Origin of the sequence: Neglectibacter sp. X4, assembly GCF_009917365.1 — a bacterium.
Lineage (GTDB): Bacteria > Bacillota > Clostridia > Oscillospirales > Acutalibacteraceae > Acutalibacter.
The window spans coordinates 55,551-167,928 of the sequence record NZ_QWLE01000001.1 but is presented as its reverse complement, the minus strand read 5'-3'; the positions used below and the strand labels follow the sequence as shown (position 1 = coordinate 167,928).

The window sequence follows — 112,378 nt, the reverse complement described above, 5'->3', positions numbered from 1 at the left end:
CCGGGACAAGACCGGGGATCAGGTGACAGTGGACTCTGCCATGGCTACGAAAAAATATGGCGTGGCGGTAAAGTGCGCCACCATCACCCCCAACGCCGCCCGCATGACGGAATATAACCTGCACGAGATGTGGAAGTCTCCCAACGGCACCATCCGGGCCATCCTGGACGGCACCGTGTTCCGAGCGCCCATTTTAGTAAAGGGCATTACCCCCTACATTCCCACCTGGAAAAAGCCTATCACCATTGCCCGCCACGCTTACGGGGACGTGTATAAGAACACGGAGGCTTTAGTGGAGAAAGGCTCGAAGGCGGAAATCCTTATCACAAAGCCCGACGGCACCCAAGAAAAGCACCTGATCCACGACTATGCAGACAGCGCAGGGGTGGTGCAGGGAATGCACAACCTGGATGGGAGCATTGAAAGCTTTGCCCGGGCCTGCTTTAACTTTGCCCTGGACACCAAGCAGGACTTATGGTTTGCCACCAAGGACACCATCTCCAAGAAATACGACCACCGTTTTAAGGACATTTTCCAGGAGGTTTTCGATAAGGACTATGCCCGGAAATTTGCGGAAGCGGGAATTGAATACTTCTACACTCTCATAGACGACGCTGTGGCCCGGGTGGTGCGCAGCGAGGGCGGGTATATCTGGGCCTGCAAAAACTATGACGGGGACGTGATGAGCGACATGGTGGCCACAGCCTTTGGCAGCCTTGCCATGATGACCTCTGTGCTGGTGGCCCCGGACGGCACCTGCGAATATGAGGCGGCCCACGGCACAGTACAGCGCCACTACTATAAGCATTTAAAGGGCGAGCCTACCTCTACAAACTCTGTGGCAACCCTGTTTGCCTGGACAGGCGCCCTGCGCAAGCGGGGAGAGCTGGACGGCAACAGCCGACTGGCAGACTTTGCGGACAAGCTGGAGAAAGCCGCTCTGGACACCATTGAGGACGGCGTGATGACAGGGGACTTGGCGGCTATGTCTACCCTGCCCAACATTCAGAAGGTGGGCACAGAGGAATTTTTGAAGGCTATTCAAGAACGGCTGGAAAAAGTCCTATAAGGCACTTCATTTTACACGTCGGGGAGGGATTGGCTTTGCAAAAGAAAAATTCAGTTTCCATGTCCGTTATCCGCCGCCTGCCCCGGTATTACCGCTTTTTAACTGAGCTTTCCAAAAACGGCGTAACCCGCATTTCTTCCAAGGAGCTTTCGGAAAAAATGGGATTCACTGCCTCCCAGGTGCGGCAGGATTTTAACTGCTTTGGCGGTTTCGGGCAGCAGGGCTATGGCTATCATGTACCCCAACTGCGCACTGCCATTGAGGAAATCCTGGGCCTGCAACATAAATATCCCTGTATTCTGATAGGTGCGGGCAACCTGGGGAAGGCTATTGCCGGGCACATGCCCTTTGAGCAGTTGGGCTTCCGGCTTGTAGGCGTGTTCGACAACTCCCCCAAGGTGGTGGGCCAGAAGATTGGCGGGCAGGAGATACTTCCTTATGGGAAGGTTGGCGCTTTCTATCAGGAACACTGCCCTTCCATGGCGATTCTCTGCGTACCACAGGAAAACGTAGAAGAGATAACCGATTATCTCTATACGTTGGGAATGCGCTCTTTTTGGAACTTCGGGCATTATGATATCGCGCTGAAGCACCCGGATGCTATTGTGGAAAATGTCCACATGAACGACAGCATGATGACCCTTTGCTATAAGCTGGCGGCAAAAGACCGGCTTCCCAACTAAAGCCTTTTCCCGCAAAGAGCGCCCCTCTGCCTAGTTGGCAGGGGGGCGCTCTTTGCCTGTGCATGTGAAAAACTGTATTTTTCAAGTGCGGCAGCGATAAATCCGCTGGAAAGGGGAAATACTACCTTTGAAAGAAACTTTTTCGGAGGTACGTTATGCAGGGGAAAGTGGAAATATGCGGGGTGAACACGTCCAAACTGAAGGTACTGAAAAGCGATGAAATGCGGGAACTGCTCATCCGCTGCCATGACGGGGACAAGGATGCCCGGGAAAAACTGATTGCCGGAAACCTGCGGCTGGTTTTAAGCGTGATTCAGCGCTTTGGCAACCGGGGGGAAAACCCGGATGATCTGTTCCAGGTGGGGTGCATTGGGCTGATGAAGGCCATAGACCACTTTGATGTGAGCCAAGGGGTGCAGTTTTCCACCTATGGGGTACCCATGATTATTGGGGAAGTGCGCCGCTTTCTCCGGGACAACAACGCTGTGCGGGTCAGCCGGAGCATGCGGGACACGGCCTACAAAGCCATTCAGTGCAAGGAACAGCTTACCGCCCGGGGCGGGAAGGAGCCTACCATTGAGGAGATATCCCAGGCCCTTTCCATGAAGCGGGAGGATGTGGTGGTGGCCCTGGAGGCCATTGTGGAGCCGGTTTCCCTGTACGAGCCTGTGTTTTCCGACGGAGGCGACACCATCTATATTATGGATCAGGTAGGCGACGGCAACGATCAGGACTGGCTGGAGGAAATTGCCATCAAGCAGGCTATCCGGGGCTTGAGCGACCGGGAAAAGCGCATCCTTTCCCTGCGCTTTCTGGAAGGCAAAACCCAGATGGAGGTGGCAGGAGAGGTTGGCATTTCCCAGGCCCAGGTTTCCCGGCTGGAAAAGGGCGCGCTGGGGAAAATAAAAAAAGAGATACGGGCCTGACGCTTGCTTGCGCCAGGGGATTTGAAGGCCGCGGGATTCCCGCGGTTTTACATATTTATAGCCCGCCTTTACCCCTATTACAGCGGATAAAATCTTTGAAGCAGATGCTCTTTGGGCTGTTCCCACTTTACTTTTCCAGTGAAAAATGGTAGTATAATGAAAGAAATACAGGAAAAGGAGGGGGCGGCATGGAAGGCTCTTTAGAAGGCGCTTTGGCAGCTATACTGCTTTTCGGAGCTTTCCAGATCTGCGGTGTGGCTGCGGCCTTTCCCCTGCTGCCCCAGGAAAGCGCCGGGGTACGGCTGCTTTTCGGCAGCGTAGCGGGAAGCCTGATGCTCCAATGGTTTCCGGCGCTGTTTGCCTTTGGCTTTGGCTTTTCCCCTGCTGCCCATCTGCTGGCCCTGCTGCTGGCTTTGGGGTGCGCCGGGGCCAGCCTGTATGGAAGCCGCGCCAAAAATTTCCCTGCTTTTTCCTCTCTGCCAAAGGCTTTGGGGGCCTTTGGGCGGCAAAAATTCCTGCTACTTGTCCCGCTCTTTTGTGGCTTCTTCATTTTTTTAGTGTTCCACTCCTTCCGTTTTGAAAACAACCGGATATACTGCTGCCAGTCCACCTACGGGGACATGAGCATGCACCTGAGCTTTATCACCAGCCTTGCCCGCCAGCAGGTTTTTCCTCCCGAATATTCCCTGCTGCCCGGCGTGCGGCTTTCCTATCCTTTTTTGTCCGACAGCATTTCCTCCAGCCTCTATCTTTTAGGCGCACCTTTACGGCTGAGTTATGCTTTGCCCATGTGCGCGGCAGGCGCCCAGGTCTTTTTCGGGGCATATCTCTTTTTCCGCCGGATGCTGGGATCGCCTGCCCAGACGGCAACGGCTTTCCTGCTGTTTTTCTGCAACGGCGGGCTGGGGGTGTTCTACTTTTTAGGGGGCGGGAAGGAGAATTTCACCCGGATTTTCACGGCATTTTATGAAACGCCTACAAACTATGTGGCGGAAAATATCCGCTGGGTGAACGTGATAGCCGACATGATGCTTCCCCAGCGGGCCACCCTGTTCGGCTGGGCCATACTGTTCCCCACCCTCTACCTGCTATACCGGGGGGTTTTTGAAGGGGAAAAGCGTTTTTTTCTCTATGGAGGCGTGCTGGCAGGCGCTCTGCCTATGGTGCATACCCACTCCTTTCTGGCTTTGGCGCTGGTGTGCGGAGGATGGCTGGTGCTGGATTTGTGCAAAAGGCTCCGGCTGCTGGACAGGGCCGTTTTGCTGGGAAAGGGCGCGGTGGTGGCGGGAGTGCCTGTCATGTGCCTGCTAAAGGATCTCCTCCGCACCCGGGGCTTGGAAGATTCTCCCTGGCTGCTGGTTTTTATCAGCCTGGTGGTACTGCTGTGCCTGGTGCTGCTGGGGTTTTTGCTGGCTTTTGCCTGGCGGCAGGGGATGCTTTGGGAAATTGCCCGCACCTGGGGCATACTGGCACTTGCCGCCTGCCTGCTGGCCCTTCCCCAGCTTTTCGTGTGGACTTTCCGGCAGGCAGGGGCGGGGCAGTTTGTGCGGGGGCACTTTGGATGGGTGACCGGGGAGGACAATTACCTGTGGTTTTACCTGAAAAACCTGGGGCTTGCAGGCGTGCTGGCCTTCTGCGGGCTGATAACCTGCCAAAAGGATCGCTTTGCCCGGTATGTGCCGGCTCTGGTGATTTGGCTGATTGCTGAATTTGTGGAGTTTCAACCCAATGACTATGACAACAACAAGCTGCTGTATGTAGGCTATGCCCTGCTGTGCTGCTGCGGGGCGGAGTTTTTCTGGGACATGCTGTGCAAAATCAGGCGCAGGGGCGCAAGAAATGTCTTGGCAGGAGGGCTTACCGCTTTCCTCATCCTTCCGGCGGTGCTGACCCTGGGCCGGGAGGCGGTGTCTGAATATGAAATTTATGGGGACGGCGCCCTGTCCCTGTGCGCCTATGTGGAGGAAAACCTGCCGCCAGACGCGGTGGTGCTTACCGACACCCGGCACAACAACGAAATCTGCGCCTTAGCCGGGCGCAACGTAGTGTGCGGCTCTCCCAGCTATCTGTTTTATCATGGCCTGCCCTATTACGGCAGGGAGTTTGCTGTGCGGGAAATGTATGAAAAGCCTGCGGAATCTTTAAATTTTTACAGCAGCACCCATGTAAGCTATGTACTCTATAGCGATTTTGAAAGCAGCTCTTACCAGGTGGACGCCCAAGCGCTGGACAGGCTGTTCACCCGGGTTTATGACGACGGTGTGCGTATCTTATACAAGGTGGAACTGGAGGAGGCATGATGGAAAAAGATACTATGGGAAGCTTGGCTGACCCCGGCGTACTCCGGGAGGTGCTGGGCCGCCATGGGTTCCGGTTTTCCAAGGCTATGGGGCAGAATTTCCTTATAAACCCCAGCGTGTGCCCCCGCATGGCGGCGGCCTGCGGGGCGCAGGAATGTGCCGGGGTGCTGGAAATCGGGCCGGGGGTGGGGGTGCTCACCCGGGAGCTTTCCCAGGCGGCTAAAAAAGTGGTGTCCATTGAACTGGACAGCCGGCTTTTCCCGGTGCTGGAGGAAACCCTGTCGGGCTGCGGGAACGTGGAACTGGTGCAGGGGGACGTGCTGAAGCTGGATTTAGCCGCCCTGATACAGGAGAAATTCGGCGGGGAGCCTATATGCGTATGCGCAAACCTCCCCTATTATATCACCTCCCCTGTGATTATGGGCCTGCTGGAGGGAGGGCTTCCCCTGAAATCCCTCACTGTGCTGGTGCAGAAGGAAGCCGCCCAGCGGCTGTGCGCCCTGCCAGGCAGCCGGGAGTGCGGGGCGGTAAGCGTTAGCGTGCAGTATCACAGCAGGCCAAAGCTGTTGTTCGAGGTGGGCCGGGGCAGCTTTATGCCGCCGCCTAAGGTAGATTCCGCTGTGCTGCACATGGAAATCCGCACAAGCCCGCCTGTGGAGGTGCCGGACAAGGCGTTCTTTTTTCGGGTGGCCCGGGGAGCCTTTTCCCAGCGGCGGAAAACAGCGGCAAATGCGGTTTCTGCCGCGCTGGGAGCGCCGAAGCCCCTGGTGGAAGAAGCCCTGCGCAGTGCAGGCGCGCAGCCCAACGCCCGGGCTGAGCAGCTTACCTTGGAGAAGCTGGCGGCTTTCAGCAGCGCCCTTTGGGAGAGCCGTTTAGAATGGATATGAAATATGAAAGAAAGAAAGAAAGGAAGGGTGCCAAGCCTGGCAGGGCTGTCACCCAAAGGTACGCTCATGAACGCGGAAAAAAGCCTTTTCAAATTTTTATTGTTTGCCGACGCCTGCGCCTTGATTATCAGCATGGTGGCAGGGCCTTTAAACCACACCGCCATTGCCATTGGCGCGGCGGGCAGCGCTATCCTTATCTCCCTGTGCCTGATTGGCTATGGGCTGTATGTGTGGCCTAAAAGGCGGTGAGCCTGCAAAGCAGTGAAAAGCCGCCCAGCACAACGCTAGACGGCTTTTTTGCTGCGTTTACTTATACGACCCCAGGTATTTTTCAGCCCCGGCTGTGAATAAATCAAAGCGCCTTTGGGTGAGGGCGTTTTCCTCCTCTTGCCACACCTGGAAGATTTTTTTCCGGCCCTGATAGAGAATCCCGCACAGCTCCTCTGCCGGATATGGCCCCGCGCTTAAGCCATACAGGGAAAGGATGCGGCTGTCCAGGGCGCGGTTATACTCGTTTTTGCCTGTAAAGCCGGGGATGTTTGCGAGAGCATCCTGGCAGAGGCCTCGGTACTGGCGGCAGGGCGTGCAGATATCGTCCCCTTCTATTGTCAGGAGCAGTGGCTGGGTGTGGCATGCCAAAACCAGGTTGCCGATACGGTAAAAATCGTGGTCCAGCTTTTTGTCCGGCACAAAGTTTTCTATACCCGCGCCATACAGCTTGATGATATCCATAAAATGGTGGGGCTTGATGGTAATGGTTTCCACTTTCCTTCCCCCTTCCTCAAGCCAAGGCCTGGAGCATGGCGTTTACAAGGACTCCCGCCGTCTCAATGCCGCCCTCGCCCTCTTCCACAACCACCGCGAACGCATAGGGATACTGGGCGCTGTCGCAAAAGCCTACCATCCAGCAGTTAGGGGCTTTGCCCTCCCCCACTTCGCCTGTGCCAGTTTTGGCGCAGACCGCCATGCCCTGGGGGAACATCCAGTCGCCATAGTAATTTTCCACGTCGCCGCGCAGCAGGGTTTTTAACTGTCGGGCGGTTTCCGCGCTCATCAGCTTCCTGTCCCCGGATGCCGCCAGCCCGGAAAAGATGTCTCCCCCTTCTGTCAGGCGGGGCTGGGTATAGGAACCATCCTTGGCCACAGCCCCCATAAGAGCCATCATGTGGTAGGGATTTGCCAGCACTGTGTACTGGCCTACTGCCGCCCAGCCTATCTGATTGGCATTTGCCCCTGTGAGATCCAGTGTGCTTTTTGTAACATTTACGCCGTTAAAGTCAAAACTCTGGTTAAAGCCCATTTCCTCTGCTTTCTTCTGCAAGGCCCCGCCACCGATATCGTTTGCCAAATGGGCAAAATAAATATTGCAGGAATTGCCCATGGCGGCAAACATGTCCTGGGAGCCGTGGGCCTCCCCGTGCAGGCAGGTGATATCGCTGCCGCCGATATTTTCCGCGCCCCAGCACTCGTAGGTGCGTTCGCTCCAGGAATCGGGCCACTTTTCCATAGCAGCGGCGGCTGTGATAATCTTGAAAATACTGCCCGGGGTAAAGCTTGCGGACAAGGACTTGTCCAGATAAGCGCCCTTATACGCGTCATTTGTCTCAATATCCTCGGGCACAAAGGCGGGGTCAAAGGTGGGGGCGCTGACCTTGCACAGAATATCCCCGTTTTCATAATTATAGAGGATTGCCGCGCCGTTTCGGCCTGCCATGGCATTATAGGCGGCTGTGCAGGCGTCCTGGCTGACTGTTAGGGTAAGGCCGCTGCCCATGCGGGAAAAGACCGTATCGTTCAGCCCTGTAATAAAGTTATAGCCTGTAAGCTTGTCCCCCATGACAGACTGCACCCCTGTACCGATAAAACCCGCCGTATCCCCGATAGTATGAAGCAAGGCCCGGCGCACTGTGTCATTTTCACTGTAAACCCGCCCGCCGTCCTGGCTGGTGGCAAGAAGATTCCCGTCCCTGTCCTTGATGTCTCCCATCTGCCCGGAAAGGTGGGCGTTATAAGGCTGCATAACCCACTGCCTGCCATGTAAAAACATGTTTGCAACCAGGTATCCCACCCCGCCTATAAAGACAGCCAGCAGGATATAGAGAACAATTGACCGAAAGCCTACTGTTTTCAAAAACCCATCCCCTTTCTCCTTGGGATTCCTTTATCTCCAGCTTGTGATATCTTCCATATCCCCGCTGTCTCCAGGCGGCGGGGGCGGCCTTTTGGGATTGCTGTGGCGGGCCGGCGGGCTTGCATACCGCTTGCCTGCCCCGCTTTTGCGGCGGGGAGCAGGCCGGGGCGTATAGCCTGTATCCATTTCAGCAGTGCGGCTGGGACGGGGCGGCGCGAACTCCTCGGTGCCGCGCCCGGGCCGGGCCGCCGCTGGACGGCTGCTGTTTTTGCTGGCCCGCCGGGCAGCATAGGTGCGCTCGTCAGAAGCTTTCAGGAAGGCCATCAGCCCCCACACGCTCATCATGCTGGATCCGCCTGCGCTGATAAAAGGCAGGGTAACGCCTGTCATGGGCAGGATGTCTGTTGCGCCGAACACGTTCAGGCAGGTCTGGAACAGGAGCATTCCCGCCACAGCGCAGGCTCCAATGGAAAAGAAGGTGGAGCGGCTGCGGGTGACATCGCTGCGGGCATAGATGGTGAACATGGCAATAGCCATCAGCACCACAAGGCCCAAAAGCAGTCCCTGTTCCTCGCAGAGCAGGCCGAAAACCAGGTCGCTATCTGCCGCAAACACCCCGGAGCCTGCCAGCATCCCATCCCCCAGGCCAACGCCGAACAGGCCCCCGCTTGCCATATAGGTGAGCGTCCGGGTTTGGGAATAGCCCATTTGGTCGTTGATATGCTCCCACACATGGCCCCAGCCCTGAAAGCGGGAGACAATGTGGGGCATAAACTGCAGGGCCAGCAGCACGCCCAGCCCCGCGCCTGTCAGCACCAGGGCGATGGTACGCACGCTGCCGGAACGCATAAAGGCGATGATGAGGAAGCACGCAAAGAAAATAGCGGCAGTGCCCAGGTCTTTCATCAGCACCAAAAATCCCATGCAGACGCCTGTGAACACCAGGAATTCCGTAATATTCTTTTTGGTCTGGAGCCTGTCCAGGGTGGAAGTGCCTACAAAAATAAAGGCGATTTTTATCAGCTCTGAGGGCTGGACGCTTACCGGCCCGATGAAAATCCAGTTTTTCGAGCCATACTGCTCCCTGCCGAAAACCAGGTTGATGATGAAAAGCAGGATGGCCCCGGCCCCGATATAGAGGCGGAACTTTGCCACCCTGTCCATATCGTTCATGAACCAAATCAGGAAGCAGAACAGCAGGACGCCGATGAACATGGCGGCAAGCTGGGTTTTGATGGCGTCCATATCGCAGGCGGCAAGAAGGGTGATGCCGATGCCGGAAAGGAGATACGCAATGGTTTCTATTTCAAAGCTGACCCGGTGCTGAATGCCAATGGAATACACATACAGCCCCCAGCCTATGGCCATGGCTATCAGGGTGGGCACAGCCTGCATGGGGGCAGCCTTTCCCCCTATAAAGCAGGCCTGTAGCGCCATCAAAAGGTGTACGAGGCTTGCCGTCATCATCAGCTTTAAGGGAGAGGCGGCTTCCCGGGAGAAGCCTGTAAAAATGCGGCGGCGCTTTTCCGGCGGGGAGTCCGCGTTCCACAGGGTGAGGGTCACGTCTCCCAGGGTGACAGCGTCCCCAATGCTTAAAAGCTTCTGCCCCTTTACCTTTTTGCCGTTTACCTGCACCCCGGCATGAGAACCTGTGTCGCAGATAACCCAGCCCTCCTCCCGGCGCATGAGCACCGCGTGGTCCCGGGAGATGGTGGCGTCTGGCAGGCAGATGTCGCAGGATTTGCTGCGCCCGATGGAATTTTCCCAGTACAGCACAGGAAAGCGCAGGCCAGAGCTTTCATCGCAGAGCATGACCACCGGATCCCGGCGGCGCTGGCCCTTTTTAAAGGAAGTGTAGCTGCGCCACACCACGTACAGCGCCAAAACCGGCACAATGGCCCGCACAAGGAGCAATACTGTAGGCAGCACCCCGGTTTCCAGAAAATCTGTCACCATATCCATTTGCCTTTCCCTCCTTTCCATGGCTTGTGCAGCCGTCCTGATCCTTTAACGCTGGGGGACAACCTCCCCCTGGTTTTTATAAATGCTCTGGCTGGGCACAAAGCCCCGCACCGAGGAGAGGGGGTATACACGGCTTTCCTTTCCAACCACAGCGCCGGGATTGAGCACTGTGCCGCAGCCGATTTCCACCCCGTCCCCCAGCATGGCACCAAACTTTTTCAGGCCTGTCTCTATGCGCTTCTGGCCTATCCGGACGGTGACCAGGGCTTTATCTGACTTCACGTTGGAGGTGATGGAGCCTGCCCCCATGTGGGCCTTATATCCCAGGATGGAGTCCCCCACATAGTTATAGTGGGGCACCTGAACCCGGTCAAAGAGGATGACATTTTTCAGCTCCGTGGAATTCCCCACCACGCAGCCTGCCCCTACCAAGGCGTTTCCCCGGATAAACGCGCCAGGGCGCACCTGGGTTTCCGGGCCGATAATGCAAGGCCCGGCAATATAGTTCTGGGGGAAAATGACGGCGGTTTTGTGTACCCACACGTCCTCTCCCCTCTGCTCATATTCCCCGGCAGGCAGGGAAGCGCCCAGCTCTTTTATAAAGCCGCCAATGCCGGACAGCGCCTGCCAGGGGTATTCCGTACCCTCCAGCAAGGGGCGGGCAGCGGTGTGGGACAAATCAAACAACGTGCTTGTGCATAAAGCTTCCAATTCCATAAGGCAGCCATCCTTTCTTCAGCCTGCTGTCAATTGCAGTATTGTTTGGTCGATATTTTCAATCTGGTTTAAATCAAGCTGCAATTCTCCCTCATTTGTCTGGCGGATGTCCAGGGACATGGTGCGTGCCACCCCATAGTCAATGGCGGCAGCCTGCTGGCGGCAGAATTCCACCACCTTTTCCATATACAGCTCCTGGGGATTTACCTGGGTAGTCACCGGCTTGGGCGTGGCAATGGGGCTTTCTTCTTCATCGTTTTCCCGTTCCTCTTCTCCCCAATCGTCTTCCCCTCCATCCCCGTCCTCATCCTCCTCTGGCTCCGGGCTGGGGCTGGGCGTGTTCAGAGCGTCGGCCTCCTCCTGGGCCTGCTGGCGCAGGGCCTCCAGTTGGGCGGAACAGTCGCTGAAATTCACAATGGGCGTGACTTCCACCTCAATATAATAGCCTGTATCTACCTTCTGCTCCTCCCGCACTGTATACTTGGCGTGCTGGAGAAGCTGGGAGAAAATTTCTGTAAGCTGGGAAAGCTGCTCTTCCGAGGGATTTACGCCATAGGTATTGCAGAAATTTATCACCATGTTTTCTATGGTGGTGGCGTGGCTTTCCCGGGCAGCCTCCTCTGTAGTCTGGGCCACCACAATGAAGCTGTCGTGGGAATTGTGATAGCTGCTGTCAAGCAAGGCCTGGATATACCCGGAAACATCATAGTCGGCAAAGCCGGGCATCGGGATATCGCATCCGGACAGGGCGAAGGCCAGCAGGGCTGCCAGCACCAGAAGCCCCCACGCTTTTATCTTTTTCTTCATGGGGCTTCTCCTCCTTATTCGTCCCGCCCGCAGCACTTTTTATACTTTTTACCGCTACCGCAGGGGCACAACTCGTTGCGCCCTGGCTTCTTCTGCTTGCGCACAGGCTGCTTTTTCACCGTATTGTCCCCGGCTAAGCCGGCGCTTATAATCTTAACGCGCTGCTGGGGCTTCGGCGCTTCCTCGCTCTTTGGCTCCCAGGTAAGCACCAGCTTGGCAGTGTCCTCCCGGATGGCGGAAATCATTTTATCAAACATTTCAAAGCCTTCCAGCCGGTATTCCACCACCGGATCATGCTGGGCATAGGCTCGCAGGCGGATGCCCTCCTGCAACTGCTCCATGGCGTCAATGTGATCCATCCACTTTTCGTCAACTGTCTCCAGCAGCTTCACCCGCTCCAGAATGCGCATCCGCTGGGGCGTGAACTTCTTCTCCCGCTGGGCATACATGTCGGCGGCCCGCTTTTTCAGAAGCTCCAGCACATCCTCCTGCTGGAGGGTTTCCAGTTCATCCGGCGTATAGCGCAGATCCCCTTCCTGTATCAGCCAGTCGTAGTCCTTGCACAGGCCGGGCAAGTCCCAGATATCCCGCTGTATTTCCTCCGGCATGGCGGCTTTTACCTTTTCTTCCAGATCTTCGTTTATCATCTTCAGGATAGGCTCCTGCATGTCCTCGCCGTTCAACACCTGATCCCGCTGCCCATAGATAATCTGGCGCTGGCTGTTCATCACCTCGTCATATTGCAGCACGTTCTTGCGGATGCCGAAGTTCCGGCTTTCCACCCGGCGCTGGGCGCTTTCAATGGCGTTTGACACCATGCCCGTTTCAATAGGCATGTCATCGTCAATCTTCATCCTATCCATGATAGCGGACAGGCGCTCCCCGCCGAACAGGCGCATTAAATCGTCCTCCAGGGAAATATAGAACCGGCTTTTGCCCGGATCCCCCTGGCGGCCCGCGCGGCCCCGGAGCTGGTTGTCAATACGGCGGGACTCATGGCGCTCTGTGCCAATGATGTAAAGCCCGCCCAGGGCTTTCACCTCTTCTGCCTCCGGCGCAATTTCCTCCTTGTATTTCTGGTTCAGCCTTGCAAATGTTTCCCTGGCCTCCAGGATGGCCTCATCCTGGGTGTGGCTGTAGGCGGTGGCCTCCACCAGAAGCTCCTCGGCATAGCCCATTTTACGCATTTCGGCCTTTGCCATAAATTCTGCGTTGCCGCCCAAGAGGATATCCGTACCACGTCCAGCCATGTTGGTGGCAATGGTGACAGCCCCTTTCCGGCCCGCCTGAGCCACTATCTGGGCTTCCTTTTCATGGAACTTGGCGTTTAGCACTTGATGCTTGATGCCCCGCTGGCGCAGCATTTTGCTAAGCTCTTCAGACTTCTCAATGGTGATGGTGCCCACCAGCACAGGCTGGCCTTTTTCGTGATGTTTCGCAATGTCATCAATCACGGCCTGGAACTTGGCCGCCACAGTCTTATACACCACGTCCGGGCAGTCCTCCCGGATCATAGGGCGGTTGGTGGGGATTTCCACCACGTCCAGCCTGTATATTTCGGAAAATTCCTCCTGCTCCGTCATGGCGGTGCCCGTCATGCCGGAAAGCTTCTCATACTGGCGGAAATAGTTCTGGAAGGTGATAGTGGCAAGGGTTTTGCTCTCCCGGGCGACCTCCACCCCTTCCTTGGCCTCAATGGCCTGGTGCAGGCCTTCGTTATACCGCCGCCCGAACATCAGGCGCCCGGTAAATTCGTCAACGATAATCACCTCGCCATCCTTCACCACATAGTCCTGATCCTTGTGCATAATGCCCCAGGCCCGGATAGCCTGGTTTACATGGTGCTGGATGCGGATATTGTCAGAGTCGGTCAGGTTTTCAATGTCAAAATAGTTTTCCGCTTTTTTTACGCCCCGGCGGGTGAGGGAACAGGTTTTGAGCTTCTCGTTGATAATATAATCATATTCGTTATACAGCTCGTCATTGTCCTGCTTTTCGTCAGTTTCCTTTACCCGGATAGGCTTCAAGGTTTTAGCCAGGGAATTTGCCCGCTGGTAAAGGATATCCGCTTCATCACCATGCCCGGAGATAATCAGGGGGGTGCGGGCCTCGTCAATGAGGATGGAGTCCACCTCGTCCACAACGGCGTAATGGTGGCCCCGCTGCACTTTATCCTCCTTGCGGATAACCATGTTGTCCCGCAGGTAGTCAAAGCCCAGCTCGTTATTGGTGGCATAGGTGATGTCGCAGGCATAAGCCTCCCGCTTCTCCGCGCTGGACATGCCCGTTAAAGCAAGGCCTACTGTAAGGCCCATGAAGTTAAAAACGCGGGCCATCATCTCTCCCTGGTATTTTGCCAAATATTCGTTTACAGTGACAATGTGAACCCCCTGGCCTGTCAGGGCGTTTAAAAAGGCGGGCAGGGCCAGGGTGAAGGTTTTCCCTTCGCCTGTTTTCATTTCCGCAATACGGCCCTGGTGCAGGATAATGCCGCCCTGCACCTGCACTGGAAACAGCCGCAGGGAAAGCACCCGGTCCATGGCCTCCCGGCAGGCGGCAAAGGCTTCTGGGAGGATGTCATCCAGGGTTTCCCCTTTTCCCAGCCGCTCCTTCAGCAGGCCAGTCTGGGCTTTCAGCTCTGCGTCATCCATGGCTTTATAGGCATTCTCCAGCCCCAGCACCTTGTTCACCAGCGGCTGTACACGTTTTAACTCCCGTTTGCTGTAATTGCCAAACAGCTTTGTCAGAATATTATTCGCCAATCTATTCTCATACCTTTCTGTTTCTGCCTGGGACCTGCTTGAGACAGCAGGCTCTATCTTGTTATTATACCAAATTCTGCGCGGGCAGTCAAATTAACAAACGATAAACTTTCCGGGACGGCAAAACCCCAGCCAGTCTGGCTGGGGCAGGGTATGAAAAACAAGATACCGGACGCAAAGCGGCGCTTTTTCACGGCTTTGCGTGGGAAGCCTGTATCCCATGACCATTTACATGCTTTCAGGAGCCGTCACCTTGAACAGGCTCAGGCCGTTTTCCAGCACCTGCTTAAAAGCGGTGCAGAGGTACAGCCTAGCGGCAGTGAGGGCGGGATTATCCCCCTTCACCCGGCAGGCATTGTAGAATTTGTGGAACAGGGTGGACAGAGCCATAACGTACCGGGTGATGCGGGCCGGATCCATGGCCTTTGCCGCTCCCTCCACCTCGCTTGTATAGGCGGAAATCTGGCGGATTAACTCTGCTTCTTCCGGGGCAGTGAGCAGGCCCAACTCCTCCAGGGCGCATTCCCGGGGGGTGACGCCGTCGGCAGCCAGATTCCGCAAAATGCTGCACACCCGGGCGTGGGCATACTGCACATAGTATACAGGATTCTGGGAGTCCTGCTGGACAGCCAAATCTAAATCGAAGTCAATGCGGGTGTTAGGCTCGTAAGAGTTAAAGAGGAACCGGGCCGCGTCTACAGGCACCTCTTCCAGCAGGGTTACCAGGGTGATGGCCTTGCCGCTGCGCTTGCTGGCCTTGACAATCTCCCCGTCCCGCACCAGGCGCACCATCTGCATCAGCACAATTTGCAGGCGGGAAGCATCCACACCCAAGGCGGTGAGGGCAGCCTTTAACCGGGGCACGTAGCCATGGTGGTCAGCCCCCAGCACGTCAATGGCTATGTCAAAGTTCCGGGTGACCAGTTTATCATAGTGGTAGGCGATGTCCGGCACCACGTAGGTGGGCACACCATTCCCGCGCACCAGCACAAAGTCCTCGCTGCCGTATGCTTCCCCCTTAAACCAGACGGCCCCTTCCTTTTCATAGGTGGCCCCTTTTTCCTTTAACAGCTCTACCACCCGGCCTACAGCGCCGTTTTCATGGAGGGTGGATTCCCTAAACCAGTTATTATATTCCACCCGGTAGCGCAGCAGGTCATCATGGAGGCCCTGGATGTTCTGAGGCAGGGCGAAGTCCACCAGTGCCTGCCGCCTGTCGCTTTCCGGCGCTTCCACATACTGGTCGCTGTATTTCTCCGCAAAGCTTCTGGCGTGCTCTTTAATGTCCTCTCCCTGATAGCCGTCCTCTGGGAAGGGCACCGCGTCCTCCCCCTTATATATCTGGAGATATCGGGCCTCCAGGGAGCAGGCAAACTTGTTCACCTGGTTGCCTGCGTCATTGACGTAAAACTCCCGCTCCACCTGATAGCCTGCGGTTTCCAAGGTGGCGGCAAGGGCGTCTCCCAGCACGCCGCCCCGGGCATTGCCGATATGCATAGGGCCGGTGGGATTGGCGGAAACAAACTCCACCAGCACCCGTTTCCCCTCTCCCATGGCGCTGCTGCCGTAAGCCCGGCCCAGCTTGTGGACATCCTGGAGCACTTCCCCGTAAAACCGGGGGGCATAGGTGAAATTTAAGAACCCAGGCCCCGCAATTTCGCAGCTTTGAAAGCAGGTAGCGGAAAGATCCAGGTTTTTCTGGATGGCCTCCGCAATCTTCCGAGGAGGCATTTTAAAGGCCCTGGCTCCTGCCATGGCAGCGTTACAGGCCCAGTCCCCATGGGCGCGGTCGCCGGGCACCTCCAAAGCGATTTCCGGGGCCTGGGCCTGGGGAAGCTCCCCTGCCGCCTGGGCCTTTTCTATAGCCTGCCCTACTGCCGCCCGCAGTTCGCAGGTGGCTTTCGCAACCAGCATTGACATATACTTTCATCCTTTCACAGTCTTTTTTTGCATATTCCGCAGCACCAGCCGGGTCTCGCCGGGGTTTAAGGCGGGAAGCTTTTCCTTTATCCGGGGATGGCTTAGCTCCTCCCGCACCATGTCCCGCAAAAGGGTGCCCCGGTTGTAGCCGTGTATCACCCGCAGCTCTGTAACGCTTTGGGGCGCATGGTCAAGCCATGTGAGAAGCAAATCCCGGGCGTTTTCCACAGAGGCGCCATGGAGATCCACGGACATCACGCTGCCTTCCCGTTTAAACCGCATAGCGCACCTCCTACACCAGCATAAAAACCAGCATAAGCACAGGCTGGTGGGCCAGATAAATAAGCAGGCTGTGCCGCCCTAAAAAGGCCAGGGGGCGAAAGCCCGGCTTCAGCTTTTCCATAATCCGGGGGTTGTGGCCTACCAGCCGCCACAGAAAATAACCGGAGAGATATAAAAACAGCCAGGGGATTAGGGGGAAATAATCGGATGACCAGAAGCCCGGCCCCGGCAGGCCCGCTGGAGCCAGCCACTGGCTCTGATATAGCCAGGAGGGCAGTTCCAAGAGGCGGATGCCTTCAAATCCCAGATACCCGTAAGGCACGCCCCGGGTAAGGAAAAAGAGGGAAATGAAAATCGCAAGCCCCAGCCATGCCGGATATGGGGGCAGCTTCAGCTTGTTCCACAGCCACCAGACCCCGCACTGGATAAGCCCGACCATTCCCAGCAGGAACAGCACGCCATAGAGGATGCGCTCTGACGGCATGGCAAGGGTGGTCACCAAACTTACCAGGATGCCAGCCCCCAGCACAGTGAGCCCATGGCGCAGGGGATGGCGGGAAAACCGGAAGCAGAAGCCGGAGAGAAAGATGAACCCCCAACAGATGCCCTGCTGCCATATATAGCCCAGGGGGCCGGTATACCAGCTTATAGGCATGCCTTTTATAAATACCACGTCATAAAGGGCGTGATAGCCTGCCATATTGACGAGCAGCAGGCCTCGGAGGGTGTCCAGAGCGTTGTAGCGGCCCTGTTTCAATACCCCAGCACCCCCCGCAGGGATTCGTCATCCACTATCCACTGGCTCACGTCGATCACCCGGTAATGCTCTTTGTCATCCCGGCACACCACTTGGGCAATGCCCGCGTTTATCACCAGGCGCTTGCACATGGAGCAGCACACAGCGTTTTCAATATAGGCGCCCTGGCGCAGCGCCCCTGTGGCTTCGTCCCGCTCTACCGTGCGGCCCACCAGATATAAGGTGGCGCCTATCATGTCCCGGCGGGAGGCGCAGATAATGGCGTTAGCCTCGGCGTGGACGCTGCGGCACAGCTCGTACCGTTCCCCCCGGGGAATGCCCATTTTATGCCGCAGGCAGTAGCCTAAATCGGAACAATTGTCCCGGCCCCGGGGCGCGCCCACATAGCCTGTGGAGATTACCTCGTCGTTTTTTACAATCACCGCCCCGTAATGCCTGCGCAGACAGGTGCACCGCTGGGAGACGATTTCCGCCAAATCCAGATAATAGTTCACTTTATCCCTGCGTTCCAGTTGTTCCATAAGCCCTCTCCCCTCTCCTGCCCATATGGTTTTACAAGTTTTCCGGCCCGAAGGAGCAGGGCAGCAGCTCCTCCAGGGTGTATGCCTGTATCTTGCCGCCATCGGAAAGGACGATGGTGAAATCCGTCCCGCAGAATTCCCGCATGACCTGCCGGCACACCCCGCAGGGCGGGCAGAAGGCCGCGGGCGCTTCCCCTGCCGGGCCGCCTGCTACGGCAATAGCGGCAAAGTCCCGCCTGCCCTCACTGACAGCCTTGAAGAAAGCCGTGCGCTCGGCGCAGTTTGTGGCGGGGTAGGCGGCATTTTCTATGTTGCAGCCCTGATACACTGTGCCATCTTTACACAGCAGTGCCGCGCCCACAGCAAAATGGGAATAGGGCACATAAGCCCTTTCCCGGGCTTGCAGGGCCATTTCTGTCAGTTCCTGAAAATTTATGGCAGCGTTTTCCATATGCCTATACCTTTCCTGCCAGGATAATTTCCGAAAGGCGCTGCCGGGTGGGCAGGCCCTCGTTGTCGCTTTTGTGGGTAATCTGCACGGCCCCTATCACGTTGCCCCGGAAGGCTGCCTGCTCCAGGGTTTCCCCCTCTGCCAGGGCGCTGACCACCCCGGCGGCAAAGCCGTCTCCCGCACCCACAGTGTCCACGATTTTTTCCACCGGGAAGCCAGGGGAAACGCCTTTGGCGCCGTCCTTTTCAGAATAAAACGCGCCGTCTGCCCCCAGCTTTACCACCACGTTTTTCACTCCCATGGCGTGGTAGAAATCTGCTATGCCCTCCGGGCTGTCCTGGCCTGTAAGCTGTTTGCCCTCCCCTATCCCGGGCAGCACTGTCTCCGCGCCCTGGGCCAGGCTGTTCAGGATCTGCACCATCTGCCCCTTGTCCGTCCAAAGCTGGGGGCGCAGGTTGGGGTCAAAGGAATAGGGAATGCCCAAAGCCTGGGCGCGGCTGATAAGCCGCCGGGTGGCGGAAAGGGCGCTCTCCGACACAGCGGGGAAAATCCCCGTCACATGGAGCCGTTCGCAGCCGTATAAATCCAGGCCGTCTATATCGTGGGGGCTGATTTTAGAAGCAGCCGATCCTTTCCGGTAATAGGCGATGTCCGGGTCGCCCTTCTGGGTAGAGCTTTTCATCATCAGGCCTGTAAGCTCCCCCTCCGCCTGCATGACAAGGTCTGTGGAAATGCCGTTTTGGCGCAGGCCGTTCAGGATTTTCTCCCTCATGGGATCAAACCCTAAGCGGGTGCAGTAGGCCGGGGTATGGCCCAGGCGGGCAAGGCCCACTGCCACGTTGTATTCCGCCCCTGCAATGGAAGCGGTGAAGGTTTTCACCTCGCTGATTGCCCCTGTTTCATTGGCCATAAAAAGGCCCATCGGCTCTCCCAGCAATACGATTTTCATGGTATACAGCTCCTCTCTCATAAAAAGGCCTTCCAGGCCTTTGCTATGCTGCTGTGTCGTTGACTACATTCTTGGCCCATATGCCGGATTTTAACATAAAAGCCCCGATAACCACCTTGATAATATCCGCGCTCATCACAAAGAAGAACACCCACACCACGCTCAGGGCTGTAAAATGGCTTAAAGAGTAGGCAATGGGCAGGCATACGACCCATGTGAAAGCACAGTCGAAAAGGAAGGTGATGAAGGTTTTGCCGCCGGAGCGGATGGTAAAGTAAGCGCAGTTTACAAAAGCATGGACAGGCTGGAAGCATCCGCAAATGATGAGAGTCTGGGCGGCAATCTGCCGCACTGCCTCCTCGGTGTTATAAATGTAGGGGATAAAAGGAGCGCAGACCACCAGCAGGCCTCCGGTTACCACACAGCAGGAGACGCTGAAAAACATCACCTTGCGCACTGTGTCTTTAGCCCCTTCTATGTCGTTTGCCCCTAAAAGCTGCCCGGCCATAATGCCGATGGCATTGCCCATGGTCATCATAATAATGGAAAAGAGGTTATTCGCCGTTCCTGTAATATTGGTGGCTGCCACAGCGGTAAGCCCCCGGGTGGCATAGCACATGTTAATCATGGCGGTGCCCATAGACCACAGGGTTTCATTGAGCAGCAGGGGCGTGCCGGTGATGGTGATTTTCTTCACCAAGGGCAGGGGCACCCGCATGCTCTTAAAGGCCCCCTGGAGGAAGGTGAATTTTTTCTTCCGGCGGGTGGCGTATACCACCAGGTACAGCATCTCCACATACCGGGCTATCACAGTAGCCAAGGCCGCGCCCCGCACGCCCATTTTCGGAAAGCCCAAGCTGCCGAAAATCAGCAGGTAGTTGAGCACCAGGTTCACAGAAATGGAAATGACGCTTGCCATCATGGGGGAAAAGGTTTCCCGCATATCCTTCAGGGCGCTGGAATATACCTGCATTACCATAAACGGGAACAGCCCCCACAGCATAATCAGCAGGTATTCCCTGGCATACCCCAAGGTGGCGGCTATATCCGCCGGGCTGGAGTTCTCTTTATTCAAGTACAGATGGAAAAGCTGATCCCCAAAAAACAGGAAAACAGCCAGCCCCAGCGCTGTCACCCCCAAGCCGAACAGCAGCCGGAAGCGGAAGGAATGGCGCAGGCCCCTCTCGTCCCCTTTGCCGTAAAACTGCGCCCCGAAAATAGAGGCACCGGAAAGCCCGCCGAAAATGGTCAGGTTGAAAATAAAGATAAGCTGGTTGACAATGGCCACGCCGGACATGGGGTTTGTGCCCAGGCGGCCCACCATCACGTTGTCCAGCAGGTTTACAAACTGGGTGATGCCCTGCTGCACGATCATGGGGATAATCAGGGCGATAACCGCCATGTAAAAGCCCTTGTCCCCTATATAACGTTTACGGAAATTTGAAAACATATAATTCCTATGAAACTCCTTTATAATTTGCTGCAAAGCCCGGCTTCCAGGGCCTCTCCCAAAGCTTCCCCGGCGGGCTGCAGTTCTTCTATCAGTTCGCCAAAGCCGGCAATGCGCCGGTTTGCCGCTTTTTCTATGCGCTCCCTCAGCAGAAGGGCGCTTTCATCCTCCACCGCCACCACCGGGAAACCCGCTTTTTTCGCCGTTTCCATGGCATAGGCAGAGTCTTCAAACACTACGCACTCTCCAGGCGCCGCGCCGAATTTTTCCGCGCAGGCCAGGAAAATGTCCGGGTGCTCCTTGCTTTTGCCGATTTCCGTGCAGCTTACAAGCAGGCTGATATAAGGCAGCATCCCCAGCCGCTTTAGGGCCTCCCCCACTCCCTCTGCCTGGGAGGCTGTTGCCACTGCCGCCTTCACGCCGTTTTCTGCCAGCAGCCGCAAAAATTCCCCGGCCCGGGGCTTTTCCCCCACCCGGGTGCGGTAGCCTTCCAAGGCGCAGGCTGCAAGCTCCCTTACCACCTCTTCGGTGCTTCCGGGCACGCCCAACGCCCGGTACATGTCCGCGCACTGCTCCATGCTCAGCCGGTTCATGGTGTGGTGGAGATCGGCGGGAGCTTTCACGCCCTTTTCCGCCGCGTATTCATAGGTGATATCCCGCCACATGCCCATGGAATCCAGCAAGGTGCCGTCCGCGTCAAATATCGCGCATTTTATCATGGCCGCACCGCCTGCAGCGCCTGAATGGAGGCGGACAAGTCCTCCAGGAAATCTCCCCGGGTGGCATCCTGATCCACCAGCACAGGCATTCCCGCCGGAATCTGGGCCATTACAGAGGGGATGTCCGTCACCCCGCTGCCCAGCACCGCAAAACGATCCAGGCCGGAAAGAGACTGGCAGTTTTCCGCCATGTCTTTAAAATGTACAGAGCGCAGGCGGCTTCCCAGCCGCTTCAGGAACGCCGCCGGATCTATCCCGCCGTAAAGCACCCAGCCTGTATCCACCTGGGCGCCCAGGCCCTCCCCCGCTTCCTGGAGGATGGCCTCCATCACCGTGGTTTCCCCCGCTTCCCCCTGCACCCGGGCCGCTATCTCCGGTGCGTTGTTGTGAAGCCACAGGGCTGTGCCGCTTTCCGCCAGCTTTTCTGCCAGGGCGCGGCAGTCCCTGGCGAAATCCCTGTATACCTTTGCGATGTCCGGGGGACAGTTCACCACATAGGCGTCAATGGAGGTTTTTTGGGCAAGCTCTGCCATTTCCCCCGCCGCACCCAGCACATCCCGGGAGAACACGTGGCAGGAGCGGAGGCTGAGGCCCTGCCCCTCCATCATTTCCTGAAAGCCCGGCACCTCCTGGGGCTTCCAGACCAGTTCCCTGAGGGCTGCCGGATAGCCGGAAGCATCTCCAAAGAGCACACAAGGCTCTACCTGCTGATAGCCTGCCTGGGCAAGCCTTGCGAAAAAGCCTGCCGGATCCTTGCGGAAATCCCTCAGGCATCCAAATATCTGCACACCATATCCCATATTCCTTCTGTACTCCTCTCTATAGTAAGGCCAGCCGGACAGCGCTTCTGGAAAATGCCTGCCGCTTTGCAGTATAGTATACCACAAACCCGCCCGCCATTTCAATGGGAAATGTCCCGCCCCCGGCAAGGGGGGCTGGGACTTCTTAGTCCCGGGGCGCGGGGGTTTGGCGCAGATCCAGCCGCACCTGGGTGCCTTTTCCCAAGACCGACCGGATTTCAACGGGAATTTGCAGGGTGTTCAGCACCCGCTTTACCAGGTGCAGCCCCAGGCCTGTGGAGGCGCTTTCCCGCCGCCCGGTGCGCCCGGTAAAGCCCCGCTGGAACACCCGGGGCAAGTCCTCCGGGGATATGCCCACGCCTGTGTCCCTGATAACCAGCACAGCACCCTCCGCAAACACCTCCACGCCGCCGCTGTGGGTATATTTCACGGCGTTTGACAAAAGCTGCTCCAGCACAAAGAGCATCCACTTTTCATCTGTCACTGCTTCCAGCTCAAAATCCTCCAGGTGCAGGAACAGCTTTTTATAGATAAACTGGGGGGCAAACTTCTTCGCGGCCCGGGCGGCAATGGGCCGCAGGGCGCAAGGCTCCAGGCAAAGGTCTTGGGAGATGGTTTCCAGGCGCTGGTATCCCAGCACCATCTCCACATAGCGCTCAATTTTAAAAAGCTCCTGGCCCAAAGCCTCCCCGCCCGGGCTTGGCTGGGACTGCAGAATCAGCCGCATGGCGGCAATGGGTGTTTTAATCTGGTGTACCCACAAGGTGTAATAGGCCAGCATGTCCTCCTGGCGCTGGGCATGAAGCTCCTGCTTTTGCCGGGACTGCCTGCAAAGGGTGTTCAGGCTTTCCAGCAGCAGCGCTTCCGGCAGCGGCCCGGAAGGCTCCAGATCCGGCAGAAGGGCCGTTACGTTTTCCTGAAGCTCCCGCAGCTTTCCCACCCGGCGGGCATACTGCACAAAGCCGGGGATAATGAAGAACAGCAGCCACAACGTCCCTGCCACCAGCAGGATATAGGCCAGCACAGCAAGGGGCAGGTTAAACAGCCAGAACAGGCCGGCTGCCGCTGCCCCCAGCAGAAGGGCCGCCAGCACTGCCCGCAGCCTCTCTTTCACATAAGACGCCGCCAGCTTCATGGCTTTTCCTCTATGATATATCCCAGGCCCTTGCGGGTTGCCAGCATACCGGGCAGGCCCGCTTTCTCCAGCTTTTTCCGCAGGCGGGAAATGTTCACCGTCAGGGTGTTGTCATCCACAAAGCTTTCGCTTTCCCACAGCCGCTCCATCAGTTTCTGGCGGGACACCAGATGCCCGCCGTTTTCCAGAAGCACCTGGATGATGCGCAATTCATTTTTTGTCAGCTCGCTTTTTCCCAAAGGCCCTGTAAGGATTGCTGAGGCCAAGTCCACCTGTATGCCGCCATATTCCACCTGGCTGGTGCTTTTGCCGAAATCATAAGCCCGGCGCAGCACCGCCTGCACCTTTACCGTAAGCACGGAAAGGTCGAAGGGCTTGGGGATAAAGTCATCCCCGCCCAGGTTCATGGCTGTGATAATATTCATGTTGTCGGAGGCGCTGGACAGGAACACCACCGGGGCTGTGGACTGCCTGCGTATCTCCCGGCACCACTCATAGCCGCTTTTGTGGGGCAGGCCGATATCCAAAAGCACCAAGTGGGGCTGGAAGGCGGAGAACTCCTCCAGCACATGGCAGAAATCCTCTGCCGCCTGCACCTCATACCCCCACATAACCAGGTGCGCCCGCACTGCTTCCGCGATTACCGGGTCATCCTCCACCAGAAACACCCTGTATGTCATACGCCTAAAATCCCCGCTATCTCCTCATAGCTTGCGGCCTCATAGGTATAGGGAGGGCAGCCCTCCAAGGACGCAGAGCCTTCCGGGTGGTAATAGAGGGAGTGAAGCCCGGCGTTTACCGCCCCCTGTATGTCGGAGGTGAGGGAATCCCCGATAACCAGGGAGGTTTCCCTGTCCGCTTCCGGCAGGCGGGAGAACACATAGTCGAAATACCGGGGATCTGGCTTTGCGGCCCCCGCATCCTCTGACACAAAATAATCCTTTATAAAGGACAGCAGGCCGGAATTTTGCAGGCGGGTCTTTTGGGTGGAGGCGTTGCCATTTGTGACAATATACAGGCTGTATTTCCCCGCAAGCCGCTCCACCAGCTCCAGCGCCCCGGGATACACCGCGCCCCCCTGGCCCAGGCGGAGGAAATATTCCTCTGTCAGCCTTTCAGGCGTGCCTGTAAGGCCGGTTTCCCGGAGGAAATCGACAAAGCGGCCCACATAAAGCTGGGGCTTTGTACACTCTCCCCGCTCCAGCTTTGCCCACCAGGCGGCGTTGCAGCGGTCGTAACATGCCAAATATTCCAGGCTGTAGGGCCGCTGGGAGGCAAAAAAATCCTTATACAGGGAAAGGAAGGCGTTTTCCATGTCCTGGGGAAAATCCAGCAGGGTGCCGTCGGCATCTAAAAGCAGGGTGCGGTATTCCATTGGTGTCTCCTTTCTTGGCTGGGAAAAGCCCTCAGCGGGGATGCATGTCCCCTGTTGTTTGCGCATACTATATAGAGACGGGCGCTGCGGCAGGCATCCCATCACGCAAAGGGCGCCACCCTGTTGCGCCGGGGCCGCAGATGTGGTAGGATAGGGACAGGCCCTTATAGAGCATACGCCCATTGTACTTCAAAATTTTTCCACTGTCAATGGAGGGCATATGAGACGGCTGAATCTGAGAAAGCATTGTTACATCCTGTTGTGGTTCTTCCTGGCCCTGGCAGTGGGCGCAGTGTGGCTTTTGGGCGGGCGGCAGGCAGAACAGGCGCTGCCCCCCTTCCTGCCGGATTTGCAGGCCGGGGCGGCTGCGGGAGGGAAAATCCAGTTGGAGGCGGAAGATATGGCGCAGGAAAAAGAGCTTGCCGGGGTGTGGGTGCCCTATATGTCCCTGGACACAGCAGATCACACCCAGAAGGCCTTTGAGGAAAACTTTCAAAGCATTGCCCGGGAAGCAAAGGAAATGGGCTTAAACGCCCTTTTTGTCCATGTGCGGCCCTTTAGCGACGCACTCTACCCCTCTGCCCTGTTCCCCTGGTCACACCTGCTTACCGGGGAACAGGGGAAGAACCCAGGCTTTGACCCTCTGGCCTTTATGGTGGACTGCGCCCACAGCCTGGGGTTGGAATTTCACGCCTGGATAAACCCTTTGCGGGTAAAGACTGCCGAAACCCCCAAGGCACTGGCGGCAAACAACCCTTACAGCGTCCTCCAGGCCGACTGCCCCTATTACTTTATGGAATGGGAGGGCGGCGTGTATCTGGACCCGGCTTACCCCTATGTGCGGAGCCTGATAGCCGACGGGGCAGCGGAAATCGCGGAAAAATATGAGGTGGACGGCGTCCACTTTGACGACTACTTCTATCCTGCGGAGGACGCCTCCCTGGACAGCGAAGCCTATGCCCTTTATATGGAAACTGTGGAGACACCCTTGCCCCTTTTGGAGTGGCGCAGGGCCAACATCAGCGCCCTGGTGGCAGAGGTCTACGCAAAGGTAAAGAAGGCTAGGCCCCAGGCGGTTTTCGGCATCTCCCCCCAGGGGAACATAGAAAACGATAAGAATATAGGCGCGGACGTGCAGGCCTGGTGCGCCAGCCCTGGATATGTGGACTATATCTGCCCCCAGCTTTACTATAGCTTTGAAAACGAAGCCCTGGGCTATGCCGAAGCCCTTGCCCAGTGGCAGGCCCTGCCCCGCCATGAAAATTTGGCGCTTTATGCGGGCCTGGCCCTGTATAAGGCCGGGACAGACGCAGACGGGGGCACCTGGCTGCTGTCAGATGACATTATCCGCCGACAGATTGAGGCGGCCCGGGCCTCCCAGTGCAGCGGCGTGGTGCTCTATTCTTCCCAGTACCTGCATACAGAGCAGACCCAGGCGGAGGTGGCAAACCTGCCCTTCTGGGAAAATACCGAAAAAGAAAAACCGTAAACCAGGGGGAATGTATCTTTGCGATATCCTATAACTTGAAAATTCATTTTTTCAAGTTACGTGACTATATCAGGAAAAAGGAAAAGCGGGAACCCCAATGGTTCCCGCTTTTCTGTAAATTTATTGAAAGCTTATGGGAAGGAAACCCTCCCAAAACGCCGCCTGCCGGAAGGGGCCTTACAGCGCCTCTACCAAGGCTTTGGTATCCCGGGCAATGACAAGCTCCTCGTTTGTGGGAATGACGAACACCTTGATCTTGCTGTCCGGCGCGGAGATTTCCCCTTCTTTGCCGAGGGTCATCTCCTCGTTCTTCTGGGGATCCAGCTTTACGCCGGCAAACTCCAGATACTTGCAGATTTCAGCCCGGTGGGCAGTCTGGTTCTCGCCTACGCCAGCCGTAAAGACAATGGCATCGCAGCCGCCCAGGGAAACCATATAGCTGCCTACAAACTTGCTTACCTGATACTCCAGAATATCCTGGGCAAGCTTGGCCCGGGCATTGCCCTCCTGGCGGGCGGTGGTCACGTCCCGGTCATCGCTGGAGACGCCGGAAACACCCAGAAGGCCGGACTTCTTGTTGAGCACCTGATCCATCTCACTGGGGGTCAGGTGTTCCTTCTCCATAATGAAAGTAACCACAGAGGGATCCAGCGTCCCGGAGCGGGTGCCCATCATAAAGCCGTCCAGGGGGGTGAGGCCCATGCTGGTGTCAATGCACTTGCCGCCCTCCACTGCGGTGATGGAGGAGCCATTGCCCAGGTGGCAGGTGATAATCTTCAGATCCTTAATGTCCTGCCCCATCAGCTCGGCGCAGCGGGCGCTTACATAGCGGTGGGAGGTGCCATGGGCGCCATAGCGGCGCACAGCGTATTTTTCATAATACTCATAGGGAATGCTGTAAATATAAGCCTTTTCGGGCATGGTGGCGTGGAAGGAGGTATCGAACACCACAGCCTCAGGCAATTCGGTGCCGAAAAGATCCCGGCAGGCCCGGATGCCCTGGACATGGGCCTTGTTATGTAAGGGGGCTAAGGGGATAAGGCTCTCGATATCCTCAATGACCTTTTCCGTCACCAGCTCGGACTTGCTGAAAATGGCGCCGCCCTGCACCACCCGGTGGCCTACGGCGGAAATTTCGTCTAGGCTTTTGATTACGCCAAACTCCGGATCCAGCAAAGCGTCCTTCACCTGGGTGAAAGCGGCTGTGTGATCCAGCATATTCACCTTTTTGTCCAGCGCCCGCCCGTCTGCGGTCTTGTGGGTGAAGATGCCGCCGGGAATGCCGATGCGCTCGCAGTTGCCCTTGCAGAGCATCTCCTCGTTGTCCATGTCGATAAGCTGGTACTTGAGGGAGGAGCTGCCTGCGTTGATAACAAGAATTTTCATAACTCTTTTTTCCTTTCCGCTGGGGCCTGCGCAATCTGGAAAAAGCGGCCCCGCATGAGTTTTTTTAAGCTTGGGCCTTGCCAGAACCAAGGCCGGTGCTGTACAATTGAGTTGGGATACGGCCCCGAAGGGCTGTTCGTCATTATTTTAATACACTTTCCTGTTGATTGCAAGGAGTTTCCTTAAAAATGCCTGAGAAAAACCTATTTTCCGCTGTTATCTGTGAGTTTAACCCCCTGCACTGGGGGCATTTGTCCCTGCTTGCCGCCATGGGCCGCCGCTGGGCTGGGATTGTCTGCATTCTAAGCGGCAATTTTGTCCAGCGGGGGGAGCCTGCCATCCTGGACAAATGGACCCGCACCCGTTTGGCCCTTGCCGCCGGGGCCGATTTGGTAATTGAACTGCCCCTGCCCTGGGCCTGCGCCGGGGCCGAAGCCTTTGCCCGGGGCGGCGCAGCCCTGGCGGGAAGCCTTCCGGCAGTGGGCGTTCTGGCCTTTGGCAGCGAAATGCCGGACGCCGGGGCCATCACCCAGGCGGCTGAGGCCCTTCTCTCCCCGGAATTTTCCGCCGCCCTTTCCCGCCTGCCCCAGGATGGCTCCACCTTTGCCCGCCGCAGGCAGCAGGCCCTGACAGAGCTTATCGGGGAAAAGGCCGCCCTGCTCCGGCAGCCCAATGCCGCTTTGGGGGTGGAATACTGCAAGGCGCTGCTGGAGCAAAAGCTCCCTATTGCCCCAGCGCCCTTCCCGCGGACAGGCGCTGGCCACGACGCGCCCGCCGCTTCCGGCCAAACCCTTTCCGCCAGCCAGCTTCGGGCTATGATAACTGCTGGAGAGGACATTTCCGGCCTTGCCCCCCCCTGCACCCTGGAGGCTGTCCAAAAGGAAAAGGAGGCGGGCCGCTGCCCTGCCTCCCTGGCTTTTCTGGAGCGCCCCATCCTCTCCCGACTGCGGGCCATGTCCTGTGCCGGCTTCGCCTGCCTGCCGGACATCAGCGAGGGTCTGGAAAACCGGCTGTACAAGGCTTCCCGGCAGGCCGTCTCCCTAGAGGGGCTGTATACCCTTCTGAAAACCAAGCGGTACACCCATGCCCGGCTGCGCAGGCTGGTGCTTTCAGCCTTTTTGGGGATCCCCAAAGAGCGGCCTGCCCTGCCCCCCTATCTCCACGTTTTGGGCATGACAGAAAAAGGCGCGGGGCTGCTGAAGGGGGCCTCCCTGCCTGTAATGGCCCGGCCAGGGGACGTTTCTGCCCTGCCTCCTGCGGCCCAGGCCCTTTATGCCCTGGAAGCCCGGGCAGACGATCTGTATGCCCTCGCCACCCCTGTGCCCCAGCCCTGCGGGCGCTTGCAGCGGCAGGGTGTGATAAAGGCATAGCCTGCTGCCTTACAGCTTCAGCCCCTCATAGCTTTCCAGCAGGACGCTGCAGGAAGCGCGGAAGCTTTCCTGCTCCTTTTCGTTCAGGCACAGCTCCAGCACCCTGTCCACGCCTCCCTGGTTTACGATGCAGGGCACGCCGGCATATACGTCCTTCTGCCCATATTCCCCCCACAGCCGGGCGGAGACAGTGAGCACGCTGTTTTCATTGGAGAGGATGGCCCGGGCAATGCGCACCAGGGCCATGCCGATGCCATAATAGGTGGCGTTTTTCGCCGCGATAATCTGCTGTGCCGCGTCCCGCACCTGGCAGCTCAGTCCCTGCACCTCCTCCAGGCTGAACCTGCCACCGGAATGCTCGCAGATGGCGGTGACAGGCTTTGTGGCCAGCATGGCCTGGCTCCAGGGGACGAATTCGCTGTCCCCATGCTCGCCGATTACATAGGCGTGGACGTTCCGGGGGTCAACGGAAAAATATTCCCCTAAGAGATAGCGCAGCCGAGCGGTGTCCAGGGTGGTGCCTGTGCCCAGCACACGGGCGGAGTTAAAGCCGGAAAGCTCATAGGTGACCCGGGTCATAATGTCCACAGGGTTTGTAGCCACCAGGAAGATGCCCCCGAACCCTGACTGCACCACAGGGCCTACAATGGACTGGAACACCTTGGCGTTGCGCCGCAGCAGATCCAGGCGGGACTCTCCCGGCTTCTGGCTTACCCCGGCGCACAGCACCACAATGTCCGCGTCGGCGCAGTCCCCGTATTCCCCGGCATAGATTTTCATGCTGGCCCCGGAAAAAGCCAGGCCGTGGTTCAAATCCATGGCCTCCCCTTCGGCCCGCTTTTTGTCGATGTCCACCAGCACCAGCTCGTCGCACAAGTCCTGGTTTAAAGCGGAATAGGCAAAGCTCATGCCCACCATGCCTGTGCCCACCAGCACGATTTTCCTTTTATTTAAACACATGCGCATTCCCCTCTTTCTAAAATTCGATTTTTCAAACAAGCCCTACTCTATTGTGCCTCTGCTTTGCCGCTCTATCCCCATTTTGGAAAAGGCTCTATTTTTTCTGCAACCCAGAAGAATATTTGACAGTTTCTCCCAAAATATGCTATGATTGTGGAGAATAAAAAATGGGAAATGCCTGTTCTGGAGATTTTTTTATGCCATTTCCTCCGGCTCGGGGATATCCCAGTGAGGATGTTTTGGGTATGGGTCAAAAATCAAAATTCCGCTACCTGCTGACAGTGGCCTCCTGCTGCGGCCTTACCGGCAGTTCCATCGGCATTCTGACAAATTCCTTTGGCGTGTTTTATGCCTCTGTTTCCACAAGCCTGGGGGTGGGCCGGGGGGCCATCGCCACCCACGCCACCCTGGCTATGCTGTCCATCGCCCTTCTCTCTCCCCTGGCGGCGAAGCTTTTGCAGCGCATCCCCCTGCGGCTGTATCTGAGCGCGGGCGTTCTGCTGGGGGCAGGCTCCACCCTGCTTCTGGCTTTCTCCCGCAATATCTGGGCATTTTATGTTTTAGGCGTGATAAAAGGCATCGGCGTTGCTTTCTTTGGCGTGATACCCGTCACCTCCATTATCAGCAACTGGTTTCTTAAAAGTCATGGCCTGGCGGTGGGGCTGGCCCTCTCTTTCAGTGGGCTTTGCGGCGCTGTTTTCAGCCCCTTGTTTTCCTTTATCATAGAAAGCGCCGGCTGGCAGGCCGCATTTATCTGCATGGCGGTCTTTTCCCTTATCCTGGCCCTGCCCGGCGTGTTCACCCTGCGGCTTGCGCCCCAGGAGGTTTCCCTCTCCCCATACGGCGGCGGCGCGCCGGTAAGCCTGCCCACGTCCCAGCAGAAAGCAGGCGTTTCCAAGGCAAAGCTTTACCTGCCCGCTTTGGCGCTTACCTGCGGTTTTTCTGTTCTGGCCTGCGCCATCACCAGCGTGGGGCAGCATTTCCCCACAGTTGCGGAGGCCGCTGGCCTGTCCGCTCAGGTGGGGGCCATGATGGTTTCCGCCGGCATGGTGGGCAACATTATCTCAAAGCTGATTATTGGGCTGCTCAGCGACCACAAAGGCCCCTTTTTTGCCAATGCCTGCATGATAGCCATTAACGGGGCCGCCATGGCAGTGCTGCTCCGGCTTCCTGCCAACGCCCCCGCCGCTGTTGGAACCGCGTTTTTCTTTGGGGCCATCTACTCTGTGGGCGCAGCGGGCATTCCCCTGCTCACCCAGCGGGTATTCGGGCGGGAGCAGTATACGGCTGCCTTCTCCATTGTGCAGATTTTCGCTAACGGCGGCAGCGCCCTGGCCCTGACCATCATTGGACTGGTGTACGATTTAACAGGAAGCTGCAATCCTGTGCTTATTGGCTCCATTGTTATACAGGCGGCAAACCTGGCCATGCTGGCGGCGCTTTACCAGATGGGCAGGCGCAGGGCTGCTTAACCGCCCCCGCAACGCCAAGGGCCTCCTGGCGCGTACACGCCGGAAGGCCCTTTTCAGTGTATTCCTACAACTCAATGCGGGAGCCGTCATTTGTGAAAACCACCCTGTCCCCCAGCACTTCTTTTGCCAGGGCCAGTTCCCCTTCATAATCCCGGAGGATTTCCACGCCATGGTGGTAGAACACCGCCTGCCCGAAATCTATGCCGGATTCCAGCAGTTCCCGGCACAGATCGCAGGCCCTGTGGTGGCCTGTTTCCAGGAAAACCAGATCGGCATGGGAGGCATGGGGCAAAAGCTCCGGAAGCTGCCCGAAGTCCCCGGAATAGAGCAGCTTTTTCCCTTCCGCCTCTGCTGTGAAGGAAAAGCTTTTCCAAGGCTCCCCAGCCGCCGGGGTTCCCAGATGGAGGTTGTGAAAGGCTTCCACCCGGAGCGCCCCTTGGCAGAGGGTGCCGTCTGCCACCAGACGGGGTTCCAGGGAAAAAACCGTTTCATAATGCCCTTCGCTGCCCTGAAGCATCTGATAAATCCCCTGAAACACCGCCAAATCCGGGATGTACACAGGGATTCTCCGGCCTGCCATCCTCTCCTGGTTTTCCGGGGAAAGGGTGCAGAGCTTGCGCAGGTTCCACAGCAGGTGGGGCAGCCCTCCCACGTGATCCATATGGGTGTGGGAGATGAAAATCCCCTGGGTGCAAAGCTGGTCCAGGCCCAGGTTATAGGAAGCGTGGCAGCAGTTTTCCCCAGCGTCAAAAAAGTACAGCCCGCCTTCTGTTTCCAGGGCCACGCTGGTGTGGTGGCGGTTGGGGTAAGGCTCTGTGCCGGAACAACTGCCCAATATGTGCAGAATCATAGGGAAACCTTCTTTCGCAGAATTTTATTTATCATAGGAGGAAACGTATGGAAAAGCTGACATCCATGGAAAACATTGGCCGGGGAATGTCAGAAAAGCTGGCCGCCATTGGGATTGATTCAGGGGAAAGCCTGAAAGCCCTGGGAGCCGAGGCGGCTTTTGCAAAGCTGAAAGCCCGCTATCCGCAAGTTTGCCTGGTGCATTTATACGCGCTGGAAGGCGCTGTGTGCCATTTGCCCTTTGACAGCCTTTCGGAAAGCCGGAAAAAGGAATTGAAAGCCTTTTCCGATTCCCTGAAAAGCCAGGATAAACCTGGAGAAAAGGCCCCTCTCTTTCAGGAGGCTGTTGAAAACTGGGAGGACTGGGGCCGGGTATTCCAGTCGAAAGAAGCTTTCGCGCCCCTTGCCCGGGAAATTTTCCGCCGGGAGGGCCTGCCCTTTGCGCCCCTCACAAGCCTGACCCCTGGCACAAACGGGGTTTTCCGCAGCGGGCCTTATGTGGTAAAAATCTTTTTCCCAAAAGAGGCAGGCCCGGATCCCCGTCCGGACTTTGAGAACGAGGCAACTGTCTGCGGCAGGCTGGCCCAGCAGGGCGTTCCCACCCCAGCTCTTGCGGCCCAGGGCGTTATAGAGGACGCCTACACCTTTTACTATCTGATTACCCGGTTTTTCCCTGGAAAAGAGGCTGGCCCCTGGCTTGCGTCCGCTTCTTCTAAAGAGCAGGAAGCCTTTGTGGGGCAGTTGAAAAGCCTGCTTGCAAAGCTGAACCAGCCTGCGGAAGGGCTGATTCCTCCTGTGGATCTTCTGAAAAGGGCTGTGGAAAATCCCCGGCTGCAGGCCCTGCCTCCCAATCTGCGGGAGGAAATGGCCCAACGGGCCAAAGGGCTTAACCTGCGCCCTTCTGTGCTGGTGCATGGAGATCTCACAGGGGAAAACCTGCTGGTGGACGCAGAGGGAAAGCTGACCCTTATCGACTGCGCCGACGCCTGCCTGGCCCCTGCCTTCTATGAGCTTGCTCCCATTGTCTTTGAGCTTTTCCAGTGCCGGGAAGGGCTTCTGCGGCTTTTCGCCGGAGAGGACAAGGAAAACTTTGTGGAACAGGTGCTGGACGCGGTGTCCCTGCACGATTTCGGCGCACACATGCTTCGGGACGCGCCCCTGCGGGAGGGCCTGCCTCCCTTTGAAAGCCTTATGGACGCCAGACGGTTCCTGCTGGAAAAATTCCGATAAGGCAATACCGCATAAATCTAAGCAGTATATCACGGCAGAGATTTTTTCGTCAGAGTGCATAAAGGATGAGCAGGCAGGCTGGCGCCTGTCAAACAGGCTTTGTGTGCTATAGTAAACGCACTTAAAAATCGGTACATCCCAATTTTTAAGCCAGGCGGCTTTACCGCCTGGTTCAAAAGAGACATTCTGCCTCTTTTGAACTGCGTTAACTATATGACGGAAAGAATCGCCTGTGAGATACTGTTTAAGGCTGCGGCCGCGAGTTGTACGGTATTGCCGTATGGAAAGCCGGCGCGCAAAAGAGCGTGCCGGCTTTTTTCACGCCTGCTGGTTGAGGATTTGGGTAAGCAGCTCCATCCGTTTTTTCAAAGGCTTTTTCACGGCAATGCCGAAAAAACCTTTCAAAGCCATCTCCCCCACGTATACGCCGGGGAGCAGGGCATACTTAATCCACGCTTCCATGTGGACATGCCCGTTCTGGCATTCCACCTTCATAAACTGCGGCGCTGTCAGGGCACCCACCCCTTTCTTCCACACAGGCTCACCTTTCACAGTGGTGTAGGAAAAGCCTTCGTTCTTCATGTAGTCCATAACAATCTGCCGCACCTGTTCGTCAGGGCGGGCGGTCTGAAAATCTGTAATGGTACGCGCCAAGTGAACCGACCCCTTTTCTGTAATGTTCTGCCTGTCTTTATTATACAGGATCCTGCATAAATTTGCAAGATGTTTTCCATGCTGAGCAGGCTTTGCAATGGCTGTTAAATCCGCTTGATCCACTTCTTGCTGCTTAAGCGGAACACGCACCAGACAGCCTTGATAAACTGGTCGATTTTCAGGAAGGTGTAAATCCAGAAAGCGGGCAGGTGCCACACCAGGCCCGCCAGATACCCCAGGGGGATGGAGGCCACCCATAAAAACAGGATATCTGCCAGCATCAGGAATTTCGTGTCCCCGCCGCCCCGGAGCACCCCTTTTGTCAGGATAGAGTTCATGGACTGGAAGATGACGATTACGCCCACCGCCATCATAAGCTGCTGGGCAATAGCCTGGGTTTCGGCGCTAATATTGTAGGCACTGATAACCAGATCGCTGATGGCGATAATCAGCCCCCCTGCGAGAATGCCGATAACCGTACCCAGACCCAGGAAAGTGACGCCCTGTTTCTGGGCTTTGTCCGTCTCTCCCTTGCCCAGGGTGTGGCCTGTGATAATGGAGCTTGCGTTGGAAATGCCCTGGATGAACACAGTGCTCAGCCGCTGGGTCACCATGGTAATGGCATTAGCGGAAACAAAGCTTGCGCCCAAACGCCCTGTAACCATGGTAACAGCCGTATTGCCAAAGGCCAGCAGCGCGTCGCTTACAAGCACAGGGATGCTGATGCGCAGATAATCCTTCAGCAGATCCCCGCATTTCATCAGAAGGTGCTTCATGCGGTATCCAATCTTTTTATCGAAGAAGAAGAAATAGCCGCAGATAAAGGCAAATTCAAAGACGCGGGAGATAAGCGTGCCCAGGGCTGCGCCCTCTATTCCCATAGCCGGGGCGCCGAATTTGCCGAAAATAAACATATAGTTAAAAAATATGTTTATGAAAAAGGCCGCTATGGAGCTGATAAGGGGCAAAGTCACCTGCCCCACGCTGCGCAGGACAATGGTGCAGGTGAGGGAAAAGCCTAAAAGCCAGTAGCAGGGGATGGACCAGCGGAAATAGGCTGCTCCGGCCTGGATAATGATTTCCTCTCCTGTGTAAATGCGCATAAGGCTTTCCGGGGCAATGATGGTGGCCAGGGTGAACAGCAGGCCAACGGAAAAGCACAGCCGCAGCATAATGGTGATGGCCTTGCGCAGGGAAGCCTTATCCTGCATGCCCCAGAAGCGGGAGGTGAGCACAGAAGCCCCCATGCCCATGCCCATACAGCAGATGTGGAACAGGTTGATAAAATCGTTTGCCAGGGAGGAGGCGGACAGGGCCGTTTCTCCCAGCCTTCCCAGCATAATGGTGTCCATCATGTTCACGCCGATGGTAATGAGGCTTTGCAGGGAGATAGGCAGGGCAATTGCCACCACCTGCCTGTAAAATGCTTTGTCCCCTAAATAGGGCTTCATCCTTTGCAGGAGGCTTTGCTTTCCTTCCAATTTTCCCATCCTCCCTATTGTTTTGCAAACCCGTATAGTATCATTTGCAACTATTATAGCACAGGCCCCTGCCCCGCGCAAGGGGGAGCGCGCCCAAACTTTCCCTGCCGCCTTGATTTTCCCTGCCGTTCCCGCTATAATAGGGACAGGAAAGAAGAAAAACAGAAAGGCAGTTAGAATATGAAATACGACGGCGTTTTGTTCGACCTAGACGGCACCCTGTGGAATGCCACGGAGGCCATTGCGGTTTCCTGGGAGATGGCCCTGCGGGACGCACCGGATATCCCGCGGCCGCCAACGGTGCGGGAACTGGAGGGCGTGATGGGCATGACAGCGGAACAACTGATGGCGGCCCTCTTTCCCCACATCACCAAAGAGCGGGGGGCCGAGCTTTTTGCCCGCTGCTGCGAGGTGGAAAATGAATATCTGCTCCAACACGGCGGCAGGCTCTATGAGGGCATAGAGACGCTTTTGGAGACGCTTTCCAAGGAAGTGCCCCTGGCCATTGTCAGCAACTGCAACACCGAATATGCCCCCTGCTTTTTAAAGGCCCATGGCCTGGAAAAATATTTTGCCGACTGGGAGTGCAGCGGGCGCACCGGCCTGCCCAAGGGGGAAAACATCAAGCTGGTGGCAGAGCGCCTGGGCCTGCAGGCCCCTGTATACGTAGGCGACACGGCTCTGGATTATGAAGCCGCCAAAGCCGCCGGCATACCCTTTATCCACGCAGCCTACGGCTTCGGCAAGGTGAAGGGCGTTCCCAGCATCCAGAAGCCCCTGGAACTGCCGGCTCTTTTGCAGTATAGCCGCTTAACTTGAAACTGCCATTTTTCAATCAGCAGAATATCCTGCTGATTGGTCTGCCCGCCAGGGCAAACCAACATGACTTATTCAGTCAATTGAGCTTCATTCTTCCCGGAAAGGAGACACATTCCCGCCTATGAAAACCAGCCTGTTGTTTTCCAGCTTCCCCTTTATCGCCAGCGAAAAGGTTACCCTGACGCGCATGACGGAACTGGACTTAAACGCCATGTGGGAGATTATGGGGGACGACGACAACTACCGCTTCGCCCCCACCGCCGCCCTGCGCTCTCCGGCGGAATGCGTTTTAAAGCTGCGGCAGATTGAAGCCCTTTTCCGGGACAGGGCCGCCATCACCCTGGGCATCTATCCCAACGGAGAAGAGGAAAATCGGCTGGCTGGCTTTTTTGAAATTTATGGCATTGACCCCCATGTGCAGGCTGCCACCATCCGTTTCACCCTCCACCGGGAATGCACAGGCATGGGCTATGCCTCCTCTGCTGTGCGGGCCACAGCAGAATACCTGATGAGCACCATCGGCGTTCACCGCATCCAGGCCTATGTCCTCCCCACCAACTACCGGGGCGTGCTGGTGCTGGAGCGCTGCGGCTTTTTAAAGGAGGGGACAATCCGGGAGGGATTTTTGTGGCCTGACAAGGGGATTGTGGATTTAAGCCTGTATTCCCTGCTGCCCACAGACAAACGGAAAAAATCCGGGCAGACCCACTACCTGTAAATGCCGCTAAATACATAAACCAAAAGCCATGCTTCACCAGTTATGCTGGGAAGCATGGCTTTACGTTTTTAAGAGCACCCCGCCAGCAGCAGGGCCTCGGCACAGCGCAGGCCGTCTACAGCGGCGGACACAATGCCTCCCGCATAGCCAGCCCCTTCGCCGCAGGGGTACACCCCCCGGGCCAGAGGAGACTGGAGGGTGTCGTCCCGGAGGACGCGCACAGGGCACGAACTGCGGGTTTCCGGAGCTGTGAGGATGGCATCCGGATAGTCAAAGCCCCGTAGCCTTTGCCCCAGGACAGGCAAAGCTGCCTGCATGGAACGCACCACATAGTCCGGCAGGCAGCCTGCCAGGGCGGCAGGCGAAACCCCCGGCTGATAGGTGGGACAAACGCCTTGAAAGGTTTTGGTGGGGCGGTTTTGGAGGAAATCCTCCACCCGCTGGGCAGGGGCCTTGTAGGCGCCGCCCCCTGCTCTATAGGCGGCCTGTTCAATTTCCCGCTGGAGATATATACCCGCAAGGGGGCTGCCGCTGCCGAAATCCTCCGGTGTTACCCCCACCAAAAGGGCGGCGTTGCTGTTCTCCCCATCCCGCAGCCAGGGACTCATGCCGTTTGTCACCACGCCTCCCGGCTCTGAAGCCGCCCCGGTGACTGTGCCGCCAGGGCACATGCAGAAGGTGTACACACCCCTGCCGTCAGGCAGGTGGCAGGAAAGCTTGTAATCTGCCGCGCCCAGGGCCGGATGGCCCGCAAAGCTTCCATACTGCGCCTGGTCGATAAGGGCGGCAGGGTGCTCAATGCGCGCGCCCAGGGAAAAAGCCTTGGGGGCAAGGGGCAGGCCTTTTTGCTGGAGCAGCTCAAAAACATCCCTGGCGCTGTGGCCCACTGCCAGGATACAGCTTTGGCAGGGCAGGGTTTCCCGTCTGTCCCGGCAGATGTAGGTGACGCTTTGAAGGGCGTTGTCTTTAAGGGTTATTTCCGCAAGCTTTGCCCCAAAAAGCACCTGGCCTCCCAGGGCTTCAATCTGCCGCCGGATATGTCCCACCACTTCCGGCAGCCGGTCTGTACCGATATGGGGCTTTGCCTCTGTGAGGATTTCCGCCGGCGCCCCTGCCACTGCCAGTTCTTCCAGCACCTTGCGGACGCGCCCGTCTCCGGTGCCGGTTGTCAGCTTCCCGTCGGAAAAGGCCCCGGCCCCGCCCTCTCCAAACTGGATGTTGGATTCCGGGTTCAGCACCCCGGTGCGCCAAAAGGCCTCTACAGATTTCTGGCGCTCTTCTACCGGCAGGCCCCGCTCCAGCACAAGGGGGCGCTGCCCGCACTGGGCCAGAAGCAGGGCCGCAAAAAGCCCCGCCGGGCCTAAGCCTACCACAACCGGGCGCGGCTCCAGGGGCTTAGACACCCTGGGCGGCTCATAGCGGTAAGGGATAACCTTCTGCACACTGCTGTCCCGACATTTTGCCAGCAGGCGGTTTTCATTTTCCGCCTGCACCTCTGCCGCGCAGACAAAGTGTACCTTGTCCTTTTTCCGGGCGTCCACCGATTTTTTCCAAAGGCGCACTTCTCCCAAAGCGCTTTCCGGCACCTTCAGCTTTCTGGCGGCAGCGCGGCGCAGCTCCTGTTCTGTGAAATCCAGGCCCAGGTGCAGGCCGGAAACCTTCAGCATCCTGCTTCCCCCTCTGTCGCAAAATTCATCTTCCCGCCGCAAGCCCTGCCGTCATTCCCGTGGCCCAGGCCCAGTGCAGGTTATACCCGCCGCAGTCTCCATGCAGGTTTAAAAGCTCCCCCGCCAGATACAGCCCCGGCTGCCTGCGGGATTCCATGGTTTTCATATTCACTTCTGACAAGGGCACGCCCCCTGCCGTTATTTGGGCGCTGTCCCAGCCCTCCCAGGGGGATACCGGCAGGCGCCAGTCCTTCACAGCCCTTGCCGCGCGCCGCAAATCCTCCCGGGACAGGGCGGAAATCTGTTTTTCCCCTGTGAAGCCCAGGCTTTTGGCAATCTGCTGGCCCACCCGCAGGTTTACCAGCCCGGAGAAAATCTCCCGGGTCGGCAGGCGGGGCCGTCCGCTGCGGAGATTCTCCAAATAGGCGAGAAGCGCCTTTTCTTCCATGCCCTCCAGCAAGTCCAGGGCCACTTCCCCCTGCCCGGCGGAAAGCCTTAAGGAGAGGTTAAAAATGCAGATGCCGGAAAGGCTCCCCTCCCCAAAAAGTACCTCGCCGCTTTCCGCGTACACCTCCCGGCCCTGTATCCATAAAGCCGCCCTGGCCTTGCAGCGCATCCCCTTTAAAGGGGAAGTAAGCTTTTTAGGGCAGGCAAGGGGCGTAAGGCCCGGGCGCAAAGGGGTGAGACTGTGGCCCAGGCGCTTTGCCAGGGCATATCCGCCCTCCTGGCAGCTATGCCTGGGAGAGGCCGCGCCTCCGCAGGCAAGCAGGCATTTTTCCGCCCACAGCTCCGCCCCCTCCGGGGACTGTAACAAAAAGCCCCCTTGCCGGGGGGCAATGGCTGTAACGGGAAAGCCCGCGAAAAGGGAGGCTCCCCCCTCTTCGCAGCTTCCCCGCAGCGCCTGCAGCACTGCCGCTGCCTGAAGGCCATAAGGATACACCCGGCCTTCCCCGTCTGCCCGGGTGTGCAGTCCCAAGGCGGAAAAAGCCTTCAGCACCCTTTCCGGCGGGCAGGCTGAAAGGAGGGGCTTTGCCAGGGAAACATCCCCATGATAGCGGGCAGAACTTATATGGAGGTTTGTCAGGTTGCACCGGCCGTTCCCTGTTGCCAAAAGCTTTTTCCCGGGCTTGGGGTTTCCCTCCAGAAGGGCCACAGCCTCCGGCCCCAAAGCTTTTCCTGCCTGGCAGGCAGCCATCAGCCCGGCGGCCCCCGCGCCTACGACAGCCAGCTTATAACGCTTCATTTTCATCGCCGCGCCTATACCACCAGTCCTAAAAGGCCATAGGACAGCAGGCACATGATAACATCCGCCACCAGGGTGCCTCCCACCACGGAAATCATGGCGGACTTAAAGTCCATTTTCATCAGCGCCGCCGCCAGGGAGCCTGTCCACGCCCCTGTGCCCGGCAGGGGGATCGCCACGAAAATCAGCAGGCCCAGGGTCTTATAGCGGTTTATCTTGTCAAACTTGCTGCGGCCCTTTTCCTCCATGCGGTTGACAAGCTTCACCAGGCGGGTGTTGCGCATCCAGTCAAAAATCTTGTTGATAAACAGCAGGATAAAAGGGGTGGGCAGGATGGTGCCCACAAAGCAGATGAAAAAGGCGGGCAGCATCTCCAGATGCAGAAGCTTTGCCGCCAAAATCCCGCCCCGCAGTTCAATAACGGGCATCAGGGACAGCAGAAAGACGGTTAGCTCCCCGGGGATGGTCTGGCTGAAAAAATTCACCAGGGACGTGACAATATGCTCCATTTGAATCGCCATGGGGCGCTGGACGCAGAAACCAGGCCTCCAGCGCCCCTCCTTTCTTTAAACATTTTCAATCCCACAGGATTTCACAGGACTTGGGGCAGCGGCCTTATTCGTAGGCCACAATCTCCACCTTTTCCATCACCATATCTTCCAAAGGCTTGCTGCTTTGGGGATCCACCGGCGCTTTGGAGAGGGCCTCCACCCCGTCCATGCCTTCAAACACCTGGGCAAACACTGTGTGGCCTGTTTTGTCTGTGGAATAGTAGCCGTCCAGATGAAGGTTCCCGCCATTCTCCGTATACAAGTTTTTCATATCGTCTGTCACCAGATCCATATCCACCCATTTGCTGCTGTACATGACCTTAAAGGCATCCGGATCCTGCTTGTAGACCTCAAAGCCCTGCTGGTAGCTGTCCCAGTCGATAGCCGCACCCTGGGTGCAGTTGATGAAGAACTGGCTGCCATTGGTGTTCGGCCCGCTGTTTGCCATAGACACAGATCCGTCAATATTCAAAAGGTTAGGGCTGAACTCATCCGGGAAAGCCTCTTCCCACACGCTTTCCCCGGCATAGCCTGTGCCGGTGGGATCGCCCCCCTGCACCATGAAGTTTTCGATAACCCGGTGGAAGGTAAGGCCATCGTAATAACCGTCTAAGGCGTGCTTTTTAAAGCTGTAAACAGCTTTCGGGGCCTCATTGGGGAAAAAGCGCAGCTTGATAACCTCGCCGCTTTTCATGGTGATAACAGCGATCTCCTCCCCTTTCTCCGGCAGCTCAAGCTGGAAGCCGGGCTTTTGGCCTGTCTCAGCCGGGGTCAATTCCTCCATGCCCACCAGCTCATCCCCGCTGTCTATCACCTTTGCCGCCTTTGAGGGGGCCGGGCTGGAGCTTTCCCCGGAAGAGGACGCTTCCTGGGGGGCGCTGCCGCAGGAAGCCATGGTCAAAACAAAAACAAGGGCCATCAGCCCGCAAAGAATTTTTCGCAAAAAAATTCCTCCTTATAGCATAGTTTGTCCTTTATTTTAGCGCATCTCAGGGAAATATGCAAGCCCTATCTGCCGGGCAGGGCCTTTGTTCCGGGGTTTTCCGCCCGCCGTTCCCTGCCGCATCTTTTCATTCCCCCTCTTTCCGGCGCATTTTTTGCGCCTTTGCCGCATATAGTTTCCCTGTATCAGAAAAAAGGAGGGCAGGCCGGGAAAGGGTTGTCCTGCAGCCGGACGCACGTGAAAATACTAAAAGAAAGGACCGATACCGTGGTGCATACAGCCCGTATCTTTTGGCAGAAAACATGAAATTTTATCCGGAAGGCTATTTACTGGACAGCTTTGAAAATAAAACCGCCCTAAGTTCCCCAGCCTCCCTGTCGGAGGCCATGCGGGAGGGAAAAATACTGGAAGCCAGGGCTGTGATGTGCGACAGCTCCCATGACTTGATTGTGGACTTCAAATTTATGAAAGGCGTCATCCCCCGGGAGGAGGGGGCCTTGGGCATACGGGAGGGCACAGTGCGGGATATTGCCGTAATATCCCGGGTGAACCGCCCTGTGTGCTTTCTGGTGCAGGACTTTATCCGGGACAGCCAGGGCCGCGTCACAGCCCTGCTCTCCCGCCGGGCCGCCCAGGAGAAGTGCCGGGACGAATACATAGCTGGCCTTGTCCCTGGAGACGTGATAGACGCCCGGGTCACCCATATTGAGCCTTTTGGGGTGTTTGCCGATATCGGCTGCGGCATTGTGTCCCTGCTGCCCATCGACTCCATCTCTGTTTCCCGCATTGAGCACCCCAGGGAGCGCTTCCTGCCGGGGATGGACATCCGGGCTGTGGTGAAATCCCGGGAAAACCAGCGCATCACCCTGACCCATAAAGAGCTTTTAGGCACCTGGGAGGAAAACGTCCAGTCCTTCCGGGCTGGGGAAACTGTGGGAGGCGTCATACGCAGCATTGAAAATTACGGCGTGTTCGTGGAGCTTGCCCCTAACCTGGCGGGCCTTGCGGAACTGAAGGAAAACATCTTCCCCGGGCAGCAGGCCAGCGTGTTTATTAAGAGCATCCTGCCCAGCCGCATGAAAATCAAGCTGATTATCATCGAAACTTTTGAAGGCCCCTCTGCAAAGCCCGCAAAGCCCGTTTACTTTTTCAAGGGCGCGCATATGGAGGAGTTTGCCTATTCCCCGGAAAACAGCGAAAAGCATATTGTAACAAGGTTCCACGACTGAGAAGCCATAGCTTTGCAGGATATGCCCCCTCCGCGCAGAAGGGGCATATCCTGTTTTTCCAGGCGGGAGTGTCTAAACTACGCGTTTTATGCCTCCGGCGGTTTAGGGGCTTCGCCCCTAAATACCCCACCACCTTTGAAAAGGTGGACGAAACTTTATTGTTTCTTCATTCTTTAAAATACTCGTTTTGGACATTCCCTTCCAGGCTCCAGCCTTGACACGCTTTCCCGCCCCATGGTATAATATTACAATTTATTTTTGAAAGGGGCGCTGAAAGCATGTCACGGTATAGGGAAGTTTTTGAGGGAAAGGGTGGGCGCTTCATCATCCGCAGCGCGGAAAGCACAGATGCCCCCAGGCTGTTTACGTACATGGATCATGTAGACCGGGAGACAGTCTTTCTGGCAAGGGAGCCGGGGGAATTTGCGGAAAGCTATACCCTGGAGCAGGAGGAAGAGCTTCTGAGGCGCTGGGCCGAAGGGGACGAAAAGCTGTTCCTCATTGCCGAGACGGAGGCTGGGGAAATTGCCGCCACCTGCGGCTGCTTCTATTCCAAAGGGCGCAGGCGGGCCAGGCACATAGGGGAAATCGCGGTTTCCGTCCGGCAGGACTTCTGGCGCATGGGCCTGGGACGCAGGATGATGTCCATCCAACTGGACTGGTGCCGGGAGCACCAGATTGAAAAATTAAAGCTGACAGTGGACACCCTGAACACCCGCGCGCTGGGGCTGTATCTGTCCCTGGGCTTCCAGGTGGAGGGGAAGCTGTGCAAAGAGGGTAAGCTGGCTGACGGCAGTTACCGGGACGTGTATGCCATGGCCAAATTCTTTTAACAGGGAAGCGCAAAGCTTTTATGAAATCTTTTGGCGGGACAGGGTTGCACTTTGGGAGCGGATGGGATATACTGGAAAAAACGCGAGGAGGAACCCATATGTCTGTCTTTGAAATCCAAGCAAGGGAAAGCTTTGGCTTTTCCGCTGAAAATCCCACCGGAACCCACGCCGGCGGCACCCGGGGCAGGGACTGCGAAAAGCTGCGGCCCTGCATCCAGATTGCGCCGGGAGAGACTGTTACCCTGTGCGATACAGACGGCCCGGGAATGATCACCCACATGTGGTTTACCGGGTATATCGGCCATTCTTTTGTCCTGCGGGTATACTGGGAGGGCCAGGAGGCCCCTTCTGTAGAGGCTCCCATCTCCGCCTTTTTCGGCTGCGCCTACGATGAGAATTTCAAGGACAGGGACGGCAAATACCCGGTGCTCAGCGCCGCGCCCATCCTGATGGCCCCGGGCCGGGGCTATAACTGTTATTGGGAGATGCCCTTCCGCCGGCACTGCCGGGTCACCATGGAAAACCGGGGAGACAAGGAGCAGACCCTCTATTACATGATTGAGGGCTGGAAGGGGGAAATTTCCCCTGCCGCCGGATATTTCCACGCCTTTTACCGCCAGGAGCACCCTGTGCAGAAGGGCCGGGCCTATACGGTTGTAGACGGCCTTGAGGGCAAGGGGCAGTTTGTGGGGCTGTGCTTTGCCGCCGGGATGAACGGCCACAACACCTGCTGGGTGGAAGGGGAGCCGAAAATGTATATTGACGGCGGGGACTATCCCACCATCAACTATACCGGCACAGAGGACTATTTCTGCGGCTCTTATGGCTTTGGCAACGACATCCTGCAAAAGCAGTACCAGACCTTCAGCGGGCTGTATGCCGGTCTGTACGCCATTACAGGCAACGACAGCAGCGAGATGTACAACGGGCAGCAGCGCTTCCTGCTGTACCGGTTCCATATAAAGGATCCGGTGTATTTCAGCAAATCCTTCCGCATGACCATGGACAACCTGGGCTGGACAGGCCCCCGGTATGACGATTATACCTCCGTGGCATACTGGTATCTGGACAGGCCAGCCGCCCTTCCGGCAGAACTGCCTGCCGACGGCGAGTTAATTATGCAATAACAGGATGTATGCAAAAACAGCAGGGAAAGGCTATGGCTTTTCCCTGCTGTTTTTCTGTTAGAAATCTTATTACATATATTCTTTCATGCTTCTATATCCTCCACATACTCTGCTATATCCTCCAGCCCGCAGTCTAAAATCCCGCAAAGCTGGTTCAGCGTGTAGGTGCTTACGTTCCCGTTTTTGCGCAGCCTGTCAAGCTGCCCGCTGCTGAAATTGTATTCCTTTATCAGTTTATACTGAGAAACCTCTTTCTCCCTCATAGTTTTCCAGAGCCTGTCAAATACGATCAAGCGAATGCCTCCTTTGTTTTTGCTTTCATCGTATTAGTTGGTATTCTTCTTGACAATAGCCCGTATTCGGGCTATAATGAAGGTAATCAAAATTCCCGTGAGGGAAAAAGAAAAGAGGAATGGATATGAACGAAAAAGTGCTGGCAGAAAGCAAACGGGGAATTCTCGGAAGGATATGCCTGATCCTGTTTATCTTATCTGTGATTATGGGTATCTCTGTCTCAATCACTTCAGGTGGAAAAGCCCTGCTTCCAGTCCTTGTCGCCTACATTGTCCCCACAGGCCTGCTGGCTCTGCTTACAGCACCTGTAGAAATGACGGTCACAACGGAGCGGGTGTACGGCACAGGCTCCTGGGGGAAAAAGGTTGACCTGCCCATTGACACAATTTCGTCCATAAGCTCCAGCATTTTGGGCGGCATTATAATCGGCACTTCCTCCGGGAGAATAAAATTTGCCGGACTGGGCAACAAAAAAGAAATTTACCGATGCATCAGCGATCTGCTGGTAGCCCGACAAAAGACGCACACCGCTGTAGTACAGCCCCAGGTGCCTGCTCCGGCCAGCGCTGCAGATGAACTGGCAAAATATAAAAACCTGCTGGATAGTGGCGTTATCACCCAAGCAGAATTTGACGCGAAGAAAAAGGAAATTCTTGGCCTGTAAGCAACACAGAAAGGCCGCGGCACAAGTGCCGCGGCCTTTTTTTACTGGACGTATACGCGCGAAAAAGCTTCCGCCTGCCGGGAAAAGGGGTTATAGTAAACACACTTTAAAATCGGTACATCCGATTTTAAAGCTGGGCGGCTTTGCCGCCTGGCTCAAAAGAGGCGTACCTCTTTTGAGCTGTGTTAACTATTACTTCCCTTCCGGCACCAGCAGGCCGTAGTCCCCATCCCTGCGGCGGTAGACCACATTGATTTCGCCGGACTCGTCGTTGCGGAACATGAAGAACTCGTGGCCCAGCATGTTCATCTGCATAACCGCCTCCTCCGGGGACATCACCTTGACGAAGAAGGACTTGCTGCGGGTAATTTTAATCTCCTCGTCAGGCTCGTCATAGTAATCATCGGCAATGACAATGCCGGGGTTCATCTTTTTAGATTTCTCAAGCCTTGTCTTGTTGCGGCGGATCTGCTTGCCCAAAGCGGCAACCACGTGATCCAGCGCCTCGTTCATCTCTATGGCGGTATCCTCGGCGCGGCAGATCATGCCCCGCTGTTTGATGGTGATCTCCACGGTCTGGCGGTTGCGCTCCACCGTCACGGTGACCACCGCTTCGGCGTCATCGTCAAAGATCCTGTCAAACTTGGAAAGCTTTTTTTCCACCAGCTCTTTAAAATTGCTGCGCAGATTGACTTTTCTCCCCACAATCGTGATCTTCATGGAATGGCCACCTTTCTTTCTCCTGATTTTTCCAAAAGCACCGTAGCCGGTTTTTTGTAATTCTATTGTAGCACAATACCTAAAAAAATGCAATCATTTCCGCCTAAATTATTAAAGTTTTATGCCGGGTCACATGGCACCCCACATTCACCGCCACAGGCAGGCCGGCAATGTGGGTGGGATACGTTTCAATGTTTACCGCCAAAGCCGTCACGTCCCCGCCAAAGCCCTGGGGGCCTACCCCTGTTTTGTTCACCGCTTCCAGCATCCTGGCCTCCAGCGCCTGATAGTAAGGATCCGGGTGGCGCTGGGAAACATCCCGGCACAGAGCCTTCTTGGCAAGGCAGGCGCACAGCTCGAAATCCCCGCCAATGCCCACGCCCAGCACAACGGGAGGGCAGGGGTTTGCCCCTGCCTGGGAGACGGTTTCCGCCACAAACCCGATAATGTCCTCCGGGCTGGCGGCAGGGGTGAACATGTGCAGGCGGCTCATGTTCTCGCTGCCAAAGCCTTTGGGGGCCACTGTAAGCTCCAGCTTGTCCCCAGGCACCAAGCGGGTGTGGAGGATGGCGGGGGTGTTGTCCCCTGTGTTTTTACGGCGCAGGGGATCTGCCACCACAGAGCAGCGCAGCAGCCCTTCCACATAGCCCCGGCGCACCCCTTCGTTTACAGCGGCCTCAAAATCCCCCTCTATGCAAACCTCCTGGCCCACCTGGGCAAACACCACTGCCATGCCTGTGTCCTGGCAGATAGGCACCGCCATCTGCCGGGCAGCGTCCAGGTTTTCCGCCAAGTCTCCTAAAATAGCCCGGCCTGTCCCGCTGGACTCCCGGCCAGGGCTTTCCCGCACCAGTTTTTCCAATCCCGCAGGCAGCTCCCGGTTGGCCTCCACGCAAAGCCGCCGGACTGCCTCCGCAATGTCCCCCGCTGTAATTTTCCGCATATTCTCTCCCTCTTTGTTAAAAAGTAAAAGGGCCTGAAAGGCCCTTACTGGTATAAAACATCCGGCAGCGCTGCGCAAGCTTTTACCCATGGCCCGCCGCTTGGTTTAGCCCCCTCTTGAAAGGGGCTGGATGTATGTTCCTTATTTCGGCCCCCGGCGGGAATAGCCTCCCCGGCGGGTGTCTGTGCTGCGCTTCAGGTCGGACATTTTTTCGTCACTGGTCTGCTTGAAGCGGGACATCATGTCCTCAAAGCTGCCGCTGTCGTTGCGCCTGCTCTGCCACTCAAAGTCCCCAGGCCTTCCCGGGCTTGGCTGGGGCGCCGGACGGGGGCTTCTGGGCGGGCGCCCCTGCCCGCGGCGGGCGTTCCCCCTCTCCCCGCCTTCAGGGCGCCGGGAGGCTGGCTTGCGCTGCTGATCTTCCGGCAGGGCCTTCTTGATGGAAAGGCTTACCTTCCCTTCCTCGCTGATAGACAGCACCTTTACCTTGACCACTTGCCCTTCTGTGACGAAATCCTTTATCTCGTTGACGAATACAGGGGCCACCTCTGAAATGTGGACCATGCCTGTACGGCCCCCTTCAAAGCTTACAAATGCCCCAAACTTGGTGATCCCCGTCACCTTACCCTCATAGATCTCTCCAACCTCAAGCTGCATAGTTTCGATTTTTCCTCCCTGGCTTACTCGAATCTGTAAATGGCAGATGCTTTCCTCAGTCCCCGCCGCCCACGTCCACAAAAATGCGTTCGTTGGGCTTGGCGTAGTCCAGATCCCGCCGGGCTTTTTTCTCCGCATATTCCTCCAGCCCGCTGCTGTCCTTCAGGGAATCCGCCAGCTCTTCATTGCGGATAGTCTGTTTATCCAGCCGCTGCTGCAGATCTTCCAGCGTCCGGCGCTTCTGGGATATTTCGATCTGCCTGCTCACAAGGGTGAAGGCCACAAACAGCGCCAGGCAGAACAGTGCGAATTTCAAAAGGAGGCTGCCCTTGTATTTTCCTTTTTTCTTTTCCTGCAAAAGGCCGCCCTCCTTTTAAAAGCTCTTTTTGGCATCCTGGGCAAAGAACCCGCTGCACCCATTATATAATAGTCTACATAAGTTTTTCAAGTGCTTTTTTCCGGTTTTTTGGCGTATGGCGGATTTTTTTCAAATCCTGCCCCTTTTCTGCGGGGTTTTTTCTTGCTCCCGCGCCTGCCTTTAGGAGGATTTTTCTTTTTCCGCGCTTTTTTCCAGCGTGCCAGCTTTCCTTTTGCCCAGCGGAAGGGAGCTGAAAGAAAACAGGAAATCTTCTTCCACAAAAAGCGCAGAAGCTTTCCCCCGGCAGTGGCCAGGGGATCCAGGGAAACCACAACGCCCCAAGCCCCCAGGGCCTGCAGGGCTGCCTGCAAAAGGCGCAGCCTGCCTTTGTCCACCGCCAGAGCGCATAAGAACACCACCGCGCCGCAAACCAGCCCGAAGGCCGTATCCAGCGCCGCCGTAAGCAGCTTTCCCCCGCCCAGGGCCAGCCGCAGGGCCTTGCACAGCAGAAACAGCGCGCCCAGTGCCGCGCCGCTTGTCAGGCAGAAAAGCGCTATGGGCCATGTGCTCCCGGTCATTTAAACAGCCTGCCAAAAAAGGACAGGGCCGGGCTGCTCTCTGTGTAGGACACTGCCGCCACCTTGCCCACAACCCGCATATCCCCTGTGTCCGCGTTCAGGCTGTCTATATGCAAGGCCTGGCCCTTTATGTTAAGCTGGCCCATGTCTGTCTGGGCCGTTATCAGCTCGTCGCTGAAAAAATCCACCCGCCGTATGCCTGTGGCGGTCATGTGCTCCCTGGCGTCTATATGCAGCGTATGCTTTTTCATGGACTGCTGGAGGTCTGCCATATGTTCCATCCCTTCTGCCGGGGATTGCAGCCAGCGCGGTTCAAAAGCGGGTAAAAATCCCTTTTGAACCAGCGGCAGAGCCGTCTGCCTGAAAGCCGGGCTTTCCCGGCTTTCAAAGGCGTTTACTATAGCCCCGGTCAAGAAATGGATATGCAAAAGCCGTCCCTGTTATTCCTCCATCATCCGGTACAGCCCCGCAGCCTCTTCCTTCTTCACATATTCCGCCACAGAGAGCACTTCGGCCTTCAGCACCCGCTCCCCCATGGTGATTTCCAGCACATCCCCGGCCTTCACGTCGTAAGAAGCCCGGGCCTGCCTGCCGTTTACCAGCACCCGGCCCGCATCGCAGGCCTCGTTTGCCACGGTGCGGCGCTTTATCAGCCGGGATATTTTTAGATATTTGTCAAGTCGCATACGTTTTTCCTCCTTCTCTGCGCGTTTTAAGAAGCAGCCTGCCCCGCCCGCAACCCCCGGGGCCAAAAGCCCCGGGCGGCAGGGCTTTGCCTTGCCGGCCCGGCGAAGCCGGGCGTTTGCGGGCGGGAGCGCTGCCGCTTTCTCCCTGTCCGGAAACAAAAACAGGCCCGGATACGCCCCGGGCCCGCTGGATACTCACAAAGCTACTTATTCACAACATCCTTCAAAGCCTTGCCAGCCTTAAAGGCAGGGGCCTTGGATTCAGGAATATTGATCTCCTCGTTGTTACGGGGGTTGCGCCCGGTACGGGCGCCGCGGGTACGCACCTCAAAGGTGCCAAAGCCCACCAACTGCACCTTGTCACCCTTTTCCAGAGCATTGGTAATGGAGTCAATCACAGCGTTTACAGCGGCGTCAGCATCTTTCTTGGTGATGTCTGCCCGCAGGGCGACATCCGCGATCAGTTCAGACTTGTTCATTTATGAGTACCTCCAAAAATATTGATCTGGCCTGCTGATGGAAAAACGCAGGCCGCGTCTTGTGGCTGCTATGCCAGTACAACAGGCTTTGGCGGAAGGAATCCGCAGGGCCTGAAAGGGTTAAAAAGCTGTAGCATTTGCAATAATATCATATCCATCCCCTTTTTTCAAGGGTTTTTGCAATTTTTTGCCCGCCAGGCAGCATCAGCAGGTCACTTTTTCTCACCGCGCCCAGCAGCAGCGCCCCTGTCCCATATACACAGGCGCCCAAGAGGATGGCGGCCCCCAAGCAGAAAAGCGCCTGATCCGGCAGCAGGCGGATGAGAAAGCCATGCCCTCCAAAGGCTGCGGCCCCGCATACCAGCGCGCAGAGGAAGGGCCTGCCCAGCACCCGCTTTGCGGAGAAGCGGGTACCGGTCACCTTTTGCAGGCAGTATAGCTGGGAAACGGTTAAAAACAGGTAGCACAGCAGGGTGCCTACCCCGGCACCCAGGAGGTTTATTTCCGGAATCCCGCACAACACCCAGTTTACCCCGATTTTTAAAGCCATGGCTATCCCCAGCAGCTTCACAGGCAAGTCCGCCCGCCCCACTGCCTGCAGCATGCTGGAAAGGGGCGTGCTTAAAGCTGTGAGCAGGGACGCAGGCCCCAGAATGCCCAGCACCCCTGCCACCAGGGGCGTGGAAGGCCCGGCCCCGTACAAGGCCCTGGTAACGGGTTCTGCCAGGGCGGTAAGCCCCAGCCCGGCAGGAAAGCAGAACAGGGCTGTCAGGCGCAGGATAGAAGCCATGCTCCCCTGCAAGGCCCTTTTTTCCCCTCTGGCCCAGGCCCGGGTGACAGCAGGCAGGGCGCTGACCCCAAAGGCCTGGGTGATGGCCGGCACCAGCAGATACAAGGTGAGGGCCAGGGTATAGCACCCGTATAAAAAAGTGGGGATGCTTTCCGGGTTATCCAGGTATACAGTGGGTATCATGCCCGGATATGCCCGCAATAACCCTGCCGGATCGCTTTTCATAATGTCGCCCAGCCGGTTCTGCAGAAAAGTGGCGTCAATCAGCCCCCCGGCATTCATGGCAATGGAGCCTGCCGCCACTGGCGCGGTAATTTTTAAAAGCCGCCGGACAGTTTCCCGCCGCCTGGCTGCGGGGGAGGATTTCCCCAAAGCCCCCTCCCCTGCCCTGCCCCCCAGGCGGAAACGGATCCACAGGTACAAAAGCGCGCCCAAAGAGCCTGCCGTCACCCCCAGCACAGCCCCAGCCGCGGACAGGGCCAGCACCAGGAATTCCCCCGCGTCCGCTGTAGGCGGGGCAAAGCCGAACACCGTCCCGCTCTGGGCCAGTTCCCGCTGGCCCGCCTGGGCAATGGCCCCGGCGCACCAGAGGCCCAGCACCAGCTTGATCAGGGCTTCTATAATCTCCGAAACCGCTGTGGGCCGCATATCTCCCAGCCCGGCAAAATACCCTCTGTAAACGGAGCCGCAGCAGGCGAACAGCACCGCCGGGGCCAAGGCCAGCATGGGGAAAAGGGCCTGGGGGCTGCCTACGGCAAACTCGCAGTAAAAGGGGGCCGCCAGGGTGACCCCTATAGTTCCTATGGCCCCTATCCCCAGAAACAGGGGCAGGGCGGCTTTTCGCACCTCGTCCACATCCTGCCAGCGCCCCTGGGAGCTGCTTTCCGACACAAGGCGGGATACCGCCACTGGGAAGCCCGCTGTTGCCAGGCTGAAAACCGGCCCGTAAAAATTATAGGCCACGTTGAAAAGCCCCATGCCATATTCTCCGATAATCCGCTGGAGGGGAATTTTAAACAGCGCCCCCACCACCTTCACCACTGCCATCCCGGCTGTGAGGATCAAGGCCCCCCATAAAAAGCTCTGCCCGCCCCGCTTCTCTCCCTGGTTTTGCATCCGCACCCCGCCTTTCCAAAAAACCGCCATGCGATACAGCCATCTGCACAGATATATCGTATAGTAACCGCCTGGCTTTCTGCCCATGGCGCTTCTCTCTTCCGGTTTTTTACAGTATGCCTCCCTGCATCATATGCCGGAGGAAGGCGCAATATTTGTCCCAGGGAAAGGGGCCTTTCGCAGGCAAAAGGAGCGCCCTCCTGCGGGAAGGCGCTCCCTCGCTTTATATGGGGGTAGTGTGAAACACACAGAGAAGGAAACAGAACCGGGCACAAAAGGGCTGGTGCTTCCTCCCTGTTCTCCCATGGCGGGTTTACATATGGCTTAAAACATCCTGGGTGAGGATTTCCCAGCCGTCGGCCTTTAGGGCCTCCGCGGCCTGCTGGCCCTGATCCACCCGGATAATGACAAAGGCCTTGCCCTTGTCCCGGCTGATAAAGGCATACATGTACTCCAGGTCAAAGCCCTTGTCGGACAGCAGCCGCACCACCTTGGCAAAGGATCCGGAAACATCCGGAATGCCCACTGCTATCACGTTTGTCAGGGACACAGTCATGCCATGGGCCTTCAAGGCATCCACAGCGTCCTGGGGCCGGTCTACAATCACCCGCAGGATGCCGAAATCGCTGGTATCCGCCACAGAAATGGCCCGGATGTCGATTTCCGCTCCAGCCAGCACCTCGGTAATTTCCGCCAGACGGCCCGGCTTGTTCTCAATAAAGACGGACAACTGTTGAATTTGCATAATCGCTCCTCCTTTAAAAGAATACAAATATATATAGATAAAGTTTATTTTCTTTCCATCCGCAGCAGATATTCCTCTGTATCTTCCTCCAGCACCCGCTCCCCGGTGAGGGCAAAGCCATGGCGCTCATAAAAGCGGATGGCGTCCGGGTTCTTTTCCAAGGCCCACAGCCAGGAAGCCCCCCGGGCCTGCACCGCCTGTTCCAGCAGCGCCCCGCCAATGCCCTGGCCCCGGAAGAAGGATTCCACATACAGGTGCTTTATTTCGCCGCCATCCATCTCCAGGAAGCCCCGCACAATGCCGTCGTCATACACCAGCACGTCCTGCAGGCGGCTGGGGCTGTCCAGGTATTCCCGGGCAACAGGCAGCACCTGCAGCTCCCCAAAGGAATATGGCTCATACTGGAAAATGGGGAAGAATTTCTCCCGGCGCACGAAAACAAAAATCTCCGCGATACGGGAAACGTCCCCTGTTTCCGCCTGCCTTACATACATACAAACTCTCCTTTCTTCCGGTTCGCATTGCCTTTAAAACTTTCTCCTGTCCTCCACCCGTTTGGCCTTGCCTTCAGAGCGCTGGAGGGACTTAGGTTCCAGAAGGGTGATTTTCGCCGCAATGTTCAGGGTGGACTGGAGCGCGCCGGCAATGCGCTTTTCCACTTTTTCCAGATTGCGCACGGTGTCGGAGAACATGCCGCTGTTCATCTCCACCTGCACTTCCAGCGTGTCCAGATTATTCTTTCTGTCCACCACCATGCGGTAGTTGGGATCCATGCCCAAATCAAGCAGCACGCTTTCAATCTGGGAGGGGAACACGTTGATGCCCCGGATAATGAGCATGTCGTCCGTGCGGCCCTTGGGCTTTGTCATGCGCACAGTGGTGCGCCCGCATTTGCACACCTCATGGGTCAGAGAGGCAATGTCCCTGGTGCGGTAGCGCACCAATGGCAGGGCTTCCTTGCCGATGCAGGTGAACACCAGCTCTCCTTCCACGCCGTCGGGAAGCTGCTCCCCGGTTACGGGATCGATAATTTCCGGATAGAAATAATCCTCCTGCACATGCATGCCCGCCTGCTCCTGGCACTCGCAGGAAACCCCAGGCCCGGCAATTTCCGAAAGGCCGTAAATGTCATAGGCCTTTATGGCCAGGGCCTTTTCAATCTCCCGGCGCATTTCCTCTGTCCAAGGCTCTGCCCCGAAAATGCCGATGCGCACCCGCAGGCTTTCAGGGTCTATGCCCTTGTCCCGGACGGTTTCCCCGATATACATGGCATAGCTGGGGGTGCAGCAGAGGATGTCGCTGCCATAGTCCTGCAAAATTTGCACCTGCCGGTTGGTGTTGCCGCTGGACACAGGGATAACTGCCGCCCCCAGCTTTTCCGCGCCGTCGTGCAGCCCCAGGCCCCCTGTAAAAAGCCCGTAGCCATAGGACACGTGTACCAGATCCTCCTTCTTGCCGCCCACTGCCACAATGGCCCTGGCGGCCCCGGTGGCCCAGGTGTCCAAATCCCTGGCTGTATAGGCCACCACCGTCTGCTTGCCTGTGGTGCCGGAGGAGGCGTGGATACGGGCCAGCTCCCCCCGGGGCACTGCCACCAGGCCGAAGGGGTAGGTATCCCGGAGATCCTGCTTCTCTGTGAAGGGCAGCTTCACGATGTCGTCAATAGATTTCACATCTTCTGGCTTGAGGCCAATGGCGTCAAACTTCTTTTTATAGAAGGGGACATTTTCATAGCAGCGCTTCACCATGTCCGCCAGCCGCTTGGACTGTATTTCCCGCAGGGTTTCCCGGGAAGCGCATTCAATTTCGGGCTGAAAATAATTTGGCATACCACATCATTCCTTTACAGTTTATTGTGGCCTTATGCCCCGAACCCCAGCCGGAAGGCCTTTTCGTTCAGCGCATAGAACTTTTCCGGCACGCAGGCCCGCACCGCCTCCAGCCACAGATCTTCATCCGGATCCAGGTGCCGGGCCATGGCACCGATAAGCACCACGTTCACCGCCTTCTGGGAGCCTGCCTCCTCAGAAAGCTTTAGAGCGTCAACCGCCAAAACCTTTGCGCCCTTTTCCTCCATGGCCGCAAGCAGGCCCTGGGGGTAAGCCGCCTGCCCGGTCACCACAGGCATGGGGTCTATTTTCTGGGTGTTCACCACCGCTGTGCCGCCGCTTTTCATGTAAGGCAAGGCCCTTGCCGCCTCCAACTGCTCAAAGGCCAGAAGCACATCCGCTTCCCCCCGCTCGATAACCGGGGAAAACACCTTTTCCCCGAAGCGCACATAGGTGACCACAGAGCCGCCCCGCTGGCTCATGCCATGAACCTCCCCTACCTTCACGTCATAGCCTTTTTGCAGCATGGCGCTGCCTAAAATCCGGCTGGCAAGCAGGGTGCCCTGCCCGCCCACGCCTACAATCATCACGCTTTTTGTCTGGCTCATGCTATCGCTCCTTTCCCGCAGAGCGCCGTACACACCCCGCAGCCCACGCACTGGGTGGGGTCGATAAGCGCCTTGCCGTCCCGCATGCTGATGGCAGGGCATCCTATCCCCATGCAGGCCTTGCAGCCTATGCATTTTTCCCCGCTTACCTCTAAGGGGGCGCTGTGCTTCACCGTCTTTAACAGGGCGCAGGGCCTGCGGCTGATAATCACCGAAGGCTCCTTTGCCTCAAGCTCCTCCTTGAGAACCTGCCGGGTCAGCTTCAGGTCATAAGGATCTACCACCCGCACCCGGCGGATACCCACTGCGCAGCACAGGGCCTCCAGATCTACCGCCTGGGCAGGCTCGTTGTAGATGTTAAAGCCTGTGGAGGGGTTCTGCTGGTGGCCTGTCATGCCGGTGATTGAGTTATCCAGGATAATGACAGTGGAATTGGTGCGGTTATACGCAATGTCAATGAGGCTGGTGATGCCGGAATGGATAAAGGTGGAGTCACCGATAACCGCCACAGCCTTCTTAGCAGCTCCCTCTCCCCGGGCCTTGTTATAGCCATGGAGGGCCGAGACAGAGGCTCCCATGCAGATGCAGGCGTCCATAGCGGAAAGGGGTGCGGAGGCCCCCAGGGTATAACAGCCAATGTCCCCGCTGACATACACCTTCTCCTGCTTCAAGGCATAGAACAGGCCCCTGTGGGGGCACCCGCAGCACATGACAGGCGGGCGCACAGGCAGAGGGCCTTCCAGGGCCGCGCTGGGGGCTTCCTCCCCGGTAAGCAGCTTTTTTATAAGCCGCTGGGAAAGCTCCCCGCAGCGGGGGAACAGCTCCTTGCCCACAACCTCCAGGCCCAGGGCCTTGCAGTGGGACTCAATAAAATCGTCCAGCTCCTCCGCCACATACAGGGTTTCGCACTGTGCGGCAAAGTCCCGCAGCAGCTTCTGGGGCAGGGGGTATACCATGCCCAGCTTCAGGTAGTTGGCGGAATCCCCCATGGCCTCCCTGGCATACTGGTACACTGCCCCGGCGCAGATAATGCCAATTTTCGCCCCGTTGTTCTCAATCCTGTTGATTTCGCACCGCTCCGCCCACTCTGCAAGGGCCTGGGTGCGGGCCTCCACCTTCTCGTGCTTAGGCCGGGCAAAGGCAGGCAGCATCACGTTTTTCGCCGGATCCTTTTTATATTCCTTTAAGGGGATTTCCCGCCGCTCCCCGCACTCCACCACGCTGCGGGCATGGGACACCCGGGTGGTCAGCCGCAAAAGCACCGGGGTGTCAAATTCCTCGGAAAGGGCATAGCCCAGCTTCGCGAATTCCTTGCACTCCTGGGAGTCTGCTGGCTCCAGCATGGGAAGTTTGGCGGCTTTCGCATAGTTGCGGGAGTCCTGCTCGTTCTGGGAGGAATGCATGCCCGGGTCGTCCGCCACAGCCAGCACCATGCCGCCGTTTACTCCTATGTAGCTCATAGTGAAAACCGGATCCGCCGCCACGTTCAGCCCCACGTGCTTCATGGCGCAGAAGGATCTGGCCCCGCCGACAGCGGCCCCGGCGGCGGCCTCCGCCGCCACCTTTTCGTTGGGCGCCCACTCGCAGGCAAGCTCCGGGAACTTTGCCGCCGCTTCCGTTATTTCCGTGCTGGGGGTTCCCGGGTAGCTGGACACCACCCGCACCCCCGCTTCATACAGGCCCCGGGCCACAGCCTCGTTGCCAAGTAACAGTTGTTTCATTTCAATCGCCCCGCGATACAGAATTCGCGCAAAAGCCTGTGAAAGCACAGCCCTTTATGCCCTGTACCGCTCCTTTCTTTGTATTCCACGCCGTTCCATCCTTCCTGGATAACAGCTTACTCTTTTTCATTTCGCAAGTCCAGCACCCGCTTTGCCTTACCCTGGAAGCGCTCCAGGGACTTCGGCGACACCAGGGAAACCTTTGTCTCCAGCCCCAGCACGCTCTTGAGCCTGTCGTGTATCTTCCCCTGCAGGGCCTGCAGTTCCCCAAAGCTTTCCAGGAGGCTGCCGTCGGTCAGCTCCACCTTGACCTCCAGCCTGTCCAGGAAGTTTTTCCGGGTGACCACAAGCTGATAGTGCGGCCCCACGTTCTCCATGCCCACCAGCACGCTTTCGATCTGGGAGGGGAACACGTTCACGCCCTTGATAATCAGCATGTCATCTGTGCGGCCCATCACCTTTTCCATACGCGCGTGGGTGCGGCCGCAGGCGCAAGGCTCGTAGTGCAGCCGGGTGATGTCCTTGGTGCGGTAGCGCAACACAGGCATGCCCTCCCGCAGCAAGGTGGTTACCACCAGTTCCCCCGCTTCCCCCCGGGCCTTGGGCCGCAGGGTGTCCGGGTCGATAATCTCCGGCAAAAAGCCGTCCTCGTTAAAGTGCAGGCCGCAGCGGCACAGGCACTCCCCTGAAACGCCAGGGCCTTGCAGCTCTGTCATGCCGTAATTGTCCGTAACCCTTACGCCCAGGGTTTCCTCAATGCGGGCGCGCATTTCCGGGGTGCAGCCCTCGCTGCCCAGGATGCCGTGGCGCAGCTTCCCGTAGGCCTCCCTGGGATAGCCGCTTTCCCGCACCAGCTCCCCCAGGTACAGGGCATAGGAGGGAGTGGCCACAAGGCCCGTCACCCCGAAGTCCCGGAGCATCATCAACTGCTTTTCCGAGTTCCCGGAGGAGGCCGGGATTACCGTTGCCCCAATTTTCTCCAGCCCGAAATGCAGGCCCAAGGCCCCGGTGAACAGCCCGTATCCAAAGGATATCTGGATAACGTCCTCCTCCGTCACCCCGGCGGCCGTGACCACCCGGGCCATAAAGTCGGACCACTGTTCAATGTCGCCCTTTGTATAGGCCCCCACAGTGGGCTTGCCTGTGGTGCCGGAGGAGGCGTGGATGCGCACAATGTCTTTCATGGGCACAGCCAGCATTCCGAAAGGGTAGTTATCCCGGATATCGTCCTTTGTGGTAAAGGGTATGTACTGGATATCCGACAGGGCCTTGATTTTATCCCCGCCTGTAATCCCCGCCTCCCCCAGGCGCTTATGATAAAAGGGCACATGGTTGTAGCAATAGTCTACCATGCGCCGCAGCCGCTGGAGCTGCAGTGCGTCCAGCTCTTTGCGGCCCATGGTTTCCACGTCTTTTTGAAAAAATCTTTCCCCCACTCTTCTAACCACTTTCCTTTCTTTGGGCATGCCGGTGGTTTTGCCGCTTTAAACCAGCAAAAAACCGCTCACCCCTATTGTAGCGGATTTCCCGGCAAATTGCAACAAAAAGTGTGCCTCCCTCCTTCTTTTTCTGTCACTTGCGGCTTTTCCGCTTTTCCTCCATCAGCCGGGCAAGCCAGGGCAGGTGGGTTTCAAATTTCGGCCCGAAGCGGGTGTCCCCGCCGCTTTGGGCTGTGGTGACAATGGTGCGGTGGGTAAATTCCACAGCCGTATCGCAGGCTTCATAAAGGGTCATTCCGTTTAGAAGCCCGCCCAGGAGGGTGGAGGAAAAGAGATCCCCTGTGCCATGGAAATAGCCGGGGATTTCCGGGCGCAGGGAAAGGCGCATTTCCCCTGTCTCCCGGTCAAAGCAGGCCGCGCCCAGCTCTCCCTTTTGCAGCCATGCCCCTGTAAGTACCGCCTGCCGGGGGCCTAAACCGCAAAGCGCCCGCAAAAGGCTTTCCAGCCCCTCCCGGGTGTAGGGGCCTGGGTCATAGGGCAGGCCCAGGATGTGGCAGGCCTCCGTCATGTTGGGGGCCACCACGTCTGCCCGGCGGCACAGGCGCACCATGCCGTCCGCCATCTCCTGGGTGTAGGTGCTGTAGAGCTTCCCCCCGTCCCCCATCACCGGATCCACCAGTACAAGGCTTTCTGGCTCCCGGAACATTTCAAAAATCTCCTCCACCATGCCAATCTGCCCCCCGCTGCCCAGAAAGCCGCTGTACAGCGCTTTAAAGCGCGCCCCCACGCTTTCCCAGTGCTTTGCCATGGGCAGAAGCTCCGGGGTCAAATCCCGGTAGATATATCCTGCAAAGCCTCCTGTATGGGTGGACAGCACTGCCGTGGGCAGGGCTGAAACCTCCACCCCGCAGGCGGACAGCACCGGCAGGGCCACTGTCAGCGAGCACTTCCCAAAGCCTGAAAGATCGTGTATGGCGGCGCAGGTCAATTCCCTCTGCTGCATTGTTCACTTCCATCCTTTCCTTGCGGTTTTATTCAAAAACCTATTCAAGTATAAAGTGTAAACCTTCCGGGAGAGAAAGTCAAACTTTACAAATGTGAAAAAAAATGCTAAAATAGCATGGTATATCCAGATTTCAGAACAGAAGGGCAGGTTTTCCCCTATGAAAGGCTATAATGACAAGCGCCGCAAGCTGTTTATCCGCGTCACCGCCGCCATGCTGGCCCTGTTGATGGCAGGCTCTGTGCTTTCAGCCCTGATTTTCAGGTAGGAGGGATTTCATGCCTTTTCATCATACCACGCTGTTTATGCCCTGCCGGCGAATGTAGGGGGCGCTGGGGATTTTTGTTCCCAGCGCCGGGGCCTGCGGCCCAAGGGCAGCCATACTATAAGAATGAAGATATAATATCCTGCGGTTTGCCGCAGAAAGGATGAAAGAAAACCATGGCAGAAAACAAAGGAAAGTATTATTTAACCACAGCAATTGCCTACACCTCTGGCAAGCCCCATATCGGCAACGTGTATGAAATCGTGCTGGCAGACGCAATCGCCCGCTTCAAGCGCCTGGAGGGCTATGACGTGTGGTTCCAGACAGGCACCGACGAGCACGGCCAGAAAAACGAGCTGAAGGCCGCTGCCGCGGGGGTCAGCCCCAAGGAATATGTGGACAAAATCGCCGGCATTATCAAGGGGCAGTTTGACTTGATGAACGTGTCCTACGATTATTTTATCCGCACCACAGACGAGTATCACGAGAAGGAAATCCAGAAGGTCTTTAAAAAGCTTTATGATCAGGGAGACATTTACAAAAGCTCCTATGAGGGGCTTTACTGCACAGACTGCGAATCCTTCTTCACCGAAAGCCAGCTTGTGGACGGCAAATGCCCGGACTGCGGGCGGGAAGTCCACCCGGCCCAGGAGGAAGCCTATTTTTTTAAGATGAGCAAGTATGCCCAGCGGCTTATCGACCACATCAACAGCCACCCGGAGTTTATCCAGCCTGTGTCCCGGAAAAACGAGATGATGAACAACTTCCTGCTGCCGGGCCTCCAGGATCTGTGCGTGTCCCGCACCTCCTTCACCTGGGGCATTCCTGTGGATTTTGACCCCAAGCATGTAGTATATGTGTGGCTGGACGCCCTGACAAATTATATCACCGGCATTGGCTACCACTGCGGCGGGGAATCTGAGGAGAAATTCCACAAGCTTTGGCCCGCCGATCTGCACCTTATCGGCAAAGATATCATCCGTTTCCACACCCTCTACTGGCCCATCTTCCTCATGGCCCTGGATTTGCCCCTGCCCAAGCAGGTGTTCGGGCACCCCTGGCTTCTGATGAACGGCGGGAAGATGAGCAAAAGTAAGGGTAACACCATTTACGCGGACGATCTGGTGGATGTGTTCGGCGTGGATCCCATCCGTTACTTTGTGCTGCATGAGATGCCTTATGACAACGACGGCAACCTCACCTGGGAGCTGGTGTGCGAGCGGAACAATTCCGATTTGGCAAACGTGCTGGGGAACCTTGTAAACCGCACCATTTCCATGAGCAATAAGTATTTCGGCGGCGTGGTAACAGACGCCGGGGTAACGGAGCCTGTGGACGATGATCTAAAAGGCTTTGTCAGCGCCTGCCGGGACAAGGCGGCGGCAAAGATGGAGAGCCTGCGGGCCGCAGACGCCATCACAGAGATTATGAGCCTGTTTAAGCGCTGCAATAAATATATTGACGAAACCATGCCCTGGGCCTTGGCCAAGGACGAGGCAAAGCTGCCCCGGCTGCAAACTGTGCTGTATAACCTGGTGGACTGCATCTGCACAGGGGCTTCCCTCTTGCAGCCCTTCCTGCCGGGCACCTGCGAGAATATTTTCTGGCAGTTAAACGCACAGCCCCGCGTGTGGGCAGATCTGGACAAAACCGGGCTGTATCCCAGCGGAAACAAGGTTACCGACAAGCCGGAGATTCTCTTTGCCCGCCTGGACGAAAACGAGGTGCTTGAAAAGGCTGAGGAAAAAAGGCTTGCCAACATGCCTGTGCCGGAAATCGAGGTGGAGCCGCAGCTTACAGAGCAGGTGGACTTTGGCACCTTCTGCAAGTCTGACTTCCGGGCTGTAAAGGTGAAGGCCTGCGAGGCTGTGAAAAAGAGCGACAAGCTTTTGCGCTTTACCCTGGATGACGGCACCGGCACAGACAGGCAGATTCTCTCCGGCATCCACAAATGGTATGAGCCGGAAGCCCTTATCGGCAAAACCCTCATTGCCATTGTAAACCTGCCCCCTCGGAAAATGATGGGCCTGGAAAGCTGCGGCATGCTTATCTCCGCCGTCCACAAGGAAAAGGGCGAGGAGGCTTTGCACCTGCTGATAGTGGACGACTCCATTCCCGCCGGGGCCAAGCTGTGCTAAGCAGCGTGGCGCTGCACCCATGCCGCGGGCAGCTTTCCTAAGAACCTTCCAAAAACTGCAAGAAAAACAAAATTCAAAGGAGTGTGTCTTTTATGAACATTAGTTGGTTTGGTACGGCTGTTTTAGTTGCGTCCTGCTGGATTTGCGCCGCCGCTTTCCTGGGCTGGGCTATATTTGCCCGGCGCTATAAAAAGCCTGTCTGGTTCTGGTCGGGCAGCACTGTTGACCGGGAAAGCATCGCAGACATTCCTGCCTACAACCGGGCAAACTCCCGCATGTGGACAATTTTCTCTTTGCCTTTCTGGATTTCCGGGCTGCTGGGCTTCTGGCTCCCCATGGCGTCGGGGATTCTGCTGGTGGTATCCTGCATTGGCGGCATACCCGCGCTTATCATAGGCTATAATAAAATTTTAAACAGATATAAAGCAAGCGACTATGAGTGAAAACATTTTACCCATTTCTGATTCCCCTGGGATTCGAATTTTCGATTCCCATGCCCATTATGACAGCCAGCAGTTTGACAGCGACCGGGAAAAGCTTTTAGGGGAAACCCTGCCTCAGAAAGGCGTAATAGGCATTCTGAACATGGGCAGCGACATCCCCGGCTGCGAAGCCACAGTCAAGCTTTGCAGGCGCTATGCATACGTGTACGGCGCGGCGGGCATCCACCCGGAGTGCGCCAAGGTTCTGCCGGAGGACTGGCTTTCCCAGGTGGAAAGGTGGCTTTCAGAGGAAAAAATGGTGGCGGTGGGAGAAATTGGCCTGGACTACCACTGGCTGGACGCTTGCCCCAAGGAGCGCCAGCAGGAGGTGTTTGCCGCCCAACTGGAACTGGCAAACCGTCTGGGCCTGCCTGTAGTGGTACACGACCGGGAAGCCCATGCAGACACCCTTTCTTTCCTGGAAAAATATCGTCCCCGGGGCGTGGTACACTGCTTTTCCGGCAGCCTGGAAACAGCCCGGCAGGTACTGGGCCTGGGGCTGTATATCGGCCTTGGAGGTGTGGTGACCTTTAAAAACGCCCGCCACGCCGTAGATGTGGCCCGGGAAATCCCGCTGGACCGCCTGCTGCTGGAGACGGACGCCCCTTACATGGCGCCTGTGCCCTATCGCGGCAAGCGCAACGACTCCTCCCTTATCGCCTATGTCATTGAGAAAATTGCGGAAATACGGGGGGAAGAACCTCAAACCATTGCAAATGCCGCCATCGAAAACACAAAAAAGCTGTTCGGCATAAACTGACAGGCTAAAAGGGTTGCGCTATTTTCTCTCTTGGCGCGTCTCTAAAAGGATTAGGCTTAGCAGGCATTTGGCTGCCGGGCCAAAAAGGCGGCGCCATTCTCTCACTTGGCGCGTCTTAAAATTTTTGAAGATTCCTAAGAAACTTTTTTCAAAAAGTTTCTTAGAGGCAGTTATAAACATACTGAAAGATTCCAAAGAAACGGAGCGAAAACCATGCTGTACGGAAGCAAGCCAGATGAGATCGATCCCAAGTTCGGCGCCAGCGTTACATACGAATACGGGAAAAACCTCTACGTAAACATGACAAACCATTGCCCCAACCGCTGTGATTTCTGCCTGCGCAATAACAGCGACGGCAGCCTCTATGCCACAAACCTCTGGTACCGGAACGGCGAGCCGTCTAAGGAGGAGGTTTGGGAGAATTTGCAGCGGCGGGATCTGAACGCCTACCATGAGATCGTCTTTTGCGGCTATGGCGAGCCTGCCTGCCGCTGGGACGATATGATGTGGCTGTGCGACCGCCTGAAAGAGCATGGCTCCCACTTTATCCGCATTAACACCAACGGCTTAGCCAACCTGATTACCGGGAAAAAGGCCTCCCTGGAGCTGGACGGGCGGGTGGACGCGGTGTCTGTCAGCCTGAACGCCAGCACACCCAAAAGGTATGACGACTTGTGTCACAGTCGGTTTGGCCTGGAGGCCCTTCCCGCCATCCTGCGCTTTACCGCTGACGCGGTTCTCAACGTCCCCCACGTGCGCATGACGGTGGTGAGCACCATGGCCCAGGAGGAAATGGACGAGTGCCGCCGCCTTTGTGAAAACGTGGGGGCGGATTTCCACGTCCGGGAATATATCCAAGAATAATGGCAAACCCTATTCCCAGCAGGTATTGGGAAAACAGGAGAAAGCCCCGCCCTCTCTGCTTTTTGAGGGTGGGGCTTTTGTTTCCCAAAATCTGTGAAAAATGGGCTGTTAAAGCAAAAAAACACGAAGGAAAGGAAAGATGCGGGGCGCAAAACGCCGCTTTTTCATGGCTTTTGTACCCCCATGGCGATTCCCATGAAAAAAACTGTATACTGGCTTCTCCTCTGCCTGCTGGCCCTTTATCTCACCGGCTGCGCCGCCGTGACCACCACAGGGCCTGTGGATCCAGGCCTGAGAAGGGTGTCAGCGGTGTCCCACAGGCCCGACGGCTGTATCTAGGGCTTCCCGGCGGTATCCATCTGCCGGATTTGGGCACGCTTGATTTTCCCCCCCAGGGTCTTGGGCAGCTCTGCCACATATTCAATGATCCGGGGATACTTATAAGGGGCTGTGGCCTTTTTCACATAAGCTTGCAGCTCCTTTGTCAGTTCCGGCGTACCTTCATAGCCCCTTGCCAGCACAATGGTAGCCTTCACCACTTGGCCCCGGATAGGATCCGGCGCGCCTGTAATGGCGCATTCCACCACAGCCGGGTGCTCCACCAGGGCAGACTCCACCTCGAAAGGCCCGATGCGGTATCCCGAGCACTTGATAACATCGTCATTGCGCCCCACAAACCAGAAATAGCCGTCGCTGTCCCGCCAGGCCACGTCTCCGGTATCGTAGTAATCGCCGCCCAGCTTTTCCTCTGTCATGGCAGGATTCTGGAAATAGCCTGTAAAGAGGCCCACCGGAGGCCTGCTTTTTACGTCCATAATGGCGATGGTGCCCTCCTCGCCGTCCTCGCAGAGATTCCCCTCCCTGTCCACTAGCTGCATGTCATACAGGGGATTGGGCTTTCCGGTAGAGCCGGGGATGGGGGGTATCCACTTGAAGTTTGCCAGCAGCACAGGGCCTTCGCTCTGGCCGAAGCCCTCGTAAATTTGCAGGCCCGTAAGCTCCTTCCACTTTTTCACCACTTCCGGGTTTAAAGGCTCCCCGGCAGTGGCGCAGTGGTGGATGGAGGACAGGTCATACCGGGACACATCCTCCTGAAGCATAAACCGGAACATAGTGGGCGGCGCGCAGAAGGTAGTCACCTTGTATTTTTCCAGGTGCGAGAGCAGGCGGGCAGGCTCGAATTTTCCCAGCATGTCATAACAGAAAACCGTAGCCCCGCACAGCCACTGGCCGTAAATTTTCCCCCAGCCGAACTTGGCCCAGCCGGAGTCGGACACGCTCATGTGGAGCTTGTTTTCCTCCACGCACTGCCAGTAACGGGCGGTGGTCACGTGGCCCAAGGGGTGGGCAAAGTTGTGCTGCACCATTTTGGGCATTCCCGTGGTGCCGGAGGTGAAATATACCAGCATGATATCGTCCCAGCGGGTGGCCTCTTCCCCTGAAGGCCGGGGAAATTCATCCGGATACCCCATGATTTTCTCGTCCAGGTTCAGCCACCCTTCCCGGCTCTCCGCCGCCAGGGCTTTCATTTGCAGGCTGGGAATCTCCCCCTGAGCCGCTTCCACCTGGGAAATGACAAAGGGATCGTTTACGCAGACAATGCCATGTATTTTCGCGGCGTTGCCCCGGTATACGATATCCTTTTTCGTAAGCTGCAGGGTGCCGGGAATCAGCACAGCGCCCAGCTTGTGGAGGGCCGCGGCACATATCCAGTATTCCCACCGGCGGCGGAGGATGAGCATGACCACAGAGCCTTTTTTCACCCCCTGGGCGCGGAAAAAGTTTGCCGCCCGGGCAGAAAGCTTCATGATGTCCGTAAAGGTAAACACCTTCTCTTCCCCGGACTCGTCGCACCACACCAGCGCCCTTTTCTCCGGCTCTGCCTGCGCCCAGGCGTCCACCACGTCAAAGCCGAAGTTAAAGTCCTCCGGCACATTGATTTTATAGTTTGCCCGGAAGTCCTCATAGCTGTCAAAGTCTATGCGGGGCATATATTTTTGCAAGAGATAGTCCATTTTCTTCATCCTTTCCTGTAGGGGCATTGAGCCGGCAGCCCCAGCCCGCAAACGCCTGTCCAGGACAGGCCGCCCGGCAAAGCCGGGCGCGGGAGGCTCCGCCTCCCGGTTTGCGGGCCGGGGGCGTGCTCACTCTGTAATAACTGTGACAAACCTGGCCTTCCCGCTGCCGCCGCAGCGCTGCCCATGGGGCAGGGTGGGATTAAAATAAATGGAATCCCCAGCCTTCAGCTCAAACTCCTTCTCCCCTATGCACACCACCACAACGCCCTCCAGCACCAGGTTAAACTCCTGGCCCGGGTGGGTGATAAGCTTTGCCGCCTCGTCGGTAGGCTCCAGCGTTACCAGCAGCGGCTGCATGATTTTATCCGCGTACCGGAAGGCCAAGTCCTCAAAATGGTACTCCGGGTTGCGGTTCACCACCCGGCCCTGGCCCCGGCGCACAATATGGTATGTATCCAGGCGGGCCGGCACGCCTGTGGCAATCTCTGTAAAGTCCACCTTAAATTTGTTTGCTATCTCATATATCACGCTGATGGGGATATCCCGCCCGTCCTCTTCATAGCCCTGATACACTGCCGGATCCAGGTGCAGCTCCCGGGCAAGCTGCTCTGCTGTGTAGTCGCTCGCTTCCCGCAGCTCCCGCAGCCGGGGGCCTATCTCATTGATGCCGCTCACGTCGCCACGCTCCTTTTCATGTGGATTTTGAAAAATTATACCACTTGGAAGCGCCGCCCGTCAATACCGTCCGCGCCAGAGGGAAGCCTGCCCAAAGATTTCGCCTCCCCTTTTCCCTGTTCAAAAAATAATCTTCCCAAACCCCCTTGCACTTTTCCTCCAGGTAGTGTACACTGTTGACGTACAGGACATGGGAAAGCCGTCTCTCTGCCAGAGACGGGAAAGGGCATGGATATGTTCCCGCCTCCCTCTCATTGTCCATTTACAGTCAAAGAAAGGATGTATTACGCATGAAAGTAGCAGTTATCGGCGCATGGCACGTACACACCCGGGAGTACACCACCGCTATCCAGGAGAATCCCAAGGCAGAACTTTGCTGCCTGTGGGATGACGACCAGGAGCGCGGCAAGGCCATGGCGGAGAAATTCGGCATTCCCTTCCAGCCGGATCTCCAGGCCATCTGGGATGACGAAACCATCGACGCTGTGTCCATCACCACCGCCACCTGCCAGCACACAGAGGTGCTCATGGCTGCGGCCAAAGCCAAAAAGCACATCTTCACCGAAAAGGTGCTGGCCTTTACCAACGAGGAAGCAGAGCAGATCGCCAAGGCTATCAAGGAAAGCGGCGTGAAGTTCACTATCTCCTATCCCCACAAAACCTGGCCCACCCTGAAAGCCGCCAAAGAGCTGGTGGACAGCGGCAAGCTGGGGCAAATCACCTATGCCCGCGTGCATAACTATCACAACGGCAGCACTGCCGGCTGGCTGCCGCCCCATTTCTATGACGCTTCCCAGACCGGCGGCGGCGCCATGATGGATCTGGGCGCACATCCCATGTACACCCTGAACTGGTTCTTGGGCGAGCCTAAGTCTGTTGTTTCCATGTTCACCGAGGTTACAGGCAAGCCTGTAGAGGAAAACGCGGTTTCCGTTATCGAGTTTGCAAACGGCACCATCGGCGTTTCTGAAACTGGCTTTGTCACCACCGGCATTCCCTATGTAATGGAAATGAGCGGCACCAAAGGCTCCCTGATGGTACATAATGACATCCTGGAGTATAGCTGCGAGGAAACCGACAACAAGCTAGTGCAGAAAACAGATCTGCCCGAGAAGTCCACCATGCCCATCGACGCCTGGATTGACGCGGTAAACGGCATTGGCGAAGCCCCTAACGGCATAGAAGACGCTGTGGCCCTCACCAAGTTCATGGTGGGCGCTTATGAGTCCTACAAGACCGGCAAAAAGTACACCTTCTAAAAACCTCCGCAAAATAAAAAGGCCCCCCATGTACAACGGGTACACAGGGGGGTTCTTTTTTACTGCCAGGCAATTAAACGTCATGCCAGATATTTTTCCATGCGCACAAGCACAGCGGCGGTTTCCCCCCGGGAGGCCCCTGCCTTGGGCCGGAAAGCGCCGTTTGCGTCTCCCTTGAGAAGCTCCAGGGCCGTCATGGCGCCCACAGCCTCCACAGCCCATTCTTCAATGAAGGCGGCGTCTGTGTAGCCGCTTACATCTTCTGGCTGGGCGGATACCACGCCTTTATGCCGAAGGTACCGGACAAAAACAGCCGCCAGCTCCTGCCGGCTCACCTTCCTGTCCGGCTGGAAGGTGCCGTCCCCATACCCTGTTACAATGCCGTTTTCATAGGCCCATGCCACAGCTTCTGCGTAATACTCCCCTTCCGGCACATCAGTAAAGGGATGGCTGTCTCCGATGGAGACAGCCGAGGCCTCCCGGGAGGCCCGGTGCAGGAAAGTGGCAAGCTGGCCCCTGGTCACCTGATCCGCAGGGAAAAAACGGCCCTCGCCTGTTCCCAGCATAATGCCCTCTGCCGCCACCTTGTCCACAGAGTCGAAATACCAGTCTGCGGGAAAAACATCGCGGAACACATTTCCCAAAGGGGAATAGGCAAGTTTGGCCGTCCCGCTGGGAAAGAAACCCTCTCCCGCCGCGTAGGCCGCGGCCACTGTCCCAGGCTTTACCGCCACAGGCCCGGTATAAAGCTTTTCCCCGCCGCTGTCCTGCGCCCCGATCAGGGTATAGTGGATCTGGGCGCCCTCCTGCACCCCTTCCATAGCGAGCAGGCCGTTTTCCAGGCGCAGCACCGGGGTGAAGGCTGTGGCCTGGGCAATCTGCTCTTCCACAGTCTCACTGCGGCTGCCGTTCATGTTATAGGCGGAGCAGGCCCTGATGGTACAAGGCCCAGTAACCGTGAAAGGCCCGGTATAGAGGCGGCTCTGCTGGTTTAAGGGAGAGCCGTCTGCGGAATAATACAAGGGCACCCCGGCAGGGCCGGAAATGGACACCTCCAGGCTGCCCTGCCCCACTGTATAGGAGATTTGGGGGCTTTGGACAGGGCCGGGATCCTGAAAATCCTTCACAAGGCTTCCTCCTGTATACCACTTGGCATTTTCCGCTGTGCGCCCCTGCCTGCGGAAAAGCTCCCGCACTGTGACAAACTCATAGCCCTGGGCCTGCAGTTCGTCAATAGCCGCAAGGCTGCCTTCCACTGTTCCCATCTTTTTATCATGCAGCAAAATGATATCGCCCTCATGTACACCGTCCACTATCTGCTGCTTTATGGCGTCCGCGTCCGTATACACCCAGTCTTTCGGCGTAAAAGACCAAAGGATGCAGGGCAAACCCACAGCCTGGGCCGCGCCCTCATTGATATGGCCATAGGGCGGGCGTACCATATAGTCTGTACCCGGGCCGCAGATTTTGTCCAGCAGGGCGTTTGTGTCCTGCACCTGCTTCTTTACCTCTTCCAAGGGGATAGCTGTCAGGTTTTCATGGCTGTAGCTGTGGTTTGCCACCTGGTGCCCTTCCTCATACATCCGGGCCACCGTTTTTTCAAAGGAGGGGATCTTTTTCCCTACCAGGAAAAAGGTGGCGTGTACGCCTCTTTCCTTCAGCCCGTCCAGCAGACGTTCTGTATTTTCATAAGGGCCATCGTCATAGGTGATGGCAATAAGCTTCTTCTCCGCTGCCTGGGCAGGCTGTGGCAGGCAGGCCGTCCCTGCCAGCAGCAAAATAAAGAGCAAGAGCGAACATACCTTTTTCACTCCAAAGCCCCTCCTTTGTGCAAATTTTTCACATGCCCGCCAGCATATATCTCATATTACTGGCGGGGCATACCCCTGCACCCGCAGCAGCACAGCGGCAGCCTCTGCCCGGGTACAGCCGTCTGCTGGGCGGAAATTTCCCTCGGTGTCTCCCTGTAAAATCCCGGAAGCGCTCAGTGCGTCCGCGGCCTCTTTTGCCCAATCCGCCACAGCATTCCTGTCCCGGAAGCTTTCCAGCCCCCCGGCAGAAAGGGCGGCGCCACAGCAGCCTGTCATATACCGGTACAGGATACAGGCCATTTCCTGGCGGGTCACCTTCCGATCCGGGCGGAAGGTATAGTCCTCATATCCGGAGGCCACATCGTTTTCCACCGCCCAGGCTACAGCCTCTGTGTAATACTTCCCTTCCGGTACATCCGTAAAGGGATTGCCCTCCCCAGCGGGGGCAGCGCCTGTTTCCTGGGAAATGCGGTGCAGGAAGGTGACAAGCTGCCCCCGGGTTACAGAATCCTTCGGCGCAAACACGCCATCTCCCTGGCCCTGGATAATCCCCTCCGCCGCCGCCTTGTCCACAGCGTCAAAATACCAGGCTTCAGGGAACACATCCCGGAACACGTTGCCCAAAGGGGAATAAGCTATGCGCACCGAAGCGCTGTTGTAATAGCCCTCCCCTGCCCCGTAGGCAGACACCCGCACCCCTGGCACAAGGGCCACCGGCCTTGTGTAAAGCTGGTTTCCATTGCTGTCCTGGGCGCCGCTGACGGAATAATATACCGCCACCTCCGGCGTTGTGCCTTCAATAATGAGAAATCCATTTTCAATATGCAGCACCGGCGCAGGGGCCGCTGGCCTGTCAAACTTCTTTTCCAGGGTGTCGCTGCGGCTGCCGTTCATATTGTAAGCGGCGCAGGCTTTCACAGTGCAGGGCGTTTGCACTGTAAAAGGCCCTGTATAGCGGCGGCTCTGCTGGTTCAGATCAGAGCCGTCCAGAGAATAATAGACAGCCGTCCCCTTCTGGGCTGTAATGGTGATTTCCAACTGCCCGCCCTTTGGCTGGGAGGTTATCTCCGGCTGCTGAACAGGCCCCAGGTCTTTGCCGTTGGGGTTTGCCTGGCTGTAGCTGCTGCCTGCCGAAAGGGTGCGGCCCCGGCGGCGGAAAAGCTCCCGCACGGTGACAAATTCATAGCCCTGGGCCTTCAGGCTGTCAATGGCGGAAAGGCTGCCGTCCACTGTGGTGGAGTGGATGTCATGGAGCAGCAGCACAGCCCCGTCGTGGGCATTTCGCAGCACATTGTTCTTCACAGTGGCAGCGTTGCGGTACAGCCAGTCCTGGGGGTCAATAGACCACAAAATCATGGGCGCGCCGACAGCCCTGCCCACAGCGCTGTTGTAGGAACCATAGGGCGGGCGCAGCAGGTAGTCCGCGCCCTTTCCCGCCGCTTTGTCTAAAATACTGTTGGTGCGGTTCACCTGGCTTTGTATCTCCCCGGCAGAAAGCCGGGTTAAATCCGGGTGGTTATAGGTGTGGTTTGCAAGCTGGTGCCCTTCCCGGTACATCCGGGCCACCGTCTTTTCATACCGGGCGGCGTTCATCCCCTGCATAAAAAAAGTGGCTTTTACGCCCCTCTTTTTCAGGCCGTCCAGCAGCCGTTCCGTATAAGGCCCTGGGCCGTCGTCGTAAGTAACGGCAATCAGCTTCTTCCCTGCCGCCTGGGCAGGCTCTCCAAGGCACACCATTCCCAAAGCTGCACACAGCGCCAGCATAAAAGACAAAACCCGTTTCATCCCATACAATCTCCTTCGTTCTTTAATTTACGCGCATTCCTTCTTAGCTTTAACTAATCTTACCACTATATGGTAAAAAACTCAACCCCTTCCCTGCCCCTTTCCCTGTTTTGCCAAAAAATTTCACCAAACAGAAAGGGCGCGCCAAAAACGGCCCGCCCCTTGCAAGATGCGCACTATATAGCAAATCAAAAAATCCCTTCCATACCTAAGGAAACTGTAAACAGAACCTAGCCCTCCGCCTGCTTTTCAGCGTCAGCAGGGCAGCGCACCAGCACCTCCTCGGTGCGGTTGTTCTCCACCCGGGCCACCGTAAAGGTAAGGCCCTGATAGGCGAACACATCCCCTTCGGCGGGAATGCGGTCCAGGTTCTCCAAAATCCAGCCGTTGATGGTGGAAGCCTCTGTCTCGCAGGAAATGTGGAAAAACTCGAAGAGATCGTCCAAGTCGGCAGAGCAGAACACCCGGTACTCCCCTTCCTTCACCTTCTGGAAGCCCTGCTGCACCACCCGGTCGTGCTCGTCCCAGATTTCCCCCACCAGCTCCTCCAGCACGTCCTCCAGCGTGACGATGCCTTCCGTACCGCCAAACTCGTCTATAATCACAGCAATGTGGGATTTGCTCTGCTGCAGGGATTTCAGCAGGGCGGAAACCTTCATGGAAGGCGGGATAAACTCCGCCGGCTTTATAATGCTGTCAATTTCCTGCTGGGTGTCCCACACAAAGCTGTAAAAATCCTTTTCATGTATCACGCCGATGATGCTGTCAATCGTCTCCTTATACACCGGCAGCCGGGAAAAGCCTGTTGACCGGAACAGCGCCGCCACATCGTTCTTTTTGGCGTCAAAAGACACAGCCTCCACGTCCACCCGGGGCGTCATAATGTCGATGGCTTCTATGTCGTCAAACTCGATAACGTTGCGGAGCATGGCCCCCTCGTCCTCGTCAATGCCGCCTCCCTGCTCCGCTTCCTCTACAATGGTCAACAGCTCGCTGTCCGTCATGGAATAGTCGGCCTTCACCCGGAAAATTTTGTGCAGGCCCTTCTTCAACTGGGTGAACAGGAAGTTTACAGGCTTAAGCACCACCACCAGCACCCGCAGCAGGGGGGCCGAGAACATGGCAAAGCTTTCCGCGTTTTCCTTTGCCAGGCTCTTGGGGCTGACCTCGCCAAAGATGAGCACCACCACCGTCATCACAACCGTGGAAACGGTCGGCCCCGCGCTGCCGCCAAGGGCCGCCACAAAAAGGGTGGTGGCAATGGAGGCGGAGGCAATGTTGACGATATTGTTCCCCACCAGAATGGTGGAAAGCAGCTCGTCGTAATTTTCCGAAAGGGAAAGGGCTGTCTGCGCCCGCCTGTTGCCGCCGGACGCCATGTTTTTCAGGCGTATGCGGTTTAAGGAAGAGAAGGCCGTCTCTGTGGCGGAAAAATAGGCGGAAAGAAACACAAGGCAGACTAAAACGAGAATCATGGTTGTACTGTGACTGTCCATAAAAGGGAACACCACATCCTTTTGCAAATAATTTGACTGTCATTATATCACATTCCCGCTGCCTATGCAACATGGGCCGCGGGAAAATTCTACTCCCCCAGATACTCCAGCAAGGCGGGCAGGCGGCTGCGGCAGGTGTCCAGGCCCTGCTGGTACAGCGCCCGCAGCTTCTTCGTATCCTTCTCGGCCCGGGAAATGGTGACGGGCTGGGGCGGGCGCAGCACAAAAAGCCTCCCCTGGGCTTCCAGCCTGTCCAGCATGTCCAGCTCCCGCCCATAGCGCCTGGGGGCCTCCAGCAGGGCTTCCACCAGCCGGGGATACTTCCGGTATGCCCGGGCATACATCCGGGCCACAGGCCGGGAAACCCTCTCCTTCCGGAAGCCATGCTCCCGGGTGGTAACCACTACCACCTTGTCATACCCCTCCTCCAGCGCCCGCATATAGGGGATGGAAAGGGACACCCCGCCGTCCAGGCAGGGCACCCCTTCCACCTGCACCATGGGGGCAAGGAGGGGGAGGCTGGCGCTGGCGCGGATGGCGGCGTAAATATCCGTACAGGCGCCTTTTTCGCTGAAAACAGGCTCCCCTGTCAGGCAGTTGGTGGAAACCGCTGTGAACCGGCAGGCAGAATTTTCAAAGGTTTCCCTGTCCATGGGCACCAGGGTGTCGCAGATTTCTCCAAACAGGAAGTCAAAATTAAAAAGGCTCCTGTGCAGCAGCAGGTTGCGCACGCCCAGGTAGCGCTTGTCATTTACAAAGTTCAGGTTCACCTCTGCTGTGCGGCCCGGCTGGCCGGAGACATAGTTTGCCCCGGTCAAGGCCCCGGCAGACACGCCGAACAGCCCGTCATAGGAAATGCCCTGTTCCATCATCACATCCACGGCCCCGGCGGAGAACATGCACCGCAGGGAGCCGCCTTCCAATACAATCGCTTTCTTGCTCATAAATTCCTTTCCGCCAAAACCGGCATGTTGTTCTTCAAAAGCGCCCGCCCCTTCCCGGGGCTTGCTTTTCCCGGGCCTTCAGGCTATAATACTCCAAAAGGCAGTCATATCCGCGGGCTGCGTCCTGTAAAATGAGTAAGGGGGATTTCTTAAAAGATGCGTATCAGAAAAAAAGACTGGGCACGCCCGGAGCTTACGGCCTGCCCGTATTTCCTTCCGGATCCCAAGGCCCAAAGAGGCGGCTGGCAGCGGGCCTTCTCAGAAGCCCGGCCCCTGCACCTGGATTTGGGCTGCGGCAAGTGCGTTTTCCTGGGGGACATCGCCCATAGAAGCCGGGACATAAACTTCATCGGCATCGACATCAGCCTGGACATCCTGGGCGTGGGCAGGCGGAACATCCAAAGCATTTATGGGGAGGAACAGCCTGATAACATCCTCCTTTGCAGCTATAACATTGAGCGCCTGCCGGAGCTTTTCTCCCCGGAGGAAAAGGCAGACAGGCTCTATATCAATTTCTGCAACCCCTGGCCCGCCGCCCGGCACCATAAGCGCCGGCTTACCCACACCCGCCAGCTTGCATCCTACAAAGAGCTGCTGGCGCCAGGAGGGGAAATCTGGTTTAAAACCGACAACGACGACTTATACCTTGCCACCAAACGGTATTTTGCCGAGGCGGGCTTTCAGGTGTTTTTCGACACAAAGGATCTCCACGCCGCTGAGGGCGTGGAAAACGTTATAACCGAGCATGAAATCATGTTCACAGCCCAGGGCATTCCCACAAAAGCCCTGCGGGCGCGGCTGGTGGGTTAAAGCTTAAAGTCCTCCTCGGAAAACTGTTCCGTCTGCAGGCTGGGGGCCGGGCGCGGCTCCCGGAGAAGAGGATCGTAGGCATACTGCCTGCATTTGCCGTCTGTCATGGTGCAGCGCAGGGCGCACAGCACCTGGCCCTGCCTGCCGCTGTTGTGGCGGCAGTAGGCGCAGTCCGGCGGGATGTCCCCGCCAAACAGGGTGTTTTTCCGTTTTTTATGAAACAGCATGCTCCCATCCCCCCAAGCTACCGTTAGCCGCATTATAGGTATTCCCCCATATTTACTATAATATTATAACAGAAAAACCTGCTTATGCAAGACATTCGCCCTTTTGCAGGATGATTTTTTTTCACCCGGACGCAGGCCGGAAAGGAAGGCGGGCACATGAAAAGCACAGTTTCTATATTTGATTCCACCCTGCGGGACGGCGCCCAGGGCCATGGCATAGCCTTTTCCGTAGAAGACAAGCTGGGGGCCGCCCGGCTGCTGGACGCCCTGGGGGTGGCCTACATTGAGGCGGGGAACCCCGGCTCCAACCCTAAGGACGAGGAATTTTTCAAGCGGGCCGGGGCCATGAAGCTGGAGCACGCCCGGCTTTCCGCCTTTGGCAGCACCCGCCGCAAGGGCCTGCGGCCGGAGGAGGACGAAAACCTCAAGGCCCTCTTAAAGGCCCAAACCCCCTGCTGCACCCTGTTCGGCAAGGCCTGGAGGTTCCATGTGGACTGGGTGCTGGAAACCACGCCAGAGGAAAACTTTGCCATGATAGAGGAAAGCTGCCGCTTTTTAAAGTCCCAGGGCCGGGAAGTTATCTTTGACGCGGAGCACTTTTTTGACGGCTGGAAGGACGACCCCGCCTTTGCCCTGGAGGCGCTGGAAGCGGCGGCCCGGGGCGGCGCGGATCTTCTATGCCTGTGCGACACAAACGGCGGCGCTTTCCCGGAGGAAGTGAAGGCCGCCATGGAGCAGGTGCGCGCCCGGTTTTCCCTGCCCATCGGCGTGCACTTCCACGAGGACTGCGGCATGGCCACCGCCAACAGCGTTGCCGCTGTGCGCTCTGGGGCCAGCCAGGTGCAGGGCACCCTCCTGGGCTTTGGGGAGCGCTGCGGCAACGCGAATCTCTCCGCGGTTATTGGCGACTTGCAGTGCAAGCTGGGCTTCACCTGCATTCCCCAGGAAAAAATCAAGCTTCTCTCCTCCACCGCCCGGGCGCTGGCCGCCATTGCCAACTGGGAGCTGCCCCATGGCCTGCCCTATGTGGGGGCGGACGCCTTCTCCCACAAGGCTGGAATGCACGCCGATGGGGTTTTGAAAACCCCCCGCTCCTTCGAGCACATCGACCCTTACCTGGTGGGAAACGCCCGGCGGTTTCCCGCCTCAGAAATCAGCGGCAGGGCTGTTATGCTGGAAAAAATCCGCCGGGCTTTCCCGGATATATCCCTGGACGCCCAGTCGGCCCGGCAGGTGCTGGCAGATTTGAAGGATCTGGAGGCTGGGGGATACCAGTTTGAAGGGGCCGACGCCTCCTTCGAACTGCTGGTGCGCAAGCGCCTAAAGCCCTTCCCTCCCTTCTTCGAGCTTTTATATTACCACATTTACAGCGATTACGGCTCCGGCAAGGCCGGGGCCAGCGCCACAGTGAAGGTGCGCGTAGGGGAGGAAATCCAACTGATGGCGGCAGAGGGCAACGGCCCTGTAAACGCCTTGGACAGGGCCTTGCGCAAGGCGTTGGAGGTCTTTTACCCTGTGCTGGCAGATGTGAAGCTTACCGACTATAAGGTGCGCGTATTGGACAGCAACAGCGCCACTGCCGCCGGGGTGCGCGTGCTCATCACCTCCTCTGTCCACAGCGGGGAAAGCTTTACCACCGTAGGGGTTTCCGGGGACGTGGTGGCCGCAAGCTGGAAGGCTTTGGAGGATTCTATGGAATACCTGCTTTTAAAGGCAGGGCAGCGGGCGCCTGCCGGAACATAAACAGCTCTGAAAAAACGCAGGGGGAAGCCCCCGGCTGTGCCGGAAGCTTCCCCCTTTTCGCATTTTCGCGGCCTGCCCTACATCCCCAGCTTTTCCCATATGCGCTGCAGGGTTCCCGACTGCTTAGGCCCCTCCGGCTGCTTCCAGTTTACCAGTACGGTATCGTCCCCTATCAGTTCAATGTCCTTCCAGGGAATGACAAAATCCGGCTCCCTCCCCAGAAGCCCGAACAGCCGCAGCCTGCCATACACCACCACAGCGGTCAGGGTGGCGGCAGCCGTATCCAGCTCCACATCGCTTACAAAGCCCAGCCTGCCGCCGTCCTTCACGTTCACCACCTCTTTGTTGCGCAGTTCGCCTATCCTACAGTTCACAGCCATCCCTCCCTTTTTGGGGCTATAGCGATTATATGCCCCTTTACCGGCAGGTATGCTATTGGGCCCCCGCTATGCTCCAGGCCACATGCAGGGGCATAAGCTGCCCCAGCACCCTTTCCGCCTGGGCCTTTGGCGCCAGGTATTCTATGGGGGTTATCACCACCCTGCCCTCTTCCTCTGCCGCTGTGCCCCGGATGCCCGCCGCCAGCAGCAAGCCGGGCATGTCCGAAAGGGTAACAGGGCCTTTCCGGGGAAGGAGCCGTTCCTTCAGCATCTCCCGGCGGGTTGTAAGATCCGCCTGCACCGGCTGAGGGAAATACCGGGTTTCCCATTCGTCCAGCCACTCCTGCGGGGCCGTATCGGCAAAGATGCCCGCTTCTGTCCGGGACAGCGCCTCCTCCAGCAGGGAAAACCCCGCGTCATATGCCGCCAGCTCCCACTCCAGGGGCGTGTCTCCGGTAAGCTTATACACCCCGCTTCGAGCCAACAGCTTTTTCATGTTCTCCCCAGCCTTCATATCCGCCGCCATAGGGCGCAGCAGGCCCATAGGGCGGGATAAAGCCTCCCCGCCCCGCGCCCGGCGCCCCTCCTTTCTCTCCTGTTTTTCATGTTATCTGCCCCGCTGTCATGGTGCCGGGAACGGGAATCACCCCCGGCGTGGCGGCGCAGCCCATCATGCTGGCGGTCATTTCCATGCGCACCGCACAGGGCACAGCCTCCAGCCCCAGGCGCACCACGTCCGCGGGCTGCACCGGATCCCCCACCTGCCGCTTTGCCATCCACGCCCGCAGCGCCTTTTCAATGGCCGCCTTTGCAGGGGGAAACTCCACCCCCTCCGGCAGGGCTACCTTTAAAAAGAGGTTAATTTTCTTTTCCACAGCCGCCTGCACTGCCAAGGCGGCGCCCAGGGCCTTTTTGCTGTTGAGGATTTCCAAGGCTGCCGCCAGGGTTTCCTCCCCTGGGGCCGCCCCCTCCCCCCACAGATAGATTTTCACTGTGCCCGGGTTCTCCCCGTCCGCCACTGCCTGGGCGGAGGTAATCCCTGGCACGCTTCTGGCAATCTCCTCATAGTAGGCTGCATTGCCCAAAATCACCGGCCGCTCGTAGGCTTTTGCCACCCGCTCCCGGTAGGCTTCGTCCCCCTCCCGGTCCGCGCCCCCTGTAAAGGGAACCCGGTTGGAGGCATACTGAATCCCTTCCACCGGGGTCACCAGGGTGTTCACAGCGCTTTCCGCCGCGTTGCCCTTTTCTCCCGGCTCCACCGCCCGGGCCGGGGCCGTCACCGAAACCTCCCCTGCCAGAAGCACAACGTCCGCCGTGGTTTCATACTCCACAGCCTCCTCCCCAGGGGCCGCGCACACAGTGCCCTTGGGCACCGGCAAATCAAAGGAAATGGGGATATACCGGGTAAAGGTAATCTCCCCCACAGCCCGGACAGCCTCCTTCCGGGCAATGCCCCGCTGGCTGCCATGCAGTTCCAGTTCATCTCCCTCTGCCGTCTGGGGAAAAATCTGGCGCTTCAGCCACTGTGCCGTTTCCTGTATCCTGTAAAGCTCCCCTGCCAGCACCCGCAGCCGCAGGCCGATATCTGAAACTGCCTCCACCGGGCAGCCGCTTTCCTCCCGGTATGCTTCCTCCATCCGCTTCAGGATTCCCGCGAAGCTCTCCAAACTACCACTTCCCCCTTTCCCAGCGGCGTGTCAATCTGAAAAGCCACGCCTGCTTCCACTTCCCTAGCGCCCACTGCCCGCACGCCCGGCATGTCCAAAAGCCCCTCGTTTGCCAGGGCCGCCGCCCGCTCCAGGGCATGTTCCTCTGAGGAATCCCACTGCCAGAAGCCGCTGCCCAGCTCCCGCCCATAGGGGAATTCCCCCCGGCGCAGGGCAATGCGCATTCCCGCGTTCTGCAAAAGCTCCTCCAGGCCCTCCGCACGCCGGGGCAGGCCCGTAGGCCCCAGCAGGTGGACGCCCTCCTTCACACATAAATCCGCCATAAACGCCTCTTTCAGCCCTCCAGGTACTTCGGGAAAACCTGTCCGTTTATCACCACGTCCCCGTTGTTTTTCAAAAGGATCTCCGCACCTCCGGCAGAATACAGCCGCACCTCCCCGGCCTGCAGGCGGCTGTCGCTGCCAGACAGCACCCCGGCGCAAAGCCCATCTACCATCACAGCCTCCTTCCCCCCGGCGGCCCGGCTGGACACCCCGTAAGGGGCCACCTGCTCCGGGGCGGAAAACTCCCTTTCCCCCTGCACCCGGAAGCCCTCCCCGGCCTGCACCAGGCCCCGTCCCAGCCGCAGGCCCCCGGCCTTCTTCAGTTGTGCCGTCAGCCACATGTGCTCTCCCCCTTTTCCAGCACCAGCCGGGTGCGCAGCCCCTGGCTGTCCAAAAAGCACCTGCCGCTTTTAATGCCGCAGCCTGAAAGCCTTCCAAGCCCCGGCAGGGAAACAGAAACGGTTTTCCCCCGCAGGGGCCACACCGCGCCCCCGCATTCCACAGCGGCGCTCCAACTCTCCTTCTTTGCCTCTTTCAGCATTTTCTTCGGATCCCCGCCGCTCTGGCTGCTTACATACCGCCGGCGCAGGGAAACCGCCTCCCTGTCCCGGTAGGGGGTGTCATAGGTGCCCCGGAAGCTCTGCTGCCAAATTTCCGAAACCTCCTTGCAGGGCTTTTGGGAAATTTCCGCCCGCAGCACCTCCTCTATGGATACCTCCTCCTTCTCCCCGCCACCGCAGCGGAGCACCCCCTCCCCGTCCACATAGGGAACGGCGCCGAAATGCCTGCCGCAAAAATCCGCCAGCACCTGCCAGCAGCTTGCCCCCTTCTCAATCTCCAGTCCGCCGGGCACGGCCCCCTGGGGGCCATCCACCTTCTGAAAGCCTAAAGGCCCCAGAAGCTTTGTCTCTAAAAGCTGCAGGGAAGGGCTTTGCACTGTTTGGGGACAGGCTTCGTTATCCAGCAGCAGGGCCTCCATGCTGCGGCACACCAGTTCCACCCAAAGGCCCTCCGGGCCAATTTTTGTGTTCTGCTCGTCCACAACGCCCCTGAACACTACATGCCCTCCTGCAATCACTTCCACCCGGGAAAGGGCCTCCCACATCTCCTCTGCCGGAAAAACCGCTTTCAGGCCGTCTGCCGGGGCCTCCCGGTCAAAGGAAAGCACCATCTCCCTGGGCTTCCCCAAAAGCATTTGAGAGCCGTCTTTGCCTGTGCCCCAGCAAATCATGGCCGCACCACCCTTTCCCCCTGCTCCAAACAGGCAATGTCCCGGATATGAGGGTTAGCCCAGCGCACCTCCTCCACAGGCCTTTGCCAGCGCCAGGCATAGTCCCACAGGCTCTCTCCCGCCCCGGCCCGGTATACCTGCCCGCTTCCGCCGTCCTGATGGCCCTTTGCCTCCACGAACACAAAGCTGTAATGCACCGCGCCCTCTCCCGGCTCTCCTAAAAGCTTCAGCTCCTCCAGCACTGCCAGGAAGGGATCCTGCCCGGGAAGCTGCAAATACCCCGGCCCTCCCTCCGCAAAGGCCGCGCCCAGGGCCTGCCACCGGGCCATGCTGTCATCCCCTGTAAAATACCCTTCCCCCAGCACCCTTCGCTTTTTCCTGCCCAAATCCTCCAGCCTGCTGCCTGCAAAGGGCAGCACCGTCTCCCGCAGGCTCCGCGCCCATTCCAGCCGCAGGGCTGTGGGGTTCACCCCCCAGGTGATCCCCTTAAAGCCCATGGTCATCAAATGCATTCCCACACTCCCCCTTTACACGTCCCCGCGCCCCTTTACAGGGAGCCGGGATACCGCCTGCTGTCCCGCTCCAGTTCCCGGGAAAGTTCCTCCGCCCGCTCAAGCGCCTCCACCGGCCCGCCCCCTTTCTTCCCGCTGGCCAGACAGGAACACCCCTTGCCGCCCTGTTTCCTCCAGGCTTTCCCAGCGGCACCGGGTAAAGATGTCCTCCGGAAGCTCTGCCGTAAAGCCCGCAAGGCGCTCCAGCCCTTTTGTGTCAAGCCCCAGAAGCTTTACCCGGTAAACAGCCCCGCCCAGCAGGGCAAAAGGCTCGTTTTCCCCCACCGCCGTCAGGGGCTTCCCAAAGCTTACGGAAATCTCCCAGCCGGAAACAGGCCGCGCCACGCCTCCAATCAAAACCTGGCAGGCGCCGCCCCCTTCCCTTTCCCCGGCAAATTCCAGAAAGCATCTGGCGCACAGCAGCCCTGCCTCCTTGTCCGGCCCGAAGCCTTCCCGCTTTATGCCGGAGAGGGAAGAAAAATGTGCCTCCGCCGTCTCCCCAATGGCGGCAAGAAGGGCTTCCCCTGTTTCCAGCGGCTCTTTCCTCGGCAGGTATACCTGGAAATCCAGCCGGGCGCTCCATTTCCCCTCTGCCGCCCCCTCGCTGCCCACCTGCCCCACAGCCACCGGCCTTTGGGGCAGCCGCCCGTTTCCAGGGCTGTAGCTTTCCCGGAAGTCCGCCTCCAGGCCCGCCTCCCGCAAAAGCCCCAGCAGCTTTCTTAAAATCTCATAGGCTGTCATCCTCTGCCTCCCTTTTCTCCAAAACCGCCCGGGTACACACCACCGCGCCTCCCAGCGTCACCCTGTCCCCGTAAAGTACCCTGTACTGCTCTCCTCCCTGCTCCAGCAGATCCCCTGGCTCTGCCCGGGGCAGGCTCCCGGTAAAAACATAGAGGGGCTTTGTCAGTTCTCCCAGCGGATGGTTCAGGCCCCCCAGCGCCTGGCCCTGCTGGCCCCTCTGCCGGGATATAATCCCCCGGCCCTCTCCCGCCTTCCCGTCAGCCCCCGTAACCCTTACCCCTGCCATGTGCCGGAACACCCGGCCCGCCAAATCCTCCATCTGGCCCGCTCCTCTCTAAAAGTGTAACATCCCTATTCTTATGCCTTCACGCTGCCAAAATAGAACTCCTCTTCCTGTAAAAATCCCCTGCAGGCCAGGCGCTTTTCCCGCGCCAGCTTTAAGGCCTTTTCCTCCCGCTTCCCTATTTCCAGCTTCACTTCCGGGGATGAAAGGCTTTCCGGGGTCAAGGCCCCGTCCAGCAGGACAAGCTGGTAAAAGGCCTCTGCCGCCGCCAGGCTTTCCAAAAGCCCCAGGCCCTTTTCCCCCTCTCCCGCCGCCTTGTTCCCTATCCACTCCCCGCATTCCCCGCACAGCGCCCTGCACAGATCCCACCGGGGCCCCTCATCTTCCTCCTCCCCGCTGTAAAGGGAAAACTTTTTTAAAACCTCATCTTCCCGCAATCTTTTCATATGCCCTCCTCAAAACAGATAAGGCGGACAGCCTTCCGCCCGCCCTCTCCCTGCTTTTTCCTTACGTGCTCACAGCTTGCCCCGGCCCTTTTCCAAATTAAACGGTATAGGAAAGGCCCTGGGCCGCGTCCTCATAAATCCGGGCAAAGCCCGCTGTCACGCTGATGGCGGCCCGCTCAAGCTGGCGGTCTATCAGCTTGTCATATTCCGTACACACGTCCCCGGCCTGCACCAGCTCCAAAGCGCATGTCCTATCCATAGCCAGAATCTTCCCCGCCTCCATGGTGGGCACATGGATAAGCTTGGCCCCCAGGGGCGTGCAGAGCCTGCCTGTGCCTTGGAAGTTCATCCCGGCCTGGGCGTCCTTAAACTCCCCGATGTTCAAAAGCTTCTGCATGGCGTCAGTGCCTGCCAGCACTGTGTTCAGGGTGTAGGGGGCCAGCTTCCCCCACAGCGCGATAAAGTCACTGTAGCTGGGAGTGCCCTCCATAAAGCCCACCCCGGGCTTTGCCCCATCCCCATTTATCAGCGCGTCCACCGCGTCCTGCATCTGCGCCCCGCAGATATACGCCCCAATCTGCCGCAGGGTAACGGTGAACAGGTCAAGCTTCTGGAACCGCAGCGCCTCATAGGAGGTCACCAGCATCCGTCCCCGCTTGTGCAGGTGCACCAGCCCTTTGCTGGTGCGGATAGAGGTCTGGGGCAGCTCGGCTCCCTCTGCCACAGGCTTTAAGGACTTGCTGTCATGGCCTGTCCCAGTGGAAATGGTGCGGTAGTCCAGCCCGTCAATGGTGGTAACGGTAGCCGCAATGTCAGCCGCCTTTGTGGCGGACTCCATGCCCTGCCGCACCGCCCGGGCCACATATTCCGGGAACAGCGCCGCGCTGGCAGAGCTGCCAAAAAAGCTTTCCACTGTGCTGGAACCCGGCCCGCTCACCCGGATGCCGAAGCGCATAAGCTGGCGCTGGTAAGCGTCCATGCCCTCCAAAGGCGTGCCCCTGTAGTTTTCCGAATTGTCCATCTCCTCCAGCACCTGGGTAAAGCTTTTCCCCGGCATGCCATACATGCCCTTCTCCAGTACAATGTTTTTATATGCAGCCATATTTTCCCCTCCAAAATACTATTTGCTGGTTTTCCTTTTTCCGCAGATCCTAAAAAATCACCCCGCAGGCCCCTGTAACAGCGTCCACATCCACCACAAAGCCGGGCCTGCCGCTTTCTCCCTTCATAAGCTTTCCATCCGCGCCGCTGGAAAACAGCCCAAAGCCTACCGCCATGCCAGCAGCGCAGGGCAGCTTCATATAGCCCTCTGTCTGCACCCCGCAAATGCCGCTCCGCACCTGCCGGGCCATCCCCAGCGGCACGTCCCCGGCAGCAGAGCAGGCCGCCACAGTCCCGGCAGCCGCCAGCTTCACCATCATGCCATCCTCCACGCCAGTCTGCGCCTCAAAGGTAAACATTTTCTCTCCCATCCCGTCAAAAGAAACCTTCACAGCAAAACCCTCCCATTTATAAATTCTGTCATCTTTTCACGCCATTGTATGCAGGCGCAATAGCGGCTAAATCTGAAACGCTTTGTTCTCATCTTCCCTGACCCGCGCCCTTTCCGGCGCAAGCTGGGGCCTTAAAGGCAGCGCCTTCTGGGCCAGCTTTTCATAGGTGCGGCCCATCATGTCCAGTTCCTCCATGGAAAGCCCCCGCACCGCCGATTTCATCACCTCCCTGGGCAGCTCCGGCTGTACAAGCGCGCTGTACTTCAGCACCTTTTCCGTCAGGCTTTCCCGGTATTTCCGCCCCCACTGGGCCTCCTGCTCCAAAGCCTGCCAGGCCTTTTTAAGGCCTTCCCCCTGCCGGGCATACCGCTTCACCACGCCAGCCCCTTTCTGGGCAGGCACCGCCACAAAGGAGCACTCGTAAGCGTCGGTAGGCTCCAGCAGCAGCCTGTGTATTGCCTGCCCGTTCAGTTCCTCTCCAGGCACATGCCCGCACTGCTCCTGCTCGCAGACGCTGCACACCCGCCGGGCCACCGCGCAGCTTACGCTCACCTCCTTGAGCATCCCGCTGTCAATCAGGGCAATCATCTCCTCTGTGCCCTTTGTCCTGGGCAGGTAGGCCCTGGCAATCAGCCGGGTGAGGGTTTCTCCCCCTTCTGCCTCCTGCCCCGGCTCCTCCTCCAAAGCCGTATCGAAAATCCGCGCCGCCTGGTTGGCGCCCACCTGCTGGTGGCCGAAAATACAGGTTTTCCCCAAAAACAGCTCCCGCAGCTTTTGGAGGGATTCCACCGGGAACCGCTCCCCGTCCCTGTCCACCCGGTTGTCGCACAGCACCATGGAAAAGGCGAAAACCTCCTCCGGCCCAAAGGCCCGCCGGGTGTAGCGGTTGATTTTCTCCATGTCCGCCGCTGTCAGCCCCTGCTCCCAGGCCTCTCTTATTCCTTCTGCCACATACCCTTCCTGCATACGCATCTCCCCTCTGCCTTCTGCCTCTTCCCCCCGCCCCGGCTGCGGGTTTTTGCAAAACCCGCACGCCGCTTCGCGGCGCGGCGCCGCCTGTCCGGCGCCGGCCGGGGCGGGCCTTCCCTCACTCTCCCAGTTCCCGTTCCAACTTCCGTGCTTGGGCTGTCAGATATCTGGCCCTGGCATGATCCACCTCGTCCTGCATGGTAATCTCCTCCCACACAATGCTGCACACCGGATCAAACCCTGCCAAAGCCAGCCAGGTCTTGCAGATCTTCATGGCCACCGGGGTCAGCGCCCGCCTGTAAGCGTCCAGCTCGCTGGTCAGCACATCTGCCTGCTGGCTGGACATCCGCTCTGTAGACGACCAGGAAAGCCCCAGCAGAAAGGGGGGCAACCCTAGTTTCGCCACAATCTGCTCCAGCATCTGCCGCACTGGCACCTCGCTCTCCAGCACCTGGTTGTCCGCCCCAATGGCCTTGATGGATACATCCCCCACTGCCACAAAGTCCCGCGGCTCCCGGCTCTTCATGGCGTCCTGCCATTCCCTGGCTATCAGCCCGGCCCTGTCTCCTGCCATGGCCCCCATGCCCTCGGGCTTGCAGGTCACCGCAAACCGGACGTTCCCCAGCCTGTCCCAGTTCACCCCCAGAGTGTGGTAAATTTTCAGCAGCACCTCGCTGACAAAGGGAAGCCCCCGCAAAAGGGAGGTGCCCCAGGGGCTTCCCGCCGCCGGGTTCAAAGCCGACACCAGCAGCATCTCTGGATAGGGGCAAGGCTCCTTCCCATGAGGCCCTAAAGCCCACACCTTCACCCCTAAAGGCCCGTCCGCCTCCAGCTCCACCTGGTCAAGCCCCGCGTTGTACAGCGCCCCAACCTGCCCGCCGGAAAGCACCATCTCCCCCACAGCGTTGCCATAGGTCACCAGTTCCTCCAGGTAAATGCCCAGAAACTCATGGATGCCCACCCCGGCGGCGTTCACCTGCACTGTCTCCAAAAACTCCCGGAGGCCCTTCTGGGCCTCCCCGTCCGGACACACTGCCTGGAACTCCCCGATAAGCCTGCGCAGCTTGTAAACCGCCGCGTCAATTATCGGCACCGATTCCCGCAAAGCGCGGTACAGCGCCCGCTCCCCGCCTCCCTGGGGGAAGGCCCCAGGCCCCGGCGCCGGGGCTGTCTGCACTGCCACAGCAGGCCTGCCCTCCCGCTTCCTAAATCCCAGCAATGGCGCCACATCCTTTCCATATCATCGTCCTCTGCCCCTTTCCTTTCTCCTTCTTCACACCGCGCCCCTCTCCTTTCTGGGCTGTCCCCTTTTTTCAAGGAACCGAAAAGCTCCTTTCACTTACACCCTGAAAACGCAAAAAAGTTGTCCTCCAGAGGACAACTTTTCCTAAAAATTGCAAAAAAATTTTTTCTGCCCTGCGTTCTCCAGGCCAAAGCCGTTAAAGAGCACAATAGGCCCGCGAATTTTTGTAAAATATATCCAATCCCCATTTCTCCAATCCTTACAAAAAATTTACATCTCCGTCTTGTTTGCTGGTAAACCCCGACCAAATTCTTTCCTTTTTTAATTTTATCTTACTAAACCTTCCAGTCCCTTGCTTTCCCCCACAGGTGGTGCTAAGATAGTACCAGAACACAAGGAAACGGACTGCCCCCTACACAGAAAGGAAGATGAACCCACATGGCAGACAATAATCAGTATAACAACCAGTATAACCAGACCTATTACACCCAGGCAAACTTCCAGGAGGAGCAGCCTCCCATGTACAACCCGCCCCAATACCAGCCCCAGGCCGGCATGGAGCCTCCTCCCGGCTATGTGCAGAAAAGCCGGGTGGCGGCAGGCGTCCTTGCCATGCTGCTGGGAGCCTATGGCGTCCACAGCTTCTACCTGGGCAACACCTCCCGGGGGCTGGTGCAGCTTCTGGTGTCTTTCCTCACCTGCGGCTTCGGCGCCATTGTCATGCAGATCTGGGGCATCCTGGACGGCATCAAGCTTTTAGACGGGCGCATTAACACCGACGCAAACGGCGTATTCTTAAAAGACTGACACATTCCATTTCAGAAAGGAGCATCTTATATGTCTGATTTTGAAAATAATAACCCCTTAGAACAGCAGAACAATCCCCCCGCCTCCCAGCCGGCAGAAGGGCAGCCCGGGGAAACCCAGCCCGTCCAGGAGAGCGCCCAGCCCTCCGCCCCCCAGCAGGAGCCTGCCTATACAGAAAAGCCTGTGCCCCACTTGACCCTGGAGCCGGATCTCCCGCCCGATCCCCCCGCCCCAGACCACACCGGCCCCCACTTCCCCGGATCCTCCGCAGAGCCTTTCCATATGCCAGAGCCGCCCCGGGCGCCAGAGCCTGCCTCTCCCTATTCCGGTTATCAAGCCCAGCCTTCCTATGGCGCGCCCCAGTATACCCAGCAGGAGCAGCAGGCTGCCCCGCAATACCAGCCTCCCCAATACAGCCAGGCGCCCCAGCAGCCCTATTATCCTTACCCGCCCCAGCAGTACAATACCCCGCCGGCAGGCTATGCCCAAAAGAGCCGCCTGGCAGCGGGCCTGCTGGCCATTATGCTGGGCGTGTTCGGCGTGCATAATTTCTACCTGGGCTTTAACACCCGGGGCACCATCCAGCTTGTCCTCTCCCTGGCAGGGGGCCTGCTGACCTGCGGCGTGGCCACTATAGCCGTTGTCATCTGGGCCTTTATCGAGGGCGTTATGCTCCTCTCTGCCCAGCCCTCCCGCATGTATGACGGCAATGGTGTCATACTCCGAGATTAAATCCTTCCCAACGCATAAAACCCCCGCCCCGGCACTGCCGGAACGGGGGTTTTATGGTTCCTTCTATTTTTTTCCAGTCTTACCCGCCACAATCATAAACCGGTGGCGCAGCTCTCTCTCTCGGCCCTTTCCAGCAGCTTCATAGCCCTGATCGCCATATACCACCCGGAACCCTGCCTCATAAAACAGGGGCTTCTGGTTCTCCAGGTTATAATTGCCCGGCAGGCCCAGCTCCCCGGCCCTGCTGTCAGCGCCCCCCGCCTGTTCCGTCAGGAAAAAACCGCCGGGCTTTAGCACCCGGCGTATTTCCTCCAAGCTGTAAGGCTGGCGGTATTGCAGCACCAGATCCAAAGACTGCCCGTCAAAGGGCAAAGGCTCTCCCCCATTCCAGAGCCGCGCCTGCACGCCTAAAGGCCCCAGCCGCCTTTCCTCCCGGAGGCAGTCCCCGGCAGGCAGGGCCAAAGCCAGCAGGCAGAGGGGATGCCCCAAGGCCAGCAAATCCTCCAGCCCTTCCCTGCCCACCAGAAGCACCCGTGTTTCCGGGCGTAGGAAAGCCCTGGCCCGCTGCCAGAAATCCCACCTCATGTATTTTTGTCCACCTGATGGAAGGTTTTCAGGTTGCCCTGCTTTCCACTGCGCTTTTTCAGCTCAGCCTCCACCTGCTCCAGAGTGATGCCCTGCTGCACCATCAGCACAGTGAGGTGGTATAAAAGGTCGCTTATCTCCAGCACAGTTTCGCTGTTATCCCCGTTTTTTGCGGCGATAATCACCTCGCTGCACTCCTCCCCGCACTTTTTCAAAATCTTGTCCAGCCCCTGCCCGAAAAGATAGCAGGTGTAAGAGCCTTCTGTCTGCGCGTCTTTTCTGGCTGAAACTGTCTCATATAGTTTCTGTAAAGGATTCATTTCAATCGCCATGCGATACAGAATTCGCACAAAAAGCTATGTAAAAATAACCTTTCGTGCCCGGTACCGTTCCTTTCTTCGTATTTTTCACACTACGCTCTTCTGTCCCGCCCCGTCCTTTTCCGGCCACAGGGTTTTAAAAAAACAGCTATGGCTGCCCGTATGGCAGGCCGGACCCTTCTGCTTCACTTTAATGAGCAGGGTGTCATCGTCGCAGTCCGCATAGACGCTGCACACCTGCTGGGTGTGGCCCGAAGTCTCCCCCTTGTTCCAAAGGGCCTTGCGGCTGCGGCTGTAAAACCAAGTGGTGCCGGTTTGCAAGGTTTTCACCAAAGACTCCCGGTTCATATAGGCCAGCATCAGCACCTCCCCGGTTTCCTCCTCCTGGATAACAGCGGGCAGCAGCTCAGACTTCTGGAAATACCGCTCCAGCTCGTCCTCTGCCGCCTGCCGCGTTTTGGGGGCCTTGCCGGAAACCCGCTGGCAGGCGGTAATGGCCCGGCGCAGATCCAGCGCCCCCGTATAGATAGACTTCCCGGCAATGGCGCCATAAAGCCCCAAATCATACAGGTTCACAATATCCAAAAGGCTGCTGACCCCGCCGCTGGCAATGATATTGCAGGACACAGCCCGGTTCAGCTTATCCAGCATTTCCAGGTTCGGCCCGCTCATCATGCCGTCTTGCTGGATGTCTGTGCAGATGATAAACTCCACCCCCAGGGCCTCCATCTCCTTGGCAAGTTCCAGATAATCCTTCCCGCTTTTTTCCGTCCAGCCCTGGGCGGCGGCCTTGCCCCCCAAAGCGTCAATGCCCACAGCAATTTTTTTGCCGTACCGGCCCACAGCTTCTTTCACAAAAGCGGGATTTTCCAAAGCGGCAGAGCCTAAAATCACCCGGCTCACGCCCTTCTCCAGATACAGCTCTACAGAAGCCATATCCCGTATGCCGCCCCCCACCTCAATGTGCATGTCCACATTCTGGAGCACGTCAAAAATCAACTGGGCATTTTGGGGCGCGCCTCCCTTGGCCCCGTCCAAATCCACCATGTGCATCCAGCGGGCGCCCTGCTCCTGAAAGCTTCTGGCAGTGTCCAGGGCGCTGTCCGCCACCACATGGGCTGTGGCATAGTCCCCCTGCAGCAGGCGCACGCACTGGCCCTGGTGCAGGTCAATGGCTGGCAGTATAATCATAGGCAAACTCTCCTTTCCATAACGATGTCAAACCTGTATGAAAAAGCCCTTATCCAGCGGGCGAAAAAGATTACAAATTGTTTACAAAACCCAACTTTTTTGCAAAAAACCGCAGTTTTTTCTAAGAATTCACACTTTGTTCATCATTCTTTTCCAGCACAATTCTGACGCTTCCTGAAATGCTTTTGAGCCGCCGGAGGCAAAAAGCACCGAAAGCGTCTCCTACAGCATCCCTTTGGAGGAAAGCACCCCTTCCTGCCCCAGGGCGCAGGCGTCCCGCAACGCGTGGGCGCAGGCCTTAAAGAGAGCTTCAATCATGTGATGGGAATTTTTCCCATAGGGGCAGGCAAGGTGGAGAGTCAGGCCGCTGTGCATGGCAAAGGCCCGGAAAAACTCCTCTGTCATGCAGGCGTCATATGCCCCCAGAGCCTCCTGGGGAAACGCCGCCTGGAACACCAGGAAGGGCCTGCCGCTGATATCCACCACGCAGGAACCCAGGGCCTCGTCCATAGGGATGTAGGCGTGGCCATAACGCTTAATGCCGCTTTTGTCCCCTAAAGCCTGGGCCATGGCCTGGCCCAGCACAATGCCCACGTCCTCCACTGTGTGGTGGCAGTCCACCTCCAAGTCCCCCTTGGCCCAAACCTCCAGGCCAAAGCCGCTGTGTACCCCGAAGGCTGTCAGCATGTGGTCGAAAAAGCCGACGCCTGTGGCAACCTCCACTGGGCCGCCGTCCAGGGAGAGGGCCAGCTTGATATCTGTTTCCCTTGTTTTCCTTGTTACAGAAGCCTGACGCTTCATGCCTGCCCCCCCTTTCCTGAAGCCTTGAAATACTCTTCCGCCGCCCGGAGGAAAATCCTGTTTTCCTCCGGCGTGCCGCAGGTAATGCGGACAAGGCCCCCGGTAAGGCGGACGGCAATGCCCCGGGCGCACAGGAAATCGAACAGGGCCTGCCTGTCCTCCATGAAGAGGGCGCAGAAATTGGTGTCGCTTGGCAGCAGGGTAAAGCGCCCGGGATATTTCCGCCCCAATTCTTCCAGCCCAGCCGCCAGCTCGTCCCGGGACAGAAGGATTTCCTCCAGGGCGGCCTTGATGGCTGCATCCTGCCCCAGTGCCAATGCCCCCATCTTCTGAGACAAGGCGTTTACATTATAGGGAGATTTTGCCGCCCGCAGGGTGTCTGCCAGCAAAGGCCGGGCCACCGCAAATCCCAGCCGCAGGGCCGCCATACCAAAGGCCTTGGAGCAGGTGCGCAGGATGATGAGGTTATCAAAGCTGTCCGCTTCCCCCAGAAGGCTCTGGTCGGAAAAGTCCATATAAGCCTCGTCCAGCACCACCAAAGCGCTGACCGAGCGGATAAGCCGGGCCACTTCTTCTTTGGGGCACACCAGGGAAGTGGGATTGCAGGGGTTGCTGAAAATCAGCAGTCTTACCCCTTCCTCCTCACAAACCCGGATGGTTTCGTCTATGTCTACGCGAAGGCCCTCTCCCTTCTGAATGGGCACATGCCGGGCCTCCTGCAAAAAGCCGTTAAAGGCATACATGGAAAAGTCCGGCTCCAGGGTGGCAAAAGCATCCCCTTTTTCCAGGAAGGTGCTGAAAATTACGGTTATCAGCTCGTCAGAACCATTTCCCACCACCACCTGCCCTTCCGGCACCCCATAATGCCGGGCAAAGGCGGCGCAAAGCTCCTTAGCGGCAGGGTCTGGATAGCGGTTGAAGGCCAGTTCCGGAAGGGCCGTCTGGGCATCCAGGAGTACCTCCTCCGGCAAAGGCAGGAAAGACTCGTTTGCGTCCAGGCGCACCTGGAAGTCCCCTCCAATGGGGTCATACGCTTTAAGGCCTTTCGCTTTTTCATTCAGGCTGTACATGTGCCTTGTCCTCCTTTTTCCCGCCATATTCCTCCAGGCACCACGCCACTGTGTCGTACACGTCCGCCACGGTGTCCTCTGGGTTTTCATAGCGGCGCACGCCTATGCTGTGCCAGTATTCCTCCCGGAACAAACGCTTTTTCTGGGAAACCTCCACAAAGCTCTCGTCAAAATAAAGCTTATACTGTTTGCGGCCCCCTGTAAAATACAGCACAGCCGCTTCCTTCCCCTTTGTCAGCCATTCCGGCACAAAGCCCCGGGCCTCCAGGGCCTTATACACATCCTCCACTGTTTCCATGGGCCTATTTCCCATCCTTGCGCACCCGGACGGAGTTGGCGTGGGCGGTAAGCTCTTCTGTTTCCGCCAAAAGGATAATATCATCGGCAGCGTCTAAAAGCGCTTCTTTGGGATAATATACAAAGCCGGATTTCTTCACGAAGTCATCCACAGAAAGGGGCGAGAAAAACCTGGCTGTGCCCCCGGTGGGCAGCACATGGTTCGGCCCGGCAAAATAGTCCCCTAAAGGCTCTGGGGAATAGTGGCCCAAAAACAGGGAACCCGCGTTGTCCAGCCTGCCCAGATAGGCAAAGGGGTTGTCGCAGCAGACCTCCAGGTGCTCCGGGGCCAGAAGGTTTGCAAATTCCACCGCCTCGTCCATGTTTTCCGTAAGGAGCACCGCCCCGTAGGTGTCCAAGGATTCCTCGATAATCTCCCTGCGGGAAAGGCTTTCAAGCTGCTTGTACAGGGCCTCCACTGTCTGGGCCGCCAGCTTCTCGTCCGGGGTGATGAGGATGGCAGAAGCCATTTTGTCATGCTCCGCCTGGCTCATCAAATCCGCTGCCAGATACTCCGGATTTGCGGAGGAATCGGCTATGATGAGGATTTCGCTTGGCCCGGCTATCATGTCGATGTCCACCACGCCGTAAAGCTGCTTCTTGGCGGTAGCCACGAAAATGTTCCCCGGCCCCACGATTTTGTCCACCTTGGGCACCGTCTCCGTGCCGTAGGCCATGGCCGCGACCGCCTGGGCGCCGCCCATGAGGAACACCCTGTCCACCCCGGCGGCAAGGGCCGCAGCGATGATGTTGGGGTCGGGCCGGCCTGTGCGGCCCGGGGGCGTAGCCATTACAATTTCCCCCACCTCCGCCACCTGGGCGGGTATCACGTTCATCAGCACAGAGGAAGGGTATCCCGCCGTACCGCCAGGCACGTAAACCCCCGCCCGGTGCAGGCCCCGCACCCGCTGGCCCGTGATGATGCCGCCCATAGGGTCGATGCGGCTCTGCTGCTTCTGCCGGGCATGGAATATCCGGATGTTTTCCGCTGCCCTCCTAAGGGCCTCTAAAAATTCCGGGGCGCACGCCTGGGCAATTTCCTCCATCTCCTGGCGGGTAAGCTCCAGCCTTTCCGGCGCCCAGCCGTCAAACTGGCGGGAATAATTCTGAACGGCCTCATCCCCGCCCTCCTTCACGTTTCGGATAATCTCCGCCACAGACTCTTCCACAGCCCTGTCCGCCTGGCCCACCCGGGCCTTCAGCTCGTCTATAAAGGCAAGGCGGGCCTGCCGCTCGCCTTTCACCGTGCGTATCATCAACATCCACCTCTTTTAAAATATGAACAAATTGTTAATAATGGGTAAAAGCGCTGTTTTCGGGGAAAACCCGCAGGTTTTGTAACCCTTTTGTCATCTTTCCAGCTTCTCCTCCAGCTTTGCCGCCAGGGCCTCAATCTCCCCCTTGCGCAGCTTCATGCTGGCAGGGTTTACCACCAGCCGGGCAGACACCTGGGCAATGGGTTCTATCACCTCCAGGCCATTTTCCTTTAGGGTGGCCCCGGTTTCCACAATATCCACAATGCCGTCGGAAAGGCCCAGCAGGGGGGCCAGTTCCACCGAGCCTTCTATCTTGATAATGCGCACGTCCATGTGCTTGCTCTCGAAAAAACGCCTTGCCACGCTGGGGTATTTGGAGGCAATGGTTTTCACCCGGTAGCCTCCGTAAAAATCCGCTCCCCTGGGGGCCGCCAGGGCAAAGCCGCAGCGCCCAAAGCCTAAATCTAAAATTTCAAAGAGCTGGTGCCCCTGCTCCATGATGGTGTCTTTTCCCACCACCCCCAGGTCGCACACGCCTTGCTCCACATAGGTGATAACATCCGCCGCCTTTGCCAGCACAGCCTCCATCTCCCCACCCCCAATGGGCAGGATCAGCCTGCGGCCCTTGTCCGTAAGGCTTTGGCAGTCAAGCCCGGCCTTCTCAAAAAGGGCAGCAGTTTTTTTCTCCAAACGGCCCTTTGTCAGGGCTATCCGCAAGGGCTTCATGGGTTCGCCCCCTTCCGCTTTATTTCCATCTCCGTCACCTGGCGCCCCACCAGCACCAGCCGGGGGATGCCCCTGTCCCGGGCATACCCCTCCGCCTGCTCCAGCGTTTCAAACAGGGACAGTTCGCACAGCCTGCCCTGGCGGGTTAAAAGGGACACCGCGCTTTCCGCCTCTGCCTCAAAGCCCAGCTCCCCGTACACCAGCACAGCCGGGGCTGGCTCTTCCTCCATGCCATTTTCCAGCAGCAGGGCGCAGGCGTCCACATCCACTGCAAAGCCTACGGCAGGCATAGGCTCCCCAAACTTTTCGCACAGCCCGTCATACCGCCCGCCCATCAGCACCGCCGCCCCATGGTGGGGCACATAGGCACTGAACACAATGCCTGTGTAGTAGTCGTTGCGCTGGACTAAGCCTAAATCCACCATCAGCCTGTCTCCCAGCCCCAGCTTCTGCAAAGCGGTGTAGACAGTGCGCAGGTAACAGAGCATCTCCCCGGCCCCGCCGCCGGAACAATACCGGGCCGCTTCCTCCAGGGCCTCCTCCCCGCCGAAAAGCCGGGGCAGGCGGCGGATGGCCTCTGCCGCCGGGTTTTCGCCTAAAGGCTCCAAAAGTTCTTCCAGGGCCGCGTAATTCTTCGCCTCAATGGTGGCCCGCAGTTCCTCCTTCTGCTCCGGGGATACGGGAAGCTGGTCTGCCAGCACCCGGAAGATCCCGGCGTGGCCCAATTCCATGCGGAAGTCCGGCGCGCAGCCCTCCAGGGCCTGGGCCGCTAAGGACACCACCTCCAAGTCTGCCCCAAGGCCCCCGGCGCCCATCAGCTCCACCCCCATCTGGGCGCTTTCATCGCTGCGGCCGGAAAGGTCGGGGCGGTTGCGGTAAATGCTCTGGTTGTAATAAAGCCGCAGGGGCTTCTGCTGGCCCTGAAGCCGGGAGGCCGCCATGCGGGCGATGGGCAGGGTGGAATCGGGGCGGAACACGATAAGCCGCCCCCGGTTGTCCGTAGTCTTGTACATTTCCCGCTGGGGCAGCGCCGCGCCGGGCAGGTTGAACACGTCGTAATATTCTATTCCCGGGGTCATCACCTCCCGGTATCCCCGGAGGGTAAAAGCCCAGGTGAGCCTGCGCTGCACCTCCCTGCGGCCCCGGCACTCCTCAAACAGGATATCCCGCGCCCCTTCCGGGGTCACTCTGCTGTATGTGCGCATTTTCTCTTTCCTCTCTGTGCTTTATTGTGCTACTATAATAAAGCATCGGCGGCTTTTTGTCAAGCCCGTATTTCCCGGGAAACTCCGCGACATTGTTTCTGCCACTTGCCAAAGGGATGCTTCGGGAGCACCCCTGGCGGGCGCGGCGCCCCGGTAAGCGCGCAAAGCGCAGCGAAAAGTCTGCGCAGGCCTCACCCGCGTCTTAGGTGCAAAACGCTTTGCAGGGCAATGCGTTTCGTTACGCTGCCTTAAAACAGGGTGGTCTGGCTGCTTTCCGGCAGATCCTTTAAGGCCCCGGTGTTCCGGAGGGCCTCAATGACGGCGCTGGAAACCTTGGCCCTAGCCTGCAAATCGTCAATGGAGATATATTCCCCGCCGCTTTGCCTTGCTTCCAACAGGCCTTCCGCCGCGGCGCCGCCTACGCCGCTCAGGCTTGAGAAGGGCAGGCGGATTTCCCCCTCCTCCACCAGGAACTTGTTGGCATGGGATTTATAGATGTCCACAGGCCGCAGCTTAATATCCCGGGCCAGCATTTCGTTGATAATCTGCAGGGTGCCAAACTCGCCCTCTTCTTTGGCGCTGGCCTCCCGGTTCTTGATTTTCGTGTCCAGCTCCCGCATTTTCCGGGAGACGGCTTCCCGGCCCAAAGCGGCGGTGGCCCCGTCGAAGTCGTCGCTGCGCACAGTGAAATACGCCGCGTAAAACTCTGTGGGCTTATGCACCTTATACCAGCCCAGCCGCAAAGCGGCAATCATATAGGCCGCCGCATGGGCCTTGGGGAACATGTACTTGATTTTAAAGCAGGAGTCAATATACCATTGGGGCACGTTGTGCTCCTTCATGGCGGCAATGTGCTCTTGGGTTAAAAGCTTTGTGGCCTTGCCCTTGCGCACAATCTCCATAATTTTAAAAGCCATTTTCGGATCCAGGCCCTTGTTCATCAGGTACACCATGATGCTGTCCCGGGTGCCGATAACCTCAGAGATGGTGCAGGTTTTGTTTTTAATCAACTCCTGGGCGTTGCCCAGCCACACGTCTGTGCCATGGGAAAGGCCGGAAACCTGCAGGAGGTCGGAGAATTTCGTGGGGTTCGATTCCTCCAGCATCCCCCGCACAAAGTTTGTGCCCAGCTCCGGCAGGGACAGCGTCCCTGTTTTTACTCCGCCCAAATCCTCCGGGGTGACGCCCAGGGCTTTGGGGGAATGGAACAGGCTCATCACCTCCGGATCGCTCATGGAAACCTGCATGACAGGGATGCCTGTGTAGTCCTCCAGATACCGGTAGATGGTGGGCACGTCGTGTCCCAGCTCGTCCAGCTTGCACACGTTGTCGTGGATGGAGTGGAAGTCGAAATGGGTGGTGATGTTGTCAGACTTCTGGTCGTTTGCCGGGTGCTGGACGGGGCAGAAGTCGTACACCTCCATGCCTCTGGGCACCACGATCATGCCGCCGGGGTGCTGGCCTGTGGTGCGCTTCACCCCTGTACAGCCAATGGAGAGCCGCTTTTCCTCTGCCTTGTGGAAGGTGGTCTGCCGCTCTTCGGCATATTTTTTCACATAGCCAAAGGCCGTCTTGTCCGCCACTGTGGCAATGGTGCCGGCCTTGAACACGTTGTCCCTGCCGAAAAGCACTTCTGTGTACCGGTGTGCGCCGGACTGGTATTCCCCGGAAAAGTTCAGGTCAATATCCGGCACCTTGTCCCCGTCAAAGCCCAGGAAGGTTTCAAAGGGGATGGTGTGGCCGTCCCTGTCCAGTTCCGCGCCGCAGTGGGGGCACGTTTTGGGAGGCAGGTCAAAGCCGGAATCCACGCTGCCGTCGGTGATAAACTCACTGTACTGGCACTTAGGGCACACATAGTGAGGCTCTAAAGGGTTTACCTCTGAGATGCCCGACATGCTGGCCACAAAGGAGGATCCAACGGAACCCCGGGATCCCACCAGATAGCCATGGGCCTCGCTGTCTGCCACCAGCTTCTGGGCTGTCATATACAGCACAGAGAAGCCATGCTTGACAATGGATCCCAGCTCCTTGTTCAGCCGCTTCTCCACGATTTCCGGCACCGGATCCCCATATTTCGCCTTGGCCCGCTGCCAGGTAATGTCGATAAGCTGCTCTTGGGCGCCCTCGATAAAGGGCGGGAAGTTGCCCATGGGCACAGGGCGGAGGTGGTCTATCATGTCCGCAATTTTGCCCGGATTCGTCACCACCACTTCAAAAGCCTTTTCCTTGCCTAAATAGCTGAACTCCTCCAGCATTTCCGGCGTGGTGCGCATGTACAGGGGGGCCTGCTGGTCAGCGTCGGAGAAGCCCTTGCCCGCCATGAGGATTTTCCGGAAGGTGGCGTCTTTGGGATCTTTAAAATGCACGTCGCAGGTGGCCACTACCATTTTGTGCAGCTTCTCCCCGATGCGCACGATGGTGCGGTTATATTCTTTCAGGCCCTCAATGTCCGTATCCCCATTTCGCACCATAAACATATTGTTGCCTAAAGGCTGGATTTCCAGGTAATCATAATATTCCGCGATTTTGCACAGGTTCTCAAAGGAATCTCCCCGCACCATGGCCTGGAACAGTTCCCCGGCCTCGCAGGCGCTGCCCACCAGCAGCCCCTCCCTGTATTTGTTCAGTTCGCTTTTGGGTGTGCGGGGACTGCGGTAGAAATACTCCAGATGGCCTTTGGAAATCAAGCGGTAGAGGTTTTTCAGGCCTGTGTGGTTTTTCACCAGGAGAATCATATGGTAGGGCCGCAGCTTTTTGGCATCCCCTCCTGCCAGGGCGGTGTTGATGTCTGAGACAAGCTTTGCCCCCTGGCCCTCCCGCAGCCGCTGCAAAAGCCGCAGGAAAATCTCTCCCAGGGTGGCGGCGTCATCGTCGGCCCGGTGGTGGTTAAAGGGCTTCAGCTTCAGGTAGGAAGCCACTGTATCCAGCTTGCAGTTTTTAATGTCCGTTAAAAGCGCCCGGCAGATGGGCACAGAATCTATGTACACATGCTGGAAGGGGATGCCGGCCCGCTCTCCGGCGGCCCGGAGGAAGCCTGTGTCAAAGCCCGCGTTGTGGGCCACCAGCACAGGGGATTCCCCGCAGAACTCATAGAAAGCCTTGAGGGCCTCCGCCTCCTTGGGAGCGCCCTGCACCATTTCGTTTGTAATGCCTGTCAGCTCTGTAATTTTTGGGGGGATGGGCATTTCCGGATCCACAAAGGTATCGAAATGGTCGGTGACCTCCCCGTTATGGATGCGCACCGCGCCGATTTCCGTCATGCGGTCTTTTTTCGGGGAAAGGCCGGTGGTTTCCAGGTCGAAGCAGATGAAATCCCCCTCTAAAGGCTGGGATGTCTCCCCTGTGACCGCAGGCACCAGGTCGTTTACAAAATAGGCCTCTGTGCCATACAGCACTTTGAATTCCGGATCCTCCTTGCGGATGGCGGCCTCGGCATTCATGGCTTCCGGGAAGGCCTGGGCCACCCCATGATCGGTGATAGCCACAGCCTTCTGGCCCCATTTGTGGGCCTGCTTGATGAGATCCCCTGCGGGAGTCATGCCGTCCATGTCGGACATGTTGGTGTGCAGGTGCAGCTCCACCCGCTTTTCCAGGGCGTCGTCCACAACCTCCACCTGCTCCACTGTGGCGATGGCCCGGGGCCGCAGCACGTTTTCCCTGTCATATTTATCGTATTCCAGGCTGCCCCGCACCAGCAGGGATTTCCCTGCCTTCAGGCTGTCCAGCTCCTTGCACTGGCCTGCGTCCTGGATGATTTTCAGGGTGATGGAACTGGTGTAGTCTGTGATGTCGATGCTGTATATTTTCCGGGACTTATCCCGGGTTTCCTTGCTTTCCAGGGAGAAAATCTCTCCCCACACGATGATGCTGCCCAGGTCGATGGCGGCTTCCGCCAGGGGCGTGATGTGCCCTTTGGGCACCGCGCCGATTAAGGGCCGGGCGGTTTCGGGCACAATGGCGGGCAGCAGGTTTTCCTCCCCCCGCACGCTGATTTTCCGGCGGCTGGCCTGCTCCTTCATGGCCTCTTCATAGGCCTCCATCTCCTGGATGGCCTGTTCCCGCCGCTGCTTCTCCTCCTGGGTGTGGATGCGTTCTAACAGAGAGGCGCTGCCTGCTTTGGTGCTGGTTTTCCCCGTAAATTCCACCCTGCAGCCCAGGGAGAACCACTCCCGCACCAAGTCCTGCATACGCTGGTCTGTGTGCCGGGCCTCCAGAAGGGAAAGGCCCCCATGGCGCAGTTCTACGGTGAGCACCCCCTCCTCCCACCGGGCCTCCGCCTGATGGAAGGTGCCGTTTAAGGTGGCGTCCTGCTGCTTTAAGGCGGCGCACAAGGAGGGCAGGCACTCTGGGGCAAAGCTTTCCCGGGGAAACCGGGGCAGCACCCGCACAGCGCCAAAGCCCTCTAAAGCCTCCGCAAGCTTTGCAAAGGACTCGTATGCCACAAACTGGGGGAAGCGTATCCCCACTTCTATCCCCCTCGGCTCCCGGCTTACCCGCAGGTTTTCAATCTCCCCCTCCAGCAGCCCTTCCGGGAAGGTTTTGCCCGCCAGCTCCTTTTGGAAAAATTCGCCCAGTGTGCTCAATGCCCGTCCTCCTCTTTTGTTGGGACTCCGTCTCGTCTGCCGACTCGTTCAGCTCGAAACGGCCGCCACTGGCGGCCCTCGCCCCAAACCCTGCTTAGGGGGACTTTTTAGAAAAAGTCCCCCTAAGAACCCTTCAAAAACTTTTACTTTCCCCCGCGCCCTGCAAAGCCCTCCGCCGGGGCGGTTCGGCCCTAAGGGCCGAACCCGCCGCGAAGCGGCGCGGGAAAGGGCAAAGCCCTTTCCCGGCTCCGGCGGGCCGCTGTGCCTCTTTATTCCATGTAGGAAAGCACGCCTATCTGCCGGATTTGCCGCGACCAGCCCCCGTAAAACTCAAACCGCCCCACAGCCCCGGCCTTTGTCCGGATGCCGCAATGGTTCATGGCTTCCGGCGGCAGGCCCAGCCAAAGGAGGTTCCACACGCCCAGCGTGCCGCCGTGAGACACAAGCACCACGGTGTCTTCATCCCTGTCCAACACCTCCCGGCACAAAGGCTCCAGCCGCTGATAGACCTCCCGCTCCGTCTCCGCGCTGGGGAAAGGCCTTACATCTATGTAGTCTCCTGGGCGTTCCGGGCCTCTGTGCTCCCGGTACCATTGGGCGGATTTCCCCACCGCTTCCCCCAGGTTTCGCTCCCGCAGTTCCTGGCGGAATTCTATCTCCAGCCCCAGCTTTTCCGCTAAAGGCGCGGCGGTCTGGGCTGCCCGCTTTAAATCGGAGGAATAGATTTTCACGCTTTGGCCTAAAAGCTCCGGGGCCAGGTTGTCCGCGATATTCTGGGCCTGTCGGCATCCCCGTTCCGTTAAATCCCAGTCTGTCCAGGAGCCTACCATGCCGTTTGTATGGTGGATGGACTCACAATGCTGAATGGTGAGAATCTGTTTCATGACCCGCTCCTTTTATAACTTGCCCACTTCCGCTAAAAGCTCTTCTAAAAGCCTGTTTTCAGGAACCTTCCGGAGAATCTGCCCTTTCTTAAAGATCAGGCCCTCCCCTTTGCCACCAGCTATACCGATGTCCGCTTCCCTTGCCTCCCCGGGGCCGTTGACCGCGCAGCCCATCACCGCCACAGTGATGTCCTTTTTGCAATCCGATAATGCCTGTTCCGCCTGGGTTGCCAGGGAAATCAGGTCGATGCGGGTGCGCCCGCAGGTGGGGCAGGCGATAAGCCGCACGCCTCCCCGCATGTCCAGGGCCTTGAGAATGTCCCTGCCTGCGTACACCTCTTCCACCGGGTCGGCGGCCAGGGAAACCCGCAGGGTGTCCCCAATGCCCTGCTGCAAAAGGCTCCCGATGCCAATGGCAGACTTCACCAGCCCCATACGGGCAGTGCCTGCGTGGGTGATGCCCAAGTGCAGGGGGTAAGGGCACTTTTCCGCCGCCAGTTGGTAGGCCCGGATGGTGGCATCCACAGAGGAGGCCTTCATGGACACCACAATGTCGGTAAAATCAAAGCGCTCCAGCAGGGAAGCGTGGTACAAAGCGCTTTCGCACAGGGCCTCCGGAGTGGGGTGGCCGTATTTTGCCAGGATATGCTTTTCCAGGGATCCGTCGTTTACCCCAATGCGGATGGGGATGTTTTTGGCCCGGCAGGCCTGGGCTACGGCTTTCACCCGGCTGTCCTCCCCGATGTTGCCGGGGTTGATGCGGATTTTATCCACCCCGGCGTCGCAGCACGCCAGGGCCAGGCGGTAATCGAAATGGATATCCGCCACAATGGGCATGGATACCGCCTCTTTCAGGGCGGAGATGAGCTTTACCGCCGCCATGTCCGGCACCGCCGCCCGGAGTATTTCACACTCGGCCTGTTCCAGTGCCTTTGCCTGGGCCACGCTGCCCGGGATATCTGTGGAAGGGGTGCTGAGCATGGACTGCACCGTTACAGGCGCGCCGCCCCCCAGCAGGATATTCCCCACCTGCACTTGTGTAGATTTTCTTTTTGCCATACTATACTCATTCCCCTGTCATGCAATGTCAGCCTGTAAATATTCGGACGATATCGTGAAAAGTGATAACTGCCATCAGCCCTAAAAGCAGGATAAACCCGGCGGCATGGACATACCCCTCATACTTCTGCGGCACAGGCCTGCGGCTGACGCCCTCCCAGATGAGGAACAGCAGCCGTCCCCCGTCCAGGGCGGGCAGGGGCAGCAGGTTTACCACACCCAGGTTTACCGTTATCATAATAATCATTTGCAGGATATTCCCCACAGCCTTCCCGAAGCTTTCTGAAAGCCCGGCTTCCGCCGCTACAGAGATAGCCTGCACTGTGCCCACCGGCCCTGCAATTTCGTTAAGGCCAAAGCGCCCGGACACAATGCCCTTCAAGCTTTCCAGCGCCATGCGGGTCATGGACACCGTGTAGGTGAAGGAGCGCTTCACCACCCCAAAAAAGCTGCGCCGCTCCGGCTGAACATAAAAGTCCGGGGTGACCACCCGGCGGCCTGACACAGTCTGATAGGCCATGGGGAAGGGGCCAAGGTCTATACGCTGCCCCTCCCGGGAAACGGTGATGGAAACAGCGTCCGGGTTTGCCAGGGCCATGCCGAAGGACATATCCCTGTCGCTGTAAACGGCATAGCCGTCAATGGCGGTTATCACATCCCCTACCTGGGCGCCGGCAGCTTCCAGGGCGGAATTTTCCGCAAATTTGCTGATTTTCGTGGTGGCAAAAACTTCCTGGGGGATAAGGGTGAGGCCCATGAGCACAAAGCCCAGCACCACATTGAACACGCCTCCGGCTATTACCACCAGAATCCGCCGCCATACAGGCTTGCTGCCAAAGGCCGCCGGGTCGTCGCTGTCCTCATCCTCCCCCTCCATGGCGCAGAAGCCGCCAATGGGAAGCAGCCGCAGGGAATACAGAGTTTCCCCTTTTTGGAAAGCCCACAGTTTGGGGCCCATGCCAATGGAAAACTCGTTGACACGAATTTTCGCCGCCTTTGCCAGCAGGAAATGGCCCAGCTCGTGAAAAAATATCACGAACCCGAAAAGCAGTATGCCAATGACAATTAACAGCGCAATCATGAGAATCTGCAAAATATCAGCTCCTTGATCCGGTTTTGTAAAGCGTCCCCCGAGCTAAGGGCAAAAAAGTAAGGTACTGTGCATGTTTCCACGCCCAAGAGGTGGGGAAACACGCACAGTAAAAGCTGCCGGAAAGATTTGTGCTATGCCCGATTGGTCCGGCTTCTTACAGGCTTCCTGCCAGTTCCAGCACCCGGCTGCGGGCCATGCGGTCAGCCTCCAGCACATCCTCCACCTTGGCGGCCTGAACGGCAGGCTGGCTGTCCGCCGCTGCCTGCACCAGCCGGGGGATATCCATAAACCCGATTTTCTTCTCCAGGAAAAGCTGCACTGCCGCCTCGTTTGCGCCGTTTGCCGCCGCAGGCACAAGCCCCCCCCGCTCCATGGCCTTTATGCACAGGTTCAGGCAGGGAAAGCGCTCCCTGTCCGGCTCAAAGAAGGTCAGCTTCCCGAGGGCAGGCAGATCCAGCGCCCCCGAGGGGCTTTCCAGCCGCTGGGGATAGGTGAGGGCATATTGGATGGGCAGGCGCATATCCGGGGTGCCCATCTGGGCAATGACGGCGTTATCTGCAAACTCCACCATGGAGTGGACAATGCTCTCCCGGTGTACCACCACCCCTATGCGCTCCACAGGCATTTGGAACAGCCAGGCGGCCTCAATAACCTCCAGGCCCTTGTTCATCATGGTGGCGCAGTCGATGGTAATTTTTGCCCCCATGTCCCAGTTGGGATGGCAAAGGGCCTGCTCCGGGGTGACGGCCTGAAGCCGTTCCTTTTCCCAGCCGAAAAACGGCCCGCCGGAGGCCGTCAGGATAAGGCGCTTTACAGCCCTTTCCCCAGGGCTTCCCTGGAGGCACTGGAAGATGGCGGAGTGCTCGCTGTCCACCGGCAGGATTTTCACCCCGTTCTGCCGGGCAGCTTCTATTACAAGGCTGCCCCCTGCCACCAGGGTTTCCTTGTTGGCAAGGGCCAGGGTTTTCTTCGCTTTTATGGCTGCCATAGTGGGACGAAGCCCCACCATGCCCACCACAGCGTTCAGGGTGGTGTCGGCGCCCTCCCAGGCGGCGGCTTCGCACAGGCCTTCCGGCCCTTCCAGCACTGTGATGTCCAAGTCCCGGGTGCGCTGCCGGAAGTCCCTGGCGGCGGCAGGATCAAAAAGGGCTACTGCCTGGGGGGAAAAGCGGCGGGCCTGCTGCTCTAAAAGCTGTACATTGGATCGGGCGGCAAGCACCGCAATCTCAACAGGGAACGTCCCCGTCCTGTTTAACTGCTCCGCAACCTCCAAAGCCTGGATGCCGATAGAGCCTGTGGATCCTAACAGGGAAAGCCTCAAAGGAATCCTTCCTTTCCATAGTGTATGCGCCAAAGCCCGGTTTTACAGCCAGGGTCTTTGAAATGTTTAAAAAGAACTGCTCCAGGCAGGCTTTGCGCATATTCCCGCTTTTGCTATCCCGCGACGGGCAGGAAGCTTATGAGCAGGTAAACAAAGGGCGCTGTAAAAATCACGCTGTCAAACCGATCCAGAATGCCGCCATGGCCCGGGATCACCTGTCCGAAGTCCTTGATATGGCAGCTTCGCTTAATAAGGGAAAAGCTTAAATCCCCCAGCATGGACACAAAGGCACCGAAAAACCCGATTAAAAACAGGGGCAGATACTGCACCTCCACCTGTCCCAGGTGGTAAACCCGGCTGAAAAACAGGCCGCACAGCAGGGCTGCCGCCACGTTTGCCACAAGGCCTCCCACAGCGCCTTCCACCGTTTTTTTCGGGCTGATTTTAGGGCAGAGCTTGTGTTTTCCAAAAAAGGTGCCGGCAAAAAAAGCACCCATGTCTGCGGCCCAGGCGGCGAACACCGCGAGAAGCACATAAAACATGCCATGGGCGCGGTTCAGCTCCCGCAGGAGCACCAGGCTGTGCAGGGCGCAGGGAATAAGCACCACCATGCTGTACTGCACAAAAATATCTTTAAAGCTGACTTCCTCATGGTAAGCCAGCATGGCGCAGCAGATAATCAGGGTGTAAAGGGCATAGGTTAAAAAGAGAAGCCTGCCGCCGCAAAAGGGCACTGCCGCCGCCGCTGCCAGAGAGGGCCAGAAAACAACCCCCTTCTTTTCAAGCCCCAAAGCCTTCCCCAATTCAAATACCGCTGCCGCCGCAATAATCGCCACGGCGATATTCAGCGCCAGAGGGAAGGTCTGGTCAAACAGGATAATCGCCGCCAAAAATACCGCCAGCACCGCCCCGGAAAGAACACGCCGCCTCATAGCGCATGCCCCCTTTTTCTTGTGTGATTCCCTCTCGGCCTACACGCCGCCAAAGCGCCGCTGCCGGGAAGCGTAGATCTGCAAGGCCCTGTCCATATCCGCCCGCGTGAAATCAGGCCAGAGGATGTCAAAAAACACAAACTCCGCATAGGCGCACTGCCATAAGAGGAAGTTTGAAAGCCGCTGCTCCCCGCTGGGGCGGATGAGCAAATCCAGATCCGGCTGGCCCGCTGTGTAGAGATAATCGGAAAAGAGGGATTCCTCCATGTCCGCCGGGCCGCGCCTGCCTGCCCGCACATCCTCCGCAAAAGCCCGGGCCGCCCGGACAAGCTCTGCCCGGCCTCCGTAATTCATAGCAAGGTTTAAAACCATGCCGGTTTTCACAGAGGACTCCTCCTCCACCCGGCGCATCAGCGCCTGCAGCTCCGGCGGGAAGGCGGAGGGATCCCCGATAAAGCGCACCCGGATGTTTTCATCCATAAAGTCCCGCAGGGCCTCCTCCAGATAATCCTTGAAAAGGCGCATCAGCCCTCCCACCTCCTCGGCAGGCCTGGCCCAGTTCTCTGTGGAGAACGCATAGATGGTCAGGTATTGGATGCCCAGCCCTGCGCAGTACCGGGTGATGCCCCGGAAGTTCTGGGCGCCGGCCCGGTGCCCGACGCTTCGGGGCTGATGCCGCTTTTTGGCCCAGCGCCCGTTGCCGTCCATAATAATGCCCACATGGGCAGGCAGTATCCGGGGAGCCTCCCCCTTCTCTTCTTTCATTTTAAAAAGCGCCATGGCCCAACCTCCCGGCAAAAGAATGGGTTTAGATCTCCAGGATTTCCTTCTCCTTTGCGGAGAAGCAGGTATCGCAGTTTTTCACGTATTTATCTGTCAGCTCCTGGATTTTCTTCTCCCCCTGCTTCTGATCGTCCTCTGTAATGTCGCTCTGCTTTTTCATTTCCTTCAGCTTTTCAATGGCGTCCCGGCGGATGGCCCGCACTGCCACCTTGGCTTCTTCGCTAAGCTTGCTGATATCCTTCACCAGCTCCCGGCGGCGCTCCTCATTAAGGGGCGGGAACACCAGCCGGATGATTTTGCCGTCGTTCTGGGGGTTCACGCCCAGGTCGGAGGTCTGGATGGCCTTCTCAATCCCCCGCAGCACAGAAGCGTCCCAGGGCTGGATGGTCAGCACCCGGGCTTCGCTCACCGCCACTGCCGCCAACTGGTTGATGGGCGTGGGGGTGTCGTAGTAGTTTACCATTATCTTATCCAGCACCGCGGGGTTCGCCCGGCCTGCCCGGATGGCGGCATACTCTTCCTCCAGGTGCCCGATGGTTTTTTTCATTTTGCTTTCCGCTTTCGCGAATACATCTTTCATCTCTGCCATGATTTTCCGTCCTTTCTTTCTGTTGGGCTGCCGATTCTCGTCTGCCGGCGCCCCAAACCCGCTTTAAAAAACTTTTTGAGAAAAAGCTTCTTTCAAATCTTCAAAAAACTTCCGGTTCATCTATCCGATCGGGAGTACCCCGGGAACGCGATGGCCTGCGTAAGCCGCAAAACTCTTTGCGGCGGAAGGTTTCCGCCTCTGTCCCCCGAGTCTTAGATGCAACGTTACGTTGCCGCTGCCTATTGTACTAGAGTGCCTACTTTTTCGCCTTTTGCCGCCCGGACGATGTTCTGGGGATCTTCCATGCTGAACACCAAAAACGGGATGCCCCTGTCCTTACAGAAAGAGGCCGCTGTCATGTCCATAACCCCCAGGTTCCGGCTGAGCACATCCATATAGGAGAGGGTGTCGTATTTCTTGGCCTCCGGGTTCTTCTTAGGATCGCTGTCGTACACCCCGTCCACCATAGTGGCCTTTAAAATCACGTCCGCCTCAATTTCCGCCCCACGCAGGGCTGCCCCTGTGTCTGTGGAGAAGAAAGGATTGCCGGTGCCGCAGCCGAACACCACCACCCGGCCTTTTTCCAGATGGCGCACCGCCCGGTTGCGGATATAAGGCTCTGCCACCTCCTGCATGGCAATGGCTGTCTGCACCCGCACGTCCAGCCCCGCCTGCTCCAGGCCGTCTGCCACGCCCAGTGCGTTTATCACTGTGGCCAGCATCCCCATATGGTCTGCCCTGGTGCGATCCATGCTGCCGCTGCTGCGGCCCCGCCAGAAATTGCCTCCGCCCACCACAATGGCAACCTGGGCGCCCAGCTCTACCACCTCTTTGATGGGCCTGCAAATCTCCATCACTGTGTCGAAATCAATGCCATGGCCCAAACTGCCTGCCAAAGCCTCGCCGCTGAGCTTCAAGAGAATGCGCTTATATTTCAGTCCCATGAATTCACTCCTTCCCTTTGCCCGGGCCTCGCCCCGGCAAATCCAAGCATATGCCTGCACGTATTCATATTGTACATGATATTGACATTTTTGTAAAGGTAAAAAACGGTTTTTGCTGTTTTTTAATCTCCAGTGTTCGTGATTTTGCCAAAACAGTTCGCAATATTTATAAAAATTTTTATTGACTTTCCAGCAGCTCCTCCGGCTCAAAGCAGATAGAGCCGTCTGGCCGCAGGAAGCAGGGGATTCCGATGCCCCCGTCCTCCCGCACCTGCCGGAATTCCGGGCGGCTGTCCCGCAGGGCCAGGAATTCTTTCAGGTTGCCGGTGGAAAGGCCAATGTCCATATAGGAAAACCCTGTAAAGCCCTTTTCCGCAAAAAGGCACAGGGCCTCGGCGCAGTCCTTGCAGATTTCCGTTCCGTAAAATTTCACCGGGGCCGGAGAAGCTTCTGCCGCAGGCATTTCATACGTCCGCACCTCGCAGTTGTGCATGGCAAACTTAAAAAACGTTTCGTTGTCCATGGGATGGAAATAGCTTTCAATCACCCGGCACACGCCCCCATGGCACACCGCCAGCACCGTTTCCTCCGGGCAGCGGGCAGCAAGCTCCTCCAGAAAGCGGTACACCCGCTTTGCCAGCATCATCTGGGACTCCCCCTGGGGATATCCGTCTGCAAAGTTCTGCTTGTGGAAAAGGAAGTTTTCATCGAACCTGTCTGCCCCTTCGCACAGGCCGTAGTCCTGCTCAATCAGCTCCCTGTGCCTCTCTATCACCACTTCCCGGCCCTCACAGATAAGGGCCGCCGTCTCTCTGGCCCGCAGCATAGGCGAACACACCACCCTGTCAAAATGCACCCCGGAAAGCTTTTTCCCAGTTTCTTTGGCCTGCTCCCGGCCCTTTTCCGTCAGGGGCAGATCTGTCCTGCCGCACACCTTGTTCTCTTTGTTCCAAGCCGTTTCCCCATGGCGGGTTACATACAGCTTCATGGCTTTTCCTCCTCCACGCTATTTTGTATGTAAGTATAACATTCGGAAAAAATTTTTGCAACGTGCCCAATCAAAACCTTTTGGGGAAATTTATGTGTTGCAAGACAGCCATACCGCACCCGCTTATCTACAAAGCGCGCGAGGCAATAGTTAACGCAGTCCAAAAGAGGCAAACAGCTTTTTGAACCAGCGGCAATGCCGCATGCTTGAAAATCGGGCTATGCCGATTTTCAAGTGCGTTTACTATATTCTGTTTTTACACACGTTGTAGTGGCTAAAACGATCTAAAAAGAAAAACGGCCTTCCCACAGGAAGGCCGCATCTCAAATAGAGAAAGCGCTGTTATACGGCATCTTCTATGCCAAAGCTTGTAGCCTTTGCAGAATAACGGCGGCTTCCGCCCGGGTGGCATAGCCCTGCGGATCCAACGTCCCATCGTCCCGGCCCCGCAGCAGGCCAGAGCCCACAGCCCATTTCATGGCGGAAAGGGCATAGGCGCTGGTTTTGCCTGCGTCTGTAAAGCCATCCAGGCTGCCCATTGTACCTGCTATGCCTTTAAATTGCGCATAACGGTAGAGGATAGCCCCCAGTTGTTCTCTGGTAACAGGGTCAGTTGGCCGAAAAAGCCCGTCATCATGGCCCTGCACCAGGCCGTTTTTCGCTGCCCATATCACGCCTTCTCCGTACCAGGCATAGTCGATTACATCTGGGAAGGGGTTGTCAGAGCCTGCCGGAGGAGAATTCTCCAACCGATGCAGGACTGTGCAGATCATTCCCCGCTCCAGCGTGGCATTGGGGCTGAACCGCAGCAATTCCGTACCTTTTAAAATTCCTTCCTGATATGCCCACTTCACCTGCTCCTCCGCCCAATGGCCATAGGTGTCCTGGAAGGGGTTAAGAGAGTTACATTTATAAAACGTGTATCCGTATCCGTTCTCTACAACGCGAGCCGCTCCGCCGTAAACGGTTTCAAGCTGGGTGTTCCCGGCAAAGGCATAGCCTGCTATTTCCGTAACCGTATCAGGAAGCGTAACCGTTTTACGTTCAGCCGCCCCTTGTATGGCGGTGACAACCTTTGTCTTATCATGGTTATACAGGATTCCCTGTTCATCCATTACAAAGTTCTTATTGCCGCTATCCAACTCTAAAGAGGTAATGCTTGTACAGGCAGTATCAATGTCGTGATATGACGCGGATACAAAGGCCCCGTCCAGCTCGGCAATGTTCCTGGGAAGCTTTACCCGCTTTAGTTCCGGCGCGCCCCAGAAAAAGAAGGGCGGAATTTCCTCTGGCCCATCACCTTCAAAAATAATTTGTTCTAATTTTGAACAGCCGCCGAACCAAGCTCCTGTTAAATAGACCCCTTCTATTTCCTGTAAAGTTGCAGGAAATACAACAGAAATCATTTCCGGATTGCCATTCAGACAAAAAACATGGGTGCCGCCTGCATCTGGGAAATTTTCATAGTATAATCTCGATACAGGCTTGCCTTCAATATATTCTGGTATCACTATATCGCCTTTCAGATTTTCCGACTCATACAGTGTCCATCCTGGAATGATTTCGCTATTTTCTTCCAGCGGCTCTGCGAAATATAGCACTCCGCCATCTGGAAGTGTATACGTACAAATACGGGCTCGGGGGGAAGTGTCGGTATCAAAGGTAATCACAGGTTCGCTATCTGCGGCCGCCACAGGCAGGCCAGTGCATGAAACCAATAGCACAGCACAGAGTATTGCCAATAATTTTTTCATCGTTTACAGTCTCCTTTTCCAATATTTTCCAGGATAAAAGAAAACAGACGGCCCCAAAGAACCGTCTGCTGTCTTTTGAAACTTAAACCGCCCGGGTCACCTTGCCGGAACGCAGGCAGCGGGTGCAAGCATAAACCCGTTTGGGAGTGCCGTCAACAATCGCTTTCACACGCCGGATGTTGGGCTTCCAGGTTCTGTTGGAACGCCGGTGGGAGTGGGAAACCTTGATGCCGAAAGAAACGCCCTTGCCGCAGAATTCACATTTTGCCATATATCTGCACCTCCTTCAGGTTGAACATACCACATGTAAAGTTTCGTAACAGATAAAATTATAGCAGGCGTGTCCGGAAATTGCAAGGCTTTTTTCAAAAAACCCCTGTTTTTTTGCCCCGGAGGGCCTGGGCAGAAAAATTTTTAAAAAAATTTCCCCTTTTATGAGATTTTTCCGGGCGCTGGGGGGTATTATGGGTGAAAAGCTTTTCAGAAGGAGGCGGAACCATGGACAGCGATGCATTTGCAGCCGCGGCCGAGCGGTACAGCGGCACAATATACCGGATAGCGTTCCACTCCTGCAAAAACCAGGCGGACGCCGAGGACATCACCCAGAACGTGCTCTTAAAGCTCTTCCGCACCCAGACCGCCTTTGAGAGCGAGGAGCACATGCGCCGCTGGGTTATCCGGGTGGCGGTGAACGAGTGCAAAAAGCTGGTGTGCTCGGCATGGTTCCGCCGCAGCGTGCCTTTGGAGGAATACGCACAGACCCTTTCTCTGGAAGGGCCGGAGGAAAGCGCCCTGTTCCTGGCGGTGATGGAACTGCCCCAGAAATACCGGGTGCCCGTATACCTCCACTATTACGAGGGCTATCCTGTGAAGGAATGCGCGGCCTTGTGCGGGGTGAAGCCCTCCACCATGCAGACCCGTATGCAGCGGGCCAGGGAGAAGCTGAAAAAGAAATTGTGCGAAGAAGAAAGGGAGAACTGACCATGGAACACAAAGCATTGCCGGATACCTGGTTATATAAGCAGACATTTTCAAAGCTTGTGCCCTCTCCCCAATTGATACAGGAGGTACTTGACATGACAGAAACAAAGAAAAGGCCCAAGAAATTTATTTTGCGCCGCCTGGTGGTGGCTGCCCTGGTGGTGGCCCTGGCCGCGGCCCTGGCTATGGGAGCAAACGCCGCCACAGGCGGAGAGCTTTTCAAAGGCGTTGTCAGCTTTGTAAGCTATTCCGAAGACGGGGAAGCCATTATGGTGACGGTAGACTCTGACGCTCTGGAAGGGGCGGAGGATGGAACGCCTATTGAGTATTTCTCCATCGAAGAAAAGGGAAGCGGGCAGGGCCGGATTGTCTACAAGGACAAGGACGGCAACACCGTGATAGAGGATATTGAACTGCCTGACAAGCCCAGCAAGGAGATCCTGGAAGACGCCCGGAAGGAGGGCATCGCTGTGGAAGTAAGGGGCAGCGCAGATTTCTCCGATGAAGAGCTGGAAGCCGCCGCCGCAAGGTTCACAGGCCAGCTTATGGCGGCTAAGTCCCTTGTGGAAAAGCTTGCCGCATAAACACTTCAGGAAAATCCCGGACTGTGAAAAGTCCGGGATTTTCTATGTACGGTTAAATCACTCGCATGGCGCGCCACTTGCCGCCCTTATAGCGCCAGATAACCAATATGGCCTTGATAACCCAGTCGCACACCATGGCAAGGGCCACGCCTACAGCGCCCATTTGCAGCGCCAGCCCAAACAGGAAGGAAAGGGACACCCGGCACACTACCGTGGCAAAGATGGCGGCGTACATGGTGAACTTCACGTCCCCGGCGGCCCGCAGGCCGTTGGCAAAGGCAAAGGCCACAGGGCCGAACACAGCGTTGAGGGAATTGTGGATGAAAACCAGTAGGATAACCAGGTGCTTGGCCTCCCCGCTGAGGCTGTACACCTGCAAAGCCAGGGGCGTGGCTAAAAGGATGGCCAGGTTCCACACAGCGGCCCCGGCAAACGTGATACGCAGAAGCTTTTTCATATAGTAGTCAGCGCCTTCCACGTCTCCCGCGCCCATATACTGGCCCACCACTGTGATAAACACAGGACCCATGGCAATGCAGAACAGGGCCGACATAGACCAGAAGCTTTGGGCCACGCCGTTGGCGGCAATCTGCACAGTACCAAAGGTGGCGACAATGGAGCTGAGGGCCACCTTGGAAAGCTGGAACAAGCCGCTTTCAATGCCGTTGGGTACGGCAATGCGGAAAATCCTTGTAATCATGTTCCACCGGCAGGAGAACACCATGGAAAGCCGCAGGGAGATGGGGTTTTCCGGGTTCATGGTCAGTATCACCATGGCAGCAGCCGCAAAGGCCCGGGAAATCAGGGTGGGCCAAGCCACGCCTGCCACGCCTGCGCGCAGGGCAAACACGCCGATGGCGTTGCCCGCTACGTTGATGCCGTTCATGGCAATGGAAACCTGCATGAGGATTTTTGTCCTGCCCATGCTGCGGAAAAGCCCGGCACAGCCGTTATACAGCGCTAAAAAGGGGAAGGAAAAGGCTGTGATGCGCATGTAAA

The 112,378-nt window shown here is 57.5% G+C and carries 115 protein-coding genes (2 of these 115 only partly in view); 28 read left to right on the top strand and 87 right to left on the bottom strand.

Translation table 11 applies throughout. The annotated features are described in order from the left end of the window. From D1841_RS00855 to D1841_RS00830, 6 genes are all read left to right on the top strand, one after another. Window positions 1–1,069, top strand: the 3' portion of a protein-coding gene (locus D1841_RS00855; protein WP_160641250.1) for an NADP-dependent isocitrate dehydrogenase. Its footprint begins 149 nt before the window's first position; only the last 1,069 of its 1,218 coding nucleotides appear in the window; its start codon lies beyond the left edge, outside the window; its stop codon occupies window positions 1,067–1,069. A gap of 35 nt (window positions 1,070–1,104) precedes the next feature. Then, window positions 1,105–1,752: a redox-sensing transcriptional repressor Rex gene (locus D1841_RS00850; RefSeq protein WP_160641249.1), complete on the top strand. Its 648-nt coding sequence runs from the start codon at window positions 1,105–1,107 to the stop codon at window positions 1,750–1,752. Window positions 1,753–1,907: 155 nt separating this feature from the next. After that, entirely contained in the window at window positions 1,908–2,678 is a 771-nt protein-coding gene (sigG, locus tag D1841_RS00845) for an RNA polymerase sporulation sigma factor SigG (RefSeq protein WP_160641248.1), read from the top strand. Window positions 2,679–2,866: 188 nt separating this feature from the next. Continuing rightward, a complete protein-coding gene (locus D1841_RS00840) occupies window positions 2,867–4,978 on the top strand; it encodes a hypothetical protein (RefSeq protein ID WP_160641247.1) in 2,112 nt (703 codons plus the stop codon). Continuing rightward, window positions 4,975–5,865 (top strand): 16S rRNA (adenine(1518)-N(6)/adenine(1519)-N(6))-dimethyltransferase RsmA, encoded by an 891-nt coding sequence (gene rsmA, locus D1841_RS00835; RefSeq protein ID WP_371721221.1) that lies wholly within the window; start codon window positions 4,975–4,977, stop codon window positions 5,863–5,865. Before D1841_RS00840 ends, rsmA begins: the two co-directional genes overlap by 4 nt. 3 nt (window positions 5,866–5,868) lie before the next feature. Beyond that, a complete protein-coding gene (locus D1841_RS00830; RefSeq protein WP_161879848.1) occupies window positions 5,869–6,114 on the top strand; it encodes a hypothetical protein in 246 nt (81 codons plus the stop codon). 57 nt (window positions 6,115–6,171) lie between these two features. Here the strand turns inward: D1841_RS00830 and D1841_RS18630 are convergent, their stop codons facing one another. The 18 genes from D1841_RS18630 to D1841_RS00740 all read right to left on the bottom strand — a co-directional run bounded on the left by D1841_RS18630 (window position 6,172) and on the right by D1841_RS00740 (window position 24,603). Next, a complete protein-coding gene (locus D1841_RS18630; protein ID WP_201751160.1) occupies window positions 6,172–6,630 on the bottom strand; it encodes a hypothetical protein in 459 nt (152 codons plus the stop codon). 16 nt (window positions 6,631–6,646) lie between these two features. Then, window positions 6,647–7,996 carry a penicillin-binding transpeptidase domain-containing protein gene (locus D1841_RS00820; RefSeq protein ID WP_160641245.1) on the bottom strand — a complete coding sequence of 450 codons (1,350 nt, stop codon included), beginning with the start codon at window positions 7,994–7,996 and terminating at the stop codon, window positions 6,647–6,649. 30 nt (window positions 7,997–8,026) lie between these two features. After that, window positions 8,027–9,958: an FtsW/RodA/SpoVE family cell cycle protein gene (locus D1841_RS00815; RefSeq protein WP_160641244.1), complete on the bottom strand. Its 1,932-nt coding sequence runs from the start codon at window positions 9,956–9,958 to the stop codon at window positions 8,027–8,029. Between the two features lie 45 nt (window positions 9,959–10,003). Next, a complete protein-coding gene (locus D1841_RS00810) occupies window positions 10,004–10,675 on the bottom strand; it encodes a UDP-N-acetylglucosamine pyrophosphorylase (RefSeq protein WP_160641243.1) in 672 nt (223 codons plus the stop codon). 18 nt (window positions 10,676–10,693) lie between these two features. After that, window positions 10,694–11,482, bottom strand: a complete 789-nt coding sequence (locus D1841_RS00805) for a hypothetical protein (RefSeq protein ID WP_160641242.1) — start codon at window positions 11,480–11,482, stop codon at window positions 10,694–10,696. A gap of 14 nt (window positions 11,483–11,496) precedes the next feature. Beyond that, on the bottom strand, window positions 11,497–14,244 hold the full coding sequence (secA, locus tag D1841_RS00800) for a preprotein translocase subunit SecA (protein WP_160641241.1): 2,748 nt from the start codon (window positions 14,242–14,244) through the stop codon (window positions 11,497–11,499). 228 nt (window positions 14,245–14,472) lie between these two features. Continuing rightward, a complete protein-coding gene (gene argS, locus D1841_RS00795; protein WP_160641240.1) occupies window positions 14,473–16,164 on the bottom strand; it encodes an arginine--tRNA ligase in 1,692 nt (563 codons plus the stop codon). 6 nt (window positions 16,165–16,170) lie between these two features. Further along, entirely contained in the window at window positions 16,171–16,446 is a 276-nt protein-coding gene (locus D1841_RS00790) for a Smr/MutS family protein (RefSeq protein WP_160641239.1), read from the bottom strand. Between the two features lie 10 nt (window positions 16,447–16,456). Beyond that, window positions 16,457–17,203 (bottom strand): heparan-alpha-glucosaminide N-acetyltransferase domain-containing protein, encoded by a 747-nt coding sequence (locus D1841_RS00785; protein ID WP_237076118.1) that lies wholly within the window; start codon window positions 17,201–17,203, stop codon window positions 16,457–16,459. Further along, window positions 17,200–17,715, bottom strand: coding sequence for a deaminase (locus tag D1841_RS00780; RefSeq protein ID WP_160641343.1), 516 nt, complete (start codon window positions 17,713–17,715; stop codon window positions 17,200–17,202). Before D1841_RS00780 ends, D1841_RS00785 begins: the two co-directional genes overlap by 4 nt. A gap of 40 nt (window positions 17,716–17,755) precedes the next feature. Further along, window positions 17,756–18,175: a cytidine deaminase gene (locus D1841_RS00775; protein ID WP_160641238.1), complete on the bottom strand. Its 420-nt coding sequence runs from the start codon at window positions 18,173–18,175 to the stop codon at window positions 17,756–17,758. A 4-nt stretch (window positions 18,176–18,179) separates the two neighbouring features. Beyond that, on the bottom strand, window positions 18,180–19,145 hold the full coding sequence (locus D1841_RS00770) for a sugar kinase (protein ID WP_237076117.1): 966 nt from the start codon (window positions 19,143–19,145) through the stop codon (window positions 18,180–18,182). Window positions 19,146–19,167: 22 nt separating this feature from the next. Continuing rightward, on the bottom strand, window positions 19,168–20,574 hold the full coding sequence (locus tag D1841_RS00765; RefSeq protein WP_160641237.1) for an MATE family efflux transporter: 1,407 nt from the start codon (window positions 20,572–20,574) through the stop codon (window positions 19,168–19,170). 20 nt (window positions 20,575–20,594) lie between these two features. After that, window positions 20,595–21,293, bottom strand: a complete 699-nt coding sequence (locus tag D1841_RS00760; protein WP_160641236.1) for an HAD family phosphatase — start codon at window positions 21,291–21,293, stop codon at window positions 20,595–20,597. Further along, window positions 21,290–22,093 (bottom strand): sugar phosphate isomerase/epimerase, encoded by an 804-nt coding sequence (locus tag D1841_RS00755; RefSeq protein ID WP_160641235.1) that lies wholly within the window; start codon window positions 22,091–22,093, stop codon window positions 21,290–21,292. The genes D1841_RS00760 and D1841_RS00755 overlap by 4 nt, the downstream gene beginning before the upstream one ends. 145 nt (window positions 22,094–22,238) lie before the next feature. Continuing rightward, the gene (locus D1841_RS00750) at window positions 22,239–23,228 is read right to left on the bottom strand and encodes a HAMP domain-containing sensor histidine kinase (protein ID WP_160641234.1); all 990 of its coding nucleotides are present in this window, start codon (window positions 23,226–23,228) and stop codon (window positions 22,239–22,241) included. Beyond that, a complete protein-coding gene (locus tag D1841_RS00745; protein WP_160641233.1) occupies window positions 23,225–23,908 on the bottom strand; it encodes a response regulator transcription factor in 684 nt (227 codons plus the stop codon). Before D1841_RS00745 ends, D1841_RS00750 begins: the two co-directional genes overlap by 4 nt. Continuing rightward, window positions 23,905–24,603: a YjjG family noncanonical pyrimidine nucleotidase gene (locus D1841_RS00740; RefSeq protein ID WP_160641232.1), complete on the bottom strand. Its 699-nt coding sequence runs from the start codon at window positions 24,601–24,603 to the stop codon at window positions 23,905–23,907. Before D1841_RS00740 ends, D1841_RS00745 begins: the two co-directional genes overlap by 4 nt. A 220-nt stretch (window positions 24,604–24,823) precedes the next feature. On the opposite strand from D1841_RS00740, the gene D1841_RS00735 reads away from it, so the two are divergent. Further along, window positions 24,824–26,092 (top strand): glycoside hydrolase family 10 protein, encoded by a 1,269-nt coding sequence (locus D1841_RS00735; RefSeq protein WP_160641231.1) that lies wholly within the window; start codon window positions 24,824–24,826, stop codon window positions 26,090–26,092. 177 nt (window positions 26,093–26,269) lie between these two features. Here the strand turns inward: D1841_RS00735 and D1841_RS00730 are convergent, their stop codons facing one another. Then, window positions 26,270–27,478: an acetate/propionate family kinase gene (locus tag D1841_RS00730; protein WP_160641230.1), complete on the bottom strand. Its 1,209-nt coding sequence runs from the start codon at window positions 27,476–27,478 to the stop codon at window positions 26,270–26,272. Window positions 27,479–27,666: 188 nt separating this feature from the next. Here D1841_RS00730 and D1841_RS00725 point away from each other — a divergent pair, with 188 nt between their 5' ends. After that, a complete protein-coding gene (locus tag D1841_RS00725; RefSeq protein ID WP_160641229.1) occupies window positions 27,667–28,848 on the top strand; it encodes a nucleotidyltransferase family protein in 1,182 nt (393 codons plus the stop codon). 9 nt (window positions 28,849–28,857) lie between these two features. Here D1841_RS00725 and D1841_RS00720 read toward each other — a convergent pair whose 3' ends face one another. Continuing rightward, complete coding sequence (locus D1841_RS00720; protein ID WP_160641228.1) at window positions 28,858–29,808, bottom strand: L-lactate dehydrogenase; 951 nt, start codon at window positions 29,806–29,808, stop codon at window positions 28,858–28,860. Between the two features lie 245 nt (window positions 29,809–30,053). Between D1841_RS00720 and D1841_RS00715 the strand changes: the two genes are divergently transcribed. Then, the gene (locus tag D1841_RS00715; protein WP_160641227.1) at window positions 30,054–31,280 is read left to right on the top strand and encodes an MFS transporter; all 1,227 of its coding nucleotides are present in this window, start codon (window positions 30,054–30,056) and stop codon (window positions 31,278–31,280) included. A gap of 64 nt (window positions 31,281–31,344) precedes the next feature. Here the strand turns inward: D1841_RS00715 and D1841_RS00710 are convergent, their stop codons facing one another. Next, window positions 31,345–32,130, bottom strand: coding sequence for an MBL fold metallo-hydrolase (locus D1841_RS00710; RefSeq protein WP_160641226.1), 786 nt, complete (start codon window positions 32,128–32,130; stop codon window positions 31,345–31,347). Between the two features lie 47 nt (window positions 32,131–32,177). Here D1841_RS00710 and D1841_RS00705 point away from each other — a divergent pair, with 47 nt between their 5' ends. Further along, window positions 32,178–33,359 carry a phosphotransferase gene (locus D1841_RS00705; RefSeq protein WP_160641225.1) on the top strand — a complete coding sequence of 394 codons (1,182 nt, stop codon included), beginning with the start codon at window positions 32,178–32,180 and terminating at the stop codon, window positions 33,357–33,359. A 318-nt stretch (window positions 33,360–33,677) separates the two neighbouring features. Here the strand turns inward: D1841_RS00705 and D1841_RS00700 are convergent, their stop codons facing one another. Together D1841_RS00700 and D1841_RS00695 are read right to left on the bottom strand one after the other, a co-directional pair. Further along, a complete protein-coding gene (locus tag D1841_RS00700; RefSeq protein WP_160641224.1) occupies window positions 33,678–34,013 on the bottom strand; it encodes a hypothetical protein in 336 nt (111 codons plus the stop codon). Window positions 34,014–34,117: 104 nt separating this feature from the next. Beyond that, window positions 34,118–35,494: an MATE family efflux transporter gene (locus D1841_RS00695; RefSeq protein WP_237076116.1), complete on the bottom strand. Its 1,377-nt coding sequence runs from the start codon at window positions 35,492–35,494 to the stop codon at window positions 34,118–34,120. Between the two features lie 180 nt (window positions 35,495–35,674). Between D1841_RS00695 and D1841_RS00690 the strand changes: the two genes are divergently transcribed. Next, window positions 35,675–36,313 carry an HAD family hydrolase gene (locus tag D1841_RS00690; protein WP_160641223.1) on the top strand — a complete coding sequence of 213 codons (639 nt, stop codon included), beginning with the start codon at window positions 35,675–35,677 and terminating at the stop codon, window positions 36,311–36,313. A 121-nt stretch (window positions 36,314–36,434) separates the two neighbouring features. Then, complete coding sequence (locus D1841_RS00685) at window positions 36,435–37,031, top strand: GNAT family N-acetyltransferase (RefSeq protein ID WP_160641222.1); 597 nt, start codon at window positions 36,435–36,437, stop codon at window positions 37,029–37,031. Window positions 37,032–37,099: 68 nt separating this feature from the next. Here the strand turns inward: D1841_RS00685 and D1841_RS00680 are convergent, their stop codons facing one another. From D1841_RS00680 to D1841_RS00665, 4 genes are all read right to left on the bottom strand, one after another. After that, a complete protein-coding gene (locus D1841_RS00680; RefSeq protein ID WP_160641221.1) occupies window positions 37,100–38,698 on the bottom strand; it encodes an NAD(P)/FAD-dependent oxidoreductase in 1,599 nt (532 codons plus the stop codon). 25 nt (window positions 38,699–38,723) lie between these two features. Continuing rightward, entirely contained in the window at window positions 38,724–39,941 is a 1,218-nt protein-coding gene (locus tag D1841_RS00675) for an aminoacetone oxidase family FAD-binding enzyme (RefSeq protein ID WP_160641220.1), read from the bottom strand. Between the two features lie 14 nt (window positions 39,942–39,955). Then, window positions 39,956–40,462 (bottom strand): small multi-drug export protein, encoded by a 507-nt coding sequence (locus D1841_RS00670; RefSeq protein WP_237076115.1) that lies wholly within the window; start codon window positions 40,460–40,462, stop codon window positions 39,956–39,958. A gap of 94 nt (window positions 40,463–40,556) precedes the next feature. Further along, window positions 40,557–41,435, bottom strand: coding sequence for a peptidylprolyl isomerase (locus tag D1841_RS00665; protein WP_237076114.1), 879 nt, complete (start codon window positions 41,433–41,435; stop codon window positions 40,557–40,559). A 302-nt stretch (window positions 41,436–41,737) separates the two neighbouring features. Between D1841_RS00665 and D1841_RS00660 the strand changes: the two genes are divergently transcribed. From D1841_RS00660 to D1841_RS00650, 3 genes are all read left to right on the top strand, one after another. Next, the gene (locus tag D1841_RS00660; RefSeq protein ID WP_160641219.1) at window positions 41,738–42,664 is read left to right on the top strand and encodes a S1 RNA-binding domain-containing protein; all 927 of its coding nucleotides are present in this window, start codon (window positions 41,738–41,740) and stop codon (window positions 42,662–42,664) included. A 278-nt stretch (window positions 42,665–42,942) separates the two neighbouring features. Then, window positions 42,943–43,497, top strand: a complete 555-nt coding sequence (locus tag D1841_RS00655) for a GNAT family N-acetyltransferase (protein ID WP_160641210.1) — start codon at window positions 42,943–42,945, stop codon at window positions 43,495–43,497. A 98-nt stretch (window positions 43,498–43,595) separates the two neighbouring features. Beyond that, window positions 43,596–44,624: a glycoside hydrolase family 172 protein gene (locus tag D1841_RS00650; protein ID WP_160641209.1), complete on the top strand. Its 1,029-nt coding sequence runs from the start codon at window positions 43,596–43,598 to the stop codon at window positions 44,622–44,624. An 83-nt stretch (window positions 44,625–44,707) separates the two neighbouring features. Here the strand turns inward: D1841_RS00650 and D1841_RS00645 are convergent, their stop codons facing one another. Then, complete coding sequence (locus D1841_RS00645) at window positions 44,708–44,917, bottom strand: helix-turn-helix transcriptional regulator (protein ID WP_160641208.1); 210 nt, start codon at window positions 44,915–44,917, stop codon at window positions 44,708–44,710. 125 nt (window positions 44,918–45,042) lie between these two features. Between D1841_RS00645 and D1841_RS00640 the strand changes: the two genes are divergently transcribed. After that, complete coding sequence (locus D1841_RS00640) at window positions 45,043–45,582, top strand: SHOCT domain-containing protein (protein WP_237076110.1); 540 nt, start codon at window positions 45,043–45,045, stop codon at window positions 45,580–45,582. 192 nt (window positions 45,583–45,774) lie between these two features. On the opposite strand, the gene hpf is transcribed toward D1841_RS00640, so the two are convergent. The 16 genes from hpf to D1841_RS00560 form a co-directional block, all read right to left on the bottom strand. Beyond that, window positions 45,775–46,302, bottom strand: coding sequence for a ribosome hibernation-promoting factor, HPF/YfiA family (gene hpf, locus D1841_RS00635; protein ID WP_160641206.1), 528 nt, complete (start codon window positions 46,300–46,302; stop codon window positions 45,775–45,777). 103 nt (window positions 46,303–46,405) lie between these two features. Then, window positions 46,406–47,245: a fumarate hydratase gene (locus D1841_RS00630; protein WP_160641205.1), complete on the bottom strand. Its 840-nt coding sequence runs from the start codon at window positions 47,243–47,245 to the stop codon at window positions 46,406–46,408. A gap of 141 nt (window positions 47,246–47,386) precedes the next feature. Beyond that, window positions 47,387–47,899, bottom strand: a complete 513-nt coding sequence (locus D1841_RS00625; RefSeq protein WP_160641204.1) for a S1 RNA-binding domain-containing protein — start codon at window positions 47,897–47,899, stop codon at window positions 47,387–47,389. A 55-nt stretch (window positions 47,900–47,954) separates the two neighbouring features. Then, complete coding sequence (locus tag D1841_RS00620; RefSeq protein ID WP_160641203.1) at window positions 47,955–48,257, bottom strand: septum formation initiator family protein; 303 nt, start codon at window positions 48,255–48,257, stop codon at window positions 47,955–47,957. Window positions 48,258–48,343: 86 nt separating this feature from the next. After that, on the bottom strand, window positions 48,344–48,835 hold the full coding sequence (gene yabQ, locus D1841_RS00615) for a spore cortex biosynthesis protein YabQ (RefSeq protein ID WP_160641202.1): 492 nt from the start codon (window positions 48,833–48,835) through the stop codon (window positions 48,344–48,346). Then, window positions 48,832–49,263, bottom strand: a complete 432-nt coding sequence (locus D1841_RS00610) for a YabP/YqfC family sporulation protein (RefSeq protein ID WP_166554209.1) — start codon at window positions 49,261–49,263, stop codon at window positions 48,832–48,834. Before D1841_RS00610 ends, yabQ begins: the two co-directional genes overlap by 4 nt. Window positions 49,264–49,275: 12 nt before the next feature. Next, window positions 49,276–49,521, bottom strand: coding sequence for an RNA-binding S4 domain-containing protein (locus D1841_RS00605; protein WP_160641200.1), 246 nt, complete (start codon window positions 49,519–49,521; stop codon window positions 49,276–49,278). 203 nt (window positions 49,522–49,724) lie between these two features. Further along, window positions 49,725–50,000, bottom strand: a complete 276-nt coding sequence (locus tag D1841_RS00600; RefSeq protein WP_160641199.1) for an HU family DNA-binding protein — start codon at window positions 49,998–50,000, stop codon at window positions 49,725–49,727. A 148-nt stretch (window positions 50,001–50,148) separates the two neighbouring features. After that, window positions 50,149–51,993, bottom strand: a complete 1,845-nt coding sequence (locus D1841_RS00595) for a polysaccharide biosynthesis protein (protein WP_161879845.1) — start codon at window positions 51,991–51,993, stop codon at window positions 50,149–50,151. A 226-nt stretch (window positions 51,994–52,219) separates the two neighbouring features. After that, window positions 52,220–52,651, bottom strand: a complete 432-nt coding sequence (locus tag D1841_RS00590) for an ACT domain-containing protein (RefSeq protein ID WP_160641197.1) — start codon at window positions 52,649–52,651, stop codon at window positions 52,220–52,222. A 44-nt stretch (window positions 52,652–52,695) separates the two neighbouring features. Then, window positions 52,696–53,145, bottom strand: coding sequence for a GNAT family N-acetyltransferase (locus D1841_RS00585; RefSeq protein ID WP_160641196.1), 450 nt, complete (start codon window positions 53,143–53,145; stop codon window positions 52,696–52,698). Window positions 53,146–53,178: 33 nt separating this feature from the next. Continuing rightward, window positions 53,179–54,480 carry a phenylacetate--CoA ligase family protein gene (locus D1841_RS00580; RefSeq protein ID WP_160641195.1) on the bottom strand — a complete coding sequence of 434 codons (1,302 nt, stop codon included), beginning with the start codon at window positions 54,478–54,480 and terminating at the stop codon, window positions 53,179–53,181. A gap of 32 nt (window positions 54,481–54,512) precedes the next feature. Further along, window positions 54,513–55,088: an indolepyruvate oxidoreductase subunit beta gene (locus D1841_RS00575; RefSeq protein ID WP_160641194.1), complete on the bottom strand. Its 576-nt coding sequence runs from the start codon at window positions 55,086–55,088 to the stop codon at window positions 54,513–54,515. Further along, the gene (iorA, locus tag D1841_RS00570; RefSeq protein ID WP_160641193.1) at window positions 55,085–56,809 is read right to left on the bottom strand and encodes an indolepyruvate ferredoxin oxidoreductase subunit alpha; all 1,725 of its coding nucleotides are present in this window, start codon (window positions 56,807–56,809) and stop codon (window positions 55,085–55,087) included. Before iorA ends, D1841_RS00575 begins: the two co-directional genes overlap by 4 nt. 116 nt (window positions 56,810–56,925) lie before the next feature. Beyond that, window positions 56,926–58,275, bottom strand: coding sequence for a phenylacetate--CoA ligase family protein (locus D1841_RS00565; RefSeq protein WP_160641192.1), 1,350 nt, complete (start codon window positions 58,273–58,275; stop codon window positions 56,926–56,928). Between the two features lie 106 nt (window positions 58,276–58,381). Continuing rightward, window positions 58,382–59,251 (bottom strand): pyridoxamine kinase, encoded by an 870-nt coding sequence (locus tag D1841_RS00560; RefSeq protein WP_160641191.1) that lies wholly within the window; start codon window positions 59,249–59,251, stop codon window positions 58,382–58,384. Between the two features lie 441 nt (window positions 59,252–59,692). Between D1841_RS00560 and metG the strand changes: the two genes are divergently transcribed. The 5 genes from metG to D1841_RS00535 all read left to right on the top strand — a co-directional run bounded on the left by metG (window position 59,693) and on the right by D1841_RS00535 (window position 64,099). Then, complete coding sequence (gene metG / locus D1841_RS00555; protein WP_160641190.1) at window positions 59,693–61,654, top strand: methionine--tRNA ligase; 1,962 nt, start codon at window positions 59,693–59,695, stop codon at window positions 61,652–61,654. Between the two features lie 92 nt (window positions 61,655–61,746). Beyond that, complete coding sequence (locus D1841_RS00550) at window positions 61,747–62,097, top strand: hypothetical protein (protein WP_160641189.1); 351 nt, start codon at window positions 61,747–61,749, stop codon at window positions 62,095–62,097. Then, window positions 62,090–62,896, top strand: a complete 807-nt coding sequence (locus D1841_RS00545) for a TatD family hydrolase (protein WP_201751155.1) — start codon at window positions 62,090–62,092, stop codon at window positions 62,894–62,896. Before D1841_RS00550 ends, D1841_RS00545 begins: the two co-directional genes overlap by 8 nt. 213 nt (window positions 62,897–63,109) lie before the next feature. Further along, window positions 63,110–63,760, top strand: coding sequence for a TatD family nuclease-associated radical SAM protein (locus tag D1841_RS00540; protein ID WP_160641188.1), 651 nt, complete (start codon window positions 63,110–63,112; stop codon window positions 63,758–63,760). A 195-nt stretch (window positions 63,761–63,955) separates the two neighbouring features. Continuing rightward, window positions 63,956–64,099, top strand: a complete 144-nt coding sequence (locus tag D1841_RS00535; protein WP_160641187.1) for a hypothetical protein — start codon at window positions 63,956–63,958, stop codon at window positions 64,097–64,099. On the opposite strand, the gene D1841_RS00530 is transcribed toward D1841_RS00535, so the two are convergent. Beyond that, the gene (locus D1841_RS00530; RefSeq protein WP_160641186.1) at window positions 64,096–65,775 is read right to left on the bottom strand and encodes an AMP-binding protein; all 1,680 of its coding nucleotides are present in this window, start codon (window positions 65,773–65,775) and stop codon (window positions 64,096–64,098) included. The genes D1841_RS00535 and D1841_RS00530 overlap by 4 nt on opposite strands. Window positions 65,776–65,904: 129 nt before the next feature. Then, window positions 65,905–66,453, bottom strand: coding sequence for a helix-turn-helix domain-containing protein (locus D1841_RS19680; RefSeq protein ID WP_160641185.1), 549 nt, complete (start codon window positions 66,451–66,453; stop codon window positions 65,905–65,907). A 290-nt stretch (window positions 66,454–66,743) separates the two neighbouring features. Between D1841_RS19680 and D1841_RS00520 the strand changes: the two genes are divergently transcribed. Then, window positions 66,744–67,712 (top strand): Gfo/Idh/MocA family protein, encoded by a 969-nt coding sequence (locus tag D1841_RS00520; RefSeq protein WP_160641184.1) that lies wholly within the window; start codon window positions 66,744–66,746, stop codon window positions 67,710–67,712. Window positions 67,713–67,792: 80 nt separating this feature from the next. Here D1841_RS00520 and D1841_RS00515 read toward each other — a convergent pair whose 3' ends face one another. The 4 genes from D1841_RS00515 to D1841_RS00500 all read right to left on the bottom strand — a co-directional run bounded on the left by D1841_RS00515 (window position 67,793) and on the right by D1841_RS00500 (window position 73,748). Then, a complete protein-coding gene (locus D1841_RS00515; RefSeq protein ID WP_160641183.1) occupies window positions 67,793–69,523 on the bottom strand; it encodes an S-layer homology domain-containing protein in 1,731 nt (576 codons plus the stop codon). Between the two features lie 51 nt (window positions 69,524–69,574). Then, a complete protein-coding gene (locus D1841_RS00510; protein ID WP_160641182.1) occupies window positions 69,575–71,308 on the bottom strand; it encodes an S-layer homology domain-containing protein in 1,734 nt (577 codons plus the stop codon). A 230-nt stretch (window positions 71,309–71,538) separates the two neighbouring features. Next, a complete protein-coding gene (locus tag D1841_RS00505; RefSeq protein WP_160641181.1) occupies window positions 71,539–72,804 on the bottom strand; it encodes an HlyC/CorC family transporter in 1,266 nt (421 codons plus the stop codon). 89 nt (window positions 72,805–72,893) lie between these two features. After that, on the bottom strand, window positions 72,894–73,748 hold the full coding sequence (locus D1841_RS00500) for a patatin family protein (protein WP_160641180.1): 855 nt from the start codon (window positions 73,746–73,748) through the stop codon (window positions 72,894–72,896). Between the two features lie 156 nt (window positions 73,749–73,904). Here D1841_RS00500 and trmB point away from each other — a divergent pair, with 156 nt between their 5' ends. Then, a complete protein-coding gene (trmB, locus tag D1841_RS00495) occupies window positions 73,905–74,558 on the top strand; it encodes a tRNA (guanosine(46)-N7)-methyltransferase TrmB (protein WP_160641179.1) in 654 nt (217 codons plus the stop codon). Here the strand turns inward: trmB and D1841_RS00490 are convergent. Continuing rightward, a complete protein-coding gene (locus tag D1841_RS00490) occupies window positions 74,555–74,785 on the bottom strand; it encodes a hypothetical protein (protein ID WP_160641178.1) in 231 nt (76 codons plus the stop codon). The genes trmB and D1841_RS00490 overlap by 4 nt on opposite strands. A gap of 156 nt (window positions 74,786–74,941) precedes the next feature. Between D1841_RS00490 and cimA the strand changes: the two genes are divergently transcribed. Beyond that, on the top strand, window positions 74,942–76,528 hold the full coding sequence (gene cimA, locus D1841_RS00485) for a citramalate synthase (protein ID WP_160641177.1): 1,587 nt from the start codon (window positions 74,942–74,944) through the stop codon (window positions 76,526–76,528). A 77-nt stretch (window positions 76,529–76,605) separates the two neighbouring features. On the opposite strand, the gene D1841_RS00480 is transcribed toward cimA, so the two are convergent. From D1841_RS00480 to D1841_RS00415, 14 genes are all read right to left on the bottom strand, one after another. After that, on the bottom strand, window positions 76,606–76,908 hold the full coding sequence (locus D1841_RS00480) for a YlmC/YmxH family sporulation protein (protein WP_201751154.1): 303 nt from the start codon (window positions 76,906–76,908) through the stop codon (window positions 76,606–76,608). Between the two features lie 52 nt (window positions 76,909–76,960). After that, the gene (locus D1841_RS00475; protein ID WP_160641175.1) at window positions 76,961–77,452 is read right to left on the bottom strand and encodes a hypothetical protein; all 492 of its coding nucleotides are present in this window, start codon (window positions 77,450–77,452) and stop codon (window positions 76,961–76,963) included. A gap of 58 nt (window positions 77,453–77,510) precedes the next feature. Beyond that, window positions 77,511–78,575 (bottom strand): baseplate J/gp47 family protein, encoded by a 1,065-nt coding sequence (locus D1841_RS00470; RefSeq protein WP_160641174.1) that lies wholly within the window; start codon window positions 78,573–78,575, stop codon window positions 77,511–77,513. Then, window positions 78,551–78,898, bottom strand: coding sequence for a hypothetical protein (locus D1841_RS00465; RefSeq protein ID WP_160641173.1), 348 nt, complete (start codon window positions 78,896–78,898; stop codon window positions 78,551–78,553). The genes D1841_RS00470 and D1841_RS00465 overlap by 25 nt, the downstream gene beginning before the upstream one ends. A gap of 11 nt (window positions 78,899–78,909) precedes the next feature. Further along, window positions 78,910–79,239, bottom strand: a complete 330-nt coding sequence (locus D1841_RS00460) for a hypothetical protein (protein ID WP_160641172.1) — start codon at window positions 79,237–79,239, stop codon at window positions 78,910–78,912. After that, window positions 79,230–80,129, bottom strand: a complete 900-nt coding sequence (locus tag D1841_RS00455; protein WP_160641171.1) for a hypothetical protein — start codon at window positions 80,127–80,129, stop codon at window positions 79,230–79,232. The genes D1841_RS00460 and D1841_RS00455 overlap by 10 nt, the downstream gene beginning before the upstream one ends. After that, window positions 80,126–80,641, bottom strand: coding sequence for a DNA circularization N-terminal domain-containing protein (locus D1841_RS00450; protein ID WP_161879843.1), 516 nt, complete (start codon window positions 80,639–80,641; stop codon window positions 80,126–80,128). The genes D1841_RS00455 and D1841_RS00450 overlap by 4 nt, the downstream gene beginning before the upstream one ends. Before the next feature lie 99 nt (window positions 80,642–80,740). Continuing rightward, on the bottom strand, window positions 80,741–81,421 hold the full coding sequence (locus D1841_RS00445; protein WP_160641169.1) for a hypothetical protein: 681 nt from the start codon (window positions 81,419–81,421) through the stop codon (window positions 80,741–80,743). Then, window positions 81,408–81,740 carry a hypothetical protein gene (locus D1841_RS00440; RefSeq protein WP_160641168.1) on the bottom strand — a complete coding sequence of 111 codons (333 nt, stop codon included), beginning with the start codon at window positions 81,738–81,740 and terminating at the stop codon, window positions 81,408–81,410. The genes D1841_RS00445 and D1841_RS00440 overlap by 14 nt, the downstream gene beginning before the upstream one ends. Window positions 81,741–81,778: 38 nt before the next feature. Further along, on the bottom strand, window positions 81,779–82,150 hold the full coding sequence (locus D1841_RS00435; RefSeq protein WP_160641167.1) for a hypothetical protein: 372 nt from the start codon (window positions 82,148–82,150) through the stop codon (window positions 81,779–81,781). Window positions 82,151–82,247: 97 nt separating this feature from the next. Then, entirely contained in the window at window positions 82,248–83,252 is a 1,005-nt protein-coding gene (locus D1841_RS00430) for a phage major capsid protein (protein ID WP_160641166.1), read from the bottom strand. Between the two features lie 49 nt (window positions 83,253–83,301). Next, window positions 83,302–83,643 carry a hypothetical protein gene (locus D1841_RS00425; protein ID WP_160641165.1) on the bottom strand — a complete coding sequence of 114 codons (342 nt, stop codon included), beginning with the start codon at window positions 83,641–83,643 and terminating at the stop codon, window positions 83,302–83,304. Window positions 83,644–83,709: 66 nt separating this feature from the next. Next, window positions 83,710–84,615: a hypothetical protein gene (locus tag D1841_RS00420; protein ID WP_160641164.1), complete on the bottom strand. Its 906-nt coding sequence runs from the start codon at window positions 84,613–84,615 to the stop codon at window positions 83,710–83,712. Window positions 84,616–84,730: 115 nt separating this feature from the next. After that, complete coding sequence (locus D1841_RS00415; protein WP_237076109.1) at window positions 84,731–85,831, bottom strand: serine/threonine protein phosphatase; 1,101 nt, start codon at window positions 85,829–85,831, stop codon at window positions 84,731–84,733. Window positions 85,832–86,293: 462 nt separating this feature from the next. On the opposite strand from D1841_RS00415, the gene D1841_RS00410 reads away from it, so the two are divergent. Together D1841_RS00410 and D1841_RS18905 are read left to right on the top strand one after the other, a co-directional pair. After that, complete coding sequence (locus D1841_RS00410; protein ID WP_201751153.1) at window positions 86,294–86,662, top strand: TM2 domain-containing protein; 369 nt, start codon at window positions 86,294–86,296, stop codon at window positions 86,660–86,662. 30 nt (window positions 86,663–86,692) lie between these two features. Continuing rightward, window positions 86,693–87,394 (top strand): TM2 domain-containing protein, encoded by a 702-nt coding sequence (locus tag D1841_RS18905; protein WP_160641163.1) that lies wholly within the window; start codon window positions 86,693–86,695, stop codon window positions 87,392–87,394. Window positions 87,395–87,457: 63 nt separating this feature from the next. Here D1841_RS18905 and D1841_RS00400 read toward each other — a convergent pair whose 3' ends face one another. The 21 genes from D1841_RS00400 to rpmB form a co-directional block, all read right to left on the bottom strand. Then, on the bottom strand, window positions 87,458–87,979 hold the full coding sequence (locus D1841_RS00400; protein WP_160641162.1) for a hypothetical protein: 522 nt from the start codon (window positions 87,977–87,979) through the stop codon (window positions 87,458–87,460). After that, complete coding sequence (gene hisE / locus D1841_RS00395; protein WP_160641161.1) at window positions 87,976–88,299, bottom strand: phosphoribosyl-ATP diphosphatase; 324 nt, start codon at window positions 88,297–88,299, stop codon at window positions 87,976–87,978. Before hisE ends, D1841_RS00400 begins: the two co-directional genes overlap by 4 nt. A gap of 87 nt (window positions 88,300–88,386) precedes the next feature. Beyond that, the gene (gene hisA, locus D1841_RS19675) at window positions 88,387–89,490 is read right to left on the bottom strand and encodes a 1-(5-phosphoribosyl)-5-[(5-phosphoribosylamino)methylideneamino]imidazole-4-carboxamide isomerase (RefSeq protein ID WP_160641160.1); all 1,104 of its coding nucleotides are present in this window, start codon (window positions 89,488–89,490) and stop codon (window positions 88,387–88,389) included. Between the two features lie 222 nt (window positions 89,491–89,712). Beyond that, window positions 89,713–90,291, bottom strand: a complete 579-nt coding sequence (hisB, locus tag D1841_RS00385) for an imidazoleglycerol-phosphate dehydratase HisB (RefSeq protein ID WP_160641159.1) — start codon at window positions 90,289–90,291, stop codon at window positions 89,713–89,715. Next, entirely contained in the window at window positions 90,288–91,361 is a 1,074-nt protein-coding gene (locus D1841_RS00380; protein ID WP_160641158.1) for a histidinol-phosphate transaminase, read from the bottom strand. The genes hisB and D1841_RS00380 overlap by 4 nt, the downstream gene beginning before the upstream one ends. Continuing rightward, window positions 91,345–91,659 (bottom strand): hypothetical protein, encoded by a 315-nt coding sequence (locus D1841_RS00375; RefSeq protein ID WP_160641157.1) that lies wholly within the window; start codon window positions 91,657–91,659, stop codon window positions 91,345–91,347. Before D1841_RS00375 ends, D1841_RS00380 begins: the two co-directional genes overlap by 17 nt. Window positions 91,660–91,663: 4 nt before the next feature. Then, a complete protein-coding gene (gene hisD, locus D1841_RS00370; RefSeq protein ID WP_371721198.1) occupies window positions 91,664–92,959 on the bottom strand; it encodes a histidinol dehydrogenase in 1,296 nt (431 codons plus the stop codon). Between the two features lie 87 nt (window positions 92,960–93,046). Next, window positions 93,047–93,679, bottom strand: coding sequence for an ATP phosphoribosyltransferase (gene hisG / locus D1841_RS00365; protein WP_160641155.1), 633 nt, complete (start codon window positions 93,677–93,679; stop codon window positions 93,047–93,049). Next, complete coding sequence (gene hisZ, locus D1841_RS00360; RefSeq protein ID WP_160641154.1) at window positions 93,676–94,884, bottom strand: ATP phosphoribosyltransferase regulatory subunit; 1,209 nt, start codon at window positions 94,882–94,884, stop codon at window positions 93,676–93,678. Before hisZ ends, hisG begins: the two co-directional genes overlap by 4 nt. Before the next feature lie 248 nt (window positions 94,885–95,132). Beyond that, window positions 95,133–99,467, bottom strand: coding sequence for a PolC-type DNA polymerase III (locus D1841_RS00355; protein ID WP_160641153.1), 4,335 nt, complete (start codon window positions 99,465–99,467; stop codon window positions 95,133–95,135). Window positions 99,468–99,736: 269 nt separating this feature from the next. Next, the gene (locus D1841_RS00350; RefSeq protein WP_160641152.1) at window positions 99,737–100,351 is read right to left on the bottom strand and encodes a histidine phosphatase family protein; all 615 of its coding nucleotides are present in this window, start codon (window positions 100,349–100,351) and stop codon (window positions 99,737–99,739) included. Window positions 100,352–100,363: 12 nt separating this feature from the next. Next, window positions 100,364–101,410: a flavodoxin-dependent (E)-4-hydroxy-3-methylbut-2-enyl-diphosphate synthase gene (gene ispG / locus D1841_RS00345; protein ID WP_160641151.1), complete on the bottom strand. Its 1,047-nt coding sequence runs from the start codon at window positions 101,408–101,410 to the stop codon at window positions 100,364–100,366. Window positions 101,411–101,438: 28 nt separating this feature from the next. Next, window positions 101,439–102,503 carry an RIP metalloprotease gene (locus D1841_RS00340; protein ID WP_237076108.1) on the bottom strand — a complete coding sequence of 355 codons (1,065 nt, stop codon included), beginning with the start codon at window positions 102,501–102,503 and terminating at the stop codon, window positions 101,439–101,441. A gap of 154 nt (window positions 102,504–102,657) precedes the next feature. Then, complete coding sequence (locus D1841_RS00335; RefSeq protein WP_237076107.1) at window positions 102,658–103,824, bottom strand: 1-deoxy-D-xylulose-5-phosphate reductoisomerase; 1,167 nt, start codon at window positions 103,822–103,824, stop codon at window positions 102,658–102,660. A 113-nt stretch (window positions 103,825–103,937) separates the two neighbouring features. Then, window positions 103,938–104,756, bottom strand: coding sequence for a phosphatidate cytidylyltransferase (locus D1841_RS00330; protein ID WP_160641150.1), 819 nt, complete (start codon window positions 104,754–104,756; stop codon window positions 103,938–103,940). Window positions 104,757–104,795: 39 nt separating this feature from the next. Beyond that, window positions 104,796–105,536 carry an isoprenyl transferase gene (locus tag D1841_RS00325; RefSeq protein ID WP_160641149.1) on the bottom strand — a complete coding sequence of 247 codons (741 nt, stop codon included), beginning with the start codon at window positions 105,534–105,536 and terminating at the stop codon, window positions 104,796–104,798. 28 nt (window positions 105,537–105,564) lie between these two features. Beyond that, on the bottom strand, window positions 105,565–106,119 hold the full coding sequence (gene frr, locus D1841_RS00320; protein ID WP_160641213.1) for a ribosome recycling factor: 555 nt from the start codon (window positions 106,117–106,119) through the stop codon (window positions 105,565–105,567). 248 nt (window positions 106,120–106,367) lie between these two features. Beyond that, complete coding sequence (pyrH, locus tag D1841_RS00315) at window positions 106,368–107,072, bottom strand: UMP kinase (protein WP_160641148.1); 705 nt, start codon at window positions 107,070–107,072, stop codon at window positions 106,368–106,370. 178 nt (window positions 107,073–107,250) lie between these two features. Then, a complete protein-coding gene (locus D1841_RS00310) occupies window positions 107,251–108,060 on the bottom strand; it encodes a histidine phosphatase family protein (protein ID WP_160641147.1) in 810 nt (269 codons plus the stop codon). Window positions 108,061–108,416: 356 nt separating this feature from the next. After that, complete coding sequence (locus D1841_RS00305) at window positions 108,417–109,466, bottom strand: S-layer homology domain-containing protein (RefSeq protein ID WP_161879841.1); 1,050 nt, start codon at window positions 109,464–109,466, stop codon at window positions 108,417–108,419. A 430-nt stretch (window positions 109,467–109,896) separates the two neighbouring features. Then, window positions 109,897–110,085, bottom strand: a complete 189-nt coding sequence (gene rpmB, locus D1841_RS00300; protein WP_160641145.1) for a 50S ribosomal protein L28 — start codon at window positions 110,083–110,085, stop codon at window positions 109,897–109,899. 227 nt (window positions 110,086–110,312) lie between these two features. Between rpmB and D1841_RS00295 the strand changes: the two genes are divergently transcribed. After that, window positions 110,313–110,795: an RNA polymerase sigma factor gene (locus D1841_RS00295; protein WP_160641144.1), complete on the top strand. Its 483-nt coding sequence runs from the start codon at window positions 110,313–110,315 to the stop codon at window positions 110,793–110,795. 95 nt (window positions 110,796–110,890) lie between these two features. Next, entirely contained in the window at window positions 110,891–111,379 is a 489-nt protein-coding gene (locus tag D1841_RS00290) for a hypothetical protein (protein ID WP_160641143.1), read from the top strand. A gap of 52 nt (window positions 111,380–111,431) precedes the next feature. Here D1841_RS00290 and D1841_RS00285 read toward each other — a convergent pair whose 3' ends face one another. Next, window positions 111,432–112,378, bottom strand: the 3' portion of a protein-coding gene (locus tag D1841_RS00285; protein ID WP_201751151.1) for an MATE family efflux transporter. It continues 460 nt past the right edge of the window; the window shows 947 of its 1,407 coding nt (coding positions 461–1,407); its start codon lies off the right edge, out of view; the stop codon is at window positions 111,432–111,434.

Excerpts from the sequence above, each read along its gene's own strand:
- D1841_RS00740 (WP_160641232.1), bottom strand. The coding sequence starts at position 24,603 with ATGGAATACCGCACCCTGCTTTTAGATGCCGACGGCACCCTGCTGGAT.
- D1841_RS00575 (WP_160641194.1), bottom strand. The coding sequence starts at position 55,088 with ATGAGCCAGACAAAAAGCGTGATGATTGTAGGCGTGGGCGGGCAGGGC.
- D1841_RS00350 (WP_160641152.1), bottom strand. The coding sequence starts at position 100,351 with ATGAAACAGATTCTCACCATTCAGCATTGTGAGTCCATCCACCATACA.
- D1841_RS00775 (WP_160641238.1), bottom strand. The coding sequence starts at position 18,175 with ATGGAAAACGCTGCCATAAATTTTCAGGAACTGACAGAAATGGCCCTG.
- D1841_RS00450 (WP_161879843.1), bottom strand. The coding sequence starts at position 80,641 with ATGCATTTGATGACCATGGGCTTTAAGGGGATCACCTGGGGGGTGAAC.
- D1841_RS00655 (WP_160641210.1), top strand. The coding sequence starts at position 42,943 with ATGTCACGGTATAGGGAAGTTTTTGAGGGAAAGGGTGGGCGCTTCATC.
- hisZ (WP_160641154.1), bottom strand. The coding sequence starts at position 94,884 with ATGCGCACATACAGCAGAGTGACCCCGGAAGGGGCGCGGGATATCCTG.
- hisD (WP_371721198.1), bottom strand. The coding sequence starts at position 92,959 with ATGTTGATGATACGCACGGTGAAAGGCGAGCGGCAGGCCCGCCTTGCC.
- D1841_RS00640 (WP_237076110.1), top strand. The coding sequence starts at position 45,043 with ATGAACGAAAAAGTGCTGGCAGAAAGCAAACGGGGAATTCTCGGAAGG.
- D1841_RS00510 (WP_160641182.1), bottom strand. The coding sequence starts at position 71,308 with ATGAAACGGGTTTTGTCTTTTATGCTGGCGCTGTGTGCAGCTTTGGGA.
- D1841_RS00330 (WP_160641150.1), bottom strand. The coding sequence starts at position 104,756 with ATGAGGCGGCGTGTTCTTTCCGGGGCGGTGCTGGCGGTATTTTTGGCG.
- D1841_RS00505 (WP_160641181.1), bottom strand. The coding sequence starts at position 72,804 with ATGGACAGTCACAGTACAACCATGATTCTCGTTTTAGTCTGCCTTGTG.
- D1841_RS00730 (WP_160641230.1), bottom strand. The coding sequence starts at position 27,478 with ATGAAAATTCTTGTTATCAACGCAGGCAGCTCCTCCCTCAAGTACCAG.
- D1841_RS00430 (WP_160641166.1), bottom strand. The coding sequence starts at position 83,252 with ATGGCTGCATATAAAAACATTGTACTGGAGAAGGGCATGTATGGCATG.
- D1841_RS00400 (WP_160641162.1), bottom strand. The coding sequence starts at position 87,979 with ATGAGGTGGGATTTCTGGCAGCGGGCCAGGGCTTTCCTACGCCCGGAA.
- D1841_RS00810 (WP_160641243.1), bottom strand. The coding sequence starts at position 10,675 with ATGGAATTGGAAGCTTTATGCACAAGCACGTTGTTTGATTTGTCCCAC.
- D1841_RS00325 (WP_160641149.1), bottom strand. The coding sequence starts at position 105,536 with ATGGCGCTTTTTAAAATGAAAGAAGAGAAGGGGGAGGCTCCCCGGATA.
- D1841_RS00410 (WP_201751153.1), top strand. The coding sequence starts at position 86,294 with ATGGCAGACAATAATCAGTATAACAACCAGTATAACCAGACCTATTAC.
- D1841_RS00580 (WP_160641195.1), bottom strand. The coding sequence starts at position 54,480 with ATGCCAAATTATTTTCAGCCCGAAATTGAATGCGCTTCCCGGGAAACC.
- D1841_RS00625 (WP_160641204.1), bottom strand. The coding sequence starts at position 47,899 with ATGCAGCTTGAGGTTGGAGAGATCTATGAGGGTAAGGTGACGGGGATC.
- D1841_RS00605 (WP_160641200.1), bottom strand. The coding sequence starts at position 49,521 with ATGCGACTTGACAAATATCTAAAAATATCCCGGCTGATAAAGCGCCGC.
- D1841_RS18905 (WP_160641163.1), top strand. The coding sequence starts at position 86,693 with ATGTCTGATTTTGAAAATAATAACCCCTTAGAACAGCAGAACAATCCC.
- D1841_RS00475 (WP_160641175.1), bottom strand. The coding sequence starts at position 77,452 with ATGGGCCTGCTGCGCCCTATGGCGGCGGATATGAAGGCTGGGGAGAAC.
- D1841_RS00805 (WP_160641242.1), bottom strand. The coding sequence starts at position 11,482 with ATGAAGAAAAAGATAAAAGCGTGGGGGCTTCTGGTGCTGGCAGCCCTG.
- D1841_RS00690 (WP_160641223.1), top strand. The coding sequence starts at position 35,675 with ATGAAATACGACGGCGTTTTGTTCGACCTAGACGGCACCCTGTGGAAT.
- D1841_RS00680 (WP_160641221.1), bottom strand. The coding sequence starts at position 38,698 with ATGCTGAAGGTTTCCGGCCTGCACCTGGGCCTGGATTTCACAGAACAG.
- D1841_RS00290 (WP_160641143.1), top strand. The coding sequence starts at position 110,891 with ATGACAGAAACAAAGAAAAGGCCCAAGAAATTTATTTTGCGCCGCCTG.
- D1841_RS00305 (WP_161879841.1), bottom strand. The coding sequence starts at position 109,466 with ATGATTTCTGTTGTATTTCCTGCAACTTTACAGGAAATAGAAGGGGTC.
- D1841_RS00830 (WP_161879848.1), top strand. The coding sequence starts at position 5,869 with ATGAAAGAAAGAAAGAAAGGAAGGGTGCCAAGCCTGGCAGGGCTGTCA.
- D1841_RS00455 (WP_160641171.1), bottom strand. The coding sequence starts at position 80,129 with ATGATTTGCTGGGGCACAGGCAAAGACGGCTCTCAAATGCTTTTGGGG.
- hpf (WP_160641206.1), bottom strand. The coding sequence starts at position 46,302 with ATGAAGATCACGATTGTGGGGAGAAAAGTCAATCTGCGCAGCAATTTT.
- D1841_RS00765 (WP_160641237.1), bottom strand. The coding sequence starts at position 20,574 with ATGTTTTCAAATTTCCGTAAACGTTATATAGGGGACAAGGGCTTTTAC.
- D1841_RS00725 (WP_160641229.1), top strand. The coding sequence starts at position 27,667 with ATGCCTGAGAAAAACCTATTTTCCGCTGTTATCTGTGAGTTTAACCCC.
- D1841_RS00630 (WP_160641205.1), bottom strand. The coding sequence starts at position 47,245 with ATGCGGAAAATTACAGCGGGGGACATTGCGGAGGCAGTCCGGCGGCTT.
- D1841_RS00750 (WP_160641234.1), bottom strand. The coding sequence starts at position 23,228 with ATGAAGCTGGCGGCGTCTTATGTGAAAGAGAGGCTGCGGGCAGTGCTG.
- D1841_RS00295 (WP_160641144.1), top strand. The coding sequence starts at position 110,313 with ATGGACAGCGATGCATTTGCAGCCGCGGCCGAGCGGTACAGCGGCACA.
- D1841_RS00650 (WP_160641209.1), top strand. The coding sequence starts at position 43,596 with ATGTCTGTCTTTGAAATCCAAGCAAGGGAAAGCTTTGGCTTTTCCGCT.
- D1841_RS00710 (WP_160641226.1), bottom strand. The coding sequence starts at position 32,130 with ATGATTCTGCACATATTGGGCAGTTGTTCCGGCACAGAGCCTTACCCC.
- D1841_RS00565 (WP_160641192.1), bottom strand. The coding sequence starts at position 58,275 with ATGCCCAAAGAAAGGAAAGTGGTTAGAAGAGTGGGGGAAAGATTTTTT.
- D1841_RS00675 (WP_160641220.1), bottom strand. The coding sequence starts at position 39,941 with ATGAAGCGTTATAAGCTGGCTGTCGTAGGCGCGGGGGCCGCCGGGCTG.
- D1841_RS00815 (WP_160641244.1), bottom strand. The coding sequence starts at position 9,958 with ATGGATATGGTGACAGATTTTCTGGAAACCGGGGTGCTGCCTACAGTA.
- hisE (WP_160641161.1), bottom strand. The coding sequence starts at position 88,299 with ATGAATCCTTTACAGAAACTATATGAGACAGTTTCAGCCAGAAAAGAC.
- D1841_RS00530 (WP_160641186.1), bottom strand. The coding sequence starts at position 65,775 with ATGGACTATCTCTTGCAAAAATATATGCCCCGCATAGACTTTGACAGC.
- sigG (WP_160641248.1), top strand. The coding sequence starts at position 1,908 with ATGCAGGGGAAAGTGGAAATATGCGGGGTGAACACGTCCAAACTGAAG.
- D1841_RS00735 (WP_160641231.1), top strand. The coding sequence starts at position 24,824 with ATGAGACGGCTGAATCTGAGAAAGCATTGTTACATCCTGTTGTGGTTC.
- D1841_RS00545 (WP_201751155.1), top strand. The coding sequence starts at position 62,090 with ATGAGTGAAAACATTTTACCCATTTCTGATTCCCCTGGGATTCGAATT.
- D1841_RS00420 (WP_160641164.1), bottom strand. The coding sequence starts at position 84,615 with ATGCGTATGCAGGAAGGGTATGTGGCAGAAGGAATAAGAGAGGCCTGG.
- D1841_RS00465 (WP_160641173.1), bottom strand. The coding sequence starts at position 78,898 with ATGGCGGATTTATGTGTGAAGGAGGGCGTCCACCTGCTGGGGCCTACG.
- ispG (WP_160641151.1), bottom strand. The coding sequence starts at position 101,410 with ATGGCAAAAAGAAAATCTACACAAGTGCAGGTGGGGAATATCCTGCTG.
- D1841_RS00770 (WP_237076117.1), bottom strand. The coding sequence starts at position 19,145 with ATGAGAGAGGAGCTGTATACCATGAAAATCGTATTGCTGGGAGAGCCG.
- D1841_RS00790 (WP_160641239.1), bottom strand. The coding sequence starts at position 16,446 with ATGCGGTTTAAACGGGAAGGCAGCGTGATGTCCGTGGATCTCCATGGC.
- D1841_RS00520 (WP_160641184.1), top strand. The coding sequence starts at position 66,744 with ATGAAAGTAGCAGTTATCGGCGCATGGCACGTACACACCCGGGAGTAC.
- D1841_RS00445 (WP_160641169.1), bottom strand. The coding sequence starts at position 81,421 with ATGACAGCCTATGAGATTTTAAGAAAGCTGCTGGGGCTTTTGCGGGAG.
- rsmA (WP_371721221.1), top strand. The coding sequence starts at position 4,975 with ATGATGGAAAAAGATACTATGGGAAGCTTGGCTGACCCCGGCGTACTC.
- D1841_RS00715 (WP_160641227.1), top strand. The coding sequence starts at position 30,054 with ATGGGTCAAAAATCAAAATTCCGCTACCTGCTGACAGTGGCCTCCTGC.
- D1841_RS00540 (WP_160641188.1), top strand. The coding sequence starts at position 63,110 with ATGCTGTACGGAAGCAAGCCAGATGAGATCGATCCCAAGTTCGGCGCC.
- D1841_RS00380 (WP_160641158.1), bottom strand. The coding sequence starts at position 91,361 with ATGTACAGCCTGAATGAAAAAGCGAAAGGCCTTAAAGCGTATGACCCC.
- rpmB (WP_160641145.1), bottom strand. The coding sequence starts at position 110,085 with ATGGCAAAATGTGAATTCTGCGGCAAGGGCGTTTCTTTCGGCATCAAG.
- D1841_RS00535 (WP_160641187.1), top strand. The coding sequence starts at position 63,956 with ATGAAAAAAACTGTATACTGGCTTCTCCTCTGCCTGCTGGCCCTTTAT.
- D1841_RS00595 (WP_161879845.1), bottom strand. The coding sequence starts at position 51,993 with ATGGGCAGAAAGCCAGGCGGTTACTATACGATATATCTGTGCAGATGG.
- D1841_RS00460 (WP_160641172.1), bottom strand. The coding sequence starts at position 79,239 with ATGTGGCTGACGGCACAACTGAAGAAGGCCGGGGGCCTGCGGCTGGGA.
- D1841_RS00560 (WP_160641191.1), bottom strand. The coding sequence starts at position 59,251 with ATGCAGCAGAGGGAATTGACCTGCGCCGCCATACACGATCTTTCAGGC.
- D1841_RS00500 (WP_160641180.1), bottom strand. The coding sequence starts at position 73,748 with ATGAGCAAGAAAGCGATTGTATTGGAAGGCGGCTCCCTGCGGTGCATG.
- cimA (WP_160641177.1), top strand. The coding sequence starts at position 74,942 with ATGAAAAGCACAGTTTCTATATTTGATTCCACCCTGCGGGACGGCGCC.
- iorA (WP_160641193.1), bottom strand. The coding sequence starts at position 56,809 with ATGAAACAACTGTTACTTGGCAACGAGGCTGTGGCCCGGGGCCTGTAT.
- D1841_RS00670 (WP_237076115.1), bottom strand. The coding sequence starts at position 40,462 with ATGGCGATTCAAATGGAGCATATTGTCACGTCCCTGGTGAATTTTTTC.
- D1841_RS00840 (WP_160641247.1), top strand. The coding sequence starts at position 2,867 with ATGGAAGGCTCTTTAGAAGGCGCTTTGGCAGCTATACTGCTTTTCGGA.
- D1841_RS00705 (WP_160641225.1), top strand. The coding sequence starts at position 32,178 with ATGGAAAAGCTGACATCCATGGAAAACATTGGCCGGGGAATGTCAGAA.
- trmB (WP_160641179.1), top strand. The coding sequence starts at position 73,905 with ATGCGTATCAGAAAAAAAGACTGGGCACGCCCGGAGCTTACGGCCTGC.
- frr (WP_160641213.1), bottom strand. The coding sequence starts at position 106,119 with ATGAAAGATGTATTCGCGAAAGCGGAAAGCAAAATGAAAAAAACCATC.
- D1841_RS00310 (WP_160641147.1), bottom strand. The coding sequence starts at position 108,060 with ATGAAGCTGTATGTAACCCGCCATGGGGAAACGGCTTGGAACAAAGAG.
- D1841_RS00590 (WP_160641197.1), bottom strand. The coding sequence starts at position 52,651 with ATGCAAATTCAACAGTTGTCCGTCTTTATTGAGAACAAGCCGGGCCGT.
- yabQ (WP_160641202.1), bottom strand. The coding sequence starts at position 48,835 with ATGACCGGGAGCACATGGCCCATAGCGCTTTTCTGCCTGACAAGCGGC.
- hisA (WP_160641160.1), bottom strand. The coding sequence starts at position 89,490 with ATGATTATACTGCCAGCCATTGACCTGCACCAGGGCCAGTGCGTGCGC.
- D1841_RS00550 (WP_160641189.1), top strand. The coding sequence starts at position 61,747 with ATGAACATTAGTTGGTTTGGTACGGCTGTTTTAGTTGCGTCCTGCTGG.
- D1841_RS00685 (WP_160641222.1), top strand. The coding sequence starts at position 36,435 with ATGAAAACCAGCCTGTTGTTTTCCAGCTTCCCCTTTATCGCCAGCGAA.
- metG (WP_160641190.1), top strand. The coding sequence starts at position 59,693 with ATGGCAGAAAACAAAGGAAAGTATTATTTAACCACAGCAATTGCCTAC.
- D1841_RS00660 (WP_160641219.1), top strand. The coding sequence starts at position 41,738 with ATGAAATTTTATCCGGAAGGCTATTTACTGGACAGCTTTGAAAATAAA.
- hisB (WP_160641159.1), bottom strand. The coding sequence starts at position 90,291 with ATGAAGCGTCAGGCTTCTGTAACAAGGAAAACAAGGGAAACAGATATC.
- D1841_RS00440 (WP_160641168.1), bottom strand. The coding sequence starts at position 81,740 with ATGGAGGATTTGGCGGGCCGGGTGTTCCGGCACATGGCAGGGGTAAGG.
- D1841_RS00600 (WP_160641199.1), bottom strand. The coding sequence starts at position 50,000 with ATGAACAAGTCTGAACTGATCGCGGATGTCGCCCTGCGGGCAGACATC.
- D1841_RS00745 (WP_160641233.1), bottom strand. The coding sequence starts at position 23,908 with ATGACATACAGGGTGTTTCTGGTGGAGGATGACCCGGTAATCGCGGAA.
- D1841_RS00375 (WP_160641157.1), bottom strand. The coding sequence starts at position 91,659 with ATGGAAACAGTGGAGGATGTGTATAAGGCCCTGGAGGCCCGGGGCTTT.
- D1841_RS00490 (WP_160641178.1), bottom strand. The coding sequence starts at position 74,785 with ATGCTGTTTCATAAAAAACGGAAAAACACCCTGTTTGGCGGGGACATC.
- argS (WP_160641240.1), bottom strand. The coding sequence starts at position 16,164 with ATGTCAATGCTGGTTGCGAAAGCCACCTGCGAACTGCGGGCGGCAGTA.
- D1841_RS00760 (WP_160641236.1), bottom strand. The coding sequence starts at position 21,293 with ATGATAAAATGCGCGATATTTGACGCGGACGGCACCTTGCTGGATTCC.
- D1841_RS00585 (WP_160641196.1), bottom strand. The coding sequence starts at position 53,145 with ATGTATGTAAGGCAGGCGGAAACAGGGGACGTTTCCCGTATCGCGGAG.
- hisG (WP_160641155.1), bottom strand. The coding sequence starts at position 93,679 with ATGAAGCCCTTGCGGATAGCCCTGACAAAGGGCCGTTTGGAGAAAAAA.
- D1841_RS00720 (WP_160641228.1), bottom strand. The coding sequence starts at position 29,808 with ATGTGTTTAAATAAAAGGAAAATCGTGCTGGTGGGCACAGGCATGGTG.
- D1841_RS00435 (WP_160641167.1), bottom strand. The coding sequence starts at position 82,150 with ATGAAAAGATTGCGGGAAGATGAGGTTTTAAAAAAGTTTTCCCTTTAC.
- D1841_RS00480 (WP_201751154.1), bottom strand. The coding sequence starts at position 76,908 with ATGGCTGTGAACTGTAGGATAGGCGAACTGCGCAACAAAGAGGTGGTG.
- D1841_RS00755 (WP_160641235.1), bottom strand. The coding sequence starts at position 22,093 with ATGGGATATGGTGTGCAGATATTTGGATGCCTGAGGGATTTCCGCAAG.
- pyrH (WP_160641148.1), bottom strand. The coding sequence starts at position 107,072 with ATGGGACTGAAATATAAGCGCATTCTCTTGAAGCTCAGCGGCGAGGCT.